90 protein-coding genes and 2 tRNA genes (1 of these 92 cut by a window edge) are annotated in these 115343 nt (G+C 69.6%); 40 read left to right on the forward strand and 52 right to left on the reverse strand.

The annotated features are described in order from the left end of the window. Positions 1-145 precede the first annotated feature (145 nt). Both V6S85_RS10135 and V6S85_RS10140 read left to right on the forward strand, forming a co-directional pair. Positions 146-222, forward strand: a tRNA-Asp gene (locus V6S85_RS10135). Between the two features lie 138 nt (positions 223-360). Beyond that, the gene (locus tag V6S85_RS10140) at positions 361-1374 is read left to right on the forward strand and encodes an LLM class flavin-dependent oxidoreductase (protein WP_334348854.1); all 1014 of its coding nucleotides are present in this window, start codon (positions 361-363) and stop codon (positions 1372-1374) included. A 16-nt stretch (positions 1375-1390) separates the two neighbouring features. On the opposite strand, the gene V6S85_RS10145 is transcribed toward V6S85_RS10140, so the two are convergent. Next, entirely contained in the window at positions 1391-2599 is a 1209-nt protein-coding gene (locus tag V6S85_RS10145; protein WP_431830622.1) for a glycosyltransferase, read from the reverse strand. A gap of 227 nt (positions 2600-2826) precedes the next feature. Between V6S85_RS10145 and V6S85_RS10150 the strand changes: the two genes are divergently transcribed. Then, positions 2827-4077: a glycosyltransferase gene (locus V6S85_RS10150; protein ID WP_334348855.1), complete on the forward strand. Its 1251-nt coding sequence runs from the start codon at positions 2827-2829 to the stop codon at positions 4075-4077. 91 nt (positions 4078-4168) lie between these two features. Here V6S85_RS10150 and V6S85_RS10155 read toward each other — a convergent pair whose 3' ends face one another. The 6 genes from V6S85_RS10155 to V6S85_RS10180 all read right to left on the reverse strand — a co-directional run bounded on the left by V6S85_RS10155 (position 4169) and on the right by V6S85_RS10180 (position 10334). After that, the gene (locus V6S85_RS10155) at positions 4169-4537 is read right to left on the reverse strand and encodes a GFA family protein (RefSeq protein ID WP_334348856.1); all 369 of its coding nucleotides are present in this window, start codon (positions 4535-4537) and stop codon (positions 4169-4171) included. Positions 4538-4627: 90 nt separating this feature from the next. Then, positions 4628-4702: transfer RNA gene (locus V6S85_RS10160), tRNA-Val, on the reverse strand. Between the two features lie 106 nt (positions 4703-4808). Then, positions 4809-5087 carry an HU family DNA-binding protein gene (locus V6S85_RS10165; RefSeq protein ID WP_058346343.1) on the reverse strand — a complete coding sequence of 93 codons (279 nt, stop codon included), beginning with the start codon at positions 5085-5087 and terminating at the stop codon, positions 4809-4811. Positions 5088-5233: 146 nt separating this feature from the next. Beyond that, positions 5234-7633 (reverse strand): endopeptidase La, encoded by a 2400-nt coding sequence (gene lon / locus V6S85_RS10170; RefSeq protein ID WP_116489545.1) that lies wholly within the window; start codon positions 7631-7633, stop codon positions 5234-5236. A 326-nt stretch (positions 7634-7959) separates the two neighbouring features. Continuing rightward, positions 7960-9099: a DUF3089 domain-containing protein gene (locus tag V6S85_RS10175; protein WP_334348857.1), complete on the reverse strand. Its 1140-nt coding sequence runs from the start codon at positions 9097-9099 to the stop codon at positions 7960-7962. Positions 9100-9131: 32 nt separating this feature from the next. Beyond that, entirely contained in the window at positions 9132-10334 is a 1203-nt protein-coding gene (locus V6S85_RS10180) for an acetyl-CoA acetyltransferase (protein WP_334348858.1), read from the reverse strand. A 58-nt stretch (positions 10335-10392) separates the two neighbouring features. Here V6S85_RS10180 and V6S85_RS10185 point away from each other — a divergent pair, with 58 nt between their 5' ends. Together V6S85_RS10185 and V6S85_RS10190 are read left to right on the forward strand one after the other, a co-directional pair. Then, entirely contained in the window at positions 10393-10647 is a 255-nt protein-coding gene (locus V6S85_RS10185) for a type II toxin-antitoxin system VapB family antitoxin (RefSeq protein WP_116564690.1), read from the forward strand. Further along, positions 10644-11030, forward strand: a complete 387-nt coding sequence (locus V6S85_RS10190; RefSeq protein ID WP_334348859.1) for a type II toxin-antitoxin system VapC family toxin — start codon at positions 10644-10646, stop codon at positions 11028-11030. Before V6S85_RS10185 ends, V6S85_RS10190 begins: the two co-directional genes overlap by 4 nt. Positions 11031-11037: 7 nt before the next feature. Here the strand turns inward: V6S85_RS10190 and V6S85_RS10195 are convergent, their stop codons facing one another. The 3 genes from V6S85_RS10195 to kdsA all read right to left on the reverse strand — a co-directional run bounded on the left by V6S85_RS10195 (position 11038) and on the right by kdsA (position 14703). Further along, entirely contained in the window at positions 11038-12522 is a 1485-nt protein-coding gene (locus tag V6S85_RS10195) for a hydroxymethylglutaryl-CoA synthase family protein (RefSeq protein ID WP_334348860.1), read from the reverse strand. A gap of 103 nt (positions 12523-12625) precedes the next feature. Continuing rightward, on the reverse strand, positions 12626-13627 hold the full coding sequence (gene rfaD, locus V6S85_RS10200) for an ADP-glyceromanno-heptose 6-epimerase (protein ID WP_334348861.1): 1002 nt from the start codon (positions 13625-13627) through the stop codon (positions 12626-12628). A gap of 209 nt (positions 13628-13836) precedes the next feature. Beyond that, positions 13837-14703 (reverse strand): 3-deoxy-8-phosphooctulonate synthase, encoded by an 867-nt coding sequence (kdsA, locus tag V6S85_RS10205; protein WP_116564699.1) that lies wholly within the window; start codon positions 14701-14703, stop codon positions 13837-13839. A gap of 79 nt (positions 14704-14782) precedes the next feature. Here kdsA and V6S85_RS10210 point away from each other — a divergent pair, with 79 nt between their 5' ends. The 8 genes from V6S85_RS10210 to V6S85_RS10245 all read left to right on the forward strand — a co-directional run bounded on the left by V6S85_RS10210 (position 14783) and on the right by V6S85_RS10245 (position 22088). After that, positions 14783-16243, forward strand: a complete 1461-nt coding sequence (locus V6S85_RS10210) for a cryptochrome/photolyase family protein (RefSeq protein ID WP_442885652.1) — start codon at positions 14783-14785, stop codon at positions 16241-16243. Between the two features lie 87 nt (positions 16244-16330). Then, positions 16331-17557 carry an SAM-dependent methyltransferase gene (locus V6S85_RS10215; protein ID WP_116564703.1) on the forward strand — a complete coding sequence of 409 codons (1227 nt, stop codon included), beginning with the start codon at positions 16331-16333 and terminating at the stop codon, positions 17555-17557. 13 nt (positions 17558-17570) lie between these two features. Next, the gene (locus V6S85_RS10220; protein ID WP_116489535.1) at positions 17571-17855 is read left to right on the forward strand and encodes a hypothetical protein; all 285 of its coding nucleotides are present in this window, start codon (positions 17571-17573) and stop codon (positions 17853-17855) included. Between the two features lie 114 nt (positions 17856-17969). After that, positions 17970-18968: a cysteine synthase A gene (locus tag V6S85_RS10225; RefSeq protein WP_334348863.1), complete on the forward strand. Its 999-nt coding sequence runs from the start codon at positions 17970-17972 to the stop codon at positions 18966-18968. Between the two features lie 69 nt (positions 18969-19037). After that, positions 19038-19892, forward strand: coding sequence for a 3-mercaptopyruvate sulfurtransferase (gene sseA / locus V6S85_RS10230; protein ID WP_116564707.1), 855 nt, complete (start codon positions 19038-19040; stop codon positions 19890-19892). Positions 19893-20126: 234 nt separating this feature from the next. After that, positions 20127-20300, forward strand: a complete 174-nt coding sequence (locus V6S85_RS10235; protein ID WP_334348864.1) for a DUF1843 domain-containing protein — start codon at positions 20127-20129, stop codon at positions 20298-20300. A 5-nt stretch (positions 20301-20305) separates the two neighbouring features. Then, positions 20306-20485, forward strand: coding sequence for a DUF1843 domain-containing protein (locus tag V6S85_RS10240; RefSeq protein WP_116564711.1), 180 nt, complete (start codon positions 20306-20308; stop codon positions 20483-20485). 79 nt (positions 20486-20564) lie between these two features. Further along, complete coding sequence (locus V6S85_RS10245; RefSeq protein ID WP_334348865.1) at positions 20565-22088, forward strand: GDL motif peptide-associated radical SAM/SPASM maturase; 1524 nt, start codon at positions 20565-20567, stop codon at positions 22086-22088. A gap of 446 nt (positions 22089-22534) precedes the next feature. Here V6S85_RS10245 and V6S85_RS10250 read toward each other — a convergent pair whose 3' ends face one another. Next, positions 22535-23068 carry a hypothetical protein gene (locus V6S85_RS10250; protein WP_334348866.1) on the reverse strand — a complete coding sequence of 178 codons (534 nt, stop codon included), beginning with the start codon at positions 23066-23068 and terminating at the stop codon, positions 22535-22537. Positions 23069-23224: 156 nt separating this feature from the next. Between V6S85_RS10250 and metC the strand changes: the two genes are divergently transcribed. Both metC and mdoH read left to right on the forward strand, forming a co-directional pair. Next, the gene (gene metC / locus V6S85_RS10255) at positions 23225-24379 is read left to right on the forward strand and encodes a cystathionine beta-lyase (protein ID WP_334348867.1); all 1155 of its coding nucleotides are present in this window, start codon (positions 23225-23227) and stop codon (positions 24377-24379) included. 227 nt (positions 24380-24606) lie between these two features. Then, on the forward strand, positions 24607-26517 hold the full coding sequence (gene mdoH / locus V6S85_RS10260) for a glucans biosynthesis glucosyltransferase MdoH (protein WP_334348868.1): 1911 nt from the start codon (positions 24607-24609) through the stop codon (positions 26515-26517). A gap of 3 nt (positions 26518-26520) precedes the next feature. On the opposite strand, the gene cobA is transcribed toward mdoH, so the two are convergent. From cobA to V6S85_RS10300, 8 genes are all read right to left on the reverse strand, one after another. Further along, positions 26521-27306, reverse strand: coding sequence for a uroporphyrinogen-III C-methyltransferase (gene cobA, locus V6S85_RS10265; protein WP_334348869.1), 786 nt, complete (start codon positions 27304-27306; stop codon positions 26521-26523). Continuing rightward, positions 27299-29983, reverse strand: coding sequence for a molybdopterin-dependent oxidoreductase (locus V6S85_RS10270; protein ID WP_334348870.1), 2685 nt, complete (start codon positions 29981-29983; stop codon positions 27299-27301). The genes cobA and V6S85_RS10270 overlap by 8 nt, the downstream gene beginning before the upstream one ends. Positions 29984-29987: 4 nt before the next feature. Continuing rightward, positions 29988-30341 carry a nitrite reductase small subunit NirD gene (nirD, locus tag V6S85_RS10275; RefSeq protein ID WP_116564724.1) on the reverse strand — a complete coding sequence of 118 codons (354 nt, stop codon included), beginning with the start codon at positions 30339-30341 and terminating at the stop codon, positions 29988-29990. Further along, positions 30338-32803: a nitrite reductase large subunit NirB gene (gene nirB, locus V6S85_RS10280; RefSeq protein WP_334348871.1), complete on the reverse strand. Its 2466-nt coding sequence runs from the start codon at positions 32801-32803 to the stop codon at positions 30338-30340. Before nirB ends, nirD begins: the two co-directional genes overlap by 4 nt. Before the next feature lie 29 nt (positions 32804-32832). Continuing rightward, on the reverse strand, positions 32833-34053 hold the full coding sequence (locus tag V6S85_RS10285) for a nitrate/nitrite transporter (protein ID WP_334348872.1): 1221 nt from the start codon (positions 34051-34053) through the stop codon (positions 32833-32835). 266 nt (positions 34054-34319) lie between these two features. Then, the gene (locus V6S85_RS10290; protein ID WP_334348873.1) at positions 34320-35486 is read right to left on the reverse strand and encodes a CmpA/NrtA family ABC transporter substrate-binding protein; all 1167 of its coding nucleotides are present in this window, start codon (positions 35484-35486) and stop codon (positions 34320-34322) included. Further along, positions 35483-36061: an ANTAR domain-containing response regulator gene (locus V6S85_RS10295; protein WP_116489519.1), complete on the reverse strand. Its 579-nt coding sequence runs from the start codon at positions 36059-36061 to the stop codon at positions 35483-35485. Before V6S85_RS10295 ends, V6S85_RS10290 begins: the two co-directional genes overlap by 4 nt. 150 nt (positions 36062-36211) lie before the next feature. Then, the gene (locus tag V6S85_RS10300; RefSeq protein ID WP_334348875.1) at positions 36212-36997 is read right to left on the reverse strand and encodes a TOBE domain-containing protein; all 786 of its coding nucleotides are present in this window, start codon (positions 36995-36997) and stop codon (positions 36212-36214) included. 120 nt (positions 36998-37117) lie between these two features. Between V6S85_RS10300 and modA the strand changes: the two genes are divergently transcribed. The 3 genes from modA (at position 37118) to V6S85_RS10315 (ending at position 40701) form a co-directional block, all read left to right on the forward strand. Beyond that, entirely contained in the window at positions 37118-37873 is a 756-nt protein-coding gene (gene modA, locus V6S85_RS10305; protein WP_334348876.1) for a molybdate ABC transporter substrate-binding protein, read from the forward strand. 5 nt (positions 37874-37878) lie between these two features. Beyond that, the gene (gene modB / locus V6S85_RS10310) at positions 37879-38541 is read left to right on the forward strand and encodes a molybdate ABC transporter permease subunit (protein WP_334348877.1); all 663 of its coding nucleotides are present in this window, start codon (positions 37879-37881) and stop codon (positions 38539-38541) included. A gap of 102 nt (positions 38542-38643) precedes the next feature. After that, positions 38644-40701, forward strand: a complete 2058-nt coding sequence (locus V6S85_RS10315; RefSeq protein WP_334348878.1) for a transglycosylase domain-containing protein — start codon at positions 38644-38646, stop codon at positions 40699-40701. 214 nt (positions 40702-40915) lie between these two features. On the opposite strand, the gene V6S85_RS10320 is transcribed toward V6S85_RS10315, so the two are convergent. Together V6S85_RS10320 and V6S85_RS10325 are read right to left on the reverse strand one after the other, a co-directional pair. Then, positions 40916-42466 (reverse strand): alpha-N-arabinofuranosidase, encoded by a 1551-nt coding sequence (locus tag V6S85_RS10320; protein WP_116564778.1) that lies wholly within the window; start codon positions 42464-42466, stop codon positions 40916-40918. A gap of 363 nt (positions 42467-42829) precedes the next feature. Beyond that, the gene (locus V6S85_RS10325; RefSeq protein ID WP_334348963.1) at positions 42830-43594 is read right to left on the reverse strand and encodes a FadR/GntR family transcriptional regulator; all 765 of its coding nucleotides are present in this window, start codon (positions 43592-43594) and stop codon (positions 42830-42832) included. 282 nt (positions 43595-43876) lie between these two features. Here V6S85_RS10325 and araD1 point away from each other — a divergent pair, with 282 nt between their 5' ends. Continuing rightward, positions 43877-44875 carry an AraD1 family protein gene (araD1, locus tag V6S85_RS10330; protein ID WP_334348879.1) on the forward strand — a complete coding sequence of 333 codons (999 nt, stop codon included), beginning with the start codon at positions 43877-43879 and terminating at the stop codon, positions 44873-44875. 201 nt (positions 44876-45076) lie between these two features. Here the strand turns inward: araD1 and V6S85_RS10335 are convergent, their stop codons facing one another. Beyond that, on the reverse strand, positions 45077-46405 hold the full coding sequence (locus V6S85_RS10335) for a sugar MFS transporter (RefSeq protein ID WP_116564738.1): 1329 nt from the start codon (positions 46403-46405) through the stop codon (positions 45077-45079). 129 nt (positions 46406-46534) lie between these two features. Between V6S85_RS10335 and V6S85_RS10340 the strand changes: the two genes are divergently transcribed. Continuing rightward, positions 46535-47686, forward strand: a complete 1152-nt coding sequence (locus tag V6S85_RS10340; RefSeq protein ID WP_334348880.1) for an aldose epimerase family protein — start codon at positions 46535-46537, stop codon at positions 47684-47686. Positions 47687-47848: 162 nt separating this feature from the next. Here the strand turns inward: V6S85_RS10340 and V6S85_RS10345 are convergent, their stop codons facing one another. Beyond that, positions 47849-50260: a glycoside hydrolase family 2 TIM barrel-domain containing protein gene (locus V6S85_RS10345; RefSeq protein WP_334348881.1), complete on the reverse strand. Its 2412-nt coding sequence runs from the start codon at positions 50258-50260 to the stop codon at positions 47849-47851. 185 nt (positions 50261-50445) lie between these two features. On the opposite strand from V6S85_RS10345, the gene V6S85_RS10350 reads away from it, so the two are divergent. Next, a complete protein-coding gene (locus V6S85_RS10350) occupies positions 50446-50658 on the forward strand; it encodes a DUF2188 domain-containing protein (RefSeq protein ID WP_334348882.1) in 213 nt (70 codons plus the stop codon). 7 nt (positions 50659-50665) lie between these two features. Here the strand turns inward: V6S85_RS10350 and V6S85_RS10355 are convergent, their stop codons facing one another. Together V6S85_RS10355 and V6S85_RS10360 are read right to left on the reverse strand one after the other, a co-directional pair. After that, positions 50666-51364: a DedA family protein gene (locus tag V6S85_RS10355; protein ID WP_334348883.1), complete on the reverse strand. Its 699-nt coding sequence runs from the start codon at positions 51362-51364 to the stop codon at positions 50666-50668. Positions 51365-51705: 341 nt separating this feature from the next. Beyond that, on the reverse strand, positions 51706-63996 hold the full coding sequence (locus V6S85_RS10360; protein ID WP_334348884.1) for a hypothetical protein: 12291 nt from the start codon (positions 63994-63996) through the stop codon (positions 51706-51708). A 593-nt stretch (positions 63997-64589) separates the two neighbouring features. Between V6S85_RS10360 and V6S85_RS10365 the strand changes: the two genes are divergently transcribed. From V6S85_RS10365 to V6S85_RS10435, 15 genes are all read left to right on the forward strand, one after another. Next, positions 64590-64772 (forward strand): Flp family type IVb pilin, encoded by a 183-nt coding sequence (locus V6S85_RS10365; RefSeq protein ID WP_116563911.1) that lies wholly within the window; start codon positions 64590-64592, stop codon positions 64770-64772. Between the two features lie 98 nt (positions 64773-64870). Further along, complete coding sequence (gene cpaB / locus V6S85_RS10370) at positions 64871-65764, forward strand: Flp pilus assembly protein CpaB (protein ID WP_116563913.1); 894 nt, start codon at positions 64871-64873, stop codon at positions 65762-65764. A 71-nt stretch (positions 65765-65835) separates the two neighbouring features. Next, positions 65836-67227 carry a type II and III secretion system protein family protein gene (locus tag V6S85_RS10375; protein WP_165828680.1) on the forward strand — a complete coding sequence of 464 codons (1392 nt, stop codon included), beginning with the start codon at positions 65836-65838 and terminating at the stop codon, positions 67225-67227. After that, positions 67199-67504 carry a hypothetical protein gene (locus V6S85_RS10380; RefSeq protein ID WP_334348885.1) on the forward strand — a complete coding sequence of 102 codons (306 nt, stop codon included), beginning with the start codon at positions 67199-67201 and terminating at the stop codon, positions 67502-67504. Before V6S85_RS10375 ends, V6S85_RS10380 begins: the two co-directional genes overlap by 29 nt. A gap of 56 nt (positions 67505-67560) precedes the next feature. Beyond that, positions 67561-68991 (forward strand): pilus assembly protein TadG-related protein, encoded by a 1431-nt coding sequence (locus tag V6S85_RS10385; protein WP_165828681.1) that lies wholly within the window; start codon positions 67561-67563, stop codon positions 68989-68991. Next, positions 68984-69496: a TadE/TadG family type IV pilus assembly protein gene (locus V6S85_RS10390; RefSeq protein ID WP_334348886.1), complete on the forward strand. Its 513-nt coding sequence runs from the start codon at positions 68984-68986 to the stop codon at positions 69494-69496. Before V6S85_RS10385 ends, V6S85_RS10390 begins: the two co-directional genes overlap by 8 nt. After that, on the forward strand, positions 69493-70086 hold the full coding sequence (locus V6S85_RS10395; protein WP_116563922.1) for a TadE/TadG family type IV pilus assembly protein: 594 nt from the start codon (positions 69493-69495) through the stop codon (positions 70084-70086). The genes V6S85_RS10390 and V6S85_RS10395 overlap by 4 nt, the downstream gene beginning before the upstream one ends. Beyond that, entirely contained in the window at positions 70083-71300 is a 1218-nt protein-coding gene (locus V6S85_RS10400) for an AAA family ATPase (protein WP_116489844.1), read from the forward strand. Before V6S85_RS10395 ends, V6S85_RS10400 begins: the two co-directional genes overlap by 4 nt. Before the next feature lie 3 nt (positions 71301-71303). Next, positions 71304-72650 (forward strand): CpaF family protein, encoded by a 1347-nt coding sequence (locus V6S85_RS10405; RefSeq protein WP_116563923.1) that lies wholly within the window; start codon positions 71304-71306, stop codon positions 72648-72650. 4 nt (positions 72651-72654) lie between these two features. After that, the gene (locus V6S85_RS10410; RefSeq protein ID WP_334348888.1) at positions 72655-73650 is read left to right on the forward strand and encodes a type II secretion system F family protein; all 996 of its coding nucleotides are present in this window, start codon (positions 72655-72657) and stop codon (positions 73648-73650) included. A gap of 9 nt (positions 73651-73659) precedes the next feature. Beyond that, a complete protein-coding gene (locus V6S85_RS10415) occupies positions 73660-74619 on the forward strand; it encodes a type II secretion system F family protein (protein WP_116563927.1) in 960 nt (319 codons plus the stop codon). 2 nt (positions 74620-74621) lie between these two features. Then, on the forward strand, positions 74622-75137 hold the full coding sequence (locus tag V6S85_RS10420) for a tetratricopeptide repeat protein (RefSeq protein ID WP_116563929.1): 516 nt from the start codon (positions 74622-74624) through the stop codon (positions 75135-75137). A 20-nt stretch (positions 75138-75157) separates the two neighbouring features. Then, positions 75158-75664, forward strand: coding sequence for an A24 family peptidase (locus V6S85_RS10425; protein WP_116563931.1), 507 nt, complete (start codon positions 75158-75160; stop codon positions 75662-75664). A 291-nt stretch (positions 75665-75955) separates the two neighbouring features. Then, positions 75956-76582, forward strand: a complete 627-nt coding sequence (locus V6S85_RS10430; RefSeq protein ID WP_116563933.1) for a helix-turn-helix transcriptional regulator — start codon at positions 75956-75958, stop codon at positions 76580-76582. 487 nt (positions 76583-77069) lie between these two features. Next, the gene (locus V6S85_RS10435; protein ID WP_116563935.1) at positions 77070-77474 is read left to right on the forward strand and encodes a hypothetical protein; all 405 of its coding nucleotides are present in this window, start codon (positions 77070-77072) and stop codon (positions 77472-77474) included. A 93-nt stretch (positions 77475-77567) separates the two neighbouring features. Here V6S85_RS10435 and V6S85_RS10440 read toward each other — a convergent pair whose 3' ends face one another. From V6S85_RS10440 to V6S85_RS10485, 10 genes are all read right to left on the reverse strand, one after another. Further along, a complete protein-coding gene (locus V6S85_RS10440) occupies positions 77568-78563 on the reverse strand; it encodes a hypothetical protein (RefSeq protein ID WP_334348889.1) in 996 nt (331 codons plus the stop codon). A gap of 1 nt (position 78564) precedes the next feature. Next, positions 78565-81123 (reverse strand): fimbrial biogenesis outer membrane usher protein, encoded by a 2559-nt coding sequence (locus V6S85_RS10445; protein WP_116563939.1) that lies wholly within the window; start codon positions 81121-81123, stop codon positions 78565-78567. Then, positions 81089-81898 (reverse strand): fimbrial biogenesis chaperone, encoded by an 810-nt coding sequence (locus V6S85_RS10450; protein ID WP_334348890.1) that lies wholly within the window; start codon positions 81896-81898, stop codon positions 81089-81091. The genes V6S85_RS10445 and V6S85_RS10450 overlap by 35 nt, the downstream gene beginning before the upstream one ends. A 42-nt stretch (positions 81899-81940) precedes the next feature. Continuing rightward, positions 81941-82516, reverse strand: coding sequence for a hypothetical protein (locus V6S85_RS10455; RefSeq protein WP_334348891.1), 576 nt, complete (start codon positions 82514-82516; stop codon positions 81941-81943). Further along, the gene (locus tag V6S85_RS10460) at positions 82513-83127 is read right to left on the reverse strand and encodes a hypothetical protein (RefSeq protein WP_116489833.1); all 615 of its coding nucleotides are present in this window, start codon (positions 83125-83127) and stop codon (positions 82513-82515) included. The genes V6S85_RS10455 and V6S85_RS10460 overlap by 4 nt, the downstream gene beginning before the upstream one ends. A 13-nt stretch (positions 83128-83140) precedes the next feature. Next, positions 83141-83707, reverse strand: a complete 567-nt coding sequence (locus V6S85_RS10465) for a hypothetical protein (RefSeq protein ID WP_334348892.1) — start codon at positions 83705-83707, stop codon at positions 83141-83143. Positions 83708-83710: 3 nt separating this feature from the next. Beyond that, entirely contained in the window at positions 83711-84298 is a 588-nt protein-coding gene (locus V6S85_RS10470) for a hypothetical protein (RefSeq protein WP_334348893.1), read from the reverse strand. 16 nt (positions 84299-84314) lie between these two features. After that, a complete protein-coding gene (locus V6S85_RS10475) occupies positions 84315-84878 on the reverse strand; it encodes a hypothetical protein (RefSeq protein WP_116489830.1) in 564 nt (187 codons plus the stop codon). A gap of 25 nt (positions 84879-84903) precedes the next feature. Next, a complete protein-coding gene (locus V6S85_RS10480) occupies positions 84904-85491 on the reverse strand; it encodes a hypothetical protein (RefSeq protein WP_116563949.1) in 588 nt (195 codons plus the stop codon). Between the two features lie 117 nt (positions 85492-85608). Beyond that, complete coding sequence (locus V6S85_RS10485; protein WP_133244702.1) at positions 85609-86280, reverse strand: hypothetical protein; 672 nt, start codon at positions 86278-86280, stop codon at positions 85609-85611. 337 nt (positions 86281-86617) lie between these two features. Between V6S85_RS10485 and V6S85_RS10490 the strand changes: the two genes are divergently transcribed. Further along, positions 86618-87199 (forward strand): helix-turn-helix transcriptional regulator, encoded by a 582-nt coding sequence (locus V6S85_RS10490; protein ID WP_116563951.1) that lies wholly within the window; start codon positions 86618-86620, stop codon positions 87197-87199. A 4-nt stretch (positions 87200-87203) separates the two neighbouring features. On the opposite strand, the gene V6S85_RS10495 is transcribed toward V6S85_RS10490, so the two are convergent. The 5 genes from V6S85_RS10495 to V6S85_RS10515 all read right to left on the reverse strand — a co-directional run bounded on the left by V6S85_RS10495 (position 87204) and on the right by V6S85_RS10515 (position 95317). Continuing rightward, complete coding sequence (locus V6S85_RS10495) at positions 87204-89045, reverse strand: acetyl-CoA hydrolase/transferase C-terminal domain-containing protein (protein WP_334348894.1); 1842 nt, start codon at positions 89043-89045, stop codon at positions 87204-87206. Between the two features lie 38 nt (positions 89046-89083). Beyond that, positions 89084-91414 (reverse strand): acyl-CoA dehydrogenase, encoded by a 2331-nt coding sequence (locus V6S85_RS10500; RefSeq protein WP_334348895.1) that lies wholly within the window; start codon positions 91412-91414, stop codon positions 89084-89086. 155 nt (positions 91415-91569) lie between these two features. Then, positions 91570-93150 (reverse strand): malate synthase A, encoded by a 1581-nt coding sequence (gene aceB, locus V6S85_RS10505; RefSeq protein WP_334348896.1) that lies wholly within the window; start codon positions 93148-93150, stop codon positions 91570-91572. A 248-nt stretch (positions 93151-93398) separates the two neighbouring features. Next, the gene (locus tag V6S85_RS10510) at positions 93399-93635 is read right to left on the reverse strand and encodes a hypothetical protein (protein ID WP_058347930.1); all 237 of its coding nucleotides are present in this window, start codon (positions 93633-93635) and stop codon (positions 93399-93401) included. Positions 93636-93703: 68 nt separating this feature from the next. After that, on the reverse strand, positions 93704-95317 hold the full coding sequence (locus tag V6S85_RS10515) for an isocitrate lyase (protein ID WP_334348897.1): 1614 nt from the start codon (positions 95315-95317) through the stop codon (positions 93704-93706). 159 nt (positions 95318-95476) lie between these two features. On the opposite strand from V6S85_RS10515, the gene V6S85_RS10520 reads away from it, so the two are divergent. Continuing rightward, positions 95477-96898 carry a helix-turn-helix domain-containing protein gene (locus tag V6S85_RS10520; RefSeq protein ID WP_116563962.1) on the forward strand — a complete coding sequence of 474 codons (1422 nt, stop codon included), beginning with the start codon at positions 95477-95479 and terminating at the stop codon, positions 96896-96898. A gap of 4 nt (positions 96899-96902) precedes the next feature. On the opposite strand, the gene V6S85_RS10525 is transcribed toward V6S85_RS10520, so the two are convergent. From V6S85_RS10525 to V6S85_RS10540, 4 genes are all read right to left on the reverse strand, one after another. Further along, complete coding sequence (locus tag V6S85_RS10525; protein ID WP_334348898.1) at positions 96903-98003, reverse strand: pectinesterase family protein; 1101 nt, start codon at positions 98001-98003, stop codon at positions 96903-96905. A gap of 89 nt (positions 98004-98092) precedes the next feature. Beyond that, the gene (locus V6S85_RS10530; RefSeq protein ID WP_334348900.1) at positions 98093-101152 is read right to left on the reverse strand and encodes a TonB-dependent receptor; all 3060 of its coding nucleotides are present in this window, start codon (positions 101150-101152) and stop codon (positions 98093-98095) included. A gap of 133 nt (positions 101153-101285) precedes the next feature. Next, complete coding sequence (locus V6S85_RS10535; RefSeq protein WP_334348901.1) at positions 101286-102242, reverse strand: FecR family protein; 957 nt, start codon at positions 102240-102242, stop codon at positions 101286-101288. Further along, positions 102217-102798 (reverse strand): RNA polymerase sigma factor, encoded by a 582-nt coding sequence (locus V6S85_RS10540; RefSeq protein WP_116563970.1) that lies wholly within the window; start codon positions 102796-102798, stop codon positions 102217-102219. The genes V6S85_RS10535 and V6S85_RS10540 overlap by 26 nt, the downstream gene beginning before the upstream one ends. Before the next feature lie 161 nt (positions 102799-102959). Between V6S85_RS10540 and V6S85_RS10545 the strand changes: the two genes are divergently transcribed. Further along, positions 102960-104111 (forward strand): lactonase family protein, encoded by a 1152-nt coding sequence (locus V6S85_RS10545; RefSeq protein ID WP_334348902.1) that lies wholly within the window; start codon positions 102960-102962, stop codon positions 104109-104111. Here V6S85_RS10545 and V6S85_RS10550 read toward each other — a convergent pair. Together V6S85_RS10550 and V6S85_RS10555 are read right to left on the reverse strand one after the other, a co-directional pair. Continuing rightward, a complete protein-coding gene (locus V6S85_RS10550) occupies positions 104108-104788 on the reverse strand; it encodes an HTTM domain-containing protein (RefSeq protein ID WP_334348903.1) in 681 nt (226 codons plus the stop codon). The genes V6S85_RS10545 and V6S85_RS10550 overlap by 4 nt on opposite strands. Beyond that, positions 104785-105210 carry a hypothetical protein gene (locus V6S85_RS10555; RefSeq protein ID WP_334348904.1) on the reverse strand — a complete coding sequence of 142 codons (426 nt, stop codon included), beginning with the start codon at positions 105208-105210 and terminating at the stop codon, positions 104785-104787. The genes V6S85_RS10550 and V6S85_RS10555 overlap by 4 nt, the downstream gene beginning before the upstream one ends. Positions 105211-105351: 141 nt before the next feature. Here V6S85_RS10555 and pip point away from each other — a divergent pair, with 141 nt between their 5' ends. Beyond that, positions 105352-106449, forward strand: a complete 1098-nt coding sequence (gene pip / locus V6S85_RS10560) for a prolyl aminopeptidase (protein ID WP_334348905.1) — start codon at positions 105352-105354, stop codon at positions 106447-106449. Positions 106450-106462: 13 nt separating this feature from the next. On the opposite strand, the gene V6S85_RS10565 is transcribed toward pip, so the two are convergent. From V6S85_RS10565 to V6S85_RS10590, 6 genes are all read right to left on the reverse strand, one after another. Next, a complete protein-coding gene (locus tag V6S85_RS10565) occupies positions 106463-106687 on the reverse strand; it encodes a hypothetical protein (protein WP_334348906.1) in 225 nt (74 codons plus the stop codon). A 1-nt stretch (position 106688) separates the two neighbouring features. After that, on the reverse strand, positions 106689-108275 hold the full coding sequence (locus V6S85_RS10570; RefSeq protein WP_334348907.1) for a carboxylesterase/lipase family protein: 1587 nt from the start codon (positions 108273-108275) through the stop codon (positions 106689-106691). A 15-nt stretch (positions 108276-108290) separates the two neighbouring features. Beyond that, the gene (locus V6S85_RS10575; RefSeq protein ID WP_334348908.1) at positions 108291-110480 is read right to left on the reverse strand and encodes a beta-glucosidase family protein; all 2190 of its coding nucleotides are present in this window, start codon (positions 110478-110480) and stop codon (positions 108291-108293) included. Positions 110481-110493: 13 nt separating this feature from the next. Beyond that, positions 110494-112470: a glycoside hydrolase family 3 protein gene (locus tag V6S85_RS10580; RefSeq protein ID WP_334348909.1), complete on the reverse strand. Its 1977-nt coding sequence runs from the start codon at positions 112468-112470 to the stop codon at positions 110494-110496. A gap of 82 nt (positions 112471-112552) precedes the next feature. Next, a complete protein-coding gene (locus tag V6S85_RS10585; RefSeq protein ID WP_334348910.1) occupies positions 112553-114742 on the reverse strand; it encodes a TonB-dependent receptor in 2190 nt (729 codons plus the stop codon). A 321-nt stretch (positions 114743-115063) separates the two neighbouring features. Beyond that, positions 115064-115343 carry the 3' end of a LacI family DNA-binding transcriptional regulator gene (locus tag V6S85_RS10590; RefSeq protein ID WP_334348911.1) on the reverse strand. It continues 740 nt past the right edge of the window, so only the last 280 of its 1020 coding nucleotides appear in the window; its start codon lies beyond the right edge, outside the window — the gene reads right to left on this strand; it ends in the stop codon at positions 115064-115066.

A 115343-nucleotide genomic window follows, 5' to 3' on the forward strand; every position in this document is an offset into this window, starting at 1 on the left:
CGGATGTAGCTCAGTTGGTTAGAGCGCCGGCCTGTCACGCCGGAGGTCGCGGGTTCGAGCCCCGTCATTCGCGCCACCTTCTTCTCGAAGGTAGCGATCCGAGGTAAAAGCGAGCGCTTCGTAGGGGTTTAGGCCTTTACGCGACGCGGATGTAGCTCAGTTGGTTAGAGCGCCGGCCTGTCACGCCGGAGGTCGCGGGTTCGAGCCCCGTCATTCGCGCCACTTTCCCCTTCCCCACTTTTTCAAGTTGCTCGTTTAAGCGCCTCGCGCTGCCGTTTACGCGCGCGTCCGCTGGAACGACTGCGACAAATTGTGTCGCCGGACGGTTGTTACCGACCGGTCGCATCCCATGTAGCGGACATGACCCAGTCCGCCGATATCCCTTTTTCCGTCCTCGATCTGTCGCCGGTTCCTCAAGGAACAACGGTCAGTAAAGCGCTCGCCAATACTTTGGACCTCGCGCGACATGCCGAGTCGCTAGGTTTCCACAGATATTGGCTGGCCGAGCACCACAACATGCCCGGTATCGCGAGCGCCGCCACAACCGTGGTCATTGGTCACGTCGCCGCCGGAACCCAGAAAATTCGAGTCGGATCGGGCGGCATCATGCTTCCCAACCACGCGCCCCTGATGATCGCCGAGGCTTTCGGCACGCTCGCGGCGCTGCATCCGGGCAGAATCGACCTTGGCCTGGGCCGCGCGCCAGGCACCGACCAGGCCACGATCCGCGCCCTGCGCCGCTATGCCGGCTCGGTCGACCGCTTCGCCGAGGACGTCGTCGAGCTGCAGCACTGGTTCAAGCCGGCCACGGAAGACCAGGCCGTCCGCGCGATTCCCGGCGAGGGCCAGGACGTGCCGCTGTGGCTGCTGGGCTCCAGCACCTATGGCGCGCAACTGGCCGCGGCGCTGGGCCTGCCCTACGCCTTCGCCGCCCACTTCGCGCCCGAACAGCTGATGCAGGCCGTCGAGGTCTATCGGCGCGGCTTCCGCCCGTCGGCCCAGCTCGACAAGCCCTACTTCATGATCTGCATCGGGGTCTGCGCGGCTGACACCGACGAGGAGGCCCAGCGCCTGCACACCTCGACCCAGCAGCAGTTCCTGGCCCTGCGTCGCGGCAACCCGGGCCTGCTGCCGCCGCCGGTCGACGACATCACGGCTCTCGCCTCGCCCGCCGAACTGGCCGGCGTGAACAACACCTTCCGCTATTCGGCGATCGGTTCGCCCCGGACCGTGGCCGACAAGCTGCGGGCGGTGATCGAGGCCACCGGCGCCGACGAGGTGATGGCCGCCTCGCAGATTCACGACCACGCCGCGCGGCTGCGCAGCTACGAGATCCTGGCGAGCCTGCGCGACGATCTGCGCCAGGCCGCCTGAGGCCCTCTCTTTCTATCTAGTGCGAGGCGGCCGCCGCGGCCGCTTCGCCAAGAAAGGCCCGCGAGCCGCTGAGGCGGCCGTAGATTTCGGTCAGACGCTCGAACACCGGCGTCCAGCCGTGGCGGGTCTCGGCCCGCAGGCGTGCTGCATGCCCGAGGGCGACCATGTCGCGAGCGAACAGCGCCTCGACCGCCTCGGCGAACACCCCGCCTTCCGACGCCTGGGCCAGCACGCCCACCTGCTCGTCGACGCTTTCAGCGACCCCGCCGGCCGCGACACCCACCACCGGCAGGCCGCAGGCCATGGCTTCCAGCACGATCAGGCCGAACGGCTCGTTGTCGTTGGCGTGCACGAAGGCGTCGCAGCCGGCCAGGATCGCGGCGAGCGCCTCCGGGTCGCGCTGATAATCCATCGAGATCACCCGATCGCTGGCCCGCGCCCCCGCGCCGGCCCCTATCAGCAGCAGCACATAGGGCTCGCCCAGCCGCTCGACCGCGTCGACCAGCACGTCGAGCTTCTTTTCCCGCGCCGGACGGCCGGCGAAGACGAGGATTCGGTGGCGATCGGTCAGGCCCAGCCGCCGCCGCAACGCGACGCGATCGCCGCGCGCGGGATGGAAGGTGTCGACGTCGACGCCCAGCGGCAGGCCGATGGCGTCGCGGACCCCTGCTTCAATAAGCCGTCCGGCGATGAAGTGGCTGGGCGCCACGGCCTGGTCGAACTGGCGATAGATCGCCGCCCAGCGCTTCTGGACCGGCTTTTCGGCCCATTCGCCGATGTGCAGCGCCGCCAGGGCGCCGAGATCGGTGTGGCAGAAGCCGACGACCGGCACGCCCAGGGCGGCGCCGGCCTTCAGCGCGGCCAGGCCCGGCGTATAGGGATCGCCGGCCTCGATGATGTCCGGCCGCTGGCGGATCAGGCGCTCCATCCAGCTGGTCTTGCCGATCGGCCAGCGATAGCCGTCGCCGAACGGCAGCGGCGCGGCGTAGATCGACACCCGGCCGTGACCGTCGTGAGCGTCGCGCGGCCCCGGCACCACCAGGGTGTGACGCACGCCGGACCGGTTCTGCGCCAGCCAGGCGCGCTTGGCGTTGAGATAGCGGCGCACGCCGCCGCTGCGCGGGGCATAGAGCATCGTCGTATCGATGAGACGGGCGGGCCGCCCCGGGCTTGATCGAATCTGGTCCTGCGGCGCGCCGGCCTCGGGGCTCGGCGGGGGAGTCAGCAGAAGATCGATCACGCCGTACCTCGCGACTGCAGAGGGAGCCGTCTTGCGCGGCCGCCAAGCGATAAGGTGCTCGAGCGCCGGGAGGTTCCTCCGAAGCTGGACCGTTGTCCAGCCGCGCAACGCCACCCTACGTCGCGTCGCGCATCGGCGCAAAAACCATATTTCGGTTCGCCTGGATTGAATGCGCCGCGCGTCGTAGGAGGAGCCAAATGGGGGTATCCGACATGGCGCGTTTTCTGTTCACCACCTGGGAAGGCGGCGGCCATGTGCAGCCGCTGCTGATGGTCGCCGCCGACCTGATCGCGCGCGGCCACCAGGTGCTGGCGATCAGCGATATTGCCAACGTCGCCGACGCCCAGGCGCTGGGCGTTCCCTTCCGCCCATGGACGACCGCGCCGTTCCAGGCCGGCAAGACCCGCGACGACGACCGCCTGCGCGACTTCGAGGCCGACAATCCGATGGCCGTGATCGAGCGGCTGCTCGAGCGGGTCATGACCGGCCCGGCCGGCGCCTACGCCCACGACGTGCTCGAAGCGCTGGACGCTTTCCCCGCCGACGTGGTGGTCACCCAGGAGCTGCTGCTGGGCGTAACGGTCGCGGCCCAGGCGCGCGGGACGAAACTCGCCCTGCTGTCGGCCAACATCTGGTCGCTGCCCAACCTGGCAGGCGCGCCACCATTCGGGGCCGGCATGGCCCCGGCGGCCGACGACCAGGAGAAGGCCATGCACGCCATGGTCGCCCAGATGGCGCGCGGCCTCTTCCAGTCGGGGCTGCCGGCGCTGAACGCGGCCCGCGCCGAGCACGGCCTTGCGCCCCTGGACGATCTTTTCGCGCAGTTCGACGCGGCCGACGCGATCCTGCTGGCCACCAGCCCGGCCTTCGACTTCGCGTCCGATCCCCTGCCCGCCCCTTTCGTCCATGTCGGCCCCTACCTCGCCGATCCGGCCTGGGTGGAGCCCGCCCTGCTTCCCGAGGGCGACGCGCCGCTGGTCGTGGTGTCGTTCTCCAGCCTCTATCAGGCGCAGGAAAAGACGCTGCGCAACGTGATCGCCGCCCTTTCCGCCCTGCCCGTCCGCGCCCTGGTGACGACCGGACCGACGCTGGACCCGGCGGAGTTCGCCGCTCCGTCCCACGTGAAGATCGTCCGCAGCGCGCCGCACGGCGCCGTGCTGAACCAGGCCGCCGCCTTCGTCACCCACGCCGGCCACGGCTCGACCCTGCGCCCGTTGATGGCCGGGGTTCCGCTGCTGTGCCTGCCCATGGGCCGCGACCAGAACGACAACGCCATGCGCGCCGCCCACCGCGGCGCGGCGATCACCCTGTCGCCGGACGCCTCGCCCGAGAAGATCGGCGAGGCGCTGACGCGGCTGCTGGACGATCCGGCCTATGCCGAGGCGGCTAGGGCGCTGGGCGGGAAGATCGCCTCCGACGCCGAGGGCCGCCATGCGGCGCAGGCCCTGGAGGCGCTGGTCTAGAGAAGGTGTAGCCCCTTCGCTCGTCATCCCGGCCGCAGCGAAGCGGAGAGCCGAGATGACGACGCAAAGCGGCGGCACGTTCTTCGCCCCCTCACCAATCATCCCGCCCGTTGAGATGCACCACCGGCAGCGGCGCCAGGTCGAAATTCTCCAGCAGCCGCACATTGATGGCGACGCGTGGACGGTCGTAGTCGGCCTCGCCGCTGCTGAAATCGGGAAACTGGCTGAAAGCGCCGCATCCGCAGATCGAACAATGATGGTGCGTGCCCATGTAGTCGCCCCACTGGTAGGTCGACACCCGGTCGCGCGCGGTCAGCAGCTTGAAGCTGGACGGCTGGTAGTAGGCAACGAGATTGCCGCGCCTGGAACAGAACGAGCAGTTGCAGTCGGTCAGTTCGGTCGGCGCGGTCTCGACCTCGAACTGAATGGCGCCGCAGTGGCAGCTTCCCTTGACGGACATGACGATCTCCCTTTTGGCGTCCAACGCCGGGGAGACTGCCGAAGGTCCGCTGACAGCATGGTGTCAGCAACCCCCAACCTTGGAGGTCCCTGGTGGGCGGTGAGGGGATCGAACCCCCGACCCTCTCGGTGTAAACGAGACGCTCTACCGCTGAGCTAACCGCCCGTTCGCAGGGTCGCGCCTTCTAGCCGCAGTCGGGCGGCATGGGAAGCGCGCATAGAAAAGGGCGGGCCGTCATCCAACGCCCCGCCCCTTAGAATCCGAAACGGGATCAGCCGTTCAGGGTCGTCTTCAGGCCTTCGCCGACCTGGAAGCGGGCGGTCTTCGAGGCCGGACGCTCGACGGTCTCACCGGTGCGCGGGTTGCGCGCGGTGCCGGCGGCGCGGGTCACGGCCTTGAAGGTGCCGAAGCCCACCAGACGCACGTCCGAGCCCGACTTCAGCGAAGTGGTGACGGTGTCGATGAAAGCTTCCAGAGCGTCCTTCGCCTGGTTCTTGTTGATGCCCGCCTTTTCGGCGATCGCCGTGACGAGTTCGGCTTTCGTGGTCATTTTTGTCTCCCAGCCAATAAGCGGCGGCGCTGCAACAGCTTACGCCGCTTCGCTCGCGTGGAAGTATGCGGGCTTCGCAAGCCCCGTCAAACGAAGGCGGCGCGGAAAGATCCCGCGCCGCCCTACTTATCAACAATAAGTTACTGTCAGTGCGTAAGAACTGCGTCGTCCCCGGCGTCGTCGGCCTTGGCGGGGCTCGAAAGGGGCTCTTCCGATTCGCTCCACTCGACCGGAGTCAGCGGACCGACCAGGGCGTGCTTGAGCACTTCGTCGACCGTCGAGACCGGAATGATCTCGAGACCCGACTTCACGCTTTCCGGCACGTCGACGAGATCCTTCTCGTTTTCCTGCGGGATCAGCACGGTCTTCACGCCCGAGCGCAGGGCCGCCAGCAGCTTTTCCTTCAGACCGCCGATGGCGGTGACCCGGCCGCGCAGGGTGATCTCGCCGGTCATGGCGATGTCCTTGCGGATCGGGATCCCCGTGAGCACCGACACCATGGCCAGGGCCATGGCGATACCCGCCGACGGACCGTCCTTGGGCGTGGCGCCGTCCGGAACGTGCACGTGGACGTCGGTCTTCTCGAAGATCGGCGGCTTGATGCCGAACGAGGTCGCCCGCGAGCGGACGTAGCTGTTGGCCGCCGAGATCGACTCCTTCATCACCTCCTTGAGGTTGCCGGTGACCGTCATGCGGCCCTTGCCCGGCATCTTCACGGCTTCGATGGTCAGGATGTCGCCGCCGAACTCCGTCCACGCCAGGCCGGTGACGATGCCGACCTGGTCGACTTCGTCGGTCTCGCCATAGCGGTACTTCTTGACGCCGGCGTACTTGGCCAGGCGCGCGTCGTCGATGGTGATGCTGGTCAGCTTCTCGCGAGCCAGGTCACGCACCGTCTTGCGGGCCAGGTTGCCCAGTTCCCGCTCCAGCGACCGCACGCCGGCTTCGCGGGTGTAGTAGCGGATCAGGTCGCGGATGGCCGCGTCCGGAACGATGAACTCGCTGTCCTTCAGGCCGTGATCCTTGGCCAGCTTCGGCAGGACGTGGCGCTTGGCGATCTCCAGCTTCTCGTCCTCGGTGTAGCCAGGGATGCGGATGATCTCCATGCGGTCCAGCAGCGGCTGGGGCATGTTCAGGCTGTTGGCCGTGGTGACGAACATCACCTGCGACAGGTCGTAGTCGACCTCCAGGTAGTGGTCGCCAAAGGTCGAGTTCTGCGACGGATCGAGCACTTCGAGCAGGGCCGAGGCGGGATCGCCGCGGTAGTCGCTGCCCATCTTGTCGATCTCGTCCAGCAGGACGAAGGCGTTGGTGGTCTTGGCCTTCTTCATCGACTGGATGACCTTGCCGGGCATCGAGCCGATGTAGGTGCGGCGGTGACCGCGGATCTCGGCCTCGTCACGCACGCCGCCGAGGCTCATGCGCACGAACTCGCGGCCGGTCGCCTTGGCGATCGACTTGCCCAGCGAGGTCTTGCCCACGCCCGGAGGGCCGACGAGGCAGAGGATCGGGCCTTTCAGCGAATTGGTCCGGGCCTGCACGGCCAGGTACTCCAGGATCCGCTCCTTGACCTTGTCCAGGCCGTAGTGGTCGGCGTCGAGGATGTCCTCGCTCTCGGCGAGATCGATCTTCTTGCCCTTGGCCTTGCCCCACGGGATCGACAGCAGCCAGTCCAGATAGTTGCGGACGACCGTGCTCTCGGCCGACATCGGGCTCATGTTGCGCAGCTTCTTCAGTTCGCCCTCGGCCTTGGCCCGGGCTTCCTTCGAAAGCTTGGTCTTCTTGATGCGCTTCTCGAGCTCGATCAGTTCGTCGCGCGAGTCGTCGGGGTCGCCCAGCTCGCGCTGGATCGCCTTCATCTGCTCGTTCAGATAGTACTCGCGCTGGGTCTTCTCCATCTGGCGCTTCACGCGCGAGCGGATCTTCTTCTCGACCTGCAGCACCGAGATCTCGCCTTCCATCAGGGCGAAGACCTTCTCCAGGCGCTTGGTGACGTCGAAGATTTCCAGCAGGTGCTGCTTGTCGCCGATCTTCACCGACAGGTGGGCGGCGATGCTGTCGGCCAGCTTGCCCGGCTCGGCGATCTGCGGGATCGCGGCCAGGGCTTCGGGCGGCACCTTCTTGTTGAGTTTGACGTAGTTCTCGAACTGCTCGACGACCGCGCGCGACAGCGCCTCGGCCTCGGGGCCGGCGCCCTGGTCCTCGCTGACCTCGCCGACCTGGGCCTCGTAATAGGCCTCCTGGTCGGTGAAGCGCACGACCGCGGCGCGGCCCTTGCCTTCGACCAGCACCTTGACGGTGCCGTCGGGCAGTTTCAGCAGCTGAAGCACGGTGGCCAGCACGCCGACATCATAGATGTCGGCCGGCGCCGGATCGTCGTCCGCGCTGTTCTTCTGGGTGACCAGCAGGATCTGCTTGTCCCCGCGCATCACTTCCTCGAGGGCGCGCACGGACTTGTCGCGGCCCACGAACAGCGGAACCACCATGTGCGGGAACACAACGATATCCCGCAGGGGCAACACAGGAAGCGTACGGATCTCAGACATATTTTCACTCCCGGCCGGCGCGTGAACCTCGCGCCTCGCCATGCGGACTGCCGTCACTTCAGACGATGCGCCTGAGTCGTACAGTCCGTCCGCCCGGGACTGGACGGATGGTCGTTATTTATGTGGACCTTTTGCGACGCGGTTCAAGCGCGCTCGCCTTCCAGCGGCGACAAGTCGCGCCGTGGTGGCAAAGCTGCAGGAAAACAAGCTGGGCGACGCGTGCTGAAGGCAAGATCGGCGGCTTGGCCGCGGGCCTCGCGGTAAAATCATGCGCTGTTGCACCGCGGCGCGACCTCCGGCGTCCCCCGCTCCTCGACGCCAGGGAGCTAGGGCGACGGCGCCCTGATCACCGGAGGCTCGCGCTTGTCCAGCGCCGCCACCCGCGCGGCGGCGTCGGCCTCGATATCGGCCCAGAACAGATTGAAGCCGTCGACCTTGCGGCGGTCGGTCCAGGAGCCGGTGTCGCGCAGCGAAGCCGACTTGGGACGGCCGGTGTGCAGCAGGCCGTTCTCGCATTGGGCCCAGACCTGGCGCTTGAGGAAGGCCGGGCGCGCGCCCCACTCCAGGCCCGTGGCGTTGACCGAACCGAGATTGAGCCGGGCCGGGGCCCGCTCGTCGGTCTGGGCGCCCAGCAGCGGGTTGACGCACAGCGGCTTGCGGCCATTGAGGTTCTCCAGCTGGTCACCGCCCCTCCAGGTCAGCGAGCGGCCCAGCCACTCCTGGGCCTTCTGGAAGTCGCCGTCGGTCAGCGAGGCCCAGGCCACGACGCAGCCGGCCTGGTCGCGGCGCGCGCAGGCGGGGACGGCCGCGACCGGACCGTACTCGTCGGCCGGCACGGCGGTCTCGATCAGGTAGACGCCGGCCAGGCGGGCCTTGAGCGCGGGGTCGGGCGCGATCTCCTCGGCCGCCAGGCGCGCCAGCAGGCTTCCGCCCTGCTCCACCCCGACCAGCACCAGAGGCCGTCCCTTGTCATAGCGGTCGCGCCAAGCCCGGAAGGCGTCCCGCACATCGCCATACGCGAACCGGCGGGCCTCGCGGGCGTCGTCGCGCAGGGTCAGGAACGTGTAGAGGCTGGCCTGGCGATAGTGGGGGGCGAAGATCCGCCCCACCCGCGAGAACGGCGCGGCGTAGTTGGGCAGCACCACGCGATTGAGATAGCGATCGGCCTTGGGCTGGTCATAGGGCGCGTTCCAGTCCCGCCCGCCGTCGAAGGTGGTGGGATGGACGAAGAACACGTCGGCGGCGCGGTCCATGCCGGTCGCGCCCCTTGGCAACAGCGCCCAGGCCGCCGGATCGGCGTAGTTGGGCGCCGGCGGCGGGTCGTAGGTCTGGAACGGCACCTTCGGGTCCAGCGTCGTGCGCAGGATGTCGTAGCGCCAGTAGAACGCCGCCGTCAGGACGATCCCCAGCACGAGGACGCATCCCGCGAAGATCCAGCGCTTGAAGCCCTTGAAGCGTCCCGACATGCCTCTCGACTACACCAGGTCGAGGCGTCGCACTACGCCCCTTCCCGCCCGATGATGGCCACCGAGCAGACATTGCTGGCCGGCGCGCCGCCGAGATTGTGGGTCATGCCCAGGACCGGGTCGCGCAGCTGCCGCTCGCCCGCCCTGCCCTGCAGCTGCAGGTACATCTCGTAGAGCATCCGCAGGCCCGAGGCGCCGATCGGATGGCCGAAGCACTTGAGGCCCCCGTCGATCTGGCACGGCACGGCGCCGTCGGCGTCGTAGAAGCCGTCGAGCACGTCGCGCCAGCCGCGCCCCTCGGCCGAGATGAACAGGTCCTCCATCGTGACCAGTTCAGTCACCGAGAAGCAGTCGTGCACCTCCATCATCGAGATCTGCTCGCGCGGGCGTTCGATGCCGGCTTCCTTGTAGGCCTTGCCTGCGGCGATGCGGGCGGTGTGGAAGTGGCTGCCGTCCCAGCCATTGTACTGGCTCTCGTAGCCGTTGGAGACCGACAGTTGCAGGGCCTTGACCGTGACCAGGTCATGCTTGCCCAGCGCCCGGGCGATCTCGGGCGTGGTGACGATGGCCGCCGCCGCGCCGTCCGAGACGCCGCAGCAGTCGAACAGGCCCAGCGGCTCGGCGATGATCGGCGCCTTCAGCGCCTGTTCCTCGGTGATGGGCTTGCGCAGGTGGGCCTTGGGGTTCTTGGCGCCGTTGGCGTGGCTCTTGACCGAGACGTGGGCGATGGCCCGCTTGAGGTCCTCCTTGGAGACCCCGTGCTTGGCCCGGTAGGCGCTGGCCAGCTGGGCGAAGTTGCCGGGAGCCGAGCCGTTGGGCATGACCTGCGGCGTCAGCGTGCCCGGCGCACCGAACGGCAGACCGCCATAGCCGGTGTCCTTCAGCTTCTCGACGCCGACGGCCAGCGCGATGTCGGCCGCGCCGGCGGCGACGGCGTAGACCGCCCCACGGAAGGCCTCCGAACCCGAGGCGCAGAAGTTCTCCACCCGGGTGACGGCGATGTTGGGCAGCCGCAGAGCGATCGACAGCGGCGTGCCGCCCTTGCCCGTGCCGATCTCGTCGATGTGGGTCGAGAACCAGGCCGCGTCGAGCTGGCTGGCCTCTATGCCCGCATCGGTCATGGCCTCCACATAGGCCTCGACCATCAGGTCGTCGGGTCCGGCGTCCCACCGCTCGCCGAACTTCGAACAGCCCATGCCGAGGATGGCGACCTTGTCGCGGATGCCGCTGGCCATTGGGGTCTCTCCCTAGCTCGCCTTCTCGGGCGTATTGATCGGGTGTATATACGGAGCCATGAGCCTCTATATCCGCAACGCCGAGGCCGACCGGCTGGCCCGGCAACTGACTGAACGGACGGGAGAAACCCTGACCGAAGCCGTCGTCGTGGCGCTGCGTGAGCGCCTGGAGCGCACGCCTGAAAAGGTGGATGATCTTGAGGCGCGGCTGGCGCGCATCCGGGCGATCCAGGATCGCGTCGCCGCCGCCCGCGTGCTGCGCGAAGGCTCTGACGAAGAGCTGCTATACGACGCCGACGGCCTGCCGAAGTGATCGTCGTCGACACCTCGGCCCTGATCGCGATCTTCCAGCGAGAACCCGAGGGCGAAGCCCTTCTCCAGACGATCGTCGGAACTGAAAAGCCGCTGGTCGCCGCGCCGACGCGTCTGGAGGCCTACATCGTCATTCATCGCCGCTTCGGCGCGAAGGCGGCAGAGGATTTCGAGGCTCTGGTCGCGGACCTCAACCTGACGGTCGTCGCGTTTGATGAACACCTGCTGGCAACCGCTAAAGGTGCCTATCGACGTTTCAGCCAAGGCCGCCACGGCCTGAACTTCGGCGACTGTTTCGCCTACGGCCTGGCCAAGGCGCGCGACCTGCCCCTGCTGTTCAAGGGCGAGGACTTCGCCGCCACCGACGTCAAGCGCGCGCTCTGACACCGCCCTACTCCGCCGCCTGGGCCGAGGTCGCCGCCAGCGCCGAACGGTCCGGCGCGGCCTTCCAGAAGTAGCGCACGAAGCCGCGCTTCTCGTCACGATCCTTGATCCGGAAGACCATCTTCACCGGCAGGCCGGTCTCGACCTCGCCGGGCGCGACGTCGGTGATGTCGAGCATGATCCGCCCGCCGCCCTCGAAGACGATCATGCCGTAGTGGTTGGGCGGGCTCATCGAGAAGGTCAGGTAGTCGGCCGAATAGGTCAGCACCTGGGCCGCGCGCTCGGCGAAGCGGTAGGGCTCCTGGGTGTCGACGGCCGGGTTGTTGGGCGCCACCGAAATGCGCGTGCGCGGGAACTGCACGACGCCGGTCTCGCGGCAGCGGCCGCCGACCAGGCCCAGGATCTGGTCGCGGTTGCGATAGAGGGTGGTCAGGGCCGTCTTGTTGTCCTTCTCGGCCCGCATGCCCCTGTCCCATTCGACGAGGTCGTTGAAGACGAGGAACTTCAGGTAGTTGGTCTCTTCCTGGCGATCGGCGAGCGATCCGGTTACGCCACGGGCGGGGCGGGCGGAGCCGATCTCGCCGCCGACGCGGAAGACCAGCGCCTCGGCGCCTTGGCCGAACTGCGCGACCACCACCACTTGACCCGGCGCGGCCTCATCGAGGGCATGGGCTAGCAGCAGCGGACCGTGGGCGCAGCCGGCCTCCCCCAACTGCGCGCCCAGCGTGTCGCGCACAGCCTCGGGCCGAATGCCAAGCGTCTTGGCCAGGCTCGCCCCCATGCCCGGAAACACCGACGGAAAGCAGAAATGGTCAACCTCGGCAGCGGTCACGCCCGCCGCCTCCAGCGCGTCGCGCACCGCCGGCGGGACCAGCTTGACGATGCCTTCGTCGCGGATCCAGCGCTCCTCCCAGGCATAGTCGAACTCCGCGTCCGAGCCGCGGAAGTGGTCGACGAAGTCGTCGGTCACCGTCCCCCGCCCCAGGAACGTCGCCGCGCCGCCGTCAGGCGAGACGACGAAAGCCGCCGCCGCGTCGCCGAAATCGAGTTCCTGCGGCGAGGCCGCGCGGGCCCGGCGATGCTCGCCGGCGGCCACCAGGACGCGTTTGCCGGACGCGGCCGCATCGAGCGCCTGGCCCAGCGCGGTGAGGCCGCAGCGCTGCGAGCCGGTGACGTCGGCCGAGGCGATCGAAGGTTCCAGCGTCAGGGCCGCGGCCAGGATCCCGGCGTTCTGGCGATCGGCGAAGGGCGCGGTCGTCGAGGCGAAGATCGCCGTCTCGATCGCCGCCCGGCCCTCGTCTTCCACGCCGAGGGCGTCACGGGCGGCCTCGACGGCCATGGTCAGGGCGTCCTCGTCCCAGTTGGCCATCGAGCGCTCGCCCTTGGCCTTGCCCGCCAGGCCGGGCGCGACCCAGGCGTTGGCGGCGACGACGGCCTTGCGGCTGAGGCGAAGACGCGGCGCATAGGCGCCCCAGGCGGCGATGCCGACCATGTTCCACTCCCTGACCGACGCCCGTTTCGGCGACTTATCAGGGTTCAGGTTACGCGCGCGGCAGGGGTCCGCAAGCGTGCCCCTTGGTCAACCAAGCGACGTGTCAGCGATAAGGATCGTCGGTGTTGAGAAACCCGGCCACATAGTCGGCGACGCCATCCTCAAGCGAGGTCATCGGGGCGTTGTAGCCGGCCGCCCGCAGGCGGCTCATGTCGGCCTGCGTGAAGTACTGGTACTTGCCCCGCAGCACTTCGGGCATGTCGAAATAGGTGATCTCCGGCTCGCGAGCGATAGCGCTGAACGTCGCCTCGGCCAGGTCCTTGAACGAGCGGGCCTTGCCCGAGCCCAGGTTATAGACGCCGTTGACGTGCGGGCTCTTGGCAAGCCAGGCGATCACGTCGGCCACGTCGCGCACATAGACGAAGTCGCGCAACTGGCCGCCGTCCTCGTAGTCCGGGTGATGCGACTTAAAGAGGCGCACGCCCTCGCCCGCCTGGATCTTCGGCCAGATCTGGCAGACCACCGACTTCATGCCGCCCTTGTGGTCCTCGTTGGGGCCGTAGACGTTGAAGAACTTCAGCCCCACCCATTGCGGCGGGGCGTGGCCGCGAGCCGCCTCGCGCACGGCGAAGACGTCGAACAGCGCCTTGGACCAGCCATAGGCGTTCAGCGGGCGCAGGCCCATCAGGGTGTCGATGTCGTCCTTGCCGTCGAAGCCCTGCGCGCCGTCCCCATAGGTGGCGGCCGACGAGGCGTAGATCAGCCGCGTGCCGTTCCTGGCGCACCAGCGCCAGATGTCGCGCGACAGCACGAAGTTGGACTGCACGATCAGGTCGGCGTCCGGCTCGGTCGTCGACGAGATGGCGCCCATGTGGATCACCAGCTCGACCTCGGCGCCGCGCTCGGCCAGCCAGCCGAACAGCTGCTCGGGCGCGACGAAGTCGGCGATCGGATGCTTGGCGATGTTGCGCCACTTGCCCTGCGCCGCCTCGCCCAGCCAGTCGCAGACCACGACGTCGAGCGCCGGATCCTCGCAGAGCCTGGCGACGATGTTGGAGCCGATGAACCCGGCGCCGCCGGTGACGAGAACGATGCGTCTGGACATGGGCGGGTTATGGCACAGGGGAATGGCGGGGCAAGTCCAGGACAACCTTCTCCCAGAGGGAGAAGGAGGGACCCGCGCCGCAGGCGTGGGAGGATGAGGGGTTAGGGACCGAAGACGGCGTGCCGGCACGACGGCCGACGGCGTCACCCCTCACCCTCCCAGGCTATCGCCAGGGCCCCTCCCCCTCCCCTCCGGGAGAGGGGCTTAAATCAAGCCGCCAGCTTGCGCTTGGCCAGGGCGTCGAACTCGAGCAGCTCGGCCACCAGGCCCTCGAACTGGCTCAGCGGCACCATGTTGGGGCCGTCCGACGGGGCGTGATCGGGGTCGGGGTGGGTTTCCATGAACACCATGGCCACGCCGATCGAGACGGCGGCGCGGGCCAGCACCGGCACGAACTCGCGCTGGCCGCCCGACGACGTGCCCTGCCCGCCCGGCTGCTGCACGCTGTGGGTGGCGTCGAACACCACCGGGCAGCCGATCTCCTTCATGATCGGCAGGCTGCGCATGTCCGAGACCAGGGTGTTGTAGCCGAACGAGGCGCCGCGTTCGCAGGCCATGACGTTGGGATTGCCCGCGCCGGTGACCTTGGCGATGACGTTCTTCATGTCCCACGGGGCCAGGAACTGGCCCTTCTTGATGTTGATCGCCCGGCCGGTCTTGGCGGCGGCGAGCAGAAGATCGGTCTGGCGGCACAGGAAGGCCGGGATCTGGATCACGTCGACGGCCTCGGCCACCGGATCGCAGTGGCTGATCTCGTGCACGTCGGTCAGGGTCGGCAGGCCCGTGACCTCACGGATCTCCTGGAAGATCGGCAGGCTGTCGAAGAGGCCGATACCGCGCGCGGCCGTGGCCGAGGTGCGGTTGGCCTTGTCGTAGCTGGTCTTGTAGATCAGGCCGACGCCCAGGCGCTCGCCGATCTCCTTCAGCGCGTGGGCCGTTTCCAGCGCGTGCTGGCGGCTTTCCATCTGGCACGGACCGGCGATGAGGGTCAGGCGCTCGGCGTTGCCGATGCGGACGGCCTTGCCGGTCTCGGTCTTCACTTCGACGACGGCGTTGGGGGCGACGGGCTGACTCAAGGCGGGACTTCCGAATAAAGGTGAGGCCAACAGGCTTAGGCGCTGATTTTGGCCCACAGGTGGCCCCAACGGCGGAAAGGTGCAAGTGCGGATCGATCCAGGCGTCCCCGGACCCGTCATCGTGTGGCTGCGCAACGACCTGCGCCTGGCCGACAATCCGGCCCTGAAGGCCGCCGCCGATACAGGTCGGCCGGTGATCCCGCTCTATATCCTCGACGAGACGGCCGGCGTGCGGCCGATGGGCGCGGCCTCGCTGTGGTGGCTCGACAAGTCGCTGCGGGCGCTTGGCCAGAGCCTGAAGGCGATCGGCTCCAAGCTAGTCCTGCGGCGCGGCCCGGCCCAGGACGTGCTGAAGGACGTGATCGTCCACTCCGGCGCGGCGGGCGTCGTCTGGAACCGCCTCTATGAGCCCGCCGCCATCGCCCGCGACGCCGAGATCAAGACTAAGCTGAAGGCCGACGGCGTGGTCGTCGAAAGCTGCGTCGCCGGCCTGCTGAACGAGCCATGGACCGTCGCGAACGGCTCCAAGCAGCCCTACAAGGTCTTCACTCCCTACTGGCGGGCGGCCCGCGCGCACCTCACCCATGTAGAGGTCGAGGCCGCGCCCAAGAGGCTGGCGGCGCCCGAGCATTGGCCCCACAGCGACGCGCTGGACGGCTGGGCCCTGCATCCGAAGGCTCCTGACTGGTCCAAGGGCTTCTCCATCTGGACGCCGGGCGAGGCCGGCGCGCTGGCGCGGCTGGACGACTTCCTGTCGGGCCCCGTCGACGGCTATGGCGAGGGCCGCGACGTCCCGGGGCTGGAGGCCACCTCGCGCCTCTCGCCCCACCTGCACTTCGGCGAGATCGGCCCGCGCCAGGTCTGGACCGCCGCCCGCCACGCCGCCGAGGCCGGCGACGCCCCGCATGGCGAGATCGAGAAGTTCCTCTCCGAGGTGGGCTGGCGCGAGTTCAACCACGCGATCCTGTTCAACTGGCCGCAGTTGCCGAAGAAGAACTTCCGGCCCGAGTTCGACGCCTTCCCCTGGTCGCGGAACCCGCGCGGCTTCGAGGCCTGGACCGAAGGCCGCACCGGCTATCCGCTGGTCGACGCCGGCATGCGCGAACTGTGGGCCACCGGCTTCATGCACAACCGCGTGCGGATGATCACCGCCTCGTTCCTGATCAAGCACCTGCTGGTCGACTGGCGCGAGGGCGAGGCCTGGTTCTGGGACACGCTCGTGGACGCCGACCTCGCCAACAATGTCGGCAACTGGCAGTGGGTGGCCGGCAGCGGCGCCGACGCCTCGCCCTACTTCCGGATCTTCAACCCGATCGGCCAGGGCGAAAAGTTCGATTCCAAGGGAACTTACGTCAAGCAGTGGATCCCGGAGCTGGCCAACCTGCCGGCCGACGTGATCCACCAGCCCTGGACCGCGCCCGAACGGCTGAGCGCCGGCGCCAGGGCCGTTTACGGCAAGCCGATCGTCGACCATCCCCGCGCCCGGGCCGCGGCGCTTGAGGCCTATCGCCAGCTGCGCGGAGACTCCGGCGACGAATGATCCCCTGGTGAACGTTGGTCACCAGCCCCATTTACAGTTCGGCTTTCGGGGGTCTTACTTGTCCCATTCAAGGGATTGGGAGCGCTGATGACCGACACCCTGCCCGCCTCCTGGCGAGACGAAGATCTCCGGGCCGCGCCGCCGGCCTTCCGCACGGCGCTACGCATCGCCGTCGAGAACTGGGCGATCGGATCCCTGACCTTCGTCCTGCCCTCGGGCAAGCCCCTGCGCATCGACGGCAAGACCCCTGGCCCCGACGCCGTGGTCCGCGTCCGCGACTATCGCTTCATCCGCCGGGCCTTCGCCTCGGGCGACATCGGCTTCGCCGAGGGCTACATGGCCGGCGAGTGGGACACGCCCGACCTGTCGGCGGTGCTGACCGCGTTCGCGCTGAACTTCGACAAGCTGGCGGCCCTGGTGCGGGGCAACCCGGTCATGCACCTGATCAACGTCATCTTCCACTGGATGAACCGCAACGACCGCAGCGGCTCCAAGCGCAACATCCACGCCCACTACGACCTCGGCAACGCCTTCTATTCCCAGTGGCTGGACCGGACGATGACCTATTCGTCGGCCCTCTACGACAAGGACGCCGCCGCCTCGCTCGACGCGGCCCAGACCCGCAAGTACGAGGCGCTGGCCCAGTCCATCGGCCTGGCCCCCGGCAAGCACGTGCTGGAGATCGGCTGCGGCTGGGGCGGCTTCGCCGAGTACGCGGCCAGGGAGGTGGGCGCCAAGGTCACCGGCATCACCATCTCGCAGGCCCAGCACGACTTCGCGAAAAAGCGCCTTTTCGACCAGGGCCTGGCCGAAAAGGCCGACATCCGGCTGATCGACTATCGCGACGTGCAGGGCCGGTTCGACGGCGTCGCCTCGATCGAGATGTTCGAGGCCGTCGGCGAGGAATACTGGCCCACCTATTTCGGCAAGATCCACGATGTGCTGACGCCCGGCGGCCGCGCCGGCCTGCAGATCATCACCATCAAGGACGATCTGTTCGACCGCTATCGCCGGCACACCGACTTCATCCAGCGCTACATCTTCCCCGGCGGCATGCTGCCCAGCGAGACGCGGCTGCGCCAGGAAACCGACAGAGCCGGCCTGTCGTGGGACGGCGTGCGGCGCTTCGGCCAGGACTACGCCGACACCCTGGCCGAATGGGCCAGACGGTTCGAGGCGGCCTGGGACCAGATCCGCCCGCTGGGCTTCGACGAGCGCTTCCGCCGGCTGTGGCACTTCTATCTGAGCTACTGCGAGGCGGGCTTCCGCACCGAACGCACCAACGTCGTCCAGCTTGGCCTGGCGCGCAGCTAGAGGAGCATCAAGCGTGTCGCTCTTCACCCTGGTCCTCGACTACCACGGCGGCACCTACCTCTCGCAGTTCGACGCGGCGACGCCCGTCGAGGCGGTCGGCGCCTGGTGCCGCGAGTTGCACGACAACCAACTGCTGGGCGAGCCGTCGTCCCTGGTCGCCGAGGGCATCATGGCCGACGCGGTCGAGAACAGCCTGGTGGGCATAGACGGCCTGTGCGGCGCGTGGTGCGCGGCGACGGCGGCGGCGGGCGGCCTGGCCCTGCTGAACGTCATCCAGACCGAGCCGACCGCACACTGAACCTGCCCCGCCGACCGCCGCTTTCAGGAAAACTGGATTGATCCGGGCGGCCGCATCGCGATCTACCGTTGCCTCCAACGGCGCCTCTTCGCGCGAAGCCGCAGATTTTCGACCATGCCCGTCACCGCCAACGTTCTCGACGCCATCGGCAACACCCCGCTGATCCGCCTCAATCGGGCCAGCGAGGCCACCGGCTGCGAGATCCTGGGCAAGGCCGAGTTCATGAACCCCGGCCAGTCGGTCAAGGACCGCGCCGCGCTCAGCATCATCCGCGACGCCGAGGCCAAAGGCCTGCTGCGCCCGGGCGGCCGGGTCGTCGAGGGCACGGCCGGCAACACCGGCATCGGCCTGGCCATGGTCGCCTCCGCGCTCGGCTACAAGACCACCATCGTCATCCCGCGCACCCAGAGCCAGGAGAAGAAGGACGCCATCCGCCTGCTCGGCGCCGAGCTCGTGGAAGTCGACGCCGTGCCCTACTCCAACCCCGACAACTACGTGCGCTACTCGGGCCGCCTGGCCGAGGAACTGGCCAGGACCGAGCCCAACGGCGCGATCTGGGCCAATCAGTTCGACAACGTCGCCAACCGCCAGGCCCACTACGACACGACCGGCCCGGAGATCTGGGAGCAGACCGGCGGCAAGGTCGACGGCTTCATCTGCGCCGTGGGCTCGGGCGGCACCCTGGCCGGCGTGGCCCAGGCCCTGCGCGAGCGCAAGCCCGAGGTGAAGATCGGCCTGGCCGACCCGGGCGGCGCTTCGCTCTACAACTGGTACGCGGCCGGCGAGCTGAAGGCCGAGGGCAATTCGATCAGCGAGGGCATCGGCCAGGGCCGGATCACCGCCAACCTCGAAGGCCTGGCCATCGACCATCCCTACCGCGTCTCCGACGAGGAGATGATGGAGCAGATCTTCGACCTGGTGCAGCACGAGGGCCTGTGCCTGGGCGGCTCCACCGGCATCAACGTCGCCGGCGCCGTGCGCCTGGCCAGGGACCTGGGTCCCGGCCACACCATCGTGACCATCCTCTGCGACCATGGCTCGCGCTACCAGAGCAAGCTCTTCAATCCGGAGTTCCTGGCCGAGAAGGGCCTGCCGACGCCGCCCTGGCTGTAAGGCGCGCTTGCACGGAACGGCGGCGCACGTGAAGTTGCCGCCCCTGTTCGCCAGTCCGAAAGGCCAGCCATGACCCACGCCGATCCCCTTGTCTCGACCGCCTGGCTGGCCGACCATCTCGACGCCCCGGACGTGCGCATCGTCGACGCCTCGTGGTTCATGCCCGGCACGCCGCGCGACCCGAAGGCCGAGTTCGAGGCCGGCCACATCCCCGGTGCGGTGTTCTTCGACATCGACGAGATCTCCGACGAGGCCTCGCCCCTGCCCCATATGCTGGCCAGCGGCGTCAAGTTCGCCTCGCGGGTGCGCAAGCTCGGCCTCGGCGACGGCTCGCGCATCGTCGTCTACGACAGCACCGGCATCCTGCCGGCCGCCCGCGCGTGGTGGAACTTCCGCGTCATGGGCCACGAGGACGTCGTGGTGCTGGACGGCGGCCTGCCCAAGTGGATCGCCGAGGGCCGCCCGCTGGAGGACGGCCCCGCCGCCCCGCAGGAACGCCACTTCACCCCACGCCTGCAGGCAGACCTCGTCCGGTCCTTCGACCAGATGAAGAAGAACCTCGAGACCGGCCGCGAGCAGGTGATCGACGCCCGCGCCGCGGGCCGCTTCAACGGCGAGGTTCCCGAACCGCGCGCGGGCCTGGCCAGCGGCCACATCCCCGGCTCGCGCAACATCCCGCTGGCCGCCATCCTGGCCGCCGACGCCACGATGCTGCCCGCCGACCAGCTGAAGGTCGTCTTCGCCGAAGCTGGGGTCGACATCGAAAAGCCGATCGCCACCACCTGTGGCTCGGGCATCACCGCCTCGGTCGTGTCGCTGGCCCTGCATCGCCTGGGCAAGCCGCGGGCGGCCGTCTACGACGGCTCGTGGACCGAGTGGGGCGGCCGCGACGACGCCCCGGTCGCGACCGGTCCGGCTGTGTAAAAACACTCAAAGATTACACGACTTCTATATACAATCCTGAATTGACAAGGTGCGCCACGTGGCCGACCCTCCAGGCGTTGGGGGTCGGTCCCGCACCGCCGTTCAGCGTGGCCAAGCCGCGCGCCGCTCCCCGCCAGTGCCCGTCAGCTTAACGACCTTCGGCGCGCCAACCGCGCCGAGCACGCAACCGCGCGACCGGCGGATCAACCGGCGCGCCCGTGGGGAGAAAACACCATGTCGTCTTTCCGTCCGCTCTATGCCGTCACCATCACCGACGCCATCGCCACCGGCGACCTGGAGCAGCTGAAGAAGCTGCAGGCCGAGGCCGAGGCCCACCTCAACCAGTACGGCGACGTCGCCACCCTGCTGGCCGCCCTGAAGATCGAAATCGCCAAAGCCGAGGCCTGATCGCCATGAACATCAAGCCCTACGGCGTCGCCGTGACCGACGCCATCGCCTCGGGCGACCTCTCGCGCCTGAAGGAAGCCGAAGCCGCCGCCCAGGCCCACCTCGACGAATACGGCGACGTGGCCACCCTGCTGCCGCTGCTCCGGCTCGAGATCGCCAAGCTGGAAGGCAAGAAGAGCTACTGACCCGCGGGCGGCGTCTCCCATGCGGGGACGCCGCCTTCGTTTCGCGGTTCGGGGCCAACGAAGTTCGGGGGAAGCGCGCATGACCGACACCCTGCCGTCCGGCGCCCTGGCTTCCGGGGCTCTGCCTTCCGCGGCTCCGGCGTCCGAGGCCCGCTCGACGCCCGAGGGCAAGTCGGTCCGCTTCCGCACCGAGCGCGACTACGCCGAGCTGACCCCCGTCCACGTGGTCTGGGAGGTCACCCTCGCCTGCAATCTCAAGTGCCAGCACTGCGGCTCGCGCGCCGGTCGGCCGCGTCCGGACGAGCTGAACACCGCCGAGGCGCTGGAGTTGATCGACCACCTGGCCGCCCTGGGCACGCGCGAGCTGACCCTGATCGGCGGCGAGGCCTATCTGCGCCGCGACTGGATCGAGCTGATCCGCCGCAGCCGCGCCAACGGCATCCGCACCGCTGTGCAGACCGGCGCCCGCAACCTGACCGACAAGCGCCTGGACGAAGCCGCCGAGGCCGGCCTGCAGGGCATCGGCGTTTCGATCGACGGCCTGCCCGACCTGCACGACCGCGTACGCGGCGTGCCCGGCTCCTACGACCAGGCGATCAGCGCCCTCAAGCGGGCCAAGGCCCGGGGCCTGGCCGTCTCGGTCAACACCCAGATCGGCGCCGAGACCGCCGCCCACCTGCCCGAACTGATGGAGCGGATCATCGAGGCCGGCGCGACGCACTGGCAGATCCAGCTGACCGTGGCCATGGGCAACGCCGTCGACAACCCCGACCTCCTGCTCCAGCCCTATCAGCTGCTCGACGTCATGCCGCTCCTGGCCAAACTCTATCGCGAGGGGCTGGAGCGCGGCCTCCTGATGATCGTCGGCAACAATGTCGGCTATTTCGGTCCCTATGAGCGCATGTGGCGAGGCCTGGGCGACGAGGCCGACCATTGGAACGGCTGCGCCGCCGGCCAGGGCGGCATCGGCATCGAGGCCGACGGCACCATCAAGGGCTGCCCCTCGCTCGCCACCTCGCTCTATGCCGCCGGCAACGTGCGCGAGATGAGCATCGCCGACATCTGGCGCCACAGCGAAAAGATGGCCTTCGGCCGCGTGCGCGACGTCGAGGAACTCTACGATTACTGCCGCACCTGCTACTACGCCGATGTCTGCCGGGCCGGCTGCACCTGGACCTCGGAATCCCTGCTGGGCAAGCGCGGCAACAACCCCTACTGCCACCACCGGGTGCTCGACCTGGCCAAGCACGGCTGGCGCGAGCGGGTGACCAAGATCAAGGACGCCCCGGCCGCCAGCTTCGCCATCGGCGAGTTCGCCCTGGTGCGCGAACCCATACCCGGCGCCCAGACCGTTCCCCTGCCCGTCCGCGACCCCGCGAAGGTGCACGTGGCGCATCGCGAGCGCACCGCCGCCGGCGGCGCCCTGCCGTCCAGGCTGAAGGTCTGCCGTTCGTGCGACCAGTACGTCTGGCCCCACGAGACCGAGTGCCCCCACTGCGCCGCCGACCTCGCCGCCGTCGAGCGTCAACACGCGCAAGCCGCCGAACGCCGCCGCGCCCTGATCGAACAGGCCCGGCGCGTGCTGGGCGGGATCGGGGGCTGAACGACCCTCTCCCGGAGGGAGAGCGAGGGCTTACGCCGCTACAGCCGACGCGCCAAGATCCTCTCCCTCTGGGGAAGGTGGCCCGAAGGGCCGGAGGGGGACGTTCTCAGCTTTCGAGACGCCGGCCGATCGCGCGCCCCACCAACACCCGCTTCCCTCGCCCTCGTGGCGAGGGCCCATGCCGGCCGCTGCTCAAACCTGAGCCGAACTCGAAAAATCTGAGCAGGCTGAACCCTGGATCCTGGGCACAAGGCCCAGGAAGGCGGTCTCGAGGAACCTCCCCTTGCGGAGGAGGTCGCCCATACAGATCCTCCCCTTCTGGGGGAGGTGGCCCGAAGGGCCGGAGGGGGACGTTCTCAGCTTCCGCTATGCCCGAAGGTCATCACCAACTCCCCCCACCGATCGCTGCGCGATCACGTCCCCCACGGGAGGAGCTCCAGACCGCCTTACCCCTTCCCACACCCCGCCCGCACGAACTCATAGCTCGCGAATCCCTGCTCCCTCCCGCTCGCGCCGCGCATGACGATGGACCAGCTCAGATGCTCCCCAGCCCGCGCCCAGCGATTGACGAAGGCGGCCTCGCCATAGGGATAGCTGACCTCGAAGCCATTCGGCGCGACCTTGCCCGCGCCCTGCGAGGCGCCGTCGCCGCCGAAGCTGTCGGCCCACAGGCCGACGATCACGGCCGGCTCCCCGGCCTTGGTCGTGCGGCCGCCCAGCAGCAGGTGGGCGGCATAGGTGTCGGCCGGATCGGCCTTGGCGACGCTGTCGGCCTCGACCAGCATCATCGCCCCGCCCACGATCGGCCGGGCCGACAGGGCGATGGTCACCGGCTTGCCCATGACAGTCCCCTCGCCTTTCCAGCAGCCGGCCAGGGCCGAAACCTCGGCCGGCGGCGGCGTGGGCGGCGGGTCCTCGGCCCGAGCGGCGGCGGCGACCATCGACGCCGACAGCGCCAGAAGCGAAACCGGAACTCTCATCTCATCCCCCGATACGGCGCCGGCCCCCGCCGGACGTCGCCTCCTAGATGGCCGATTCCCCACGCCGCTCGCCAGGACGTTGATCGAACGCTTGAACCCCGGCCGCCCACGCCCTTAAACGACGGGTTCCCTCCCGTGCTTACGAGTCCCGCCGCCATGGACGAAAAGACCCGCCTGATACGCTCGGGCCTGCAAGCCCCGTCGCTGGCGCGCACCGTCAATCCGCCGATCCAGCGCGGCTCGACCGTGCTGATGCCGAGCGCCGCGTCGCTGTATGACGACAGCCAGCTGACCTACGGCATCACCGGCCTGTCCTCGCCCGCCGCCCTGCAGGCGGCCCTGGCCGAACTGGAGGGCTCGCCGGACGTGACGCTGTACCCGTCGGGGCTGGCGGCGATCACCGGGGCGATGATGGCGGTGCTGAAGGCCGGCGACGACGTGCTGGTGGTCGACAGCGCCTACAAGCCCACCCGCCGGTTCTGCGACCGTTTCCTCACCCGCTTCGGCGTCACCACCCGTTATTACGACCCGGCTCTCGACGCCGACGCCCTGATGGCCCTGGTCCAGCCCAACACCCGGCTGATCCTGCTGGAGGCCCCGGGCTCGCTGACCTTCGAGATGCAGGACGTCCCGGCCATCGCCGCGGCCGCCAAGGCGCGCGGCGTCCTCACCCTGATCGACAACACCTGGGGGGCCGGCCTGCTCTTCAAGCCGCTGGCCCACGGCGTGACCATCAGCGTCCAGGCCCTGACCAAATATGTCGGCGGCCACTCGGACTGCTTCATGGGCAGCGCCACGACCATGGACCCGGTGATCGGCGACGAGCTGGGCAACGCCATGTGGGACGTGGGCTGGTCGGTCTCGCCTGACGACGCCTACACGATGCTGCGCGGCCTGCGGACCCTGGCCACGCGCATGCCCCGCCACGAGGCCAACGGCCTGGCGGTGGCCCGCTGGCTGGAACAGCGACCTGAGGTGGCCCGCGTGCTGCACCCCGCCCTGCCAGACGATCCCGGCCACGCGATCTGGAAGCGCGACTTCACCGGCGCCTGCGGCCTGTTCGGCGTGGTGTTGAAGCCCACCACCCAGCGCTCGGTTCACGCCCTCCTCGACGCCCTGACCCTGTTCGGCCTCGGCTTCTCCTGGGGCGGCTTCGAGAGCCTGGCGATCCACTGCGACCCGCAGCTGAAGAGCCGCTCGACGCCGGTGAACTTCGAAGGCCCGCTGCTTCGCCTGCATATCGGGCTGGAGGACCCGATCGACCTGATCGGCGATCTGGAGCGCGGCTTCAGGGCCCTGGCCGCGGCCTGACGGAAGGGCGGCCGATTGCCGCCCTTGAGCCGATCTTTTCCGCATCGCAACAAAGCGCCACATACTCGCCGCAAGCGCGGCCAGATTATGCCTAAAGGCCTAAATATGCGAAGTTATTCAGCAGTACATAGCGCGACCACGCGTCTCTGAAACTTGACCGTGGTTATATTTCCTTCGCATCGCAACTGATTGTCGCCGTGAGGGTTCTTCGCGCGAAAGGACCCTTGATGGACATACGCCTCGCCGACCGGCTTCCGCCTTGCAACGTTCCCGATAAGACGCCGCCGGCCGCCTGGCTCCCAGCCGAGTCCGCGATGGACATGCCCGTCCGCGAACTGTCCGACCCCGACGTCGGCTGGCGCCGGCTGGCTCGCTCGCGGCAGCGTCGGCGCCTTGGCCTGGGCGCCTTCACGATCCTGGCCTTCGCCTTCGGCCTGACGACGATGCTGGACGCCTTCACGGCCGGCGGCGTCACCCTGCTGGAATGGATCGACGCCCTGCTGGTGGCCGTGTTGCTGGCCTGGACCGGCTTTTCCTGCGCCGCCGCCCTGGGCGGCTTCCAGTTGGCCCTGAACCCCGACACCTGGGAACGGCGGCTGGACGATCCGCCGCCGCACCTGCGCAAGAAGGTCGCCCTGCTGGCGCCGATCTATAACGAGGACGTCACCGCCGTCTTCGCCCGCATCGAGGCCATGCGCGCCGACCTCGACCGCGAGCGGCTGTCGTCGACCTTCGACATCTTCGTGCTCAGCGACACCCGCGATCCCGACATCGCCGAGGCCGAGCGCCTGGCGGTGATCGCCGCGCGTTCGGGGCCCTCGCCCACCCGCCTCTACTATCGTCGCCGCGAGCAGAACACCGACCGCAAGACCGGCAACCTGGCCGAATGGGTGCGCCGGTTCGGCGGCGCCTACGAGTGCATGGCGGTGCTCGACGCCGACAGCCTGATCAGCGCCCGCTCGCTGCGCCGCATGGCCGGGGCGATGGAGACAGATCCGGTGCTGGGCGTGCTGCAGGCCGGTACGACCATCGTTGGCCGCACCACCCTGTTTGGCCGCGCCGAGCAGTTCGCCAGCTGGGTCTACGGCCCCCTCGCGACCTGGGCCCTGGCCTGGTGGAGCGGCGCCGAGGCCAACTACTTCGGCCACAACGCCATGATCCGCACCAAGGCCTTCGCCGAGTGCTGCGGCCTGCCGCACCTGCCTGGCAAGGCCCCGTTCGGCGGCGCGATCCTCAGCCACGACTTCGTCGAGGCCGCCCTGATGCGGCGCGGCGGCTGGGCGGTGCGCATGGCCCCGTCGCTGGACGACGTGCACGAAGAGGCCCCGCCCACCCTGTCGGACATGCTCGTGCGCGATCGCCGCTGGAGCCAAGGCAACCTCCAGCACCTGGGCATCCTGGGCGTGAAGGGCCTGCATCCGGTCAGCCGCCTGCACCTGCTGCGCGGGGCCCTGGCCTATGCGCTGGCGCCGGTGTGGCTGCTGCTGGTGGTGCTGAGCGCCATGCTCGCCGCCTTCCCCGTCCTGGGCGGCGCGCGGGCCGAGCTCTTCCTGGTCGAGGGCGCGGCGGCGGCCTTCGCCGTGTCGCTCGGCTTCCTGTTCGCGCCCAAGCTGCTGGCCGTGATCCTGACGTGCAAGGAGGGCAAGGCCGGGGGCTTCGGCGGTATCGGCCCGCTGCTGGTCTCCGTGGCGGTGGAAACGCTGCACTCGACCCTGACGGCGCCGACCATCCTGTTCGGTCACGCGCGCTGCCTGGTCGACATCCTGGCCGGCCGCGATTCCGGCTGGGCGGCCCAGCGCCGCGAGGCCGAGGGCACTCTCTGGCGCGAGGCTTTCAAGCGCCATACGCCCGAGATCGCCGCCGGCTTCATTCTGCTGGCCTGCGCCGCCCTGGCAGGACCGTCGCTCGGGGTCTGGATCCTGCCGGCGGCCGTCGGCCTGCTGATCGCTCCCGCCGCCTCGGTGCTGACCGGCAGCGCTCGCTGGGGCCTGGCCCTGCGCAAGCGCGGCCTGCTGCTGGCGCCGTGCGAACTGTCGCCCTCGCGCCTGCTGCGCGAGGCCTACGGCCGGGCCGCTGGTCCGCAGCTTCGGTTGCGGGAAGAAGAGGACGAAGGCGCGACGGCCATGGCCACGGCCTGAGGCTCACGCCCGCCGGGCAGCTTCCTCGATCTGCGCCAGTTCCGGCGTCCAGCGCAGGTCCTGGGCGCGGCGCGCCACCGCGCCGATGACGATCAGGACCGGACCGCCCGTCCCGCCGGCCAGCAACTGCGGCAGCGTGTCGAGGCGGCCAGTGCGCAGGGCCGCGGCCGGATCGCCGGCCCGCTCGACGACCAGGGCCGGCGTGCTCGGAGACCGGCCGGCCGCGATCAGGCGATGGCCGAGTTCGGCGGCCGCTTCGCCGCCCATGTAGACGGCGACTGTCGCCTCAGGATCCGACGCGGCGGTCCAGTCCTCGATGACGTCGCCGCTGCCGACCCGGGCCGTGGTGAAGATCACCCGTCGGGCCTCGCCGCGATGGGTTAGCGGGAAGTTGAACTGGGCGGCGGCGGCGCTGGCGGCGGTGACCCCCGGCACGACCTCGACCGACACGTCATGGGCGCGCAGGAACTCGGCCTCTTCGCCCACCCGGCCGAAAACCGACGGATCCCCGCCCTTCAGCCGCACGACGCGCAGGCCCCGCCTCGCCAGGCGCAACATCAGGCGGTTGATCGCCTCTTGCTTCATGCTGGGCCGGCCTGAACGCTTGCCAGTGAGGATGCGAACGCAACCGGCCGGGGCCAGGGCGATCGCCTCGTCCGAGACCAGGGCGTCATAGAGCAGCGCCTGCGCGCTCTCCACCGCGCGGGCGGCGCGCAGGGTCATCAGGTCGACCGGGCCGGGACCGGCGCCGACCAGCAGGACGTCACCCAGAGCAGCAGCGTCACGCATCGGCGGTCTCCTTGGCCTTGAGAGAAGCGGCGGCGGCGATCATCCGGGCGATCTCCGGACGGCACGAGCCGCAGTTGGTTCCAGCGCCAGTGGCCGCGCCGACCGCGTCGGCGCTGGCGGCTCCAGCGGCGATGGCGGCGTCGACGGCCTTGCTCCCCACCTTCAGGCAGGCGCAGACCATCGGGCCCTTGTCGACGGGCGCGCCGGGCGGGCGGCCGATCAGCAGGGCCGAGCGGGCCTCAGCGGTCAATTGGTCCAGAGCGAACAGGTCGGCCAGCCAGTCGCGCGGCGGCAGGCGGCCGGCGGCGGTCTGGAACAGCACGGCGACCAACTTGCCATCCTCGATCCAGGCCTCGCGCCGCGACCCGGCGCCGGCGTCCTCGAACACCGTGGTCTCGCCGGCCAGACCCTTCGTCAGGCGCTTGCGCAAGGCGTCGCGTTCGGACGCGTCGCCGCGGCCAGCGAACTCGTGAAGCTGCGCGGCGTCCTGCGGGATGCGCCGCCAGACGAGGTCGAGATTGGCCGGCGCGGCGATGATCTCGCGGCTCAGGAAGAAACCCTTCCAGGTCTCGCGATAGGGCCGCGCCCGGGCCGGGGTGTGCTTGAACTCCGGCTGACCGGAGGCCGGATCGAGGTTCGGCGCGATCAGGTGGTTGGACTTGCCCGACGGCGCGAAGGCGTCTGTCCAGTGCATCGGCATGAACAGGCCGCCGAGCCGCTGGCGGTCGGTGACCTTGGCCAGGGCGACGGCCTCGCCGCGCGCCGTGGAGACGCGGGTGAGCGCGCCGTCCTTGATGCCGGCGATCTCGGCGTCGCGGGGGTGGATCTCGACGAAGGGCTCGGGCGCATGGCGGCAGAGGTCGGGGGCCAGACCCGTGCGGGTCATGGTGTGCCACTGATCCCGAATGCGGCCGGTGTTGAGCGACATCGGGAAGGCGTCGCTGACGGCGTCGGCCGGTCCCTTGGGACGCACCGGGACCATGCGGGCACGGCCATCGGGCGTCTGGAAGCGACCGTCGACGAACAGGCGCGGCGTGCCCTTGCCGTCGGCGCGGACCGGCCACTGGATCGGGGTCATGGCCGCGTAGTCGTCAGGCGCCATCGGCGCCAGGCCGGTCAGGTCGAGCAGGCGCGAACCCTGGTTCTCGTAGGACGTCAGGCGCGCCCACTCGCGGAAGATCGAGGCCTGGGAAGGCCAGCCGAAACCATCGAAGCCCATGCCTTGCGCGACGTCGGCCATGATCCGCCAGTCGGCGCGGGCCTGGCCAGGCGCCGGAAACAAGGCCCGCTGGCGCGAGATGCGACGCTCGGAATTGGTGACCGTGCCGTCCTTCTCGGCCCAGGCCAGCGCGGGAAGCTTCACATGGGCGTAGGCCGTGGTGTCGGTCTCGACGCAGTCGGAGACGACGACGAAGGGACAGGCCTCCAGCGCCTCGCGCACCGCGCCGGCGTCAGGCAGGCTGACGGCGGGGTTGGTGGCCATCACCCAGATCGCCTTGATCTTGCCCGACCGCACGGCCTCGAACATCTCGACGGCCTTGAGGCCCGGCGCGCGGGCGGTGTGCGGCGCGCCCCAGAAGCGGGCGACGCGATCACGATCCTCGGGCGCGAAGTCCATGTGGCCGGCCAGGGTGTTGGCCATGCCGCCGGTCTCGCGGCCGCCCATGGCGTTGGGCTGGCCGGTGATCGAGAACGGGCAGGCGCCCGGCTTGCCGATCCGACCCGTGGCCAGGTGGACGTTGAGGATCGCCAGACCCTTGGCCACGCCCTGGGCCGACTGGTTGGAGCCCATCGAGAACAGGCTGACCGTCTTGGGATGGGCGGCGAACAGGTCGTAGAAGGCCAGCAGGTCTTCGACCGCGATACCGCAGTCGGCGGCGACGACGGCGGGCGACTGGTCATCCTGCGCCAGGGCTTCGCGGACGGCGTCGATCCCGTTCACGTGCTCGGCGACATAGGTGAGATCCAGCAGCCCGCGACGGTCGAGTTCGGCCAGCAGGCCATTCCAGAGGCGCACGTCGCTCTGCGGGGCGATGGCCAGGTGCAGGTCCGCGCCCTCGGCGGTGTCGGTGCGGCGCGGATCAATGACAATGTGCTTCTGGCCGCGGGCCTTGGCGGCCTCCAGCCGACGGAACAGGATCGGGTGGGTCCAGGCGGCGTTGTGGCCGGCGAAGACCACCAGGTCGGCCTCGTCGAGGTCTTCGTAGCAGCCGGGCACCAGGTCGGCGCCGAAGGCCTGCTTGTGCGCCGCCACGGCCGAGGCCATGCAGAGGCGGCTGTTGGTGTCGATGTTGCCCGAGCCGATGAACCCTTTCATCAGCTTGTTGGCGACGTAGTAGTCCTCGGTCAGCAATTGGCCCGAGACGTAGAAGGCGACGCTGTCGCGGCCGTGGCGGGCGATGGTGTCGCGAAAGCGCTTGGCCACCAGCGCGGTGGCCTCGCCCCAGCTGACCGTACGGCCGTTGATCGACGGCTCAAGGAGACGTCCCTGCAGGCCGACCGTGGCGCCGAGGGCCGAGCCCTTTGAGCACAGCCGGCCCTTGTTGGCCGGATGGGCGGGATCGCCGGACACCGCCAGCGTCCTGCCTCCACCCGCCGCGCCCGCGACGCCGCAACCGACGCCGCAATAGGGGCAGGTGGTCCTGACCGTCGCGATGACGCCGGAGCCGTCGGCCATGGGATCAGCCCGCCATCACCGGCTGGGCCAGCAGGACGCGGCCGTCCTGCACCCGCACCGGCACGACCGGCGTGCAGCCCTTGCCGGCGTCGGCGCCGGTGGGGTGGCCGGTCTTCAGGTCGATGACCCAGCTGTGCAGCGGACAGGTCACGCCGTGGCCATGGACGATGCCCTGGCTGAGCGGACCGTGCTTGTGCGGACAGCGGTCGACCAGCGCGAAGACCTGGCCGTCACCCGTGCGGAACACCGCCACGTCGCCCTGCGCCGTCGCCACCCGACGCGCGCCGCGCTCGGGGATGTCGGTGACGGCGCCGACGTCGTGCCAGGCCGGATCGATGTCGAAAGTCTGGATCGTCATTCCGCAGCCATCCCCATCGGAAGCGTCGCCATCGGCGAAAATTCACCGGCCTCGACGCCCTTGCTGGCGCGCTCGGCCCACGGATCGACCTGGGCGGTCTCCTGCGACTTCACGAAGCGGGCGAAGAGCGCCGCGCGGTTGTCGAGGTCCTCGACGGTGGCGGCGTGGATCGTCTCCAGGCCGATGCGGGCCATCCACTTGTAGATCCGCTCCAGGTACCAGCCGCCCTCCCGGTACATCTGCATGACCGCCGAGATCAGCTGGATCGCCTCCTCCTCGGTGGCGACCTTGGTCAAGAGCTGCGTGCCCTGGATGTGCAGGCCGGCGGCGCCGCCGACATGGATCTCGTAACCGCTGTCGACGCAGATCACGCCGATATCCTTGCAGGTCGATTCCGCGCAGTTGCGCGGGCAACCCGACACAGCCAGCTTGACCTTGGCGGGCGCCCACGAGCCCCACATGAACTTCTCGAGCTTGATGCCGAGGCCCGTGGAGTCCTGGGTGCCGAACCGGCACCATTCTGAACCGACGCAGGTCTTCACCGTGCGCAGGCCCTTGGCGTAGGCGTGGCCGCTGACCATGCCCGCGGCGTTGAGGTCGGCCCATACCGCCGGCAGGTCGTCCTTCTGCACGCCCAAGAGGTCGATGCGCTGGCCGCCGGTCACCTTCACCGCCGGAATGGCGTACTTGTCGGCGACGTCGGCGATGGCGCGCAGTTCGTCGGGCGTGGTCATGCCGCCCCACATGCGCGGCACGACGCTGTAGGTGCCGTCCTTCTGGATGTTGGCGTGGACGCGTTCGTTGATGAAGCGCGACTGGCTGTCGTCGACATACTCGCCGGGCCAGGCGCACAGCAGGTAGTAGTTCAGCGCCGGGCGGCACGAGGCGCAGCCGTCGGGCGTGGTCCATTCCATGGCCTGCATGACCGCCGGCATGGACTTCAGGTCCCGGGCCAGGATCGCCTCGCGCACCACGCCGTGCGGATGCGAGGTGCACTTGCACATCGGCTTGGGGCCGGTCTGGGCCTTGAAGCCGTCGCCGAGCGTGGCCTTGATGACCTGCTCGACCAGCGGCGTGCAAGAACCGCACGAGGCCGACGCCTTGGTGACGGCGCGCACGTCGTCCAGGGAGGTCAGGCCCTGGGCGGTGATCGCGGACGTGATCGCACCCTTGCAGACGCCGTTGCAGCCGCAGATTTCCTGCGTGTCGGGCATGGCCGCAACGGCCGCGCTAGGGTCCAGGCCGGACAGCCCCTCCGTGATCGCCTGGCCGAAGATGATGGTGTCGCGGATTTCGGCGACATCGGTCCCGGCCTTCATCAGGTCGAAGTACCAGCCGCCGTCGGCCGCATCGCCGAACAGCACCGCGCCGGCGACCCGGCCGTCCTCGATGACCACGCGCTTGTAGACGCCGCGAGCCGCGTCGCGGAACACGATGTCCTCGCAGCCCTCGCCGCCGGCGAACTTGCCGGCCGAGAATACGTCGACGCCCGAAACCTTCAGGCGGGTCGACAGGACCGAACCCTGATAAGCGCCCTCCCCGTCGGTCACCTCTTCGGCCAGAGCTCGGCACATGTCCCAGATGGGAGCCACCAGGCCGTAGCAGTTGCCGCGGTGCTCGACGCACTCGCCGACCGAGAAGACGGCCGGATCAGAGGTGCGCATGGCGTCGTCGACGATGATGCCGCGATTGACCTGCAGGCCGCTGGCTTTCGCGAGCGTAGCGTTCGGACGGATGCCGACAGCCATCACCAGGATGTCGCAAGGCAGGATGCGGCCGTCTTTCAGCTTCAGGCCGGTGACCTTGCCGCCCTCGCCGACGATGGCTTCGGAATGCGCGCCGAGAACGGTCTCGACGCCCCGCTCCAGCAAGGCCTCACGCAGCAGGTAGCCGGCGCTTTCGTCCAGCTGGCGCTCCATCAGCACGTCCATCAGGTGGACGACGGTGGCGCCCATGCCGCGACGGGCCAGGCCGTAGGCGGCTTCCAGACCCAGCAGGCCGCCGCCGATGACTACGGCCCGGGCGCCCGGCTTGGCCGAGGCGGCGATCATGGCGTCGACGTCGTCGAGGTCGCGGAAGGTGACCACGCCCGACAGGTCGGCGCCCGGCAGCGGCAGGCGGAACGGATCCGAGCCGGTGGCCAGGATCAGCTTGTCGTAGGCGACCTCCAGGCCGCCCTCGGCGATCACCTTGCGGGCCTCCAGGTCGACACCCGTGACCCAACGGCCGGCATGCAGCGTGACGCCGTTGTCGCGGTACCAGGCCTCGTCGTTGATGACGATGTCGTCGAAGGTCTTTTCGCCCGCCAGCACGGGCGAGAGCATGATGCGGTTGTAGTTCACCCGCGGCTCGGCGCCGAAGATGGCGATCTCGTAGCGCTCGGGATCGCGCTTGAGGATTTCCTCGACCGCCCGGCAACCGGCCATGCCGTTGCCGATGACGACCAGCTTTTCCTTGGTCATGGTTCTAGCTCGTTGCGGAGAGAGGGAAATCAGACGCGGACCGGGGCGGCGTCGCCGTGCAGGGTCGGCCAGACGGCGCGCCAGCGGGCCTTCAGGCCGTGCAGGGCCAGCAGCGCGAACAGCGCCAGGGCCGCGAAGCCGAGGAAGCCGATCTGGTAGTCGCCGGTCAGCTTCTTGGCCAAGCCGAGGGTCGAGGCCAGGTAGAAGCCGCCGATGCCGCCGGTCATGCCGATCAGGCCGGTCATGACGCCGATCTCCTTGCGGAAGCGCTGCGGGGCCAACTGGAACACCGCGCCGTTGCCCGCGCCCAGGGCCAGCATCGAGAACATCAGCACCGCCAGGGCGATCCAGTGCGAGGGCAGCTTGAAGCTGGCGACGCCCAGGCCCAGCGCCGCCAGGGCGTAGACGATGCTGAGGGTGCGCACGCCGCCATGACGGTCGGCCAGCGCGCCGCCCACCGGACGGATGAACGAGCCGGCGAAGACGCAGGCGGCGGTGAAGAAGCCGGCGATCACCGGGTCCAGGCCGTACTCGGCGTTGAAGTAGATGGTCAGCGACGAGGCAAGGCCCACGAAGCCGCCGAAGGTCACGCCGTAGAGCAGCATCAGCCACCAGGCGTCCGGAACCTTCAGCACGTCCAGATACTCGGCCAGCTTCTTGGGCGCGGGCTGTTCGGGGGCGTCCTTGGCCAGCAGCATGTAGACGACGAAGGCGACGGCCAGCGGAATGGCGGCCAGGCCGATGACATTCTGCCAGCCGAAGGTCTTGGCCAGCATCGGCGCGAACAGGGCGGCCAGGGCGGTGCCCGAGTTGCCGGCGCCGGCGATGCCCAGGGCCAGGCCCTGGTGCTCCTGCGGGTACCAGCGCGAGGCCAGCGGCAGGGCGACCGCGAACGAAGCGCCGGCCACGCCGAGCACGATGCCCAGCGCCAGGATCTGGTGATAGTTGTGCACGCCCAGCGTCCAGGCCGCGGCCAGGCCCGTAAGCACGATCAGTTGGCCGATCATGCCGGTCTTCTTCGGGCCGATGCGGTCGACCAGGATGCCGTTGACCAGGCGCAGCAGGGCGCCGGCGAGGACGGGGATGGCGACCATCAGGCCCTTCTGGGCCGGGTCGAGGCCGAAGTCCTTGGCGATGGCCACGCCCAGCGGGCCCAGGATCACCCAGACCATGAAGGACAGGTCGAAATAGAGGAACGCGGCGAACAGGGTCGGCGTATGGCCGGCCTTGAGGAAGTCACGAGAAATCATGATGCGCCTCGGAGTGTTGCGTGTCTGCGAGAGCGAGGCGTCGTCGCCTCGTCGGGTGACCGCATCCGAGCGGTCGTCTCTGGCAGCCACGGACGCCGTTGTCCGAAGGCTTGATGTCACTGAACATCGGTCCGGGGACGGATGTCACGGGCTGTATGGCAGGCGCCCCTGCACAACGCTTGCGCAGTACGAATGCTCAGCAAAAAGGCGCCAGCGGCGCCCTTCTATTGTGCAGATGCGAAGTCGCAGCGCGGCCTGAAGACCGGTCAGGCCCGCGCGCGACCGATCGAAAATGCCGTGGCGTAGGGCCCTGCGCGATCGGAATCGAACGCCGGCCCCGCGAACAGCGGCGCGAGGTCGCCCGGCGCGTCGGCGAAGACCTGGGCCGGATCGAGCATCGGTCCGGCCGAAAGAGCGGCGGCGCGGAACATGTCCGGGCGATAGACCGCATCGGCAGCGGCCTCGAGATCCGCCCCGGCCGAAACCTGCCCCCAGCGCATCATCTGCGACAGGAACCACAGGGCATGCTCGCGCCTCGGCACGCCGGCGCCGTCGCGATGGAAGACGATCTCGTCGGTCAGGGCTCGGGCCAGGGCCTCTGGCGCGACGCCCACGTGCTCTGGTCGCGCCAGCAGGGCGATCAGGTCTTCGCGGTTGACCGCGTCGTCGGCCCAGGCCGAGGCGCGGATCAGAGCCCTCAGGGCGGCGCGCAGTTCGTCGGGATAATGATGAGCCCAGGCTTCGGTGACGCCGAACACCTTGTCTGGACCGCCCGGCCAGAAGGTCGAGGCGGTGATGACGATCTCGCCCAGACCCTCGCGCTCGGCCACGGCGTTCCACGGCGCGCCGACGCAGAAGCCGTCGATCTCGCCGGCCCGCATCTGTTCCACCATGCGCGGCGGCGGGGTGACCACGAGGCGCACGTCGCGGTCGGGGTCGATCCCGGCCTGGGCCAGCCAGTAACGCAGCTCGTAATTGTGCATCGAGTACGGGAAGACGACGGCGAAGGTCAGCGGCGCGGCGCCCTGCCCCGCCCGCTCGCCGATAACCTTGGCGAGGGCTCGCGCCGAGACCGGCTGCTCGGCCATCGCCTGCGGATCGGCGGCGCGCATCGCTTCGGCCAGCGCTTTCGAAACCGTGATGGCGCTGCCGTTGCGGTTCAGCGCCATGGGCGCGATCAGCGATGGGCCGACGTCCAGTGTCAGCCCGCCTGAAGCGCCGGCCGCGGCCGCCAGGGCCATGGGCGCCAGCATGTGGGCGCCATCGAGCGCCCCGACGGCGACCTTGTCGCGGATCGTCGCCCACGAGGCCTCGCGGCTCAGCGACACGTCGAGACCCTCTTCGGCGAAGAAGCCCATGGACCTGGCGACGACCAGCGGCGCGCAATCGGTCAGCGGGATGAAGCCCAGCTTCAGGTCGGCCAGGCCGCTCACGAGGCGTCTCCCTTCAGCACCCCCGCAAAGGCCAGCAGATCGGCGGCCACCGCCCCGATCGGCTTGCCCCGGTCCATGGCCAGCTTGCGCAGCAGACGATAGGCGCCGTCCTCGTCGAGGCCGCGCTCCTTCATCAAGAGGCCCTTGGCGCGCTCGACCGTCTTGCGGGCCTCCAGGTCGGCCTTCACCTTGGCCAGGTCGCCCCGCAGCTGCTGGGTCAGGGCGAAGCGGCTCATGGCCACGTCGAGAATCGGACGGACGCGGGCCGGCGCCAGGCCGTCGACCACGTAGGCGGCCACGCCAGCGCGCACGGCCTGTTCGGCCAGGCCCGGCTCGGAGCGGTCGACGAACATCACGACAGGGCGCGGATTGGACTGGCTGGCCTCGCGCAGGCTTTCCAGCGTATCGCGATCGGGGCTCTCGGCGGCGATGACCACGACGTCGGGGGCGAACTCGACCGCCTCGCGCTCGTCGAAGCGGGCCGAGCGGCGGACCTCCAGCGGATGCACGCCCTCGAGCCCTTCCGCCACCAGGGCGGCGCGGGCCGGATCGGGATCAATGACGAGAACGCGCATGCCCAACGCCCTAAGGACCATGGACGCCCCGGGGGAGCGTTTTGCGGCCATGGTCACGCTCGAACACGGTTCCGCTCAATCCGCGGGCGCCGCTGCGTATTGCTAGAGCACGTGGACGCCGTCGGCCCTGCGACCTAGCGCGGCGCCCCGCTAATCGACGGCGAGGATGACGTCGGACGGGGCGATCAGCGCATGCACCGACACGCCGGGCGCTAGGTTGGCGGCGACCGCGCTCGCAACCGTCGCGACCAGGGTCTTGCCCTCGGCCAGGCCGACCACGACCTCGCTGGCGGCCTCGCCGTCTTCCCGATCCAGGACCTGCCCCATCAGCACATTGCCGCCGGCGTCGGCCGGCGGCTCGACGGCCAGGCGCACAAAGCTGGACTTGATCAGCGCCACGGCCGGCCGGCCGACGGCCAGCTCAAGTTCCTCGGCGCTGCGACGGGTGATGACCGAAGCGATCTCGACCCCGCCGCCGATGGCCAGCCGGACCTCGACCGTCACGCCCGATGGGGTCAGGGCCACGATAGTCCCGCGCAGGGCGTTGCGGGCGCTGGTGCGCAGACCGAGACTCCAGAACAGGTCTTCGCCGACCTCGGACGCCAGGCCGGCTTCCAGTCGCGCCAAGGCCGCCCCGAGCTCGCGCTCCATGTCACGGAAGGCGCGCATGACGGCATGACCACGCGACGTGACCTGTGCGCCGCCGCCCGAGCGACCGCCTGCGCCGGCGGCGATCAACGGCGCGTCGAACAGGTTGTTCAGCGCCTGAACGACGTCCCAGGCGCCCTTGTAGGACAGGTCCAGGCGCTTGGCGGCGGCGCTGATCGAACCGAGCTCGGCCACGGCCTCGACCAGGGCGATGCGCTCCAGCCCCACGCGCGCCAGGGCCCCGCGCCGCAGGATCAGGCTGGCGCTGAGATCGCCTGCTCCGCTCATCGCTGCTCCTTCCGACTCCGTTCGACCGCTTGTCGCCCGCCCAGCGCCAAAAAAACAGCCTGACAGCGCCCCAAAGCTCGTTATGTACTCGCCTTACATATCCGATTGATCGAGCCGCCTATGCCCCTCGCCCGCCGCCCCCTGATCGCCGCCCTTGCAGCGGCGCTGTCGATGGTCGCCGGCGCGGCGTTCGCGGGTGAGACCAAGGTGGCCGTGGCGGCCAACTTCACCGAACCGGCCAAGGCCATCGCCGCCCGGTTCGAGAAGGCGACAGGCCACAAGGCGACCTTGAGCTTCGGCTCGTCGGGCCAGTTCTACGCCCAGATCGCCAATGGCGCGCCCTACCAGGTGTTCCTGTCGGCCGACGTCGAGCGGCCGCAGAAGGCCGAGGCCGACGGCCTGGCCGCGCCCGGCACGCGCTTCACCTACGCCACCGGGCGGCTCGTCCTCTGGAGCAAGACGCCGGGCCTGGTCGACGGCCAGGGCGCGGTGCTGGCCAAGGGCAAGTTCGAGAAGCTGTCGATCGCCGATCCCAAGGCCGCGCCCTACGGCCTGGCCGCCGTCGAGACCCTGACCAGGCTGAAGCTCTATGACAGCCTGAAGCCCAGGATCGTGACCGGCTCGTCGATCACCCAGGCCTATCAGTACGTCCAGACCGGCGCGGCTGAGCTCGGCTTCGTGGCCCTGTCCCAGGTCGTAGACGACAAGGGCGGCTCGCGCTGGGTCGTGCCAAAGACCTATCACACGCCCATCGACCAGCAGGCCGTGTTGCTCAAGACCGGCTCCGACAGCGAGGCGGCCAAGGCGTTCCTGACCTTCCTGAGGGGCCGTGAAGCCAAGGCGATCATCCGCCGCTACGGCTACGAGGTGCGCTGACCGCCATGGTCGAGGCCGTCTGGCTGACCCTGAAGCTGGCGACGGTGACCACCGTCCTGCTGCTGCTGCTGGCCACGCCCCTGGCCTGGTGGCTGGCGCGAGGACGCTCGCCGCTGAAGCCGTTCGTCGGGGCGCTGGTCGCGCTGCCGATCGTGCTGCCGCCGACGGTGCTGGGCTTCTACCTGCTGATCGCGCTCGGCCCGGAAAGCCCGCTGATGGCGGCGTTGAAGCCTTTCGGCATCAGGACCCTGGCCTTCACCTTCGAAGGCCTGGTGATCGGCTCTCTGGTCTATTCCCTGCCCTTCGCCGTGCAACCGCTGCGCAACGCCTTCCTGGCCATCGGCGACGAACCGCTGGAGGTCGCCGCGACCCTGGGCGCGGGCAAGGCCGACATCTTCACTCGCGTCGCCCTGCCGCTGGCCCTGCCCGGCTACGCGGTGGCCGCCCTCCTGGCTTTCGCCCACACCATCGGCGAGTTCGGCGTCGTCATGATGCTGGGCGGCGGCATTCCCGGCGAGACCCAGGTGCTGTCGATCGAGATCTATCGCCTGGTCGAGAGCCTTGAATGGGACAAGGCCCACCAGCTGTCGGCCCTGCTTCTGTCGTTCGGCTTCCTGGCGGCCCTGACGCTGCTCTTGCTGGAAAAGCGACGGAGCGCTCCGGCCTGAACCGGCGTTTCCCCAAATAGAGCTTGTGGGCTGGGCGGCCGCTTCGCCTGTGGTATTGACGCGCCTCGTCTCCATAGGCGTCCTTTTCGAGTCCCATCGCGCATGTCCGATCCCGCCGCTCCGCAAACCGGTCCCGACGACGCCGAAGACAAGGCCCCCGAAGCCGTCGTCGAGACCGTGCCCGAGGCGCCTGCGACCGCCGCCGAAGAGCCGGTGAAGCCCAAGCGGGTTCCGATCTGGAAGCAGCGCCCCTGGCAGATCGGCGCCGGCGTCGTGGTGCTGGCGATCGTGGCGGTCGTGACCTGGCTCCTGTGGTCGCTGCCGCTGGGCCGTGCGCTGGAGCCGGCCAACAATCCGACCATGGTGCTGCTGGCCTCGGACGGCACGCCGATCGCCCGCCGCGGCTCCTACAAGGAAGCCCCGATCGAGGCCGCCAAGCTGCCGGCCTATGTGCCCGGCGCCTTCATCGCCATCGAGGACCGGCGCTTCTATTCGCACATGGGCATCGACCCGAAGGCGATCGCCCGGGCTCTGGGCGCCAACGCCAAGGCCGGCGGCGTCTCCGAAGGCGGATCGACCATCACCCAGCAGCTGGCCAAGAACGCCTTCCTCAGCAGCGACCGCAACCTGCGGCGCAAGGCCCAGGAAGCCCTGATCGCCCTGTGGCTGGAAGCGCGGCTCTCAAAGGAAGAGATCCTGTCGCGCTACCTGTCGGCGGTCTATTTCGGCGAAGGCGCCTTCGGCCTGCGGGCCGCCGCCCGGCACTATTTCGACACCACGCCCGAAAAGCTCTCCGTCGGTCAGGCCGCAATGCTGGCCGGCATGGTCAAGGCTCCCTCGCGCCTGGCCCCGACCGAGAATTTCGAAGGCGCCCGCGAGCGCATGGACGTGGTGCTTGGCGCCATGGTCGAGACCGAGGTGATCACGCAAGCCCAGGCCGACCGGGCCAAGCGCGACATGCACCCGATCCCCGAGCGCGAAAAGCTGCCGACCGGCTCGTACTTCGCCGACTGGGTGTTCCCGCAGGCCCGCGCCGCCTACGACGCCCGCTATGGCGAGACGATCGTCAAGACGACGCTGGACGCCAAGCTGCAGGCCAAGGCCGAGAAGATCCTCAACGACGCCATCGCCCGTGACGGCAAGGTGCTGAACGTGACGCAAGGCGCGCTGGTGGCCATGCGCACCGACGGCAGCGTCGTGGCCATGGTTGGCGGCCGCGACTACAAGACGAGCCAGTTCAACCGCGCCGACGCCGGCCGCCAGCCGGGCAGCGCCTTCAAGCTGTTCGTCTATCTGGCCGCCATCCGCCAGGGCATGACCCCGACCTCGCCGATCCTCGACGCGCCGGTCGACGTGCGCGGCTGGAGCCCGAAGAACCACGAGGGCAAGTACGCCGGCCGCGAAGTGCCGCTGATCACCGCCTTCGCCGGCTCGTCCAACGTGGCCGCCGTGCGCCTGGCCCAGCAGGTCGGCCGCAAGGCGATCGTCGACACCGCCCGCGACCTGGGCGTCACCGAGCCGATCCCCGACGACCTGACCCTGGCGCTGGGCACGGGCCCGATGAGCCTGGTGCAGCTGACGGGCGCCTACGCTGCCATCGCCGCCGGCGAAACGCCCGTGACGCCGCACGGCCTGGCTGACTGGAAGGCCCCGAAGAAGGCCCGCGCCCTGTCGAAGGCCGAACTGGCCGGCATGCGCGACCTGCTGCGCTCGGCCGTGCATCGCGGCACCGGCGTCGAGGCCGCCATTCCCGGCGCCTTCGGCAAGACCGGCACGACCCAGGGCTACCGCGACGCGATCTTCGTCGGCTATGTCGGCGACCTCGTCATCGGCGTCTGGGTCGGCAACGACGACAACAGCGCCATGAACGGCGTGGTCGGCGGCGGCCTGCCGGCCAAGATCTGGAAGGCCTTCGCCCTGTCGGCCACCGGCGGCGCGCCCAAGCCCGCCGAGGACGACGCGATCAGCGCGGCCGAGGACGCGAGCCTGGCCGAGCCGATCCTGGGACCCGACGGCCTGCCGCTGCCGCCCGAAGCCGCGCCGGTCGAAGGCGAGGCGCCGGCCGATCCGACGGCGCCGGCGCCGGTGGTTCCGGCTCCAGTGGTCCCAGCGGCTCCGGCCCAGCCGGCTGAGCCGCGCGGTCCGACGAACCTTCCGTAAATCCGATCGTCATCCCGGACGGCCGCAGGCCGATCCGACCCAGGGGACCGGGCTCAGCGAGCAGGTTCGCCATCCCAGCGACCGCCACAGCGCGGCGACTCCTGCCGGCTCTACGCGCTGCGCGCTTCGGCCGGGATGACGGCATTTGTAGCTAGAAAACAAGAAAGGGCGCCGGCGGAAGCCGGCGCCCTTTGTCATTTCAGGGCCTGAAGGCTCAGTTCAGGTCCAGCACCACCACCGACTTGGCCGGAAGCGTGGCCGTCAGGGTGTCGCCCTTGATGGTCGCGCCCTTGAACTCGGCCGGCTTGACCGCGTCGGGCTTCTCGAAGGTGTTGCGCGAGGCCATTTCCGGACCCGTCAGCACCCGCCCCTTGGCGGTCTTGGCGGTCGAGCCCGAGAGCTTGACGGTGACGGTGGCCGACTTGTTGGGGTCGAGGTTCACGAGCGCCACGTGCACGGCGCCGTCGGTCCCCTTGCCCGCCGAGGCGGTCACGGCCGGAACCGACGACTTGCCGACCACATACTGCGGGGTGTCGATCTCGACCGGCAGATATGTCGCCCCTTGGAACGGCTTGTAGAGATCGAACACCCAATAGGTGGGCGTCAGGACCATCTTTTCCTTGTCGGTCAGGATCATCGCCTGCAGCACGTTGACCATCTGGGCGATGGCGGCCAGGCGCACCCGGTCGGCGTGCTTGTGGAAGATGTTCAGCGTCGCGGCGGCCACCACGGCGTCGCGCATGGTGTTCTGCTGGTAGAGGAAGCCCGGCTCGGTGCCCGGCTCGACATCGTACCAGACGCCCCATTCGTCGACATAGAGGCCGACCTTCTTCTCGGGGTCGTACTTGTCCATCACCGCGCTGTGCTTGGTGACCAGCTCTTCCATCTTCAGGGCCTGGACCATGGTGTCGCCCCAGCCCTGTTCGTCGAACACGGTGGCCGAGCCCTTCTTGGACCAGTTGCCGGTCGGGATGACGTAGTAGTGCAGGCTGAGCGCATTCATGTTCTTGGCCGCGCCCTTCATCAGGACCTCGGTCCAGTTGTAGTCCTCGGCGTTGGGACCAGCGGCGACCTTCACGGGGCGATTGCCGCGCGGGGCGCGGACGAACTCGGCGAAGTTGCGATAGAGGTTGGTGTAGTGCTCGGCCGTCATCTGGCCGCCGCAGCCCCAGTTCTCGTTGCCGACGCCGAAGTAGTCGACCTTCCAGGGCTTATCGCGACCGTTGGCGCGGCGCATGTTGGCGATCGACGAGTTGGTCGGCGAGGTCAGGTACTCGACCCACTCCGACATCTCCTGCGGCGTGCCGCTGCCGACATTGCCGGCGATGTAGGTCTTGGTGCCGATCAACTCGGCGAAGTCCATGAACTCGTGGGTGCCGAAGGTGTTGGGCTCCTCGACGCCGCCCCACATGACGTTGACCTTGACGGGACGCTTGTCGCGCGGGCCGACGCCCTCGCGCCAGTGATAGTCGTCGGCGAAGCAGCCGCCCGGCCAACGCACGACCGGCACCTTCAGGGCCTTCAGGGCGTCGACCACGTCCTTGCGGTAGCCCTTGACGTTGGGGATCTTGCTGTCCTCGCCGACCCAGACGCCTTCGTAGATGCCCCGGCCCAAGTGCTCGGCGAACTGGCCGTAGACTTCCGGCTGGATGACGGCGCCGGGCTGGTCGGCGCGCAGGGTCCCGCCGACCTTGGTCTGGGCGACCGCGCCGCCAGCCATCAGCAGGGCCGCGGCGACGCCGCCCATCAGGGCGTGCTTCAGCATCTTGGAATTCACGTCGTTTCTCCCTTGGCTCGCCGTGCGCGCGACGCCGGCTCGGACAGGCGCGCATTCCGGCGCAAACGACGCGACGGAGGCCCCTTGTTATTTGTCTGAGTATACTCGCCAGCGGAGAGCGTCAATCGAGGCGGAGGTTCGTACGAGGCCAGCAATACAAAGACATGGCGCGGTGTTTGGCAGGGCGAGCTTGTCGGATGATTGGTGCGGCGACCGAGTTTCAAGGAACCTCCCCCGTGGGGGAGGCGATCGCGCGAGCGATCGGCGGGGATGACTTTTCCGCCGCCTCGAAAGCTGAAAACGTCCCCCCTCCGGCCCTTTGGGCCACCTCCCCCAGAGGGAGAGGATCTCCTAGACCGCTCCGCCGCTGCGGCGGGCGATGGCCGCGCGGGTGTCGTCCTGGGCCAGGCCCACGAGGCGTTCCATGGCCTGGCGGGCCTGGTCGGGGCGGCTGGCGGCGATGGCGTCGAAGACCTTCCAGTGGTCGGGGATCGGGTCGCGGGCCAATTCGCGGTCGCGCTGCTTGAAGATCGTGGTCCAGCGCACGGCCGCGCCGATGCTGCTGGACAGGGTGCGCAGCGGCTCGTTGTCGGTGGCTTCCAGCACGGTGTCGTGGAAGTCGCGGTCGGCGGCGCGGCCGGCCTCGGTGGCCAGGGTGTGCTGCTGCATCTGGATCAGGGCGGCGCGCATCCGCTCGAGCTGCTCGTCGTTACGGCGCTCGGCGGCCAGGGCGGCGGCCGAGGGTTCGACGATCATCCGCAGCTCGTGCAGGCTGGTCAGGAATTCCTCGCTGGGCTCGGCCTCGAAGAACCAGGCCAGGACCTCGGGATCCAGCAGGCTCCAGCGCGAACGCGGGCTGACGCGGGTGCCGGCCTTGGGGCGGCTTTCGACCAGCCCCTTGGCGGCCAGGATGCGGATGGCTTCGCGATAGGCGCTGCGCGAGACGTGCAGCTTCTCGCTGGCGTCGATCTCGTTGTTGAGCACGTCGCCCGGCGCGTACTGGCCCGAGACGATGGCGATGCCGAGCGTACGCGCGATCGACCCGTGGATGCGGCCGGAAAAGCCTTCCTCGCGCTCGAACTCTCCGTCCACGCCGCTACCCTTGCCCTTGACCACGCCGCCTCCACAAATCACCGCGCGGCCTCGCCGCCGGTTCACGCATCGACTCTAGCGAGACTAATTGTCTGACGACAAGGAAATTCACCGTCCGGCGAGCCGGAAGGCCTCGTTCAGGCCGCGCTTAAAAGTATGATAAATCAGGTGATAGAAGGGATCACACGGTTCTGGCGAGCGCCCTGCCTTACCCGCTGAAGACAGCGCCAACCCTGACGATCCGGGTTTGACAGGCCCGTGCCGATCGCTATTTGTCTGACTAATTATAGACGAGAGGATCCACCCATGTCCCTGCGGTTCGTTCAACTGAAGACGCCCGACGGCGCCCGCGCCCTGGCGGCGGTGGACGAGACCGGCGCGGCCCGCAAGGTCGGATCCGCCGACACCCTGTACGCCCTGGGCCAGTTGGCCATCGACAAGGGCGTCAGCCTGGCCGACGCCGCCCAGCCGCTGGGCGAGGCCATCGATGTCGCCGCCGCCCTGGCGCAAGGCCGGGTGCTGGCGCCGATCGACCATGTCGACCCGGCGCACCTGATCCTGACCGGCACCGGCCTGACGCACCTTGGCTCGGCCGAAGGTCGCGACAAGATGCACAAGGCCGCCCAGAGCGGCGAAAATCTGACCGACTCCATGCGGATGTTCCTGATGGGCGTCGAGGGCGGCAAGCCCGCCGCCGGCCAGGAAGGCGTGCAGCCGGAATGGTTCTACAAGGGCGACGGCACGCAGCTGGTCGGCCCCGGCCAGCCCCTGACCTCGCCCTCGTTCGCCAAGGACGGCGGCGAGGAGCCCGAGATCGCCGGCGTCTACCTGATCGGTCCCGATGGGACGCCGCACCGCCTGGGCTTCTGCCTGGCCAACGAGTTCTCCGACCACGTGATCGAACGCGGCAACTATCTGTGGCTGGCGCACTCGAAGCTGCGCCAGGCGGCGCTGGGCCCGGAACTCTTGAGCGGCGAGCTGCCGGCCGACGTGCGCGGCGCCAGCCGCATCGTGCGCGGCGGCGAGACCGTGTGGGAAAAGCCCTTCCTGTCGGGCGAGGCCAACATGTCCCACACCATCGCCAACCTGGAGCACCACCACTTCAAGTACGCGCTGTTCCGCCGTCCGGGCGACGTGCACGTGCACTTCTTCGGCACGGCCACCCTGTCGTTCTCGGAAGGCTTCCAGACGCAGGTCGGCGACGTGTTCGAGATCGAGGCCGCCCCGTTCGGCCTGCCGGTGCGCAACCCGCTGGCCCAGGACGCGGCGCCGGCCGAGGTCACCGTGACGGTGAAGGCGCTCTGAGACGTCCTGCGTGATCCTCGTCCTTCGACAAGCTCAGGATGAGGATCAATTCAGGCGTGGCGAGACCTTAGAAACCTCATTCTGAGCCTGTCGAAGGACGAGGTTTCGCTCCCACAAGGCAAGAAGGCCTCGCACCCTGCGGTGCGAGGCCTTCTCTTTTGCACGACAGGCCGGGGAGCGGCCGACCGCTCCCCTCCCCGATCACTCGGCCGGAGCCGACTGGCTCTCGAGGGCCACGGGCTCTTCCTCGACCGTCGTCTTGCTGCCCCACAGGGCGTAGAACAGCACGTAGAGTTCGCAGACGGCGGTGAGCAGGAACGAGATCTGCAGGCCGTAGTGGTCGGCCAGGATGCCCTGCACGACCACCAGCGCGCCGCCGGCGATGGCCATGACCAGCAGGCCCGAACCCTCCTCGGTCAGGGCGCCCAGGCCCTTGATGCCCAGGGTGAAGATGGTCGGGAACATGATCGAGTGGAACAGGCCCACGGCGATCAGGCTCCACATGGCCACCGGGCCGCTGGCGAAGACGGTGATGATCATCACCACGAAGGCCAGGCTGGAGAAGATGGCCAGCACCTTGCCCGGATCGACCTTGCGCATCCAGAAGCTGCCGACGAAGCGTCCGACCATCATGCCGCCCCACAGCAGGAACAGGTAGTTGGAGGCCTCGGCGTGGGTCAGGTTGCCGATCTTGGGATCGGAGACGAAGTTGATGAACAGGTTGGAGACGCCGATTTCGGCGATCAGGTAGATGAAGATCGCCGGAATGCCGAGCATCAGGTTGCGGTGCTTCGACAGCGAATGCTTCTTGCGGTCCTCGGCGGCGACGCGGCGGGTCGAGCCGCCGATGTCGGGCAGCTTGTAGCGGGCGATGACCACGGCCAGGATCACCAGCACCACGGCGACGATGAAGTAGGGCAACTGAACCGACTGGGCGTCGGCCAGGCGCTCGGCCTGGGTCAGCACCTTGCCAGCCTCGGCGTTGCCCGAGGCGCTGCGGCTGAGGATCAGGTAGCCGCCGAACAGCGGGGCCAGGGTGGTGCCCATCGAGTTGAAGGCCTGCACCAGGTTCAGGCGTGAGGACGCCGTCTCCGACGGTCCGACCACGGCCACGTAGGGGTTGGCGGCCACCTGCAGCAGGGTGATGCCCGAGGCGATGATGAAGAGGGCCGTCAGCACCACGCCGTAGGACGGGATACGGGCGGCGGGGATCATCAGCAGCGCGCCGGCCGCCATGATCAAGAGGCCGGTGACCATCGACTTCTTGTAGCCGATGGCCTCGATCAGCTTGGCCGAGGGGATCGAGGCGAAGAAGTAGGCGATGAACCAGACCGACTCGATCAGGGTCGTCTGGGTGTAGCTGAGGTCGAACACCGAGCGCAGGTGCGGCAGCAGGGTGTTGTTGATGACCGTGATGAAGCCCCACATGAAGAAGAGGCTGGCCAGCAGCGTCAGGGCCGAGCGCTGGGCGCGCGGATCCCCGATGATGCTGCCGCCTTCCCCGGCGGAGCTGGTGATCGGTGCGGGCATTCCCGGGTCTCCCGTGTGGAGCCGCCGACGTCTTGACGTTGCGCGGCGATTTTTTGTCTGAGTATATGGCGGCCTATTGGCCGTCAACGCCGACAGAGAGCGCGAGCGGCCCGCCTGAGAGGAAACCCTATGAAGACCTGGCGCCACGCCCTGCCGAGCCTTGCCCTGTTCGCCGCCGCCGCGGCCGCGCCCCTGGCGGCCCAGAGCGCCGAAATCAGCCGCAAATCCTTCGGCCAGACGCCGGACGGCCAGGCCGTCGAGGCCATAACCCTGACGAATGGCAAGGGCGTCAGCGCCACGGTCATCACCTATGGCGCGACCCTGCAGGCCCTGGTCGCCCCCGACCGCGCAGGCAAGAAGGCCGACATCGTGCTCGGCTACAAGGACGCGGCCGAATACGTGAAGGCGGCCAACTATTTCGGCGGCTCGGTGGGCCGCTTCGCCAACCGCATCGGCAAGGGCCGGTTCACGCTGGACGGCAAGACCTACCAGCTGGCGCTCAACAACAATGGCGTGGCTGCGTTGCACGGCGGCGTCAAAGGCTTCGACAAGGTGGTCTGGACGGTGGTCGAGGCCAAGGCCGGTCCGGTCGCCTCGGTGACCTTCAAGCACGTCAGCCCCGACGGCGAGGAAGGCTATCCCGGCACGCTGACGGCGACGGCGACCTACGCCCTGGACGAACAGAACCAGCTGACGGTGACCTACGGCGCCACGACTGACAAGCCGACCATCGTCAACATCACCAACCACGCCCTGTTCAACGTCGCCGGCGAGGGCTCGGCCGACGGCGCCATGGGCAACGTGCTGACCATCCCCGCCGACGGCTACAGCCCGGTGGACGGCGAGTTGATCCCGACCGGCGAGACGACGCCGGTGGCCGGCACGGTGTTCGACTTCCGCAAGCCCAAGGCCGTGGGCGACCAGATCCGCGACGCCAGCGATCCGCAGATCGTCGCCGGCCGCGGCTACGACCACAACTACGTGCTGACGGGCAAGTCGGGCGGCGCTTTGCGTCTCGGGGCCAGGCTGGCCGATCCCAAGAGCGGCCGGGTGCTCGAGATCCTGACCGAGCAGCCGGGCATCCAGTTCTACGCCGGCAACTTCATCGACGGCACGACGATCGGCAAGAGCGGCAAGATCTATCGCCAGGGCGACGGCATCGCGCTGGAGCCGCAGCACTTCCCCGACGCGCCCAACAAGCCGCAGTTCGCGCCGGTTCGGCTGGATCCGGGCCAGACCTACAGGAACCAGATGGTCTTCCGGGTCACCACGGAAAAATGAGCAAAAAAGAAGCCCGGCGGTTACCCGCCGGGCTTAGTTCATTAGGGAGGAAACGCCCAGGAAGGGCAGAGGCGCTCGCGCCTCACGGGGTTGTAGTTAGCGCTACCAGCTGGGTTTTCAAGTCCCTTCCTGCGGAAAGTGACGCTTTGTCGCAGAACATGTTCACTGAACCGCTTTTAGCGAGACCTTGCCGGCCGCGAGACCCGGCGCGGAGGCGTTGACGGTCAGCGAAGCCCCCTCGCCCGCCCCGCGCACCAGCGCCACGGCCTTGCCCTGCCAGGCCTTGCGGGTCGGCGAGGCGAAGGCGGTGTGGTCGGTCGGGGCGGCGTTGTCCGCGACCACGAAGACCCCCGCGCCCGAGACCTGGAAGGTGATGGCGTCGTCGGCCGAGGGCACGACCACGCCCTTGGCGTCGACCACCCGGGCGCGGACGAAGGCCAGGTCGTCGAAACCCGTTCCTACCTTGTCGGTCTCGGCGGTCAGTTCGATGCGGGCCGGCTTGCCGGCGGTGCGCAGCACGTCCTCGAGCTTCACGCCCGGATCGCGGCAGGCGGCCTTCACCTCGCCGGGGGCGAAGGTGACGGTCCACTGGCGCGGCGAGGCGTCGGCCGGCAGGGCCTTGGCGCCCAGCCAGCGGCCGTTCAGCGAAACATCGACGCTGGCGCAGTTGGAATAGACCTCGATGGTCTCCTCGTGCGGCGACAGGTCCTGCGGCGTCCAGTCGTCGAAGATCGCGACCTTCGGCGGCGGGGTGGCGACGGCGACCATGGTCGGCAGGGCCGGCGCGGGACCGGCGCCGTCCGAGGAGGGCGGCGGCGCGGCCGGCAGAGCGTTGCGCACCACGTGCAGGACCGGCTTTTCAGCCCACCAGGAGGCCCGCTGCATGCCGACGATCTTCAGCGCGCCGGTGCGGTCGAGGATGCCGGCCGGGTTGTCGATGTTCGGCCAGCCGCTGCGGTCGGCCTCGCCGAGATAGTCGATGCCGGTCCACAGGAACATGCCGGCATAGGCCGGGTAGTCGCGCACGGCGACCCAGGAGGTGCGAGTCTTGCTGTTCTCGGTCCCGACGATGATCCGCGCGGGGTTCTGCTTGTGGGCGGCGATCAGCTCGTTCTCGCGGTAGTTCTGGCCGACCACGTCGAGCATGTCGGCGAAACCGTTCTGGTAGTCGCCGGTCACGTTGGGACGGAACAGGCCCATGGTCACCGGCCGGGTCGGGTCGGTGGCGTGCATGACGTTGAGCAGACTGGTCAGGGCCGCCTTGGCCTGGACCGGATAGGCGGTGTCATGGATCTCGTTGCCGGCGCTCCAGATGACGATGCTGGGGTGGTTGCGGTCGCGGCGGACCATGTCGCGGGCGTCGCGCTTGTGCCAGTCGCTGAAGAACAGGTGGTAGTCGCCGGGGGTCTTGGAGACGTTCCACTGGTCGAACAGTTCGTCCATGACCACGAAGCCCATCTGGTCGCAGAGATCCAGGAAGTCGGGCGATGGCGGGTTGTGGGCGGTGCGGATGGCGTTGACGCCCTGGGCCTTCAGGGCGGCCAGGCGCTGGCGCCAGACGTCCATCGGCACGGCCGCGCCGACAGCACCGCCGTCCATGTGCAGGGCCACGCCCTTGAGCTTGATGTTCCTGCCGTTCAGCCAGAATCCGCTGTCGGCCTTGAAGGCGGCCTCGCGCACGCCGAAGGGCACGGTCTCGGCGTCGAGGCCCGCCCCGCCCTCGCCCACCACGCGGATCTCGGCGCGATAGAGGTTGGGCGTCTCCAGGTCCCAGCGCTTGGGCGAGGCGATGTCGAGCGACAGCTTGAGCGTCTCGGTGCGGGCCGGATCGATGGCCACGGCGGGCACGGCGCCGCGGGCGACCTCCTTGCCCGCCGGGTCGCGCAGCACGACCTCGAGACCCGCCTTGGCCGCGCGGTTGGCGTCGTTGACCACGTCGACGGCGATGTCGGCGGCGGCCTTGCCCTCGGCGATCCTGGTGACGCTGACGAAGGCGCCGCCCTGTTCCACATGCTGGGCCGCGCTCTCGATCAGGCGAACCTTGCCGTAGACGCCCGAGCCCGCGTACCAGCGCGAGGACGGGGCGTGCTCGGTGTCGGCGCGGACGGCCAGGACGTTGGGGCCTTCGGCCTTGATGAAGTCGGTGATGTCGTAGCGCAGGCCCACGTAGCCGCTGGGGCGGTGGCCCAGGTGATGGCCGTTGATCCAGACGCCGCTGCGCTCCATCACCCCGTCGAGCTCGACATAGACCCGGCGGCCCGGCGCGGGCGGCTTGACGTCGAGCGTCTTGCGGTACCAGCCGATGCCGGTGGGCAGGAAGCCTCCCGCCCCGCCGGCGCGGGCCTTAATGTCGAACGGCCCGGCGATGGCCCAGTCGTGCGGCACCGAGACCTTGGCCCAGGCGCTGTCGTCGAAGGCCGCCTTCTCGGCGCCCTCGGGGTCGCCCTGAAAGAAGGTCCAGCCCTGCGCCAACGGCGTCGTGGCCCGATCAGCGGCGAAGGCCGGCAAAGCGCAGAGGCCGAGGACGGCCGCCAGGGCCAGGCGCGAGACGCCGCGCGTCGGGGAATGAGCCATCGTTTTCTCCCTGGGACGCGCCGAAACGCTAATCCCACATTTTGATATTTTGTGTCATTTTATGAAAACTCAGACAAAACGCCAGCCCCTGAAACACTTCGTCTCAAATAGGGTGAACGAGGCGGTGAACCCTTTGCCCAGGGCGGCGTTTGGCAGCCCGAGTTCAGCGTACGAAGGGGTACGACATGCCAGGGGTCGTCGATGTCGTTCCGTGTGAAGGCGGCTGGTGCGTGCGGGTTCACGCCACCGGCGAGGTGCTGCATTTCGCCGGCGGCGGCGAGGCCGAGCGGCGCGCGCGCAAGCTGGCGGCGGATGCTTCGGAACCGGTGGAGGTGCGAATCCACGACCGTGGCGGCCGCCTGATCGGGCGCTGGGTAGCCCAGGGCGCAGCGGCCTGAGAAGGCCTCAGGCGCGCTTGGGCTTCAGTTCGACGATCGGCGCGGCGCTCTCGGCCGAAGCCGAGGCGGCCTTGGCCTTGGCCTTGGCGGCGGCGACGCTGCGGCGCGAGGCGGCGAAGCGCAGCCCCACGAAGACGCCGAGCACCGTCACGGCGACGCCGGCGGCGATGGCCAGGCCCAGCTCGAGGCTGACGCCCGACAGGCTGCGGGCGGCCAGATATCCGGGGGCCAGCAGGCTGGCGATCCAGACCACGGCCGACAGCACGTTGGCGGTCTGGAAGGTCCACGACTTCATCTGAAGGATGCCGGCCATGATCGGCACGAAGGCCCGCAGCGGGCCGAAGAAGCGGCCGATGAAGATCGAGGCGACGCCGAAGCGACGGTTGAACAGCCGCGTGCGGGCGATGGTGCGGCGATGGTCGCGGAAGGCGGGGATGCGCAGCACGCGCGGACCCAGGCGACGACCCAGGGCGTAGGACACCGCATCACCCAACACCGCGCCGATGGTGCACCAGGCCAGGACCTCGAAGGGATCGAGCACGCCGCCGCCGATCAGGGTGCCGGCCAGCAGCATCAGGGCGGTCGCCGGCACGAAGGCGCCGATCAGAACGAGGGATTCAGCGAAGGTAAGGGCCCCAAGGATCAAGCCCGCCCAGCTCTGGTGCTCGGTGACGAAAGCGGCGACGGATTGAAGCAAATTGTCCATGGGGGTCCTTCGAGCCCCCACATGGAGATCAAGCCGCTTCGCCGCCAGAGCGTTGCGCGCCGTTGCGTCAATTAAACCCGACTGTGCCCCGGATGTCGCACCTTTGGGGACAACTTCGGGACGAGCCGTGCCGAAACGGCGCCGTCCCGAAGGTCCTTCAAGTCGTCATCCCGGCCGAAGCGAAGCGGAGAGCCGGGACCAAGAGGCAGCCGCACCGCATCGGCGACCGCTGCGGTACGCTGTCATTTGCCAAGCCCAGTCCCCCTGGGTTCCGGATAAGCGCTTCGCGCTTTCCGGGATGACGGGAGCTTGGGGTCGAGGGACTTCGACAAGCCTCCAGCCTAGAACCTCACCCGCAGGTTCAGGCCGGCGGCCTGGTTGCTGGTGCGGTCGCCGAACTCGGTGGTGTAGTTGAACTTCACCGAGACGCGGTCGTCGCCGATCACGTGTAGGTCGACGCCCGCGCGCCAGCCCGACTTGTCGAGCGCCGTGCGGATCCGCGCCGGATCGGACGAGGCGTTGGCGCCCAGCAGCTGGAACGGCATCTCTATCTTGTCGGTCGAGTTGAACAGGCCGCCGACGGTGAACGACACCGCCGCCTGGCTGCGGGTGGTTTCCTTCATGACGAAGCCGAGGGTCAGCTCGGGATTGGCCGTGCCGATCCACTGGGTGTCGGAAAGGCCCCGCGCGCCCAGGCCGTCCAGCCCGCGCTCCTCGAAGCGGCGCTGGTGCAGGCCCGTGCCCCAGACATTGAGCGCCGGACGCACGAACAGGCGACCGTTCTCCATGACGTAGGCGAAGCGGGCGTCGGCGCGGACATAGCCGCTTTCCGGATCGGACTCGGCCCGGCCGATGGTGAACACGTCGACGAGGCGCGCGGTCTCCATCCACTGCCAGCCGCCCGACAGCGAGAAGGCCATCTCGGCCCCGCCCGACCGGCGCTTGAAACCCGCACCGGCGCTGAAGCCCTGGCCCTGCGACCAGGAGCGGCCGCCATCGACCATGACCCGGTCGAGGCGCTCGTAGCCCACCGCCGTGGCGAACGACCAGCCGCCGTCCAGCGACTGCTCGAAGCCGCCGCGCAGGCGCCCGCCCTCGGCCTTGACGGCCAGGGTGTCGGCGTCGCGCTCGCCGTCGGCCACGGCCCGCTCGATCACCGCCCAGCTGCACTTGCCGTCGACCTGAAGGGTCGGATTGGCGCAGCCGAACAGCTGTTGCGAGAACCCGTTCGCCGACGCCAGCTGACTGCGCAGCGGGGCCAGGTGCGGCTCGGGATTGAGGCTGGCGAAGATCGCCTTGTAGGCGGCTTCCTGTCCGACCTGCAGGTTGCCGATCAGGGCCATCAGGCGGCCGATGCCGCCAGAGTCGCCCACCGCGATCGCCGAGTTCATGTGCTTGCCCAGCGCCCGCTCGTTCAGGGCCAGGAAGCCCTGGTCGAAGTGGGTGTCGAAGGCCAGTTGCACCGCGCCGCCGCTGGTCTGGACGCGGTAGTCCATGGCCAGGGTGTCGGTGACCTTGAAGCCTGCGTCGGTCACCGAGCCGCCCGCCGAGAACAGGGTCACCGGCTTGGCGTCCTGCAGCCAGGTCAGGGTGACGTCGCCGGTTCCGGCCAGGGCGACGTCGCCGGTGACGTCGACGCGGTCGGAGGCGTAGGGCCCGAAGGCGACGTCGAAGACCGAGCGGCCGGTCGCCGTCTGCACGAAGTGACCGTCGAGGGCCACCGTGTTGATCACCCGCGCGCCGTAATAGGCGTTGGTCCTGGCGTCGCCGAGACCGTCGAGGTTGGCGAAGGTCGCGCCGCCGGCCAGGTCGATCGGCACGCGCGAGGCCGACAGGCCCATCAGGAAGTCGCCGCTGTTGGTGAAGGTCGCAGCCCCGTTGGGCACGGCCTGGGCAGAGACGCCGAGGGTCGAAATCCCGCCGGCCGACGTCGACAGCGGGCCGGTTCCGGCCGGATCGCGCAGGTCGATGGTCTTGAAGGCCATGAAGGCCCCGCCGGACTGGTTGTCGAAGGCGTTGGTCCCCGCGCCCAGGTCGATGTCGCCGATGACGACGCCGCGATTGTCGACCCGCTCGTCGCCCTGGCCCGAGACGATGGCCTTGCCCGAGACGGCCGAGATCAGTCCGGTGTTGGCCAGGCCGTTGGCCGCGCCGCCGCTGATCTGGACGCCCGCACCGGTTCCCGAGCCGCCGCGCACCGAGCCGGTGGTGCGCACGGCGATGTTCCCAGCCCCGTCCGCGCCCAGGCTCTGGGCGAAGACGGCGGTGGAGTCGGTTCCGCCCGCATAGACCTGGCCGGCGAGCACGAGGTCGATCGCCCCGCCGGCGCCTGCGCCGCCGGCCGCGCCGGCGAACTTGCCGTCGACCCAGCCGCCGCCGCCGCCCAGGCTCTGGGCGACGACGCCATAGGCGCCGTTTCCGGTCGCGGCGATGTCGCCGGTCTGGCGGAAGTCGACATGGCCGCCGTCGCCGACGCCGCCGGTGTTCAGCGCCACGGTCGAAGCCGACGAGCCGCCGAAGGCCGCGCCGCCGCCGCCGCCGACCGACTGCAGGAAGACGCCGTGGGCGCCGGCCCCAGCCGTCTGGATCGCGCCACTGTTGGTCAGCACGACGTCGCCGCCGTCGCCGGCCGCGCCGCCGGTCCCGCCCAGGGCGACCGAAAGCTTGGGCGAACCGGTCACGTGCAGCTCGCCGCCGCCCGCGCCGATCGACTGGACGACCAGGCCCATGGCGTGGTCGCCCAGGGTGGTGACGCCGCCGGTGAAGGCGCCGGTGACCTGGCCGCCGGCCAGCCCGGAGCCGCCTTGCGCGCCGAGCGAGGCGGAGACGGTCGCGCCGCCTGCGCCCGCGCCGGAGAGATTGAGGCCCGCCGAACCGCCGCCGCCGCCGATCGACTGCAGGATCGCGCCCGAGGCGTTGGCCGCGGTGGTGGTGACCGCGCCGCCCTGGATGCGGGATACGCCGCCGCCGACCGCGTCGGTCTGGCCGGCGCCGCCCAGCGTCAGGCTGGTGGTCCCCAGCAAGGCGCCGGCCGGAACCGATAGATCGCCGGCGATGCGACCGCCGCCGCCGCCGACCGACTGGGCCAGAACGCCGGCGGTGTTGACGCCGGTGGTGACGATCTGGCCGGCGTGCTCGCTGGCGATCACGCCGCCGCCGACGTCCTGGCCGCCGGAGCCGCCGAGCGCCAGCTGGACCTTGGTGGCCACGGGGGCCTCGGCATTGGCCTCGTCGAGCTGGCCCGAGAGCAGCAGCTTGAGGTCGATGGCGCCGCCGCCGCCGCCGATCGACTGGGCGAACGAGGCCACGCCGTTCTTGCCGGCCGCGCCGAACGTGCCGGTGGTCTTGACGGTGACGAGACCGCCGGCCGCGCCGGAGACGTTCTCGGCCCCGGCCTTGGCGACGACCATCGGATCGACGCGGCCCGTAGAGCCGTCGGACATGATGTAGGGCTGGCCCGGCAGGCCGATAATGCCCGAGAAGTCGAGGCCGAGCGTGCCGCCGCCGCCGTTGATGCTCTCGGCCTTGATGGCCATGGCGCCGTCGCCGAGCACGGTGATGTCGCCCGAGTGGTTGACGGTGACCGCCCCGCCCTGCCCGCCCGAGCCGCCGCCGATGGCGCCGACCGTGGCGGCCAGGGCGTTGGACAGGATCAGGCTCTTGGCCTCGCCAGTCAGGCTGAAGGCCATCTGGGCGTCGCCGCCGCCGCCGCCGATGCTCTGGGCCACGATCCCGTGGGCGCGGGCGCCGGTGGTCAGGATGCGGCCGCTGTTGGTGACGACGACCTCGCCGCCGTCGCCGCCGTCGCCGCCGATCCCGCCCAGCGAGACCAGCGGGGCGTTGGAGAGCGCGCCGATCAGGAGGTTGGCGGCGATGACCATGCCGCCGTTGCCGCCGCCGCCGCCGATCGACTGGGCCAGCACGCCGTAGGCGTCGGCGCCGGTGGTCTGGATCAGGCCGGCGTTGTCGACCACGACCTTGCCGGCGGTGTTGCCGGTTCCGCCGACGCCGCCGATGTTGAGGCCGACCGAGGCGCTGTTCTCGCCGCTCTTGAGCGCCGTCAGCGACAGGATGGACGAGCCGTTGCCGCCGCCGCCGCCCAGGCTCTGGGCGAAGATCCCGTAGGCGCGCTCGCCGGAGGTGGAGATCGTGCCGCTGTCCTTGGCGCCGGCCACGGCGCGGTTGGTCACTGTGACGTCGCCGCCCGTGCCGCCGTCACCGCCGGCGCCGCCGATGTTCATGACGAAGCGGTGGCTCTGCTTGTCGCCGCCCGTCGCGCCGGCGACCGCCTCGACCACGATGCCGCCGTCGCCGCCGCCGCCGCCGATGCTATTGGCCGAAACGCCCGCCGCGCCGCGCCCCTCGGTGACGATCAGGCCGGTGTTGAGCACCTCGACCGCGCCGCCGGCGCCGCCGGTTCCGCCCGAGCCGCCGATGTTGAGGTCGAAGGAGTCGTTGCCGTTGGCGCCCTGGGCGCGGAGGTTCAGCACCGCGCCGCCGACGCCGCCGCCGCCGCCGATCGACTGGGCGCGAACGCCGAACGCGTCGTCGCCCTTGGTGTAGATCAGCCCGCTGTTGGCCACGTCGACCAGGCCGCCGACGGCGCCCGAGCCGCCCTTGCCGCCGACGCTGACCGTCGCCGTGCGGGTGGTGGTGTCGGCCGGCGCGCCGCCGAGCTGGATCTGGAGGGTGCGGGCCATGCCGCCCAGCCCGCCGCCGCCGCCGATGCTCTGGGCCAGCACGCCGTCGGAACGTGCGCCTTCGGTGACGATGGTCGCGGCGTTGTCGACCTCGACCTTGCCCGAGAGCGCGCCGACGCCGCCCTGGCCGCCGACCGCGACGCCGGCCGCGCCCGCGGCGCGGACGATGGTGGTGGCCGCCGAGCCGCCGGCTCCGCCGCCGCCGCCGATGCTCTGGGCGAAGATCCCCCGCGAGTCGTCGCCGCGCGTGGTCAGGGCGCCCTTGGCGCCGACCACGACGTCGCCGCCCTCGGCGCCCAGGCCGCCGTCGAGGCCGATGCTGAGCGAGCCGCTGTACGACTCCGCCTGGGGCCCCTGGCCGCGCGTGCCGTTGGCCGCGATGGTGGTGGTGCTTGAAGCGCCGCCGCCGCCGCCGATGCTCTGGGCGAAGATGGCCGAGGCCTCCGCGCCGGTGGTGTCGATGGTCCCGTCGGACGAGACGCGGACGTCGCCGCCCGTCCCGCCCGATCCGCCCTCGCGGCCGATGCTGATGCTGAGCGCGTTCTTGTTCAGCGCCCCCATGGCCATGCTGAGGGCGGTGTTGCCGCCGCCGCCGCCGATCGACTGCGCCCGCAGGCCGACCGAACCCTCGCCCTTGGTGACGATGGTCCCCAGGTGGTCGACCGCGACGTCGCCGCCGTCGCCGGCCGCGCCCGTTGCGCCGCCGACCGCCAGGTTCAGGGCGTTGGCGCCCTTGAGCACGCCCGCGCCGATGTTGAAGGCCGCGTCGCCGCCGCCGCCGCCGACGCTCTGGGCCAGCAGGCCGTCGCTGTGGGCGCCGTCGGTGACGATATTGCCCGCATGATCGACGTCGACCGCCTTGCCCGAACCGGCGCCCGCCCCGGAACCGCCGACGCTGATGATGGCGGCGACCGGATTGTCGGTCTTGTTGGCCACGGTGGCGGCGATGGTGAAGTTCATCCCGGCCGAGCCGCCGCCGCCGCCCACGCTCTGGGCGACGAGGCCGGCGGAGTTGTCGCCGAAGGTGCGGATCAGGCGGGCCTGCACCGCGCCGTCGTCGGCGTAGCCGCGCACGACCGTGACGGTCCCGGCGTCGCCGCCCGAGCCGCCCGAACCGCCGACGCCCAGCGCCACCGGATTGCCCGAGGGCGCGATGGCGCCCGTGGCGTTGATCCCGCCCACGCCGCCGCCGCCGCCGATCGACTGCACCAGGATCCCCCTGGCGCCGCCGGTGAACTCGACGGCCTCCAGGGTGTCCTCGCCGGCGGCCGGATTGGCCTTCAGCCGGCCGTTGACGATGACGTCGCCGAGGCTGGTCAGCGAGACGTCGCCGGCGTCGGCGCCGGTTCCGCCCTTGCCGCCGATCCCGACGGCGATGGCGAAGCCGTTCGAGGACGAGGTCGACTTGCCCATGTTGACGTCGGCCGCGACGTTGAGGCCGCCCGAGCCGCCGCCGCCGGCGACGCTCTGCACCAGGACGCCGATGGCCTCGACGCCTTCGACCCAGACCTGGCCGTCCTGGGCGACGGTGACGTCGCCGCTGATGTTGCCCGCGCCGCCGAAGCCGCCGATGCCGAAGACGACCGAGGGCTCGTCGCCCGAGGTGTCGGCGCTGATCCCGCCGGAGATGTTGATCCCGCCCGCGCCGCCGCCACCGCCGATCGACTGGGCCATCAGGCCGCGTGACCGGTCGCCGGCCGCGAACAGGTTGGCCGTGACGTCGACCTCGACGTCCTTGCCCTTGCCGCCGTCGCCGCCGAAGCCGCCGACGCCGGCCACGAGCTGACCGTCCATGGCGATGCCGCCGGAGACGTTGACGCCGCCCGCGCCGCCGCCGCCGCCGATCGACTGGGCGACCGCCGCGTAGCGGTCGTCGCCGACGGCGGTGACCTGCACGTAGTCGGCGGCGGGACCGGCGATGGTCAGGTCCACCGCGCCGGCGTCGCCGCCCGCCCCGCCGAAGCCCCCGATGCCCAGCGAGATCGCCCGGCTGCTCGAGGAGCCGCCCGGCTTGGTCAGCGACAGCTGGCCGGTGACGTTGAGGCCGCCCGAACCGCCGCCGCCGCCCACGCTCTGGGCCACGACGCCGTTGGAGCCGTTGAGGCGCGTGCGGTCGGCGGGGATGGTGAACTCGAAGTCCGAGCCGAGCAGCGGGATCTTGATCACCTGCTCGGGCGTGGTGATGTCGGACTCCAGGCCCTGGGCCCAGACATTGCCGGTGACGCTGGCCTTGACGTCGCCCGCATCGCCGCCGTCGCCGCCGAAGCCGCCCAGGCCGAAGCCGAAGCTGCCGGCCGATCCCTTGGTGGTCGCAGACAGGCCGCCAGCGACGTTGATGCCGCCCTGGCCGCCGCCGCCGGCGACGCTCTGGGCGATGATCCCGTCGGAATTGGCGCCGTCGGTGAGGGTGTCGCCGACGCGGGTCAGGGTCACCGCGCCGGAGTCGCCGCCCGAACCGCCGAAGCCGCCGATGCCGACCGAGCCCGTGCCCGCCGTACCGGCGCTGACCGCGACCGCGCCCGAGACGTTCAGGCCGCCCGAACCGCCGCCGCCGCCGATCGACTGGGCCACCACGCCGTCGGCCTCGTCGCCCGAGGTCTGGTAGCGGCCGGTCACGGTTCCGGTCACGTCCTTGGCGTCGCCGCCGCCGCCGCCGAAGCCGCCGACGCCCAGGCCGATGGCCACGGCGGCGTTGTTGCTGGCCGACAGGGCGACCGAGCCGCTGACGTTGATGCCGCCGTTGCCGCCGCCGCCGCCCAGGCTCTGCAACATGGCGCCGAACGCGCCGTCGCCCTGCGTGGTGACGTCGCCGGTGAGCACGCCCTTGACGATGTCGGCGTCGCCGCCGCCGCCCCCGAAGCCGCCCAGGCCGAACCCGATGGCGCCGTTGGCGCCCTGCGAGGCGCTGACTAGGCCCGTGACGTTGAAGCCCCCCGAACCGCCGCCGCCGCCCACGCTCTGCAGAAGGGCGCCGTGGGCGTCGTCGCCCTTGGTCCAGATGTTACCCGTCAGGAAGGCGTCGACCTCGCCGGCCTTACCGCCGTCGCCGCCGAAGCCGCCGACCCCTACGCCCAGCGTGCCGGTTCCGCCGCCGCTGGCGGCCAGGCTGACCCCGCCGGTGATGTTGAAAGCGCCCGCGCCGCCGCCGCCGCCCAGGCTCTGATAGCTGACGCCGAAGGCGCGATCGCCTTCGGTCACGATGTCGCCCGTGACGCCGCCGTCGACCCTGCCCGCGTCGCCGCCCTTGCCGCCGAAGCCGCCCACGCCGACCAGGATGTTGCCGGCCACGGTCTTGGAGGCCGCGATGCCGCCGGTGACGTTGAAGCCGCCGCTGCCGCCGCCGCCGCCCACGCTCTGGACCAGCACGCCCGAGGCGTCCGCGCCCTTGGTCCCGACGTCGCCCGTGATCCTGCCGGTGACGGCCTTGCCGTCGCCGCCGTCGCCGCCGCCGCCGCCCACGCCGACCCCGATGTTGCCCGCGCCGTTCTTGGCCGCGGAGAAGCCGCCCGCGATGGTGAAGCCGCCGGCGCCGCCGCCGCCGCCCACCGACTGGGCGACGATGGCGCGCGCGCCCTCGCCCTCGGTCACCGCCGCGATCAGGTCGCCCAGCGGATCGGCCGCGCCGTCATTGACATTGAGGGTGACCTTGTCGGCGTCGCCGCCCTTGCCGCCAGAACCGCCGACGGCGACGCTGACCGTGCCCGCGCCGTTGGCCGAAACGCCGATGCCGGCCGCGACCGAGAAGCCGCCCGAGCCGCCGCCGCCGCCCACGCTCTGGGCGATGATGGCGTCGCTGTGCGCGCCCCTGGTGGCCGTGGTTCCGATGACGTCGAGACGGACCTCGCCGCCCTTGCCGCCGTCGCCGCCGCTGCCGCCGACCCCGACGCTGATGCCGCCCGCCGCCGTGGCCGCGCCGCCGATCGAACCGGCGACGTTGAAGCCGCCGCTGCCGCCGCCGCCGCCGATGCTCTGGGCCACCACGCCGTCGGCGTCCGCGCCTTCGGTCAGGGTGTCGCCGATCATCTTGCCGACGACCAGCATGCCGTCGCCGCCGCCGCCGCCAGCGCCGCCGACGCCGACCGAGATCCCCGCCCCGGCCGTCTGGCCCACGCCGATGGCGCCGGAGACGTTGAAGCCGCCCGAGCCGCCGCCGCCGCCCACGCTCTGCACCAGCAGGCCGCCGGACTGGTCGCCCTTGGTGTGGATGTCGCCCTCGACGGTACCGGTGGCGGCGCCAGCGTTGCCGCCCTTGCCGCCCGAGCCGCCCACGCCGACCGAGACCCCGACGCCGGCCGTGCCGCCGCCGCCGATCGATCCGGCCACGTTGAAGCCGCCCGAGCCGCCGCCGCCGCCGATGCTCTGCACGATCACGGCCGTCGAGCGCTTGCCGCTGGTGGAGACGTCGCCGCCGATGCGGCCGGTGGCGGAGTCGCCGATACCGCCGTCGCCACCGCTGCCGCCAACGCCCGCCGAAGCGCCGACGCCGGCCGTGCCGGCCACGGCGATCGCGCCCGAGACGTTGAAGCCGCCGCCGCCGCCGCCGCCGCCGACCGACTGGATCAGCGCGCCGATGGCGTCGTCGTCGCCCGTGGTGATGGCGCCGTCGAAGTCGACATCGACCACGCCGCCCTTGCCGCCCTTGCCGCCGCTGCCGCCGACGCCCACGGCCGCCGAGGCCGAAGCCGCCCCCGCCCCCGCGCCCGCGAAGCTGACGGTGTAGCCGCCGTTGCCGCCGCCGCCGCCCACGCTCTGGGCGACGAGGCCGGTCGAGAACTTGCCTTCGGTGAGGATCGCGCCGCCGGACTTGATGTCGACCAGCCCGCCTTCGCCGCCGTCGCCGCCCTTGCCGCCCAAGGCGACCGAGAACGCGGCCGCCGCCGTCTCGCCGGCCGCGAAGGCGAACGAGAGCGCAAAGCCGCCCGAGCCGCCGCCGCCGCCCACCGATTGGGCGAACAGGCCTTCGGAATAGTCGCCCTTGGTCAGGATCAGGACGTCGCCGTCGATGTCGACCGTGCCGCCCTTGCCGCCGGCTCCGCCGCGACCGCCCACCGCCGCGCTGGCCCCGACGCCGTAGCCGGCCGAGACCTGGGCCGCAAAGCCGCCCGAGCCGCCGCCGCCGCCCACGCTCTGGGCGAAAATCCCTCGCGCACGATCGCCGCCGGTGACGATCAGCGGATCGACGAGGCTGGTGGAGCCGCCGCTGGTGACCGCGCTCTTGGAAAGATCGATGTCGACAGCGCCGCCCTCGCCGCCCAGCGAACCGTCGCCGCCGATGGCGACGCCCGCGAAGGCGCTGATCGAGACGCTGGAACCGCCGCTGCCGCCGCCCCCGCCGACGCTCTGGGCGAAGATGCCGTGGGAATCGTTGCCGCCGGTGAAGATGTCGCCCGCATGCTTGACGGTGACGACGCCCGAACCGCCGCCGGTATTGCCGCCGCCGCCGATGGTCAGGAAGACGCCGCCCGTGCTGCCGCCGTCGCCGCCGCCGCCGCCGACGCTCTGGGCCTGGATGGCGCTGGAGAGGTCGCCCTTGGTGGTGATCGCGCCGGTATTGGCGACGGTGACCGCGCCGCCGGTGCTGGCCGCGCCGCCCTTGCCGCCGATGGTGACCAGGCCGCCGCCGTCGCCGCCCGAGCCGCCGCCGCCGCCCACCGACTGGGCGAAGACGCCGCGCGCCTTGTCTCCGGTCGTCTCGACGACGCCGCCGTTGGTGACGGTGACCGCGCCGCCCGCGCCGCCGCCGCCGGCCGTGCCGCCCAGGGCCACGACGCCGCCGGAGCTGGCGCCGCTGCCGCCGCCACCGCCCACGCTCTGGGCGAAGATGGCGTCGGCGCCCTGCTTGGCGGTCTTCACCGAGCCGCCGGCGCCCGTCGTGACGGTGACCGCGCCGCCGGCGCCGCCGGCCGCGCCGGAGCCGCCCAGCGAGACGAGGCCGCCCGTGCCGGAGGCCGCGCCGCCGCCCCCGCCCACGCTCTGGGCGAAGATCCCGCGGGAGTCGACGCCGTCGGTCGAGACCACGCCGCCGCTGAAGACCTCGACCGTTCCGGCCACGCCGCCGGCGTCGCCCTTGGCGCCCAGGGAAACGAGGCCGCCGCTGACGCCGGCGCTGCCGCCGCCCCCGCCCACCGACTGGGCGAAGATCGCATGGGCGTCGGCGCCCTTGGTGGAGACGGCCGCGCCACTCTCGACGGTGACCTTGGCCAGGCCGCCCGCGCCGCCGGCGCCGCCGCCCGATCCGAGGGCCACCAGGCCGATGGAGACGCCGCCGTTGCCGCCGCCGCCGCCGACGCTCTGGGCGAACAGGGCGTGCGCGCCCTGGCCCTCGGTCGTCGTGGACGAGCCGGTCTTGGCGACGATCTCGGCCCTGCCCCCGACCCCGCCAGCCTTGCCGGTGTCGCCGAAGGTGACGATGCCGCCCGCGTCGCCGGCGTTGCCGCCCGAGCCGCCGATCGACTGGGCCAGCACGCCGTGGGCGTCCTTGCCCCTGGTCTGGACGAGGCCCGCCTGCTGGACCAGCACCGCGCCGCCGTTGCCGCCGACCGTGCCGGAACCGGCGTCGCCGATGATGCCGTAGCTGTCGCCGCCGCCCCCGGCCGCGCCGCCCAGGCTCTGGGCCAGGATGCCGATCGCCCCGGCCTTGCCGGTGTAGATGGCGCCGGTGTTGGTGACGGTGACCGCGCCGCCCTGCCCGGCCGAGCCGCCCGTGCCGCCGTCGCCGGCGATGTAGCCCGTACCGCCCTGGCCGCCCTTGCCGCTGCGGCTCTGGGCGAAGATGCCGTGAGCGTTAACCCCGTCGGTGACGATGGTCACCGCGCTGCTCAGGGTGACGGTTCCGCCGACCCCGGCCGCGCCGCCGGCCGCGCCCTTGAGGTTGCCGAAGGCGTCGCCGCCCTCGCCGCCGTCGCCGCCGACGCTGGAGACCACAACGCCGGGCAGGTTGTCGGAGACGACCTGGATGTTCCCGTTGTTGGCCAGCGTCAGGTCGTGGCTGACGGCGGGCCCGGCCTGGCCGGCGCCGCCGCTGCTGGGTGGATAGCCGATGGTCGCGCAGCCGATGAACGGAATGCAGATCCGCACGCCGCCGCCGTCGTGCCCGTTGCCGCCGTTGGCCCCGAACTTGGAGTCGGCGAAGGTGTTGACGTCGCCAGTGGCCGGCGTGAAGGCGAAGCTGCCCGCGCCGCTGCCGCCCGTTCCCGGCGGGGTGGTGACATTGCCGATGTCGGTCGACTTGTTGGTGACGACGGCCAGGCTCGAGCTCGCCCCCGAGACGGCCTCCTTGACGGTGACGCCGACCACCCGATTGTCGGCGTTCTTGGTGACGGCGGTCACCTCGTAGGCCTTGCTGGTCTGCGGGTCGGTGAAGGTGTCGCCGACCGTGGTCGCCAGGAGGATGATGTTGCCCGCCTCGGTGCGGACCGCGACGGTGGTCAGCTTCTCGACCACCTTCTCGCTGGCGCCCGACACCGGGTTCACGATCATGTCGCCGACACTATAGACCGGCAGAGCGCCCATCAGGGCGATGGAGACGGCCGAGGATCCCATCAGCGCCGGGCCCAGGCCCGCGCCCGTATCGCGGGCGGCGGCGGCCATCGGCGCGGTCAGCACCGCGCCGGCGGTGACGATCATGGCCAGGCGCTTCAGGCGCTTGGCGAAGCGTGAGCCGGCGATCGTGGTCTCGGCGACGGGCGCCTCGGGCGCGGCGGGATCGTCCTTGGCCAGGGCCAGGCGCTCGGCCAGGCGGCCGAGGGCGGCCTTTAGCGACGCGGCGTCGGGATCGCCGCGCAGCGACAAGGTCTGGACGAGGCCGAGAACCTGGGCGGCGGCCGAGGCGGCTTCGCTGCGGGAAAGGCCCTCGGTCTCGATGGCGTGGATCAGTTGATCGACGAGCGCGGCGGCCTGGGCCAGCCGGGAAATGGTTTGCTTCTTCGCCACGTTCCGATCCCCCAGGCGCCAAACCGTGACTGGATGGTGATATTCGAATTCACAAACCAGCAGTTTCTCTCCGGAGTTGACGGGCATGGCGGTGACAATCGGCACGTCACGCCGGAAGGACGGTCTACGCCCCGGGGCGTCATCCTGTCGCACCACCCTGCGGCGCTGAGAAAAAATACCAATTAATTCAAAGGGAAAACCGCATCAAGTGCGCCTGCCCGCCCTTCGGCGGGGGTGCGCTGCATGACGTTCGAGGCCGCCAACCCGACACCCCCAAATTGAGTAATACAACCCATGGCCGATGTATCGCTACAGCTCGCCAAGCGAAAAGCTCGCATTGACAACCTACCGGCGGGCACTACCTCCACACACCCGGAAGAATACTCGCCAAACAAGCGACGTTTGCGCCTCAAATACTGAAAAATAGTGCGTTTTACATACGCGCCGCCACCCGCCGTACCGATTTCATATTAAAGCGACCGGTGTATTTACTTACCAAACCGTTAAGCCGCTAATTCAGGGCGAAGGGGGAAACCTCTTCTTTGTCCGCGAACAAAGATGCGCGGTTGAGAAAACTTAGAGGAGGATACGACATGAATACTCTGCGCGATCTGATCTTCGAAGAAGACGGCGCGGCCGCGGCCGAATACGCCCTCATCCTGGCCATCATCGGCAGCGCCATCGCCGTCGCCGCCGTGCTGCTGGGCACCAACATCGGCACCGCCATCACGGACGCCGCCACCTGCGTGGCCAATCCGTCGGCCGCCAACTGCTGAACCAAGTCGTCGGCGGCGCGGGGCGGCAAGCCGCGTCGCCGACCCATGGCGGTGAGCCAGGACAGGCTCCCTGCTGACGTGGGGAGGGGGTTGCAACAATGCAGACGAAGACCGTCATATCCCTTGGCGCGGCCGCTGTGCTGGGCCTGGGCGCCGTGCTCGCCGCACGGGTCTATATGAGCGCCGGGCGCGTAGACGCCCCGGTGATCAAGGAAACCGGCTCGACGCCCGTCGTCGTGGCCTCGCAGCCTCTGGCGAGAGGCTTCAAGCTCCAGTCCGCCGTGCTCAAGGTCGCGCACTATCCGACCGACGCCGTGCCGGCCGGCGCCTTTCGTTCCATTCCGGAGGCCGCTTCAGGCCCGGGCGGCGCGCGCATCGCCCTGAAGGACATCGCCGCCAATGAGCCGATCCTGGCCGACCGCGTGTCGGGCTCGGGCGGCCGCTCCAACCTCGCCAGCTCGCTGGGCGAAGGCATGCGAGCGGTGTCGCTGCGGGCCAACGACGTCGCCGGCGTCGGCGGGTTCGTGCTGCCGGGCGACCGGGTGGACGTGCTGCTGACCCGCAGCAAGGACAACAACCAGCCCGAGACCAGCCTGACCCAGGTGCTGGCCGAGAACGTCCGCGTCGTCGGCGTCGACCAGTCCGACGACCAGGGCGCCGACAAGCCGGTGGTGGTCAAGGCGATCACCGTCGAGGTCACGCCCGACCAGGCCCAGGCCATCACCCTGGCCCAGGCGGTCGGCGCGGTGTCGCTGGCCCTGCGCCAGATCTCCGACCAGGCGCCGCTGGGCCGCCGGACCATGACGCTGGCGGACCTGTCGCGAGGCATGGGCCCCACCCAGGTCAACACCCCCGCGCCGACGCCCGTCCGAGCGGTCGCCCCCCGCCGCCCCGCGGCGCCGCGACCGGCCGCCTCGTCCATGCCGCCGTCGTCGACCGAGGTCCGCGTGACCCGCGGCGTCGAGACGACCGGCTATCGGGTGGGGCTGTGACCATGGCCTCGCCCGCTCCCCTTCCCTCCCGCCGGCGCGCCGTCGATGCGCACGGCGCAGGACCCGTTCACATGACCCTGAAACACTCGTTGCTGGCCGCGGCCGCCGGCCTGCTGCCCCTGCTGGCGGCGGTTCCGACCACCGCCATCGCCCAGCCCGCCGCCGCCCTCTCCGACGCAGCCGTCCGCAAGGTCGAGGTCAATGTCGCCGTCGGCAAGGCCCAGGTGCTGGAGCTTCCCGCTCCCTACACCGACATCATGATCGGCAACCCCGACACCGCAGACGTGCTGCCCCTGACCTCGCGGTCGGTCTATGTCGTCGGCAAGAAGCTGGGCGGCACGACGCTGACCGCCTACGGCCCCGGCCGCAAGCTGGTGGCGGCCGCCAACGTGGTGGTCGGCGCCGACGTCGAGACCCTGCGCCAGCGGATGCGCGACGCCCTGCCCAACGAGGATAACCTGAAGGTCGCCTCGGGCAACCAGTCGATCGTGCTGACCGGCACCGCCAGCAGCGGCGCCGTGGCCGGCCGGGCCGCGGCCCTGGCCGAGAGCTACGCGCCGGGCCAGGTGGTCAACATGCTGTCGGTCCAGGGCAGTCAGCAGGTCACCCTGTCGGTGCGCATCGTCGAGATGGAGCGCGCCACGGCCAAGGCCCTGCGGCTGAACATGAACACGGCCAACCCGGCCTCGCCGAACTACCACAACTTTATCATCGGCACCGGCGACACCGGCGTGGCCACGACGCTGACCGACACCTTCGGCCTGCTGAAGTTCCCGCTGCGGGCCGGCGACGTCGACCTGGACGTGCTGTTCGACGCGCTCGAGACCAAGGGCCTGGTCAAGACCCTGGCCGAACCGAACCTGACGGCCATGTCGGGCGATACCGCCAACTTCCTGGCCGGGGGCGAGTTCCCCGTTCCCGTGGCCCAGAACCAGAGCGGCGGCCAGACGACGATCACGGTCGAGTTCAAGCAGTTCGGCATCGGCCTGGCCTTCACCCCCACCGTCCTGCAGGACGGCATGGTCAACCTGGTGGTCAATCCCGAGGTCTCGAGCATCGACCCCAACGCCTCCTTCGTCAGCAACGGCCTGCGGATCCCCGGCATCAAGGTGCGGCGGGCCAAGACCACGGTCGAGTTGCGCGACGGCGAGTCCTTCACGATCGCGGGCCTGATCCGCGACGACTACCAGGACCAGATCCGCCAGTTCCCGATGCTGGGCGACCTGCCGATCCTGGGATCGCTGTTCCGCTCGACCAGCTACCAGCGCAACCAGACCGAACTGGTGATCCTGGTCACCCCGCACCTCGTGCGCCCGACCCGGGCCCGCCAGGCGACCCCGGCCGACAACTTCGTGCCGCCGTCCGACACCGAGCTGTTCCTGCTGGGCAAGACCCAGTCGAGCGCGCAGCCGTCAACCGTCAAGGGAGGGGCCGATGCGCCTCAAGGCCATGTCCTTCAATAGGATCCTGCTGGCCGCCGCGGCCTTGGCCGCGCTCGCCGGCTGCACCGACGCCCGCAAGGACCTGTCGCCCGACTTCGGCGTCGCCCTGCGCAGCAACCTCGCCGCCCAGGTCGCCGATCCGGAAGCCCGCTACGAAGGCGTGCTGCAGCCCGGCGGCGACGGGGTACGGGCCGCCCTGGCGGCGACCCGCTACGGCAAGAACCAGGTGATCCAGCCCGCCCAGGCCGCCACCTCCAGCATCGACAACAAGGGAGCGGCCAAGTCTCCGGCCAACTGACCATGTCGCGCGCGCCCCGCCTTCTTCATCGCTTCATCCGGGATCGTTCCGGCACGGTGGCCACCCTCACGGGGGTGGCCCTGATCGGGCTGGTGGCCATCGGGGGCCTGGCCTTCGACGTCAGCCGGGCCCTGGCCTTGCGGGCCGAGCTGGAGAACGCGGTCGACGCCGCCGCCCTGGCCGGCGCCAGCCAGCTGGACGGCACGAGCGGCGCCATGGGACGGGCCCAGACCGCCGCCATGGGCAGCCTGGTCAGCAACCGCCAGGCCCTGGGCGACACCTACGAGAGCAACGTGGCCGTCGCCGCCAGCGACATCACCTTCCTCTCCAGCCGAGATCCGGACGTCACCGCGACCACCGACGCGACGGCCAAGTTCATCCGCATCAACCTGGCCCCGCGCCCCCGCGGGCTGGTGTTCGGCGCGCTGACGGGCGTCGCGGGCTTCAACGCCACCGCCCGCGCGGTGGCCGGCTACGGCACGGCGATCTGCAAGGTGCCGCCGCTGATGATCTGCAACCCGAACGAGGCGACCAGCCTGGTGTTCGACGGCGACACCTACATCGGCAAGAACTTCGTCCTGACCCCGCCGCCCGGCGGCAACGGCGCCTGGGGGCCGGGGAACTTCGGCTTCCTGTCGGTGGGCTCGGGCGCGGCCGACGTCAAGAACGCCATGGGCCGCTATCCGCCGCTGACCGAGTGCTTCGGCACGACGGTGCAGACCCAGACCGGCAACATCGCCTCGGCCGACGACTACTTCAACGTCCGCTTCGACATCTACAAGTCCTCGGCCAGCGGGCTGAAGAACGACCCGCTGTTCCGCCCCGCGATGAACACCCTGGTCGGCGCCAAGACCAACGCCGGCAACAGCGCCTGCAACCCGAGCGTCGCCGTGCCGAGCAACAGCTGCTCGAGCAGCGCCGCGGTCGCCGGGGGCATGGGCCTGCCGCGCGACTGCAACCAGTCGAGCGTGGTCGGCAGCGGCGTCTGGAACAAGGCCCAGTACTTCGCCACCAACCATTCGGGCATCAACCCGACCACCTACATCCCGCAGGTCCCGGCCGGTTCCACGGGAACGGGCTGGAACGCCTACGGCCCCGCACCGGCGGCCGGCGCCACCAGCCCAACCCGCTACCAGGTCTACAAGTGGGAGCTGGCCATGCTGAGCGGGACGATCTCGACCCCGGCGGGCGCCTTCTCCGACGGCCAGACCGCCAACAGCGGCTCGCACGACTACGCCCGCCCTCAGTGCAACACGACCGGCGCTCAAGCCACGCCCGATCGCCGCACGATCTCGGCCGTGGTCGTCAACTGCAACGCCGACAACGTCCACGGCAGCTCCACCGTCCACGTCATCGCCTATGTCGACCTGTTCCTGATCGGCCCGGCCGTCAGCAACTCGATCTATGGCGAGGTCGTCGGCTCGACCACCGACACCTCGGCGGTCGGCGCGGAGACCATGCTCTACTCGGTGCGGCTCTATGACTAGCCCCCCTCACCTCGCCCCAAGACTGCTTGGTCGACTGCTGGCCGGGCGCGAAGGCTCTGCGGCGGTGGAGTTCGCCCTGGTGCTGCCGTTCATGGTGCTGCTGTGCTTCGCCTTCGTCGGCGCGGGACGGCTGTTCTGGAACTACCACATCGCCGTCTCGTCGGTGCGAGACGCCGCCCGCTACGCCGCCCGCCTGCCGATGACCTGCGCGGGCCTGACCAACGCCGGCGACGTCGCCAACATCCAGAACCTGACCCGCACTGGCACCAAGGACGGCTCCGGCTCGCCGTTGATCGCCACCTGGACCAGCAACGCCACGGTCACCGTCACCGTCACCTGCGTCAGCAACGCCGGCGGGACCTATTCTGGACGCTACGACGGCATGACCGGCGTGCCCCGCGTGCAGGTCGCCGCGACCCCGCCCTACATCGAATCCTTCGGCCCGCTGACCGGCATCACCCTGACCTCGTTCACGGTCAGCTCACAGCAGGCGTGGACAGAATGACCCGTCTCCGCACCCTGGCGTCGCGGTTCGCCCGCGAGGAAAGCGCCGCCACGGCGACCGAGTTCGGCCTGGTGTGCTTCGCCTTCATCGTCATGCTGCTGGCGGTGATCGACATGGGCCGGCTGGGCTGGACCATCAACACCGCCAAGACCGCCACCCGCGAGGGCGCGCGCCTGGCCGTCGTCAGCCCGATCGTCTCGACCTACATGGCCACCTACGACGGCACCGCGACCTATGGCGGCGGCGGCGTCGTGCCGGACATGGCCTTCAGCTGCACCGGCTCGAACACGACCTGCACCCAGACGCAAGGCAGCGGCGGCTCGCCGGGCTTCGACAACACGACCTTCAACGCCGTGCTGAACAAGATGCAGGCCTACCAGCCAGACATCACGGCCGCCGACGTGACCATCACCTATCGCCATGTCGGCATCGGCAAGGTGGGCAACCCCTACGCCCCCGACATGGAGCCGCTGGTCAGCGTCAGCGTCGCCAACCTCACCTTCACGAGCGTCGCCCTGCAGATCTTCGGGGTCGCGCCCTTCAACCTCCCAACCATGACGTCGACACTCAGCGGAGAGAGCCTGTCATGAGCCTGCTCCATTTCGGCCGCCCCAAGAGCGTCGCGCCGCCGCCCCCGCCCAACCACCGCCCGACCGCCTGGCGTGTCGGCCTCTGCGGCGTGGGCCTGGGCGCGGACCCGCCGGTGGCGATGCTGTCGGCGATGTTCCCGGCGGTGACCTTCCGGCTTCTGGACTGCGCCTGGCCCGAACGGGCCGCCCACGCCTTCGACCTGCTGATCGTCGGCCTGGACGGCGCCGATCCGGCCGAGGTGGAACGGATGAGCGCGCGGATCGCCGCCTGCGCCGGCCGCATAGAGGTGCTGGTCGCCATGCGCGGTGCCGACATCGAGGCCACCCGCCGGCTGCTGCACCAGGGGGCGGCCGACGTGCTGCCGGCGCCGGTGAGCGACACTACCCTGGCCATCGCGCTGGAACGGATCTTCTGCCGGCTCGACACCGGCCGGGCGCACAAGCGCAGCGGCGAGATCATCAGCGTGCTGAAGGCAGGGGGCGGCGTCGGCGCCACCTCGCTGGCCGCGCAGACGGCGGTGATGCTGGCCGGCCGGACCGGTTCGGCTGGCGTCTGCCTGGCCGACCTGGACGTGCAGATGGGCGCCGCGGCGCTCTATCTCGACGTCGGCGACGCAGTGACGGTGGGCCAGGTGCTGACGGCCGGCGGCGCGGTGGAGGAGATGCCCTTCGCCACCTCCCTGCCCACCCATCGCAGCGGCGTGTCCGTGCTGGGCGCGCCGCAGGAGATGATGCCGGTCGAGGCCCTCAGCCCCACCCTGGTCGACGGCCTGATGGCGGCCCTGCGCCGTGACTTCGAGACCACCCTGGTCGACCTGCCCACGGTGTGGACCGCCTGGACCAACCGCCTGCTGCGCCAGTCGCAAAGGATCGTGCTGGTGACCCACCTGTCGGTGCCGCACGTGCATCTGGTGCGCCGGCAGCTGCACATGCTGGCGGCCCAGCGCCTGGACGACGTGCCGCTGACGCTGGTGTGCAACCAGGTCGAGCCCGACAGCGCCAGCGGCCTGTCGCTGAAGGCCGCCGAGCAGGCCATCGGCCGCCCCTTCGACCTGGTGGCGCCCGAGGACCGCAAGCTGATGCAGCAGGCGATCAACCAGGGCGTGGCGCTGAGCGCCGTGCGCCGGGGCAGCAAGCTGGAGGCGGCGATCGGCCGCCTCGCCGACACGCTGGTCCCCGCCCAGCCCGTCGCCCTCGCCCAGGTCGGGAGGTAGATCATGCTCTGGAGCGAAGAGACCCGCCGGATCGAAAGCCAGGCCGCCGCCGCCGAGTTCGCCCAGGCCGCGCCGATCGACGACGCCCTGGGCCTGAAGGTGCGCCTGCACCAGCGGCTGATCGACCTTCTGAACCTCAGCCTGCTGGACCGCACGCCGCGCGAGACCCTGCGCCAGGAGATCCGCGGCGCGGTCAGCGGCCTGCTGGCCGACGAAAAGCGCCTGCTGACCCCCGCCCAGACCGACCAGCTAGTCGACGAGATCCTGGACGAGCTCCTGGGCCTTGGCCCGCTCGAGCCGCTGCTCAAGGACGACACCGTCACCGACATCCTGATCAACACCCACGAGACGGTCTATGTGGAGCGGCAGGGCCGCCTGCATCGCACCAACGTGCGGTTCCAGGACACACGCCACCTGGTGCGGATCATCAACAAGATCGTCGCCGCCGTCGGTCGCCGCATCGACGAGAGCCAGCCTATGGTCGACGCACGCCTGGCCGACGGCAGCCGCGTCAACGCCATCATCCCGCCGCTGGCCGTGGACGGCCCCCTGGTCTCGATCCGCAAGTTCTCGCGCGTGCCGCTGGCCATGAGCCGGCTGGTCGAGCTGGGCAGCATCACGAGCGAAATGGCGCTGGTGCTCGAGGCCATCGTGCAGGCCCGCCGCAACGTGCTGATCTCGGGCGGCACCGGCTCGGGCAAGACCACCCTGCTCAACGCCATGTCGGCCTATATCGACGAGCGGGAGCGGATCATCACCATCGAGGATTCCGCCGAGCTTCAACTCCAGCAGCCGCATGTCGGACGGCTGGAGACCCGGCCCGCCAATATCGAGGGCCAGGGCGAGGTGCAGCAGCGCGAACTGGTCCGCAACGCCCTGCGCATGCGGCCCGACCGCATCATCGTCGGCGAAGTCCGCTCGGGCGAGGCCTTCGACATGCTGCAGGCCATGAACACCGGCCACGACGGCTCGATGACCACGGTGCACGCCAACACCCCGCGCGACGCCCTCTCGCGGGTGGAGCAGATGGTCGGCATGGCGGGCCTGGACATCCCCGCCCGCTCGGTGCGGGGCCAGATCGCCTCGGCCATCCACGTGGTGGTGCAGGCCGAGCGGATGGAGGACGGCCACCGCCGCATCGTGTCGGTGTCGGAGATCACCGGCATGGAGGAGGACGTCATCTGCATGCAGGAGATCTTCCGCTTCCGCCGCGCCGGCCGCACGACCGACGGCCGGGTGGCCGGCTCCTACGAGGCCACGGGGGTTCGCCCGCGGTTCATGGAGGTGCTGCACGCCCGCGGCGTCGACCTGCCCTCCAATCTCTTCTCACCTGGCCGGATCTCGGGGTGACGCCATGCAGGGACTGCTCTTTCCCATGGCCCTGGTGCTGGCCTTCGTGGCCGCGGTGCTGGCCGGCCAGACCATCTTCGGCCTGCTGCTCTCGGCTCGCGAGCAGACCCAGCGGGTCAATCGCCGCCTGACCCTGATGGCCGGCGGCATGAGCCAGGAGAAGGTCTACGAGTCGCTGGTGCGCGATCCCCGCGGCAGCTGGATCGACCGCACGCCCTACGGCGCCCTGCATGGCCGCGCCACGCTCTACCTGCGCCAGTCGGGACTGACCGTCGGGCCACTTCAGGTGCTGGGCGTGGTGGCGGCGATCGCGGCCGGCCTGTGGCTGCTGGCGCTGGTGTTCCTGCGCGGCCAGCCGGTCGAGACCCCGGTCTCGCAGGTGCTGGTCACCGCCGTGGGCGCGGCGGCCATCAGCAGCGCGGTGGCGGCGATGTGGATCGTCCAGCGCCACGCCGCGCGACTGGCCAAGCTGGAGGAACAGCTGCCGCTGGCCCTGGACGTGATGATCCGCGCCCTGCGCGCCGGCCATCCGGTGATCTCGGCCGTGGGCCTGGTCACCCAGGAGATGCCCGACCCGATCGGCACCGAGTTCGGCCTGGTGCTGGACGAGACGACCTATGGCGTCGAGTTCCGCGACGCCCTGTCGAACCTGGCCCGGCGCACCGGCTCGCCGGACGTGGCCTTCTTCGCCGTCAGCATCGCCATCCAGAGCGAGACCGGCGGCAACCTGGCCGAGATCCTGCACGGCCTGGCCAGCGTCATCCGCGGCCGCGCCTCGCTGGCCAAGCGCATCCGCGCCCTGTCGAGCGAAGGCCGGATGTCGGCCCTGATCCTCAGCCTGCTGCCGCTGTTCTGCGTGGGCGTGGTCAGCGTTCTCCGCCCCGAGTTCTACACCACCAAGTTCTCGGATCCGGCGTTCTGGCCCATCGTGGGCGGCGTCGTGGTCCTCTACCTCATCGGCCAGTTGATGATCCGCCGGATCGTCACGTTCAAGTACTGAGGCCTCGCCATGGACCTTTTCGTTTCCGTCGGGCTGCAGGCCGCCGTCTTCCTGGTGGTGGGCGCCATGGCCCTGCTGGTGTTCCGCCAGGTCGACGCCGGAGCGGCCCTCAAGCGCCGGATGCGCGAACGGGCGGCGGGCGGCGCGGCGCTGGCCACGGGCCCCGCCGGCGGGCTGCTCAAGGACTCCAAGCCCAAGACCCCGTTCCTGAGCTGGCTGCAGGCCCGCGCCCCGGGCGCGGAGAAGTCCGAGAAGCGCACGGGCCTGGCCCGGACCCTGGCCGAGGCCGGGTTCGACGGCCCGGCCGCGGTGCCCGGCTACTTCCTGGTGCGGGTGATCAGCGCCGTCGGCCTGCCGGCCATCCTGCTGCTGGCCCAGAAGCTGTCGGCCAAGCCCGTGGTCGGCCTGCCGCTGATCGCCGGAGCCCTGCTGCTGTGCGGCCTCGGCCTGGTGATCCCGGCGATCTTCGTCGACATGAAGGCCTCCGGCCGCCGCGAGCGGCTCGAGCACCAGTTCCCCGACGCCCTGGACCTGATGGTGGTCTGCGTCGAGGCGGGCCTCGGCGTGGACGCCGCCTTCATCCGCGTCAGCCAGGAGGTCAAGCCCTCGCACCCGGAGATCTCGCGCGAGTTCAGCCAGGTCTCGCAGGAGCTGCGGGCCGGGCGCAGCCGCGCAGACGCCCTGCGGCGCATGGCCGACCGCGTCAATGTCGACTCCCTGCGCGCCTTCGCCGCCCTGATGATCCAGACCGACAGCCTGGGCGCCAGCATCACCCAGACCCTGCGCTCCTATTCGGGCGAGCTGCGCGAGCGGCGGTTCCTGAAGGGCGAGGAGAAGGCCATGCGGATCCCGGTGCTGCTGACCATCCCGCTGGTGGCCTGCATCCTGCCGGTGATCATCACCGCCCTGCTGCTGCCGGCCGGCCTCGACGTCGTCCACAACCTCATGCCCGCCATGAAGAGGCACTGAAGATGCGCACGCTCCTCGTCGCTTCCGCCGCCTGCGCCCTGCTCGTCCCGCTGTCGGGCTGCGCCAGCCTCAAGCAGCTGGCCAGCGCCCTGATGGGACCTAAGCCGGCGCAGACCGAGATCCGCGCCCTGGCCGCCCTGCCCCCGCCTGATCCCGCCGCGGCGGTGGACCGGCTTTATGGTCGCGCGGCCGAAGCGATCAAGGCCCGCGACTACGCCCTGGCGCTGGAGCTGCTGCAACTGGCCGCGACCCGCGCCCCGACCGACGTGCGGGTGCTGAACGCCCAAGGCGTGGTCTACGACAAGCTGGGCCGCTTCGACCTCAGCGAGCGCTACTACGCCCGGGCGCTGGAGGCCGACCCGCACTCGCGGATCGTGCTTAGCAACATGGCCTATTCGGCCCGCCTGCAAGGTCGCGAGCCGGCGGCCGGCGTGCTGCAAGCCCTGTCCGAGCCGCAAACCACCCTGGCCGGCGGACCGCCCGCCGAGGTCGTGCCCATGCCTGGCGGCGGCTCGTAGGGCCGCCTGGAGACCGTCCGATGGAAATCGACTTCGTTCGCCTGGCCGGCTCGGTCGCCTACACCGCGCTGTTCGTCATCGCGGCCGGCTGGGACGCCTGGACCCGCAAGATCCCCAACTGGACCGTCGCGGCCCTGGCGGTGCTGTTCCTGTTCGCCCAGCTGCTGACCTGGTCGACGCCGAACTGGCTGTCGAGCTTCAGCGCCTTCGGCCTGGTCATGCTGGCCGGCGTGCCGATGTTCGCCCGGCGACTGATCGGCGCGGGCGACGTCAAGCTGCTGGCCGTCGCGGCGCTGTTCGCGGGCATGGAGAACCTGCTGCTGCTGCTGGTGGCCACGGCGATCGCCGGCGGCGCCCTGGCCTTGGTCGCCCTGGCCGCGCGTCCCTACGCGGGCGCCTTCGGCGGCTGGATCCGCACCCGCGCGGGCATTCCCTACGGGGTGGCCATCGCGGCGGGCGCGCTGCACGTCGGCACGACCACGGGAATGCTGGCGATCAGCCAGCGCCTGACCCACTTACAACTTTGAAAGCAAGAAAAGGCGTTTTCCTGTATTTGCGCGTTTATCTCCCGACAGGAGAAAACCACGCCATTAGTGCAAATTTGATAGCGTTGTCTTTCCCTTTTAGTCATTTCGACTACCCAATGGAGGGTATGCGAGCCCGCTGGAAATAATATCCAATCAGTAAACCAGCCGTCGGCGGGCAGAATAAAGCAATATGGTTTTCAATCGCGACAGCACTGCAATCGAGAGCTTCATCGCGAGACCAGGCCAGAACTTTCATCCTGCACCGGCGGCGATCCATACGGGGCGTCGCATATGGGACTGATCAAGATGATCGAGGTTGTGGATTCGGAAGTCGAGCGCGGCGTGTTCGAGTCGCACGTCGCCAACGCGATCCTCAACCTGGTGAACTTCGGCGTCATCGTCGCCGACAGCGAGGGCTGCGTCTACGCCGCCAACGACCTGGCCTGGAGCTATGTCGCCCACGGCGACGGGCTCTCGGAAAAGGGCGGCCTGCTGACGGCCGAGAACGGCTTCGAGTCCGAGGCCCTGCACAACCGCATCGCCGCGGCCGTGCGCCAGGGACGCTCGGGCGCCATGCTGATCCACCGCTCGCGCAGCCAGAAGCCGCTTGTGGTCCTGATCGAGCCGTTCAGCACCGACGACAGCGGCTTCCGCTGCGCCCTGGTCACCGCCCGGGAAGTCGGCCGCGCCTCGCCGCACATCGCCGAGCGCGCGCGGATGATGTTCAACTTCTCGCCGGCCGAGGCCGAGATCGTCGCCCGCGTGGCCCAGGGCCGCGAGCCGGCCGACATCGCCGCCGAGCGCAATGTCAGCATCAACACCCTGCGCGTGCAGATGGCGTCGGCCATGGTCAAGGTCGGCGTCCACCGCCAGGCCGAACTGGTCTCGGTGATTTCTTCCGCCGACATCCTTGAATGAGATATCGCAAAACAACTATTCTTAACATTAGTAAGTGTGAGTTATTGTGACGCGATCTGTATATGTTAATATTTACAGGTCGCGAGGGCAAATCCCCCCGTTTTGTCACCGCCGCGACGAATGACCGGCTCGCCGAGGCTGTCCGCAACGCCATCGACGATCCTCGGCGGCGCGCCCCGCCCGCCGAGCGCCGGGTCAGGACATCAGCACCCCCTCGTCCTGACCCGGCGCCGGTCGATCGCGCGCTCGCGCGGCCCGCCACAGAACACAACCCAGCATTCTTAGCCCTTACAGCGCTCTCACGAGGGGTGTGATCGCGCATAGTAAGAATGCACTATTCAAATCTCGCTAGACATTTCATGTAGACAATATTCAAGTGCGACATGCTGTCATTCTTACGATGCAAATCGTTTACCATGCTTTAGGGCGCTCTGCTTAACCCTCCCTCGCGATGATCCTCCCATCATCCTCACTCCTGGGGTTTGCAATGCGCTTTCCGATGATCCTGGCCGCCGCCTTCACCGCTCTGGCCGCCACTACCGCCTCCGCCGCGCCGGCCAGCTACGAGCTTCGTCTCGAAGGGCACGTGCCGGTCATCTGCCGCGTCAGCCTGGACGCCACCACCGCCTCGAGCGCCGAGCCGAGCGACCTCGGCCGGATGACCGAGTTCTGCAACAGCGCCTCGGGCTACGAAGTGCGCCTGACGCACGCCCAGGGCCTGAACGACGCGGCCGTCTATGTCGACGGCCAGAAGATCCAGCTGTCCTCGACCGGCGTCACCCTGATCAGCCGCTCGAGCACCGCGGCCTCGCAGAGCCACAGCCTGCGCCTGGATCCCGGCGCCGACGCCGGCCAGGTCGGCGACCTGTCGGTGAACATCACCGCGCTCTGATCCGGTTTTTGCTCCGCCCTTCCCCCCGGGCGGTCGGCAAAAAGAAAGCCCCGTCGGCTCGCGCCGGCGGGGCTTTTTCAGGCTGGGCCGAGGTTACATGCAGGCGACGGGGGTCGTGGCCGTCGGCACGGCCAGGGGCGTCACGGTCACCGTCAGGATGTCCTGGTAGTTGGGCGACGGGACCTTGCCGGCGCCCCCTTCCAGCAAGGTCGGCGTCACCGCCAGGTACTGGCCCGACAGCCCGGCGCGGGCGCAGGTGACGGTGTTGAAGGTCGGCGAGGCCGTGGTCTTGCTCTGACCCAGGAAGTCCAGCTGGTAGGGAATCCGCTGGTTGGTCGTGCCCAGGTTGCCGCCGGCATAGGTCATCCGGAACTGGTTGGCCGAGGTCAGGGCGACGGAGTACGGTCCCGAGCTGGCCACCCGCACATTGCCGGTGCGCTGCTTGACCGAGTTCGGCGTCGACGGCAGCGCGGCCGTCGTCAGCGTGCCGATCTCGCCGAAATCCAGCGCCGGTCCGACGAAACTGGCCTGCAGGGCGCTGAGCACGTTGATGCGGATGTCGAGCGAGTTGGAAATCACGCCCTGCTCGTCAGCCGCGCCGCCGGTGCGCTTGCAGTAGTACTTCTGGTCCAGGAACAGGTCGGTCGTGCCGGCCGGCAGGTCGGCGCCGCTGGGCACGGTGATCGTCACCATGAAGGTCTGCACGTCGGGCTGGCCGACGCCTCCGAAGTTCAGCTCGACCTCGTTGGGATTGACGTTGTTGGGGTCGAGCACGTGTCCCGGCGGGTTCTCGAGGATGTGGCCGCCGGTCGAGGTCTGGATGATCGTCAGGCTCGACGGCGTATCGGGCCGGCGCAGATAGATGAAGTTCACCTCCTGCGTCTTCTTGCCGCCCACCGCCGGCGGACGCCGCGCGGTGATGCTGAGGGTCTGCACCGTCGTGCCGCTCGGGTTGAACGGGTCGAAGGTGCCCGACAGCACGACGGGATCGAAGGTCACGCACTGGGCCTGGGCCGTGCCCGAGACCAGCAGAACCCCGCCGACGCCGGCGGCCAATCCGATGAGCAGGGTATGCGATCGGCGTTTCATGTCAGCCTCCGGACGCGTTGGGCTTGAGGTCGCCGGTCTTGACGAAGCCCTCGGCGCTGGCCGGGACGTCGAGATAGTAGACCGTGGGGGGCGTCGTCCCCATTTCGAGCCGCCAGCGACCGGGCCGCAGGCCCGAGGCGCCGAACCGGCCAACGCGGTTGGTGAAGATGGTGATCGGCTCGGCGCCCGGCGCGCCCTGGGCGACCTCGACCGCGCGACCCGAGACCAGCGCCAGCGGCTGGCCGTCGGCGTCGACCAGGCGGCCGATGGCGGTGATCGAGTAGTCCGAGCCGACCTCCAGGCGATAACCCGAGCGATACGGCGGGAAGACCCGGAACGAGCCGGAACCGAGGTCGTAGCCGGCCGGCGCGTTGGGCGCGTCGACGGTGATGGTCCGCTCGGCATAGGCCGCCAGGTTGGTCTCCAGCGCCGTGCCCAGCTCGCCCGTGTTCGAGGTGTAGCCGAACGGGGTCGGGTTCACGACGACGTCGGCGCCCTTCAGGCTCTTGTGGCCCTTGATGATCGCGAAGCTGTCGTAGACCGGTCGGCCGACCGACACCGCGCCGTCGGCGAAGCCGATCGAGGTGCCCAGCCGCAGCGAGGTGCGCCCATTGTCGGGTCCCTCGAAGGCCTGGAAGTGCGACAGGCCCAGCTCCGCCCGGTTGGCGATGTAGTTGAAGCTGCCGTTGAAGGCGGAGTCGTCGGGCGAACGCGAGACCTCGGCGAAGGCGTTGTAGGAGCCCACGCCCTGGCCGTGGATCGTCTGGTAGGCGATCCGCGCGCGGTCCTCGCGGCCGTCGTACTCGGCCCGCAGACTCGAATTGTTCGAGAACTGCCAGGACAGCGAGATCAGGGCCGAGGTTTCCCGCCGCCCGGGCACGTCGTCGTACATGAGGTTGGCCGTGACCGCGAGGTTCGAGGTCAGGCGGTAGCCCATGCCCAGGCGATAGGCGCTGGCGTCGGGGAACTCGTCCCGGCCGCTGGAATAGCGGCCGTCGAAGCTAGCGTAGATCGCGTCGCTGAAGGCGTGCGAATAGCCGACCCCGATCTCGTAGTTGTAGCGGTTGTCGGGGATGAAGGTCCCGACCGGCCCGAACTCGCGGCTGCGGGTCTCGAACGACAGGTTCAGGGCGTCGGCGCGGCCGCCGGCGAACTGGAACAGCCGCTGGAAGCTGACGATCGCCGCATAGCCCGAGCCATAGGTGTCGATGTGCGACAGCGCGAAGTCGACGCCGAGCGTGCCGACCTTGGTGCCGAACAGGCCCTCGGCGCCCATCATGACGGTGGTGTCGTCGGCCTGGCCGTTGACGCCCAGGGTCACCCGGTCGGTGATGCCGCGGCGGTAGAAGCCGCTGACCGTCCACTCCTCGGTGTAGTCGGGGCCGTCGAGCAGCAGCGGCGCCTTCACGCCGGCGAACAGCCCGAATTCCGACAGTCCGGGATCCAATTGCGAGCGGTCGAAGAAGACGTTGAACTGCAAGGTCTCGCGCCGGCCGGTGTCGTCCTCGATGACCAGGCGCACGTCGTTGGCGCCCTGCGCGAATGGGAAGTCGCGCACGTTGTAGCGGCCTGGATCCAGGCGGATGCGCCGGGTCAGCTGGTTGTTGAGGATCACGCTGACGTCGGAGGTCCGGGCCAGGGTGAAGCTTTCGCGGCCGCGCGGGCGAGCGATCGTCTGCGGCTGCAGCACGCTGTAGGAGCGGAAGATCGACAGGCCCGCCATGTCGGGCGCGGACTGGAAGCCGCGGCCAACGGCCTGCAGGTCGCCGGCGGTCCAGCGCAGCACGTTCTTGACGTCGTCATAGACGAAGCGCGTGCCCAGCCGCTGGAAGTCCTCGTTCCCGCCCGGCTGCCAGACGGCCTCGTTCTCGAACACCACCCCGTTCAGGCGCACGGCGCTGTCGAGCAGGAAGGTCGGGTCGCCGAGGCCTTCATCGAAGCCCTGCTCCACGTAGTCGACCGAGCCGCGGATGTTGAGATAGCCGCTGAAACCGGCCGGCGCGACGTAGGAGCCGACACCCATGCGGTCCATCGGCGTGACCTGCAGGCTGCGCACGACCTTGAGCTCGGGCGGAATGTTCATCCGCAGTTCGAGCGCCCGGGGGTCGTAGGTCATGGTCATGCCGGCCGAGGCGACGACCTCGGGCGAGACCACGCTGCGTCCGGCCAGGGCCGTGCGCAGGGCGCCGACCGCGGGAGCGTCGAGCAGCGGCGCGACCAGGCTGAGCAGCCGGTCGGACGGCATCGACAGCTGGCCGTCGGCCGAGATCGCCAGCGGCATGTCGCCGACATAGAACTCGCCGTCCTTCAGCGGCACCGTCAGGGTCACGTCGCGACCCGTGGGGTTGAGCTGGCGGCGGGCGTCGGCCGCGGTGGCCGCGCCGGCCGAGGGCGCGCTGGTCGGTTCCTGGGTCGCCGCCAGCATGGCGTAGGGAATGGGCTCGGCCATGGCGGCCAAGGGGGCGGCGAAGGGGACCGCGCCGGCCAGGCATCCCGCCATCAGCCAGCGGCGGTAGGCGCGCGACCTAGCGCCCTTCGTCGGACGAGAATTGAGCCTCAAGGGAGCCTCCTGCTGCCGCCGTCAAGGGCAGTTCGATGGGAACGGCGATGCGCCGCGTCTGGCCGGGGGCGATCAGGCCGAAGCCGATCGTCTGTTGGATCTCCGGACCGGGAATGGTCCGTTGGAAGACCGCCTTGCCCGAGGCGTCCTTCTCGACGATCCGCAGCTTTCCGCGGGACAGGTATCCGTGCGTGTTGGACGTGTTGGCGACGTAGACGACCGGGACGGGCTTGCCGTCGGCGTCCGCGCCGATCTCGCTCTTCGACAGGGACAGGGCCGGCTTGCCACCCGAGGGCGCGACGCTGGCCAGGACCTGGAAGTTGTAGAGGATCTGGATGGCCGACTGGCCCTCCGGCAGCTTCACCGGCATCTGGGCGACGGTGACGTAGTAGTGCTTGCTCTGCGCCAGGGCCGGATCGCCCACCCATTGGATCCGGAACGACTGGGTCTCGCCCGGCTGGATCACCGCCTGGGGCGGGAAGATCAGCAGGTCGTTGGTCGGGGTGTCGCTGGGGTGGGCGCCCTTCTCGTCGAAGGACAGCTCCTCGGCGCGCAGCTCGACCGGCAGAGGGTTTGCGAAGGTGTTCTGCACCGTGACGATCTGGGACATGCCCCGACCGGTGGGTTTCAGATCGATGACGACCGGCTGGACGGTCATGGCCAGGGCGCCCCCGCCCAGGCCCGGCGCCCCCTGCGCCGCCAGTCCCGCGAGCGCCAGGAGACCGGCGCATGCCGCCCCCAGCAAGCGCCCTCGGAAGGTTTTCGAACGAGTCATTCGGTGTCCGCTCCTCATGGATTCAGTTCGTTCTGTTCAGCTTCAGTTCTGGGCCTCGAGCTCGACGACGAGGGTTCCGGCGTAGTCGCCGGCGACCATCGGCGTCCCGCCGCCGGTGACGGCGAGGACGAGGTTCATCTGCCCGGCCGCGCCGTTGGCGGTGACCAGGTTGATCGGGGTGGTCGTCGCGCTCGTCCCCGACGCGCTGGCTCCGGCCCAGTCGGCCGTCAGCTGGAAGTCGAGGCGGTCACGGAAGCCCGGAGCGGCCGCGCCCCCGCCGACGCGGGACATGCCCGCGCCGTCGGTGCGCACCACCAGGCGGTGGGCCGAGTTGCAGACCACCGGGAAGGCCAGGCTGATCGAGGCGTCGCGCGGCTGGGCGGTCTGGGGGTCGACGAACTGGGTGAAGCGCACCACCCCGGCCTGGCCGCCCTGGGCGGCGAAGCTGGTGTTGGCGCCGGCCGCCGCCGAGGGCGGCGACAGCACGCAGGCGCTGGGGGCCTGGCCGATCAGCTGCAGTTGGCTCGACGCTTCGTCGCCCGTGGGCAGAGTCTGGGCCGAGGCGGCGGCGGCGACGCCCAGCGTCGCGGCGGCGGCAAGGAAAAGGACGGTCTTCATTGGGGTTCCACCGTCAGGCGCAGAGTGTCGCGGTAGACCCCGGACACCAGCGGAGCATTGGTCTGCAGGTTCGTGGCGCCGGGCTGGATATCCAGCCGCAGGGTCACGTCGCCGACGACGGGCTGGTCGACCAGCTGGGCGCTGTCGCGGATGCGGCGGGCGCTGGCGTCGGCCTCGAAGCGGTTGTTGACCGGTCCCCAGGCCAGGGTCGCGGTGTAGGGCACCGCATCGCTGAAGCCGGTCGGCGCCGGGGTCAGGCCCAGCTCCGAGCGCCACAGGCCGTTGTTCTGGCTCTCGAGCACGATCTGGTGGGCGTAGTTGCACACCGCCGCGAAGTTGACCTGGGCCGAGGCCGCGCGGGTCGACAGGGTGACCGGATCGGTCAGCTGGTCGACCTGCAGGGTCCCGCCGGTCAGGCTTAGGAAGTTGACCACCTGGCCCGCGCCGATGGTCGGCGAGGCGATGGTGCAGACCTTGGGCACCTGCCCCCGCACGACGAAGTCGCGGGTGTTGTCGTCTTCCTGCGCCCGGGCCATCTGGCCCAGCAGCAGCAGGGTGACGGCCGAGGCCCCGGCGAGGACGGCGGCCTTGAAACGGTTGGTCCTGGTCATGACGCCACTCCCCTCAGCTCGCCGCCGCCAGGGTGACGACGATCGCCCCCTGGTAGGTGTCGTCGGCGACCGGCCGCAGGCTGGGTCCGCCGGACGTGGCGAAGTTCGACAGGCTGATGGTGATCTGGCCCGAGCCGCCGCTGTCGCGGGTCTGGGACGCGCCGACGTTGGCGGCGGCGCTGGTCGAATAGCTCGCGTCGACCGGGGTCCAGCCCGAGGCCGTGGCCGTGTAGTCGACCGCGCGCGAGAAGCCCGATGGCGGCGTGGTCAGGAAGGCCTGGGCCGTCATCTGGGTGGCGGCGATGGTCAGCTGGCTCGGCGCGCCGCATTGCGTGCCGGTCAGCACCTTGGACGGCGCGGCCAGGTTCGGCAGCAAGAGGCCCGTGGTGGTGTCGATCATCACCCCGACATCGAACAGGTTGTCGCCGTCGCTGAGGTCGCCGATCGTGCAGATGTTGTTGGGCACCGTGGCGGTGATCTGGATCGGCCCGACGCTGTCGGAGGGCCCGTAGGTCTGGGCAGAGGCCGCGCCGGCGAACGCCAGGGGCGCCAGGGCGATGAGAAGAAGAGCGCGCCGCATGGATCAGCTCCCCGAGGCGTTCAGGCCCGCGTCGGGCCCGAGCGTGATGGTGACGAGCGCCAGGTAGGAGCCCGGCTGCAGCTGGCTGTCGCTGGCGGTGGCGAAGTCCGAGACCACCAGGGTCAGGTCGGTCTCCTTCGGCGCGCCGCTGGTCGAGGGCGAGCCGACGCCCGACGTGCTGCCGGTGCTGGTGCGGACCGTGGCCGACGTCGCGCCCCAGGCGCTGATCGTGCAGGTGTAGTCCACCGAGCCGACGAAACCGGCCTGGGTCGTGGTTCCGGTCACAGCCAGGGGCGAGGCCGAGATGGCCAGGGCCGCGCCGGCGTAGTTGCAGAAGGTCCCGGGCAGCTGGATGGACTGGTTGGCGATGGTCGCCAGCCGGCCCACCCGGGCGCCCGAACTCTCCGAGATCTGTCCCAGCGCCAGGGCGCCGGGGCTCGGCGCGCCCAGCACGCAGACCTGGGCGACCTGGGCGTCGAGGCCGACGGTTCCCCTGACGGGGTCCTGGGCCCAGGCGCCGGTCGCCCCGGCCAGCGGGGCGAGAAGAGCGGTCGCCGCGAGTCCGACAAGGCAGGTTCGGTGCAGGATCATGACGACCTTTCTCCCCTCAAGTGGCCGGAGCCAGCGTCACGGCCACCGAGCCCGAATAGGACCCGGAGACCAGCCGCCCGCCGGCGGGCGTGGCCGCGTCGGCGAAGCTGACGACGATGTCGCTGGCGAAGATGCCGGTGGTGCTGGCCGCGCCGCCGCCGGAGGCCAGCGTGCTGTCCGACGCCGACACCGAGCCGCCCGAGGGCGAAGCCGTGGCGGTGGCGGTGTAGTCGATACGACGCTCGAACCCGGTCGGGGCCGTGCTGGTGAAGCTGGTGTTGAAGATCGGCTGGGCCTCGACGGCCATGGTCGCCGAAACCCCGTTGCACCAGCCGTTGAGCGTGGCCGTCCGGCTGGTCAGCTTGACGCCGTCGAGCCGGCCGATGGCCGAGACGTCGCCGGTCTGCAGCGACAGTTCGCCCAGATCCAGGACCACGTTGTCGGTCACGAACAGGCAGCGGTTGGACACCGTGCCGTTGACCTGCACCGTGCCGGTCACGCTCTGGGCCTGGGCCTGACCCGAGGCGGCGACGAGCGCGAGGCTCGCCGCGGCGACGGTCAGGAGAAGGCTGCTACGCATGGCGCTTCCTCCCTTTCCCACCCGATCACGAGGGCTCGATGGTGATCGAGATCGTGCTTTGGTAGTTGCCGGCCATCAGCAGCGCGCCCGAGGCGGTGTTCAGGGCGTAGGCCTTGACCGTCAGGTTGCCGGCGCTGTTGGCCAGGCTGCTCGACAGGCTCTGCACGGTGGCGGCCGGCAGGGCGGCTGCGGTCACGTAGCTGACCGTCTGGGTCGTGCTGTTGGCCAGGGCGGCGTCGAGCGCGGCGGTGTAGTCGATGTTGCCGGTGTAGCCGGTCGGCGCGGTGGCGCTGGGGGTCAGCGACAGACGGGTCGAGCTCAGCGTCACCTTGGGGGCGGCGGTGTTGCAGTTCACGCGGAACTGGGTGGAGCCGCCGGGGCTGGCGTTGGTCGAGCCCGACAGGGTGGTCGACAGGGTGCCGTCCGCCTGCGACAACTCGCCCAGCGGGATCGAGCCCGAGAAGGTGCCGCCGCTGCCGCCGGTGATGACGACGCACTTGGCCGCGACGCTGCCGGTGACGTTGACCGTGCCGGTGACCGTCTGGGCCATGGCGGCCGGGGCGATCGCCAGGCCCAGCAGGGCGGCGGCGCCGAGAAGGATCGTCTTCTTCATCTCTTCACTCCCAAAGTCTTGCGTCGGCGGGGCCGACTTCTGCTTGTTCCGGGGCTTGCACCCCCTCCCCCTTCAAAGGACGCCGGATCCGCCGGGGGAGCGGGCCCGGAAGGCGGGTCACGGCGAGACGCTGAGCGTCACCGTGAGCGAGTCCGAATAGGTGTTGGCGGCGGCCAGGATCTGCGCGCCGGCATAGGCGGCGCGGTGGACCCGCAGGTACGAGCCAGAGACATCGTAGGAAGAGCCGTTCAGGCGCAGGCCCTGGCTGGCGCTCGACGGCCCCTTGAAGCCGCAGGTCGCGCCCGAGGTGCTCTTCAGGTCGCCGGTGTCGCAGGTGGCGCTGGCCGTCCCGACGCCGACGTCGCCGACCAGGTTCAGGTCGACGAGATAGGGCGCCAGATTGGTGTAGCCGGTGGCGGGCGTGACGCTGGAGGCAAGCAGGCCGCCGTTGCTCGACACCACCGCGGCCCTGAACGGCACCGTGCATTGAAGCGTAAAGGGAAAGTCCGCCGTGAAGGCGTTGTTGACCTCGCCGACATTGGTCGAACCGCTCGGGGCCATGCCCGGCGCGAAGCCGCAACGACCGCCCACGGAAGCCGTAACCGGGATGGACAGCACGATGTTGGGAGGCGACCCGCCGGCATAGGCCGTAACCTGCGCCCGGCTTTCCGTCACGCTGGCGGCGAGGATCACTCCCGCCAGCAAGCTCCCGCCAAGTATCCAGTCCCTATAGGACGGCTTGCGCTGGGTGCGCACGGCGCGAGGAAGCGTCAGTTGCTTGCCAGCCATGTCCCAGACCCCGTTTCTCTTAACAAGTTCTTAATGAACGATTGCAGAGAACCGGGGACCTGAAATCCCCCACCTTGGGTAGCTAGTACAGTTTCACCCGTCAGGAGAATTTGAATAAAATACGTACGGCTAAACTGCCCTTAGTAATACAAATGTATATAGCGACAGCTCAGTGATAAGCGTTCTCAAAAATCATGCGACAAACCGACGCTATGCAACATCTAGTAATCCCAGGTTGTGGATAAGTTATCCCTAGTTGGCTTTAACTGCATAACAAAGTCGGCCCAGCCAAAGCAGTTGGGTCCACCGCCAGTCAAGGCTGGCGAGGGAGGGAAAGATGAACGGCTCGCACGCCGCAGTGGCAGTCTTGGACACGAGCGCGGTGCGCTTTTGTCTCGACGAAGACGCCATCGCTCGCATCGTCATTGACCAGACCGCCACCGTCCTCTGGCGCTCGCGCGCCGCGGCCGTCCTTCTGGCGGGTCACAGCCCGCTGGTCGACCGCGGCGGCAAGATCGGCGGCGTCGATCGCCGCACGCATCATTTCCTGATGGAACGGATGGCCGAGGCCCTGGCCGGCCACGAGGTCTGCCAGTTCATCGGCAGCGAAGACCAGGATCGCCGCTTCCTGCTGCGCATGCGCGCCGTGCACGACGGCGACCAGCTCGCGCTGGTGATCGTGCTCAAGGATTTCGACGCCCCGGCCAACCTGCCCCGCCTGGGCGCCCTGTTCGGCCTGAGCATCATGGAGGCCAGGATCCTGGCCGAGATCATCGCGGGCCACAGCGCCGATCGGATCGCGGAACTGAAGGGCGTCTCGGTCCTGACAGTGCGCACCCACATCAAGCACATCCACGGCAAGATGGGCGTGCGCTCGAAGGAAGAGATCCTGGCGACCGTGATCAAGATCTTCGCCTGACGCCTCAGCGGGCCGCGGCGCCGCGCACGGCCCAGGACAGCAACCGCTCGCCGAGCGTCCTGGGACGGTCGAGGCCCAGGCGACGAAGGCCGGCCTCGGGCGCCGGCGCCGTCATCCCCTTCCAGACATGGCCCAGCAGGGCCAGCGGATCGTCCTGCGCGGCCTTCAGGCGACCGAGCACCGGCAACAGGTCCTGCTCCACGGCGTCGAAGTCCGAACCGAAAGGCAGCAAGGGCGCCAACCCGGCCGCCTTGGCGGGCTTCAGCGCCTCGGCGATGCGCTCGGGCGTATTGCGGCGGAAGGCCTCGGGGATCACGTAGCCCGCCTCAAGCTTGCCGGCGCTCTTGGCGGCGTCGAGCAACGCGGGCTGGAAACGGGAATCCGAGACGTTCAGCATACGGACGACCGTGTCGCGATCGGTCCTCCCCCGCAGGTCGGCGGCGCCGTACTCGGTGATCACCACGTCCTTCAGGTGACGCGGGATCGTGCCGTGGGCGTAGGACCACAGGATGTTCGACGCCGCCTTGCGGCCGCTTCCGCGCACGGCCGGCAGGGTGAGGATCGAACGCGCGCCCTCGAGCGCGAAGGCCTGCGCCACGAAGTTGTATTGCCCGCCTACCCCGCTGACGACACGACCGTCGTCCAGGCCGTCCGAGATCACCGCCCCCAGCAGCGTGGCCATCATGGCGGTGTTGACGAAACGCGCGTCGACACGGGCCGCGCGACGGGCCGCCTCGTCGCCATGGATCTCGTTGATGCCCGAGATGGCCTGCATCTGGAACCTGGCCCGCTCGTCCTGCGGCATCTCGCGCAGGGCGCGGTAGAAGGCGCGCGGCCCCAGGAAGAAGCCGCCGTGCAGCACGGCGCCGTCGACCTCGCGCTTGAGCACGCCGGCCCGCCGGAGGTCGAGCAGGCAGTCGACGAACATCTCGGTGGCGGCGTAGAGGCCTGTCTCGAAGGATCCGCCGCAGATCGGCGGCGCGCCGACCGGCGACAGGCGCGTAACCGTCTCTGCGAACGCCTGGGGTTCGCGATGGCGGACGATCAGACCCTGGGCGACCGCGTCGCTGATCGCACCGATGCCCATCTGGATCGTGCCTCCGTCGCGCACCAGCGAGGCGGCGTGGAAGCCGATCGCATAGGAGGCGTCGGGGATCGGCTCCTTCGGCGGCGCGAACAGCGGAAACTGTACGTCCGGCCCGTCCAGCAGGTGGCTGAACATCTCGGCCGGCAGGTCGCCGTCGCCGGGCATGAACGGCAGTTCGTCATTGACCTGGCCGACCAGCAGGAAGTCGGCGGCGCCCGCCTTGCGCGCCGCCAGCAGGTCCAGCGTGATGTCGGTGTTGCACGACAGGCTGAAGCGATCGCCGCGCCCGGCCACCAGCTGGGCGACGACATTGACGCCCCGCTCGCGCAGATAGCCGGCCGCATGGGTGTAGTTGGCCGAGATGTAGCTGCGCTGGGCGCTGGGAACGTTCAGGCGCGTTCCGGCCTGGAAGAAGAACTCGTCGACCTCGATGTTGGACGGCAGGGCGTCACGTCGCTGCAAGTCGGCGTAGGCCAGTTGCGGATAGCCGCCCAGCGTGCGCTCGATGATCGGCCCGAGGAAGCGCTTCTCCAGGTCGGACTTCGGGCGCGGCGGCTCCAGGGTCAGGGCCGTGAAGACGTGCAGGTGGACCGAAGGATCGCGCAAGGCCCGCGCCACCAGGGCGTTGACCACGTGGTTGGCCTTGCCCAGCCCCAGCGGCAGGCCAAGAACGATGCGGCGGCCGACACGATCGATGATCGCATCGGCCAGCGCGTCAGGATCGGTGAAGCGCGGCGTCATGCCGGCAGCTTGAACCATCCGCTCACCGGGTTGAAGCGCTCAAGCTCGCCACCGGCTCACAAGCGAACTTCGAAACTGCGCGCCTCCTCCTGACCCGGTCGCTCGGGAACCTCGCCGTCGCCCTGGGCGCGGGCGCGCCTGTCGCTGACCGCGTCGGGCCGGGCCTCCGCCCGGGCCTGGGTGGCCAGGCTGTCATGGGCGAAGTCGTCGACGGCGATCACTTCGGCCACGGCCTTGTCGGCGGCTTGCAGTTCCGCGATCTCGGCCGCGGTGACCAGGCCCTGCCCGGCGGCGACCTTCCAGTCGCGGATCTTCTGGGCCTTCAGGCGATCGTGGATCGGCTGGGTCGCCACCACGCGCTCGAAGGCGTCGATCAGCTGGCCGACGGCCTGGTCCTTGCCGCCGACATAGACGTTTTCCACGAGGCGATCGCGGGTGTCGGACGGATGCAGCAGCAACTCGGCGCAGGCCTGGGTGACCTTGTCCGACGGCCCGCGACGATGGACGCCGAACGGCAGGATCGCCGCGCGCAGCAGCCAGGCGGCCGGGCGGTTGGGCAGGTTGGCGAACACCTCGTCGAAGCGCTGCTCGATCGTGGCGAAGGCGGTGTCGGCGCACCATTGCAGCAGCGGGAAGTCGGCGTCCTGGCGGCCCTCGTCCTCCCAGCGCTTCAAGGCGCCCGACAGGAAGTAGAGCTCCGACAGGATGTCGCCCAGGCGCGCCGAGAGCATCTCCTTGCGCTTGAGGTCGCCGCCCAGGGTCAGCAGGGCGATGTCCGAGGCCAGGGCGAAGCCGGCGCTATAGCGGCCGGCCTGGCGGTAGAAGCGCCTGGCGCGGCCGGCGTCCGGGGCCGGCGACAAGGCGCCGTTCGTCCAGCTGCGGGCGAAGGTGCGGATGCCGTTGCGCAGGGCGTGGGCCACGTGGCTCCAGAACGCCTCGTCGAAATCCTCGAGGCCCTTCTCGGGATCGGCTTCGCCCAGGGCCAGGATCTCGCGGAGCATGTAGGGGTGCGCGCGGATCGCGCCCTGGCCGAAGACCATCAGGCTGCGGGTCAGGATGTTGGCGCCCTCGACGGTGATGCCGACCGGGATCGCCCGGTACTGCGCGCCCATGTAGTTGCGCGGCCCCTCGATGATCGCCTTGCCGCCGTGGACGTCCATGGCGTCGTTGACCACCACCCGCATGCGTTCGGTGGCGCCGGACTTCAAAAGGGCCGAGATCACCGACGGATGCTTGCCCATGTCCAGGCCCGCGCAGGTCAGGCGGCGGGCGCCGTCGACCAGATAGGCGTTGCCGGCGATGCGGGCCAGGCGCTCCTGCACGCCCTCGAACTTGCCGATCGAGACGCCGAACTGCTGGCGCACGCGGGCGTAGCTGCCCGTCGTCAGGGCGCTGAAGGCGGCCGCCGCGCCCGACAGCGCCGGCAGGGAAATACCGCGTCCGGCCGCGAGAGCCGTCATCAGCATCTTCCACCCCTGTCCCACCCGCTCGGCGCCGCCGATGACGAGGTCCATGGGGATGAAGACGTCCTTGCCCCAGTTGGGACCGTTCTGGAACGTCTGGAAGGCCGGCAGGTGGCGGCGACCGATCTCGACGCCCGGCGTGCTCGTCGGCGCCAAGGCGCAGGTGATGCCGATGTCCTCGTCCTGGCCCAGCAGGTGGTCGGGGTCGCGCAGCTTGAAGGCCAGGCCCAGCACCGTGCAGACCGGGCCTAGGGTGATGTAGCGCTTGTGCCAGTTGAGGCGGATGCCCAGGACCTCTCGGCCCTCCCAGGTTCCGCGGCAGACCACGCCCTCGTCGACCATGGCCGAGGCGTCCGAGCCAGCCTCGGGACTGGTCAGGCCGAAGGCGGGGATCTCGCGGCCGTCGGCCAGGCGCGGCAGCCAGTGGTCTTGCTGGGCCTTGGTCCCGAACCGCATGATCAGCTCGCCCGGGCCCAGGGAGTTGGGCACCATCGTCGTCACCGCCGCCGAGACCGAGCGGCTGGCGATGCGACGCACCACCTCGGCGTGGCCGAAGGCCGAGAAGCCCAGGCCGCCGTACTGCTTGGGGATGATCATCCCGAAGAATCTGTTTTCCTTCAGGAAGGTCCAGACCTCGGGCGACAGGTCGCGGGTCTCCCAGGTCATGGTCCATTCGTCGACCATGGCGCAAAGCTTTTCGACCGGGCCGTCCATGAAGGCCTGCTCGTCGGGGCGCAACTGGGGCCTGGGGAACGACAGGAGCTCGTTCCAGTCGGGGTCGCCGGTGAACAGCGCCGCGTCCCACCAGACGTCGCCGGCGTCGATGGCGTCGCGCTCGGTCTGGGACAGGGCCGGCAGCACGCCTTGGGCCCATTGGAAGATCGGTCGGGTGAGAAGATCCCGGCGCAGGGAGGAGATGGTCATGACGAGACGCCCGCCTTGTTACTGGTCGAGCGTCAAACGCGCCGGGGCTCGCATGGCTCCGGCTATTCGGTCCTTGAGTGTCAGCGATCCGACGCAACGCGGCGACGCTCCGGGGGGATGGAGCGCCGCCGCGCCGGGACCAGCCGATCAGTTGATCAGCCGATCAGTTCGTAGGCCGGCAGGGTCAGGAACTCCTCCAGCGTGTCGGACAGCACCATGCGGGTGAAGAGGTGGGCGGCCTCCTCCAGGCGCGGCGAGCCGAACTCGCGGCGCAGGTCGCCCATCTCCTGGGTGAACAGGCTGACGAACAGCTCCGAGGTCAGCACCCGGCCATCGTCGAGCTCGGCGCCCAGGCGCACCCACTGCCACAGCTGCGTGCGGCAGATCTCGGCGGTCGCGGCGTCCTCCATCAGGTTGTAGAGCGGCACGGCCCCGCGGCCCTCCAGCCAGGCCTGGGTGTAGCGCACGCCGACGCGGACGGCCTCGCGCGCGCCGGTCTCGGTGCGGGCCCCGTCGTGCAGCTCCAGCATCTGGGCCTGCGTGATCTCCAGGCCCTCCAGCGTCTTGTCGAGCTGGTTTGGCGCGGGCATCAGGCGGTCGAAGACCTCCATGGCCACGGGCACCAGATCGGGGTGCGCGACCCAGGTGCCGTCGTGACCGGCGCCGGCCTCGCGCTCCTTGTCGGCGCGAACCTTGGCGAAGGCGGCCTGGTTGGCGGCCTCGTCGCCCTTGACCGGGATCTGGGCGGCCATGCCCCCCATGGCGAAGGCGCCGCGGCGGTGGCAGGTCTGGATCAGCTTCAGCGAATAGGCGCCGAGGAAGGCCTTGCCCATGACCATGGCCGAGCGGTCCGGCGTAAGGAATTCGGAGCGGCGGCCCAGGCGCTTGATGAACGAGAAGATGTAGTCCCAGCGGCCGCAGTTGAGGCCGACGATATGGTCCTTCAGCTCGAACAGGATCTCGTCCATCTCGAAGGCGGCGGGGATCGTCTCGATCAGCACCGTGGCCTTGAACGTGCCGACGGGCAGGCCCAGCGCCTCCTGGGCGCGGACGAAGACCTCGTTCCAGAGACGAGCCTCCAGATGGCTCTCCAGCTTGGGCAGGTAGAAGTACGGGCCCGAGCCCTGAGCCAACGCCGCGCGGGCGTTGTGGAAGACATAGAGGCCGAAGTCGAACAGAGCGCCGGCGACAGGCGCGCCGTCGACTTCGAGGTGGCGTTCGGGAAGGTGCCAGCCGCGCGGCCGGACCTTCAGGACGGCCGGGTTGGCTCCCAGCGCGTAAGCCTTTCCGGACTTCGGATCGACGTGGTCCAAGACGCCGTTCCAGCGGTCCTTCAGGTTGACCTGGCCTTCGACGACATTGGCCCAGGTGGGGGCCGTGGCGTCCTCGAAGTCGGCCATGAACACCTTCGCCCCGCAGTTCAGGGCGTTGATGATCATCTTGCGGTCGACCGGCCCGGTGATCTCGACGCGACGGTCGAGTAGGTCGGAGGGAATTGGGGCGACGCGCCAGTCGGCGGCGCGAATGTGCGAAGTCTGCGCCAGGAAGTCCGGCAGTTCGCCGGCGTCGAAGCGGGCCTGGCGCGCCTGGCGGGCGGCCAGCAGCTCTCGCCGGCGGCCGTCGAAGCGGCGGTGCAGGTCGGCCACGAAGGCCACGGCCTCGGGGGTGAGGATCTCTACCGCGCGACCCTCGATCGGGCCGAGGATCTGGACGTTGGCGGCGATGTCGAGAGGCATGGCGTGTTCCGTGGTGTTTGGACGCGGACTTGGGAGAGGTCTATCGGATGCGGCCTGCGCACCCAAGTTGAAGCCGGAGCCCAGGGACCGGCGCGCCGCGCCGGCCACCGCGAAGAAGCCTCGACGACGATGCGCCGGCCCCTGGGTCCCGGACAAGCGCTGCGCGCTTTCCGGGATGACGATCTTCAGTGTCGCGGGCGAGAGGAGGAAGCAGGCGCCTCCCCTCGCCCGCAGGCGCCCGAGCGTCTTTAAGCGCTCTTGGGGGCGTCGTTGGCGCGGATGGTCGGGACGATCTGGTCGCCCCAGTTGCCCGAGCCGTCGTGGTGGCGCGAGGTGCGCACCAGCTCGACCGAGTAGCCGGCCTCGATGGCGCGGCGGACGGCTTCGTTGAGGCGGTGCGAGGCCTCGGCCAGGCGATCCACGGCGCGATCCTGGGCCGTCGAATCCGGCATCGCGGCCGGAGCGAATTGCGTGACGTTGGTCATGGCGTTCTCTCCTGTAGGTTTTCGCCAATGGGGGTGAAGTGGGGGTGGTTCGGTTTTCGGACGCCGGGCTATTCGGCGGCGAACTGGTTCATGGTGTTGGCGTGACCGCCGGCCTTCAGGGCCCTCTCGCCGCCGACCATTTCCTTGAAGGTGTCGCCGAGGTCGGAGCCGACCTCGTGCTGATGCTTCACGGCCGAGACCCCGCGACGGATCTCCTCGCGCTGCACCGAGTTGACGTAGGCCTGCATCCGCTGGTCGCCGAAGTAGCCGCGCGACAGTTCGTCGACGCTCTTGGCGGTCAGGTGGAAGGTCGGCAGGGTGATCAGGTTGTGGAACACCCCGGCGCGGGCCGAGATGTCGACCTGGAAGCGGGCCAGGCGATCGTCGGCCTCACGGCCGAGATCCGTGGCGTCGTACTCCGCCGACATCAGGACGTTGCCGTCGGGATAGGAGTCCTCGTGGATCTTGCCCTCGGCGATCCACTGGGCGCGGACCTGCTTGCGCAGGTTCAGGGTCCAGTTGAACGACGGCGAGTTGTTGTAGGTCAGCTTGGCGTTCGGCACGGCCTTGCGGACCTCGGCCACCATCGAGGCGATCTCGTCGACGTTAGGCGTATCGGTCTCGATCCACAGAAGGTCGGCGCCGCCTTGCGTCAGGTTGGCGATGCAGTCCTCGATGACCCGGGCGCGGCCCGTGCCGTCCTGGAAGGCGAACAGGCCGTTGGCCATGCGCACCGGCTTGACGAAGGCGCCGTCCTTCATGATCGCGATCTCGCCGTCGCGCAGCGGGTTCTCGGTCGTGATGGCCTCGGTCTTCAGCCACTTGATGTATTCGGCCGCCAGATCGCCCTCGCCCTGGCTGACCGGGACCTTCTGGGTCAGGCCCGCGCCCAGGCTGTCGGTGCGGGCGACGATGACGCCCTCGTCGACGCCCAGTTCCTCGAAGGCCAGGCGGCAGGCGCGCAGCTTCTCGATGAAGTCCTCGCGCGGCACGGTGACCTTGCCGTCCTGGTGGCCGCACTGCTTGGCGTCCGAAACCTGGTTCTCGATCTGCAGGCAGCAGGCGCCGGCCTTGATCATCTCCTTGGCCAGCAGGTAGGTGGCGTGCTCGTTGCCGAAGCCGGCGTCGATATCGGCGATGATCGGAACGACGTGGGTCTCGAAGGTGTCGATGGCCTTGATCGCGGCCTGCTCAGCGACCTGGTCGCCGGCCTTGCGCGCCGTGCTCAGCGCCTTGAACAGGTCGTTGATCGCCACTTCGTCGGCCTGGCGCAGCGAGACGTAGATCTCCTCGATCAGGTCGACGACTGAGGTCTTCTCGTGCATCGACTGGTCCGGCAGGTGGCCGAAGCGGTTGCGCAGGCCCGCGACCATCCAGCCCGACAGGTAGACGTAGGCGCCCTTGGTGGTGCCGCGCAGGCGCTTGACCGACTTGATCATCTGCTGGGCGTGGAAGCCCGACCAGCAACCCAGCGACTGGGTGAACTTCGAGCTATCGGCGTCATAGGCGGCCATGTCGGCGCGCATGACGACGGCCATCTCTCGAGCGATGTCCAGGTGGGTGTTGAAGGTGTTCTGCAGCTTCAGCTGGATGATGTCGTCGATGGCGACGCCGCCGGGCGTCACGCCTTGCGGATAGCGGGCGATAAGGTCCTGGCGGTGCTCGGCGTAGGTCTTGCGCATGTCGTCTCTTCTTCCCCATCGGGGCCCGCTTGTTGGGAGGCGGGCTGTAAGCTGTGACAGGGAGCTAACGCCTATGCGGCAAGGCGGTCGAACCTATTGAAGACGATTTGTCACAAATCGACTTTGTGTATTTTGTAAATTCATGACAACGTGACAGACATGGTCACGACCGACAAAAAGCTGTTCCTGGGCGGCCGCCTCAAGCGCCTCCGCCGCGACCTGGGCGTCACCCAGAGCCGCATGGCCGACGAGCTGGGCGTGTCGCCCAGCTACCTGAACCTTCTGGAGCGCAACCAGCGGCCTGTGACGGCCCAGATGTTGCTGCGGCTGGCGGAAGCCTACGACCTCGACCTGCGCAGCCTGTCGGCCGACGATCCGGGCGGCGGCGCGGGGCTGGAAGAGGTTCTGGCCGACAAGATGTTCTCCGACCTTGGGCTCGGCCGGCACGAGGTGGCGGAAGTCGCCGAACTGTCGCCGGGCCTGGCCGAGGCCATGGCCCGCCTCTACCGCGCCTATCTCGATCGCGGTCGGATGATCGACCTGGGCGCCTTCGAGCGTCCCGACGGAACGCCGGCGGCCTCGTCGTCGCCAACCGACTGGGTGCGCGACCTGGTCGGCTCGCAGCGCAACCACTTCGCCGAGCTGGAGACGGCGGCCGAGGCCATCGTCGCGGCGCTGGACGCCGACCTGCAGGACCTGGGACCGGCCGTGCGCGAGCGCCTGGTCGCCCGCCACGGCATCCAGACACGGGTCATGCCCACGGAGGTCATGGCCGGCTCGCTGCGCCGCTACGACCACCACCGCAAGCGCCTGATGGTGTCGGAGACCCTGGCGCCAGCCAGCCGCATCTTCGCCATGTGCTACCAGCTGGGCCTGATGGAGGCGCCCGAGGCGTTGACGCGCCTGGCCGACCGCTTCGCCGCGCCCGACCGCGCCACACGCCAGTTGCTGAAGGTGTTCCTCGACAACTATCTCGCCGCGGCGATCATGATGCCGTACGAACCGTTCCATGCGGCCATGGAAGCCAGCGGCTACGACATCGAGCGCGTGCGGCCGCGCTTCGGCGTCAGCTACGAGCAGGCCGCCCAGCGCCTGACGACGCTGAGCCGCCCCGGCGCGCGGGGGATCCCGTTCTTCATGATGCGGCTGGACGCGGCGGGGAACATCTCCAAGCGCTTCGCCGCCGGCCCCTTCCCGTTCTCGCGCTTCGGCGGCGCCTGCCCTCGCTGGAACGTCCACGACAGCTTCAAGACCCCCGGCCGCATCGTCACCCAGGTTATCGAGACGCCCGACGGCGAGCGCTACTTCACCTTGTCGCGCACGGTGCGACGGACCTCGGGCCTGCAGGCGGGGCTGGAGGACGAGTTGGTCATCGGCCTGGGCTGCGAGCTGAAGTTCGCCAGCAAGCTGGCCGCCTCGCGCGGGCTCGACATCGCCTCGCCGCTGGCGGTGGAGATCGGGCCGTCGTGCCGGATCTGCGAACGGCCGGCCTGCCCGCAACGCGCCGCCGCCCCGATCAACCGCACCCTGCTGGTGGAAGAGGCCAGCAAATCGGTGACCCCCTTCCCGTTCGCACGCTGAGACCTCAGACGCGCCAGCCGGCCAGCACGGCGTCGACGCTCATCGCCCTGGCCTCGGCGGTGCTCAAGGCTCGACCGCGCTGGAAGGCGGCCGCGCCGGGCCCCTTCGAGCCGTATTGCGAGAAGCGGACGTCCTCGGGTTGCAGCATGGTGCGCGGATTGCCGTCCTTGCCGGTGTACCACATTTGCGTCCAGCCCTCCGGGGCGACGTGGTCGTCCATCCAGCAGTCGATGAAGGCGGCCTGCGCCACGAACCTGGGATCGCCATAACGACCGTCGGGGAACTGGCTCGACGGCCGCCAGGGCCGCCCCAGATAGACTGAGCGGCTTGCCGTGCCCGACGCCCTGGTCAGGCGGCAGTCCTTGAACACGAAGCCGAAAGGCTGGTCGATCGGCGTGCTGGGCGCGACGACATAGCCGTCGACCGGATCGACCGGGCGCGGCAGCGAACGGATCTCGCAGCCCCGGAAGAACGCCCTGCCCGCCCCGAAGATGAAGTCGTAGCTGCCGGCGATCAGGCAGCGCTCGAACAGGCTGCGGCCGGCGTCGGGAAACAGGGTGTCCTGGTAGCTGAGAATGTCGACTTGCGTCAGCCGGGAGCGGTCGCTGCCCTTGTCGAGCATCAGGGCCACGGCCTGCGGGCCGCCGCCGTCGTGCGAGTGCAGGCCGCCCGGCTTGCTCATCTCGGCCAGGCCGTCGAAGGCGTTGCGGATGGTCAGGTTGCGGGCGGCGAAATCCGGCGCGCGGACGAACAGGGTCGGCGTGCGGAACGTGCCCCAGCGCTTGCCGTCCGGCGCGGTCAGGCCCGAGGCGGCCAGGTGGGTGATGATCGAGCCCGTGCGGCTCTCGCCCACCAGATGGATGAACGGCTTGTCGATCACGACCTGCTCGTCGAACGCGCCCTTGGTCACCAGGATGCGGAAGGGTCGCGTCCCATTGGCCGGCGCGGCGGCCACGGCCGCCGACAGCTTGTCGTAGGTCGGGGCCGAAAACCGGCGCGGATCGTCGGGACGCTTGAGCACGGCGTCATAGCGCGGCGCGGCCGAGGCGACGCCAGGAAGCAGCAGGAGCCCGGCCGCCACGGCCCGTCGCGAAACCATCGTCATCGAAGCCTCGAAAAGAAAAGAACGGGCGCCGGCCGGGAGGGACGGCCGACGCCCAACATTCCCCTGGGAGGAGGAAGGTCCGGTCCGGCCTAGAAGGAGTACCTCAGGCCGAAGTTGTACTGTCGGCCGGTGTGCGAATAGACGTAGATGCTGTCGCGCACGCTGTCGGTGTACTGCTCGTTGAAGGCGTCGGTCAGGTTCAGCCCCTCGAAGGTGACCTTCAGGCGCTTGTTGATCTGGTACGAGGCCGAGGCGTCGACGGTGAAGGTGTCGCGAACCCCGTCGATGTCGTTGGTCGAGGTGCCGCTGGGTACGGCGGTCAAGTACTTGTCGCGATAGGCGCCGGAGACGCGGGCGCTGAACCTGCTGTCCTCGTAGTAGAGGGTGGCGTTGAAGGCGTTCTTCGACAGGCCAACCAGATCGTTCTGCACGAAGCCGGTGGCCGAGCGCGACGAGATGTAGTCGATCTTGGAGTCGACGATCGTGACGTTGAAGATCGCCCCGGTGTGGCGCAGCGGGCCCGGCAGGAAGCTGAACGGCTGCTGGTAGCTGATCTCGATCCCCTTCAGCGGGCCGCCCTCGGTATTGACCGGCTTGCTGAACAGGAAGGTGTCGTTGGCCGACACGCCGGCCAGGCCGTCGAGCAGGCTGGTGGGCAGGCCCGAGGCGGCGAAGGTCTGCGAGATCCGCTGCGTCTGGATGTAGCTGTCGATGTCCTTGTAGAACAGGCCGACCGACAGCAGCGCGTCCTTGGCGAAGTACCATTCGGCCGACAGGTCGTAGGTCGTGGCCCGGATCGGGTCGAGATACGGATTGCCCGAGCTGACGCTGAACACGCCCACGACGCTGAGGCTGCCGCCCGGCGTCAGGCTGCCCAGGTTGGGACGGGTCATCACCTTGGCCGCGCCGAAACGCAGCAGGAAGTCGGGGGTGACCTCGGCGGTCAGGTTCAGGGCCGGCAGAACGTCCTCGTACTGGCGATCGACGGTGGCCTGCTGGGCCGCGCCGGACACCAGCTGGTAGCCGGTCGAGCTCTGCTCGGTCTTGACGTAGCGCACGCCGACATCGCCGCGGATCGGCCAGGCGAAGCGGTCGGAATTGAAGTCCAGCTGCACGTAGGCGGCGGTGTCCTTCTCCTCGACGCTGCGGATGTTGCCGCGGGCGTTGGCGTTGCTGGCGCCCGACAGCTCGAACAGGCCCGTGCCGCTGTAGATGTCGAACAGCTTGGCGAAGGCGTTCAGGTCCGGCGCGGCCCAGCTGGCGGGATAGCCCGAGCCGCCGAGGTTCTTGCCAAAGCCGCTGACCAGGGTAGTCAGGCCGGCCAGGGTGACGCCGGCCGGCAGGGTCGGCACGACGGACTCGTTGACCCGAGCCAAAGCCCAGGAGTCGAACTCGTACTTCTTGAGGTTCACCCCGGCCTTCAGGCGGAACGTGTCGTTGAGCTCGTAGTCGCCGTCGAGCTGGGCGGTCTGGATGGTGTTGGTCACGCCCTGCGGCCGCAGGCGGATCTCCGAACGCGCCGCGCCGAAGTTGTAGGCCAGCGGGTCGGTGACATCGAAGCCGAAATTCATCGCCGGCAGCTTGGCGTCGCTCCGATAGTCGTAGGAGAAGCCGTCGGCGTTCTCGCGGTTGAGGATCACCGTCGTCTGGATCGGATTGTCGAAGTCAGACTTCGAGAAGCCGACCAGCCCCGTCACCTTGAAGCGGTCGGAGAAGCGGTGTTCGACCGTGAAGGTGCCTTGGGTGTACCTGGTGTCGAGCTTGTCGAAGCGGGTCTCGCTCTCGACGTCGACATCGTCGAACAGGCCGTAGACCATGTCGCCCTTGGCGTTGACCACGCCGTCGCGGACGATGATCTCCGGGCGGCCGCCCTGGGCGGCGTTGCGAGCGAAGGACAGGGCTTCGAGCCAGTTCTCGGTGCGGGTGGCCTTGAAGTCCGAATAGAGGAAGTCCGCCGTGACCAGGGTCTTCTCGTCGGGCCGGAACTGCAGCGAGCTGGTGATCCCCAGGCGCTTCTGATCGTGGGTCAGGCGGCCGTAGCGCGGGAAGCGCGGGGTGAACACGCTGGCCGAGCTGGCCTGGGTGAAGGTCGAGGCCGGGCTGAAGCCGCCGACCTCCGTGCCGTTCAGCCAGCCGCCGGAGCCGTGCCCCTCTTCGAGCAGGTTGCGCTCGGTGTAGGCCACCGACACGAGGGCGCCGAGCTTGCCGTCGGCCCAGGTGTTCGACGCCAGCAGCGCAAAGCGCGGGTCCCAGCTTTCCGACAGGTCGTTGTAGCCCTGCTGGGCCGAGACCACGAGGGTCGCGCCCTTGTAGTCGAACGGTCGTCCCGTCTGCAGGTCGACAGTGGCGCCCAGCGAGCCCTCCTCGGTCGAGGCCGAGGCGGTCTTGCGCACGGTGATGCTGTTGAAGAGCTCCGAGGCGAAGACGTTGAAGTCGAACGAGCGGTTGCGGTTGGCGCCGCCCGAGCTGTCGGTGCCGCTGGCCGTGCTCTGGCCCTCGACGCCGTTGATGCGCACGCGGGTGAACTGGGGCCCCAGGCCCCGGACGGTGATCTGGCGGCCCTCGCCGGCGTCGCGGGCGATCGACACGCCCGGCACGCGCTGGATGGACTCGGCGAGGTTGGCGTCCGGGAAGTCGGCGATATCCTCGGCCTTGATGACGTCGACGACGCCGCTGGTGCGCTTCTTGATGTTCAGCGCGCTGCCCAGGCTGGCGCGGAAGCCGGTGACGACCACCTCCTCGACGGCCGCCGGCTCCTCGATGGCGCCACCGACGGGCTCGGACTGCTGCGGGATGGCGACCGGTGCCGTCGAGGCGAGTTGCACCGAACCCTTCTGGCCCAGCACCGCGGTGCGGCCGTCGTTCGAGACGATGGTCAGGTTGGCGCCGTCCAGCAGCCGCGAAAGGCCTTCGGAGACGGTGTAGGTCCCGCGCACGGCGTTGACCCGCTTGCCCTGGACGGCCGCCTGCGGCGCCAGGATCTGCAAGTCGGCCTGCTTGCCGAACTGGGGAATGCCGGTGGCCGCGGCCTGGGCCGGCACGTCGAACTTGCGCGTCTGGGCCTGGGCCTGGCTGCTGGCCAGCACCGCGGCGGCGCCCGCCGCCAGCATCAGGGCCGATTTTCCGTAGACGTCTCGCGGATAACCCATTCCGCGCCCTCCCTATTGTTTGTTTCGCACGGCGCTTCTGGGAGCGCCTGTCTTGAGCGATGGGCGGGAAACCGGTTTCCGTCAGAGCTCGGCGAAAATTTTCGAACGCCATCCTCCGTGGGCGGCGAAATCCCTATTCGGCCAGGGGCGCGATCGACTGCACGAGGATCGCGTCGCCGCGCACCGTCACCCGGGCGCCGAAGCTGGAGGCGGCGGCGCGGGCGAAGCTCTCGGGCTCGTTGGTGCGGAACCAGCCGACCAGCTTCTGCTCGGCCAGCGCCGGGTCGGCGATGACGATCTTGCGGGCGTTGTAGCGGTTGAACTCCTCGGCGGCCGCCCCGAAGGCCTCGCCGTCGAGCACGATCTGTCCCTCGCGCCAGGCCAGTTCGCGGGTGATCTCCAGCGACGCGGGGACCGGCCGGGCCGCGCCGGCGCTGTCGGAGGCGAAGACCCGCTCGCCGGCCGTCACCCGGCGCGGGGCCTCGCCGGCCCCTTCCGACCACACCTCGACCACGCCCTCGGTGACCAGCACCTCGCAGCCGCCGTCGCGGCGACGGACGGAAAAGGCGGTGCCGACCGCCCTCACCCGCACCGGACCGCTCTCGACCACGAACGGGCGCTCGGCGTCCTTGGCGACCTGGAACCATGCCTCGCCCCGGTCGAGCCGCACCTCGCGACTGCGCGGCTTCATGGCCACTTCCAGCGCTGTGTCGGTGTTGATGGCGGCCAGCGAACCGTCGGCCAGCGGCACGCGGCGGATCTCGCCCACGGCGGTGCCGTAGCGGGCGGCCAGCAGGCGCGGCGCCACGACCACGGCGACGCAGGCCGCCGCCGCGACGCCCAGGCCGGCCAGCAGGCCCCGGCGATCGACATGTGGGCGCGCCTTCGCCGACGCCTCGTTTCCGCCGAGCGCGCGACCACGATCGAGCAGACCCCAGGCCGCCTGGGCGCGCACGAAGGCGCCCTGGCGACGCGTGTCGCCGGCCAGCCATGCTTCGAGCTCGGCCGGGTCCAGATCCCCGCGATCGGCGCGCACCACCCATCGGGCGGCGGCCGCCTCGATGTCAGCGGCGCTTTCGCGTTCGGTCATGCGTACTCGGCCTCCTCGCGGCCGTCTGTTCTTCGGTTTCACCCTCGGCGAGGGCGGCGAGGATGGCGCGCAGCCCCCTCACGGATTCGTTCTCGACCACGTTCTCGGTCACGCCCATGCGGCGGGCGATCTCGCGTTGCGGCAGGCCTTCGATCTTGCGCATCTCGAAGATCCGGCGGCAGCGGTCGGGCAAGGCGGCGATCAGCCGCCGCACCCGCTCCAGCTCGCGCCGCCCGCCGGCGATGCGTTCGGGCGAAGGCTCGTCCAGTTCGATGTTCAGCGCGTCGATTTCCGTCACCGTGTCGATCCGAACCACCCGCGCCCGCCGCAGCTGTTCCAGCGCGACGCTGCGGGCGGCCTGGAACAGGTAGGCCCGGGGCTCGCCTATGTGGTCGACATGGGAAAGGCCCGCCAGGCGGCAGTAGGTCTCCTGGACGATGTCGTCGACGTCGCCGGCCGTGGCGAAGGCTCGCCGCAGCCAGGCGCGCAGATCGGCCTCATGGGGCAGGATTTCCCGCCCGATCCAAGCCACGACGCGCGCACGCCCCTCCGACACCGTTTCCGTCCCACCCACTCTGGTCGAGTTGTTCTGGAGGGAGCGATGCACGGGCGCGAAACTTCCGTCAAACCCGACGCGATTTTCTTCGCGGAAGAAACCCGAGTGGTCTTATCGACGCCTCCTCCAAAGCCTGACAAGCGTGGGTGGAGGAGACGCCGATGACCGATTCCAGACACGGCTTGCCCACCCGCCGCACGGTCGCCGCCGGCGCGCTGGGACTGATGGCTTCGCCCTTCGCCCATGCGGCGTCGCGGGACGAACGGCTGGTCTATGTCGGCGGCCAGGCCGACAAGGACGGCCAGGGCGTCTTCGCCGCCCGGCTGAACCTCGCCACCGGCAGGCTGACCCCGATCGGCGTCGTCGCGCCCCTGCTGCGCCCAACCTGGCTCGTCGCCCACCCCAGGCTCCCCGTGCTCTACGCTCTCAGCGAGATCGGTTACGGTCCCGGCGAACAGGGCAAGGTCCACGCGCTGAAGGCCGATCCGGCAACCGGCGCCCTGACCGTGATCTCGACGGTCGCCTCGGGCGGCCGCGGTCCTGCGCACATGTCGCTCGACGGCGAGGCCGGCGGCCTTCTGATCGCGCACTACGGTGACGGCCATGTCGCCGCCCTGCCCGTCCGTTCCGACGGCGGGCTGGAGGCGCCGGCATCGGTGCAGGCCAATACGGGCTCGGGTCCGGGTCCCCAGCAGCAGGGGCCCCACGCCCACGCGGTGCTGGTCGATCCCTCGAGGCGCCAAGCCCTGGTCGCCGATCTCGGCGCCGATCGGATCTTCGTTCACCCCTATGACGCCGCCACCCGGCGCCTGGGACCGGCAGGCGACGCCTCGACCGACGTGCCGCCCATGACCGGGCCGCGTCACCTGGCCATCCATCCCAACGGCCGCTTCGTCTATCTGCTCAGCGAGATCGAGCCGGAGATCCGAACCTATCGCTGGGAGGCTGGCCGTCTCGTGCTCGTCCAGGCCTTGCCAGCCGGCGGCATGCCGCCCGTCAACGGCGCGGAGGTCGCCGTCAGCACCGACGGTCGCTTCGTCTACGTCTCGATCCGGGTCGAGGACGTCATCGGCGCCTATGCGGTCAACGAGACGACCGGCGCCCTGCTGCAGGGCGAGCGCATCCCATCGGGCGGCAAAACGCCATGGAGCTTCGCCATCGATCCGTCCGGCCGCTGGCTGCTGGCGGCCAATCAAGGCTCCAACACGGTGACGGTCCTGGCGCGTGATCCGTCATCGGGACGTCTTGCCGCCACCGACCAGTCGGTCGCCGTCGATCGTCCGACCTGCATCGCCTTCCCCGCCTGGGGCTAGAACAGGCGCTGCTGCAGCCACAGGATGGCCGGATAGGCCGCCAGCCAGGTCCAGAAGAACCGGTTGAGGCCGAACAGGCAGGCATTGGCCAGGTGGAAGGTCGCGGCGACGACGAGGCCGGCGATCAGCGACGCCTGTGAGAGCATGGTCAGCGGAAAGACCAGTTCGAACAGCATCACCGCCCACGACATGGCCAGAAGCAGGTGCGGCCGATCGGCCCAACCGCGCAGGCTTTCTGCCACCGGATAGGCCGAGAAGGCGAACACCTGGCGCAGCGCTACGCCCCTGCGCCAGTCGGGGTTCACGATCTTCACCCAGCCCGAGATGAAGTAGGACAGCATCAGCTGCACGCCGAGATAGCCGAAGGCCAGCTCGCGCCACTGATCGACGGGCAGCACCCGCGCCAGCATCACGCACCAGAGGGCCAGCAGCCCCAGCCGGTCGCTGCCGCCGTTATAGGGCCCCTGGAAGCACTGGAGGATCAGCAGCGACAGGCCAGCCAGGCCGACCAGCGGCCAGGGCGAAGCGACGCCCGCGACGACCAGCCCGCATAGGACGATGCGCGCGCCGAACAGAATACGCTCGCGGCGGAAGACCCGCAGATGCTCCAGGCCCTGCTGGATCAAGACCAGAGCCAACAGCACCTCGGTCAGGCGAAGGGCGTGGTCGAAGCTCATCGCACGTCGATGTCCGCCAGCAAGCGCGGCGCGGCCTGGTAGAGCACCTCTCGCCCGCCCGTCGGGTCGACGAACAGCAGTCGGAACGACAGCCACGGCGCAACGTCCGCCCGGCCCGCCAGATCGGCCGCGATCCGGCGGAAAACCTCGTCCTCGCCGTGGGCCGTCAGCTCCTCGACCAGGCGTTCGGCGCAGCTGACCAGATAGAGGCTTTCGTTCCAGCGCGGGTTCCACAACAGGCGGCCCAGCATGGCGGCCGGCGACAGGCTTGGCGGGCGCGGGCGGAATTCGGTCCAGGCGTCCAAGGCGGCGTCGCGCGAATCCGCCAGGGCGTATTCGACGCGCGGCGAGGCGGCGATGACGTCGAAGAAGTTCCAAGACGGGATCAGGGCGGGCAGCAGCAGCGAGAAGGGATTGGCCATGGTCCCTCCTCTCGGGCTGGGGCGAAGCGGTGGGGTACGCGGACGCTCTGATCCTGTCGAGAGCCACCGATTTTGACTTGCGGTCGTCAGTGACGAGCGCATCTAAACGGCACGGGCGACAGCCTCACGAAAGGTCGAGTTATGAATTTCTCGCGGTTGCGGACCACCAGCAAGGTCACTGGCGAATGGAAGTACGATCAGCCGATCGCCAACAAGAGCGGCCTGTTGCAGGTCGACACCGCGCCCGACCACAAGCTCTATTGGGAAGAATACGGCAATCCGGACGGCGAGCCGGTGATGTTCCTGCACGGCGGCCCCGGCGGCGCCTGCGCCCCGCCGATGGCCCGGTTCTTCGATCCCAAGCGCTATCGCGTGATCCTGTTCGACCAGCGCGGCTGCGGAAAGAGCGAGCCGACGGTCGCCTCGGCCGGCCCGCAGGTGGCGCTGACCAACAACACCACCGACCACCTGGTCGACGACATCAACAGGCTGCGCGACGCGCTAGGGATCACCGGCCGCATGCACGTGTTCGGCGGCAGCTGGGGCAGCACCCTGGCCCTGACCTACGCCATCCGCCACGCCGACAAGGTCGCCTCGCTGATCCTGCGCGGCATTTTCCTGGGGGCCACCGAAGACCTGCTCTACATGTACCAGGGCAACGCGGCGGCCTTCACCAACACCCCCTACGCCCTGACCGAGCCCGGCGCCTACATCGCCTATCCCGACGAATGGAAGGCCTTCGTCGAGGTGATCCCGGTCGAAGAGCGCGGCAACATCATGGGCGCCTACAAGAAGATCTTCGACATGGTCCCGACCAGCGAGGCCGAACGTCAGCGCCAGCTCGAGGCGGCCGTGGCGTGGTCGGTCTGGGAAGGCACGATCTCGAACATGATCCCCGACAACGCCGACGCGGGTAAGTTCGGCGAGGCCGACTTCGCCCTGTGCTTCGCCCAGATCGAGGCCCACTTCTTCGCCAACGGCCTGTTCCTCGAGCCGGACTACATCGTCCGCAACGTCGACAAGCTGAAGGGCCTGGACATCCACATCGTCCACGGCCGCTTCGACCAGGTCTGCCCGCTGTCGCAGGCCTCGCGCCTGGTCGCGGCTCTCGACGAGATCGGCGCGCCGCCGGCCAGCTACGTGAAGACGGATGCGGGCCACAGCGCCATGGAGGGCCAGACGGTGCTGGCGCTCACGGCGATCATGGACGGGCTGCCCCAAATCACCTCTCTCCCATAGGGAGAGGGTCCTACTAAGCCGCCCGCCTTCCCATCTCGCCGCACATCCGCCGATAGCGCTCCAGCAACCGCTCCAGGGTCGCCTGCTTCACCGGCCGGCCGTCGCGCAGCTTGACCCAGGTGGTCTCGCTGATGCCGAAGGTCTCCTGCAGGCAGGCCTTGGTGGCGGCCGGCAGGGCCCGGCGCAGGGCCTGGAAGGTGTCGCGGTCGATCACCGCGTCGGCGAGACGCACGGCCATGTCATTGCCCTGCCGGCTTGGGCGTGGTGGCCTGGACGAGATCGAGCCGCGCCTTGAGCGGATCCGCCCCCGCCTTCACCCCATCGTTGGTGAAGTCGATGATCGCATCGCCGGCCGCGTCGTACCTCGGCCAGGCCGGCTGGCCGGCGGGCTCGGGCGCGCCGTTGGCGGCGAAGGCGATCCAGTAGGCGTGGGCGGCCTTGGCTGCGGCCGCGTCGGCCGGGGTCAGGGCCGCGCCGTAGCGGGCGTCGACCGTGTCGAACACGAACGGGATCTCGGTAGCGTGCGGGGCGCTCCACCACTCGTGACGCTGGCTTTCCGCCACATAGGAGAAGCGGAACGACCACACCGGCGCGCCTTGCGTCGACAGGGTGCGGGCCACCTCGCGGGCCGGCTCGATGAACATCCGGTCGCCGGCGGCCTTCCAACCATAGATCTTGATGTCGCCGTCGCCGGTCGGGTCGTAGAGCGTCTCGGCCTCGGCCCGGCGCTCGCCGAACGGAGCGAAGACCTGGTCGCGCGTGCCGCCGAAGAAGAAGCCGTCGGCGCCGGTGGCCCCGACCATCACCGGCATCTTCGTCCATTCACCGGCGGCGAAGGCGTCGAGCACCGGCTTGGTGACGATCCTGCCGTCATACATCGGCCCGCCGTTCCAGGTGGGCACGCCGGACGTGGCCATGTTTAGGCCGTCGACCACCGCCTCGGCCGGCAAGGCCCGCAGGGCGGCCAGGGCCTGAGGCCCCTCCCCCGTCACGCCGGCCTTGGCGGCGAAGGCGACGCCGACGCTCTCGGCCGAGCGCTCGCCCGGCGCGGCCTTGATCGGCAGCGACGGCAGAAGGCGCGGCCGGCCGCCGCCCGACTGGATGATGGCCTTGTGGAACAGCCCCTGCGCCAAGGGCGTGGTCAGCAGGGCGTTGACCGACATGCCGCCGGCCGACTCCCCGAAGATCGTCACGTTGCCTGGATCGCCGCCGAAGGCCTCGATATTGGCCTGCACCCATTTCAGGGCCGCGATCTGGTCCATGAACGCATAGTTGCCGAGCAAACCCCCGTCGGCGTTCTCGGCCGACAGCGCCGGGTGGGCGAAGAAGCCGAAGCGCCCGACCCGATAGTTGAAGCTGACCAGCACCACGCCGTCGCGGGCGAAGCGGTCGCCGGCATAGACCGACGGCGAAGAGCCGCCGTTGACGAAGCCCCCGCCGTAGATCCAGACCATGACCGGCTTCTTGGCCTTGGTGTTGATCGCGTCCTTCGGCGTCCAGACGTTCACATAGAGGCAGTCCTCGGCCGGCTTGACGCCAAGGGGGGCCGCATCGCCCGGGAACGGGTTCTGCGCGCAATCGGGGCCGTATTCAGCGGCCGAACGGACGGCGGTCCAGGCCGCGGGGGCCTGGGGCGCGCGCCAGCGCAGCGGGCCGACGGGCGGCGCGGCGAAGGGCACGCCCTTGAACGCCGCCGCCGTTCCGCTCTCGACGCCCTCGACGGGACCGTTGGTGGTCTTGACCACCGGGCCGGCGGCCAGGGCCGGAAGGCCGATGGCCAGTGAGAGGGCCAGGCCCGAAACCAGAGACTTCCCTGAAGATCTCATCGCCATCCCCTTCCCTTACGGCTTCAGCGTCCGGGCCTTGACCTTGGCCCCGCCCTTGAGGGCCAGGTCCGTGGCCGAGGCGCCGACCGCCACCTGATAGTCGCCGCCCGTGACGACCCAGCGACGGCCCTTGGCGTCGAAGCTGGCCAGCAGGCGCGGATCGGCGGTCAGGGTCACGCGGCGGGTCTCGCCCGGCTTCAGCGACACCTTGTCGAAGCCGATCAACCGCTGCAACGGCTTGCCGGCCGCGCCGGTCAGATAGACCTGAGGGGCGTCCTTGCCCTCGGCCTTGCCGGTGTTGGCGACGTCGAAGCTGACGGTGACCGACTGACCGCCCTCGACCTTCAGGTTCGAATAGGCGAACGAGGTGTAGGACAGGCCGTAGCCGAACGGGAACAGCGGCTTGTCGCCGGTGGCGGCGAAGCGGCGGTAACCGACGTCGGCGCCCTCGGCGTAGTTGACGTCGAACCTGGTCTTCTCGGGCACGCCGCGGCCCGGCAGCGCCTCGCGCGGATACTGGCTGAGCGAGGCCGGGAACGTGACCGGCAGGCGGCCCGACGGATTGACCGCGCCGAACAGCACGTCGGCGATCGCCTCGCCCCCCTTGGCGCCGCCGTACCAGGCCTCGACCACCGCCCCGGCCTGATCGAGCCAGGGCATGGAGACCGGCCCGCCGGTCTGCAACACGACGATGGCGTTGGGGTTGGCGGCGACCACGGCGGCGATCAGCTCGTCCTGGCCGTTGGGCAGGGAAAGATCGAAGGCGTCCTCGCCCTCGCCCATCCATTGGTTGCCCATCACCACCACCACGTCGGCGGCCTTGGCGGCGGCCACGGCGGAGGCGACATAGCGGCCGTCGTCAAAGGTGACCTTGGCGTCCGGCGCGGCCTTGCGGATGGCGGCCAGCGGCGAGGAGCCGTTGAAATACTGGCTGCGGAAAGCGCCCATCATGCCCTCGCCGCCCAGGGGCACGACGCGCTTGGCGCCGCCCGGCGGCACGACCTGCGAGGAGCCGCCGCCCGACAGCACGCCGGCGTCGGCGTGGCCGCCGATCACGGCGATGGTCCTGGCGCTCCTGGCCAGCGGCAGCAGGCCCTCGCGGTTCTTCAGCAGCACGATGCCTTCGGCCGACGCCGCGCGGGCGACCTCGGCATTGGCGTCGTAGTCGATGGCGCCGCCGGGGGTCACGGGCTTGTCGAACAGGCCGGCGGCGAACATCGAGCGCAGGATGCGGCGCGTGGCGTCAGACAGGCGCGCGGCCGGGATCTCGCCCTTTTCGACGGCGGCCTTCAGCGGCTCGCCGAACCAGATCTTGGCGTCCAGCTGCTCGCCCGACTGCTGGTCCAGGCCCTTGACGATGTAGTCGGTGGCGTGGACCGCGCCCCAGTCCGACATCACCCAGCCCTTGTAGCCCCAGTCGCCCTTCAGCACGTCGTTCAGCAGGTGCGGGTTGCCGCAGCTGTAGTCGCCGTTGACGAGGTTGTAGGCGCACATCACCGAGCCCGGCTGGCTCTTCTCGATGGCGATCTGGAAGGCCAGCAGATCGCTCTCGCGGTGGGCGGCCTCGTCGATCACCGAATTGGCGAAGTGACGGCTGGTTTCCTGGCCGTTCAGCGAGAAGTGCTTGATCGTCGAGACGATGCCCTGGGCCTGGATGCCGTTGATCTGGGCGGCGACGAGGTTGGCCGCCAGCCAGGGATCTTCGCCCAGATATTCGAAATTGCGGCCGTTGCGCGGGTCGCGGGCCAGGTTGACGCCGCCGGCCAGCTGGACGTTGAAGCCCTTGGCGCGGGCTTCGCGGCCGACCACAGCGCCGCCGTCATAGGCCAGCTTGGTGTTGAAGGTCGCCGCCAGCGACAGACCCGAGGCCAGGGCCGTGGCGCCGTCGCCCGGCCGCACGCCCAGAGGGTTGGTGACGCCCAGGCTAGCGTCGCTCTCCTCCAGGGCCGGGACGCCCAGGCGCGGGATGCCGGGGATGTAGCCGGCCGAGCCGATGGCCCCGTCGGGCTTCTTGATGCCGAAGATCGGCATGGACATCGGGCCGTGGACCAGGCCGATGCGCTCGTCGAGGGTCATCTCCTTCTCGAGCAGGGCCGCGCGCTCGTCGGGCGAGAGCCTGGTGTTCATCCACGGCTGCTGGGCGTGGGCCGCGCCGGCGGCCAAGCTGAGGGCCGCGATGCTGGCGGCGGTCGTCATGCGGATCATGGTGGCGGTCCCCCTAGTAGGTCAGGCCGTAGTGGATCGGGTAGAGCGGCTTTTCGCTGTCGTGCGGCGCGTCTTCGGCCTGGGCTTCGACGGCGGCCATCGACGAGGGCAGCTCGAACGGAAGCTTGCCGCGCGCCTTGGCCTTTCCGGTCAACGCATCGAGCAGCGCCTCGTCGCTGGAGCCGAAGTCGCCGACCAGGGCGGCGGCCTTGTCGCGGACATTGGTCAGGATGGCCGGACGGTCGAGATAGACGCTGACGATGGTCGGGACCTTGGCCGAGGCGGCCTTGATGGCCTCGTAGTCGGCCGCGCCGTCCTTGAACGACAGATCGCCCTCGTGCTGGCGCACCCCGAAGGTGTAGTTCGGGTGCAGGGTCTCGAACGGCGTCTCGACCCGGAGGATGGCCAGGTCCGCCTGGGCCAGGTCGGTCACCGGCGTCAGGCCGTAGGCCTTGGCGACGTCGGGCGAGACGCCCTTGAGCCAGACCTTGCGGCCGGCGGCCTTCAGCGGCAGCAGGCCGTTCTTGTTCTCCAGCAGCGTCAGGGCCGCGCTCTGGGCCGCCCTGCCCTCAGCGACGAAGGCCTCGGCGCCGGCGATGGCGTCGGCGGCCTTGGGGTCGACATAGGGGTTCTCGAACAGCCCCTGCTCGAACTTGACCAGCAGGATGCGCTTCACGGACTCGTCGATGCGGCTTTCGGTGATCTTCCCGGCCTTCACGGCCTGAACCAGCTCGGCCGTGTCCTCGACGCCGCCGAATTGGTCGAGGCCCGCGTTCACGCCCTTGGCGTAGCGGTCGACCTTGACCAGGTCCTCGACACCCCAGGCCGTGGAAAACCCCTCGAAGCTGGGGGTCACGCCAGCCGGAAAGCCGTTGCGACAGGTGTCGCCGCAGTCGTTGGTGATGGCCCAGTCGGACAGCACGATCCCGTTGAAGCCATGCTTGCCGCGCAGCAGGTCGGTCAGCAGCTGCTTGGAGAAGCCGGCGGCGACCGGCTCCAGCGGCTTACCGTCCAGGGCGACGTCCTGAAGGATGGCGTAGGTCGGCATGACCCCGACGACGCCGGCCGCAAAGGCCTCGTCGAACGGCTTCACGTGCAGGTCGAACTGGCCCTTGGGAAAGACGGCGTAACGGCCGTAGCTGTTGTGGCCGTCGAAGCCCTTGGCCGAGGCGCCGTAGCCGACCCAGTGCTTGACCACGGCCGACACGCCGCCGGTCGCGAGGCCCTTGTCGCCGCCCTGGAAGCCCTGGACATAGGCCTTGGTCATCTTGCCGACCAGATCGGCGTCCTCGCCGAAGGTGCCGTTCGTGCGCGACCAGCGCGGTTCGGTCGACAGGTCGGCCATCGGCGACAGGGCCTGATGGATGCCGACGGCGCGGTACTCCTGGCGGGCGATGTCGCCGAAGCGCCTGGTCAGGGCGGCGTCGCCGATCGCGGCCAGGCCCGGGGCCTCGGGCCACTGCGAGAAGCCGCCGGGCGCGACGCTGGCGCCGGCCGTGAACTGGAAGTGGTGACGCGGGTCGGTGCTGATCGTCGCCGGCACGCCCAGGCGGCCCTTCTCGGCGATCGCCTGGATGGCGTTGTTCTGCTGCGCCAGGAAGCTGGGAGCCCCGGCCAGGCGGGTGATGAAGGTGGTGACGTGACGGTCCACGACCAAGGGCGTGGCCTTGGCCATGTCGTAGCCCGAGCCGATCCCGGCCACGCCCATCGGGCCGGTCGCCGGCAGGGTGCCGTGCATCATCTGGCCGGCCTTCTCGTCCAGCGTCATGCGCGCGGTCAGGTCGGCGGCGCGGGCTTCCGGAGAAAGCCGCCAGTCCTCATAGGGCGCGAGCTTTCCGTCGCGGTCGAGGTCGCGGAACTTCAGGCCGTCGACGGTGATCGTCTTGCCGTCGCGCATGCCCAGCTCGGGCTGCTTGGGCGCGGCGTGGGCGCCGCCGCCGAGCACTGTCGCGGAGGCAGCCAGGAGCAGAAGGCGTCGTGTGAGGATCATCGGCTAAACTCTCTTGGCTACACAAGAAACAAAGATGCGCCCGACGGGCAGGATCCGTCGGGCGCGAGGGGGAGTGAGGAGGTTAGAAGGTCACGCCGAGGCGCAGGCCGTAGGTGCGCGGCGGGGCGTAGAATTCGCCGGCGCCGTTGGTGGCCAGGCCCGTGGTCGAGTTCGGCGCCGAGGCGGTGCGCACGTCGTCGTCCTCGAGGTTGCGGACGAAGCCCTGCAGGGTCCAGCGATCGTCGGGGCTGGCGTAGGTCAGGCTGACGTCCGTCTTGGTGAAGGCGCCTTCCTTGTTCTGCGCGAAGCCGTGGTACTCGAGGTTCTTGCTGGTCTCGTAGTGGGTCTGGATCCGGCCCGTCAGGGTGCCGCCGAAGCTGGGCTCCCAGATGTGCTGGTAGCCCAGGTTGAAGGTCCACTCGGGCGTGCGAGCCATGCGGCAGCCCGAGAAGTCGGTCGAACGCGGAGCCGCCGCCGCATAGTTGGCCGTGTAGCAGGCCGCCACCGCGGCGTTGGCGTTGTTGTTCGAGAACGAGTCCCCGCGCGGCAGCACGAAGTCGGTGTACTCGGCGTGCAGCCAGCCCAGGGTGGCGTCGATCCGGTCATGCTCGGTGATCGCCAGGTTGGTCTCGAACTCCAGGCCGTAGATCTTGGCCTTGTCGGCGTTCAGGGTGACCGTGGCGTCCTGGCCGCCGATGGTGCCCAGGGCGCTGACCTGGAAGTCGCGGTAGTCGTAGAGGAACGCCGTGGCGTTCACCTGCAGGCGGTTGTCGAGGAAGCGGTTCTTCACGCCGGCTTCGTAGGAGGTGATCTTCTCCGGCGCGTAGACGTTGTCGGCGATGCCGTCGTAATAGCCGCCCGCCTTGTAGCCGGTGGCGACGTTGGCATAGAGCATCGAGGTCGAGGTCAGGTCGAAGTCGGCGCCGATCTTCCAGTTGGTGGCGTCCCACTTGGCGTCGGCGACGTTGGCCACCACCGTCGAGACGATCGCGCCGGCGGAGTTGGTCAGGTAGGTGCCGCCCACCCGGCCCTTCTTGTCCTCGGTGTAGCGCAGGCCGCCGGTGACCCGGAACCGGTCGGTGACCTCGTAGGTCGTCTGGCCGAAGACGGCGATGCTCTCGGCCGTGATCTCCGGCTGGATGAACGACAGGTACGAATTGGCCGCCAGGAAGACGCGGAAGTCGACGTTGTTGTCCTCGGTGAAGCGATAGAGGCCGACCACCCACTTCAACTTGCCGGTGTCGCCGCCCAGGCGCAGTTCGTGCGACCAGGTGTAGTCCTTGCCCAGGAAGTAGTTCGGCGCGCCGGTGCTGGCGTTCTCGCCGGTGCGGTCGAGCTTGGAGAAGTTGTAGCCGACCAGATAGGTCAGGTTGGCGAAGCCCAGGTCCCAGTTGGCCTCGGCGCCGGTGCTGAAGAAGCGGTTGTTGCGATAGAGGTTGGTCGAGCAGTAGCAGCTCCACGGGTCGCCGGTGACGCGGCTGGTGCCGTAGGTGCCGTCGCCGCCGCCCGCGCCGCCCTGGTGCAGGTAGTCGGCGTTGAGGATCAGCGAGAAGTTGTCGCTGGGCTTCCACAGCACCCGCACGCGGGCCGACTTGTCGTCCTGGTCGTAGCGGTCGTTGCCGCCGGTGCCGGGTCCCTGGTTGATGGCGTTGACGTAGCCGTCGTGGCGGCTCTGCTGGAACGAGGCGCGCACGGCCACGGTGTCACCGATCGGCACGTTGATCAGGCCCGAGGTGGTGACGGCGTTGTAGTTGCCGACCTCGATCGAGCCCGCGCCCTCGTACTCGCCCAGCACCGGCTTCTTGGTGATGACGTTGATGGCGCCGGCCGTGGCGTTGCGGCCGTACAGCGTGCCCTGCGGGCCGCGCAGCACTTCCACCCGGTCGATGTCGTAGAACAGCGCGCCGACCGAGGTCGAACGGGCCTGGTAGATGCCGTCGATATGGTAGGCGACGGCCGGGTCGCCGACCTCGGTGGTGTTGGTGCTGCCGATGCCGCGCAGGAAGACCTGGGCCGCGCCCGAGCCGCTGGAGGTGATCTGCAGGGCCGGAACCTGGCTGGCCAGGTCGACCACGGTCTTGACCCCTTGGGCCTCCAGCTTGTCGCCGGTGACGGCCGAGACGGTCAGCGGCGTCTTCTGCAGGTTCTCGCTGCGCCGCTGGGCGGTGATGACCACTTCGTCCAGCGCCACCGGAGCGTCCTGGGCGAAGGCTGCGGGCGCGTTGAAGCACACGACCGCCAGGGCGGCCGACGAAAGTAGCATGGTGCGCATGTGTTTCCCCTTTCCTGCGCGGACCGGAGGGCGGCGCTGACGCGTCGTTCCAGCCAGGATCCCGGCGCCGCGGCGGACGTCGGGCGATGTTTCCTCCACCCCTTGTCCCGGGGTTTGAGCACCGTTCCGCCTCGGAATGTCCCGACGACGACAACGTTGTTGTAAATTGACACCACGATACGACAACGTTGTCTATGCCGTTTTCAAAAGACACCGCTGTCTAGATTTTCATGCCGAAAATGGAAGATTAATGGAGATAATAATTGCCTGAATGTGCGACGTGAACCGCACAATACACCTCAACCCGTCCGCGAGTTACCGCTAGCGTGAGGTCGAGGATCCGCGCTCGACGATGTGATAGTCGAGCTGCCGAGCGGCCGTGCGGCTGCGGAAGCGGGGGTCGCCGAATCCTTCGATCAGCATTTCGGTCGCCGCCTCGGCCATCTCGGCGATCGGCTGGTGCACCGTGGTCAGGCCCGGCCAGGACGACTCCGCCAGCGGACCGTCGTCGAAGCCGACCACCGAGAGATCGCTCGGCACGGAGAGCCCTCGCTTCGAGGCCGCCGACAGCACGCCCATGGCCATGGAGTCGTTGGCGGCG

Origin of the sequence: Caulobacter sp. CCNWLW153 (assembly GCF_036889365.1) — a bacterium.
GTDB lineage: Bacteria > Pseudomonadota > Alphaproteobacteria > Caulobacterales > Caulobacteraceae > Caulobacter > Caulobacter radicis.

Excerpts from the sequence above, each read along its gene's own strand:
- V6S85_RS10140 (WP_334348854.1), top strand. The coding sequence starts at position 361 with ATGACCCAGTCCGCCGATATCCCTTTTTCCGTCCTCGATCTGTCGCCG.
- V6S85_RS10150 (WP_334348855.1), top strand. The coding sequence starts at position 2,827 with ATGGCGCGTTTTCTGTTCACCACCTGGGAAGGCGGCGGCCATGTGCAG.
- V6S85_RS10155 (WP_334348856.1), bottom strand. The coding sequence starts at position 4,537 with ATGTCCGTCAAGGGAAGCTGCCACTGCGGCGCCATTCAGTTCGAGGTC.
- V6S85_RS10165 (WP_058346343.1), bottom strand. The coding sequence starts at position 5,087 with ATGACCACGAAAGCCGAACTCGTCACGGCGATCGCCGAAAAGGCGGGC.
- lon (WP_116489545.1), bottom strand. The coding sequence starts at position 7,633 with ATGTCTGAGATCCGTACGCTTCCTGTGTTGCCCCTGCGGGATATCGTT.
- V6S85_RS10175 (WP_334348857.1), bottom strand. The coding sequence starts at position 9,099 with ATGTCGGGACGCTTCAAGGGCTTCAAGCGCTGGATCTTCGCGGGATGC.
- V6S85_RS10180 (WP_334348858.1), bottom strand. The coding sequence starts at position 10,334 with ATGGCCAGCGGCATCCGCGACAAGGTCGCCATCCTCGGCATGGGCTGT.
- V6S85_RS10185 (WP_116564690.1), top strand. The coding sequence starts at position 10,393 with ATGAGCCTCTATATCCGCAACGCCGAGGCCGACCGGCTGGCCCGGCAA.
- V6S85_RS10195 (WP_334348860.1), bottom strand. The coding sequence starts at position 12,522 with ATGGTCGGCATCGCCGCCTGGGGCGCCTATGCGCCGCGTCTTCGCCTC.
- rfaD (WP_334348861.1), bottom strand. The coding sequence starts at position 13,627 with ATGTCCAGACGCATCGTTCTCGTCACCGGCGGCGCCGGGTTCATCGGC.
- V6S85_RS10215 (WP_116564703.1), top strand. The coding sequence starts at position 16,331 with ATGACCGACACCCTGCCCGCCTCCTGGCGAGACGAAGATCTCCGGGCC.
- V6S85_RS10225 (WP_334348863.1), top strand. The coding sequence starts at position 17,970 with ATGCCCGTCACCGCCAACGTTCTCGACGCCATCGGCAACACCCCGCTG.
- sseA (WP_116564707.1), top strand. The coding sequence starts at position 19,038 with ATGACCCACGCCGATCCCCTTGTCTCGACCGCCTGGCTGGCCGACCAT.
- V6S85_RS10235 (WP_334348864.1), top strand. The coding sequence starts at position 20,127 with ATGTCGTCTTTCCGTCCGCTCTATGCCGTCACCATCACCGACGCCATC.
- V6S85_RS10240 (WP_116564711.1), top strand. The coding sequence starts at position 20,306 with ATGAACATCAAGCCCTACGGCGTCGCCGTGACCGACGCCATCGCCTCG.
- V6S85_RS10245 (WP_334348865.1), top strand. The coding sequence starts at position 20,565 with ATGACCGACACCCTGCCGTCCGGCGCCCTGGCTTCCGGGGCTCTGCCT.
- V6S85_RS10250 (WP_334348866.1), bottom strand. The coding sequence starts at position 23,068 with ATGAGAGTTCCGGTTTCGCTTCTGGCGCTGTCGGCGTCGATGGTCGCC.
- metC (WP_334348867.1), top strand. The coding sequence starts at position 23,225 with ATGGACGAAAAGACCCGCCTGATACGCTCGGGCCTGCAAGCCCCGTCG.
- mdoH (WP_334348868.1), top strand. The coding sequence starts at position 24,607 with ATGGACATACGCCTCGCCGACCGGCTTCCGCCTTGCAACGTTCCCGAT.
- cobA (WP_334348869.1), bottom strand. The coding sequence starts at position 27,306 with ATGCGTGACGCTGCTGCTCTGGGTGACGTCCTGCTGGTCGGCGCCGGT.
- V6S85_RS10270 (WP_334348870.1), bottom strand. The coding sequence starts at position 29,983 with ATGGCCGACGGCTCCGGCGTCATCGCGACGGTCAGGACCACCTGCCCC.
- nirD (WP_116564724.1), bottom strand. The coding sequence starts at position 30,341 with ATGACGATCCAGACTTTCGACATCGATCCGGCCTGGCACGACGTCGGC.
- nirB (WP_334348871.1), bottom strand. The coding sequence starts at position 32,803 with ATGACCAAGGAAAAGCTGGTCGTCATCGGCAACGGCATGGCCGGTTGC.
- V6S85_RS10285 (WP_334348872.1), bottom strand. The coding sequence starts at position 34,053 with ATGATTTCTCGTGACTTCCTCAAGGCCGGCCATACGCCGACCCTGTTC.
- V6S85_RS10295 (WP_116489519.1), bottom strand. The coding sequence starts at position 36,061 with ATGCGCGTTCTCGTCATTGATCCCGATCCGGCCCGCGCCGCCCTGGTG.
- V6S85_RS10300 (WP_334348875.1), bottom strand. The coding sequence starts at position 36,997 with ATGAGCGGAGCAGGCGATCTCAGCGCCAGCCTGATCCTGCGGCGCGGG.
- modA (WP_334348876.1), top strand. The coding sequence starts at position 37,118 with ATGCCCCTCGCCCGCCGCCCCCTGATCGCCGCCCTTGCAGCGGCGCTG.
- modB (WP_334348877.1), top strand. The coding sequence starts at position 37,879 with ATGGTCGAGGCCGTCTGGCTGACCCTGAAGCTGGCGACGGTGACCACC.
- V6S85_RS10315 (WP_334348878.1), top strand. The coding sequence starts at position 38,644 with ATGTCCGATCCCGCCGCTCCGCAAACCGGTCCCGACGACGCCGAAGAC.
- V6S85_RS10320 (WP_116564778.1), bottom strand. The coding sequence starts at position 42,466 with ATGCTGAAGCACGCCCTGATGGGCGGCGTCGCCGCGGCCCTGCTGATG.
- araD1 (WP_334348879.1), top strand. The coding sequence starts at position 43,877 with ATGTCCCTGCGGTTCGTTCAACTGAAGACGCCCGACGGCGCCCGCGCC.
- V6S85_RS10335 (WP_116564738.1), bottom strand. The coding sequence starts at position 46,405 with ATGCCCGCACCGATCACCAGCTCCGCCGGGGAAGGCGGCAGCATCATC.
- V6S85_RS10340 (WP_334348880.1), top strand. The coding sequence starts at position 46,535 with ATGAAGACCTGGCGCCACGCCCTGCCGAGCCTTGCCCTGTTCGCCGCC.
- V6S85_RS10345 (WP_334348881.1), bottom strand. The coding sequence starts at position 50,260 with ATGGCTCATTCCCCGACGCGCGGCGTCTCGCGCCTGGCCCTGGCGGCC.
- V6S85_RS10350 (WP_334348882.1), top strand. The coding sequence starts at position 50,446 with ATGCCAGGGGTCGTCGATGTCGTTCCGTGTGAAGGCGGCTGGTGCGTG.
- V6S85_RS10355 (WP_334348883.1), bottom strand. The coding sequence starts at position 51,364 with ATGGACAATTTGCTTCAATCCGTCGCCGCTTTCGTCACCGAGCACCAG.
- V6S85_RS10365 (WP_116563911.1), top strand. The coding sequence starts at position 64,590 with ATGAATACTCTGCGCGATCTGATCTTCGAAGAAGACGGCGCGGCCGCG.
- cpaB (WP_116563913.1), top strand. The coding sequence starts at position 64,871 with ATGCAGACGAAGACCGTCATATCCCTTGGCGCGGCCGCTGTGCTGGGC.
- V6S85_RS10375 (WP_165828680.1), top strand. The coding sequence starts at position 65,836 with ATGACCCTGAAACACTCGTTGCTGGCCGCGGCCGCCGGCCTGCTGCCC.
- V6S85_RS10380 (WP_334348885.1), top strand. The coding sequence starts at position 67,199 with ATGCGCCTCAAGGCCATGTCCTTCAATAGGATCCTGCTGGCCGCCGCG.
- V6S85_RS10390 (WP_334348886.1), top strand. The coding sequence starts at position 68,984 with ATGACTAGCCCCCCTCACCTCGCCCCAAGACTGCTTGGTCGACTGCTG.
- V6S85_RS10395 (WP_116563922.1), top strand. The coding sequence starts at position 69,493 with ATGACCCGTCTCCGCACCCTGGCGTCGCGGTTCGCCCGCGAGGAAAGC.
- V6S85_RS10400 (WP_116489844.1), top strand. The coding sequence starts at position 70,083 with ATGAGCCTGCTCCATTTCGGCCGCCCCAAGAGCGTCGCGCCGCCGCCC.
- V6S85_RS10405 (WP_116563923.1), top strand. The coding sequence starts at position 71,304 with ATGCTCTGGAGCGAAGAGACCCGCCGGATCGAAAGCCAGGCCGCCGCC.
- V6S85_RS10410 (WP_334348888.1), top strand. The coding sequence starts at position 72,655 with ATGCAGGGACTGCTCTTTCCCATGGCCCTGGTGCTGGCCTTCGTGGCC.
- V6S85_RS10415 (WP_116563927.1), top strand. The coding sequence starts at position 73,660 with ATGGACCTTTTCGTTTCCGTCGGGCTGCAGGCCGCCGTCTTCCTGGTG.
- V6S85_RS10420 (WP_116563929.1), top strand. The coding sequence starts at position 74,622 with ATGCGCACGCTCCTCGTCGCTTCCGCCGCCTGCGCCCTGCTCGTCCCG.
- V6S85_RS10425 (WP_116563931.1), top strand. The coding sequence starts at position 75,158 with ATGGAAATCGACTTCGTTCGCCTGGCCGGCTCGGTCGCCTACACCGCG.
- V6S85_RS10430 (WP_116563933.1), top strand. The coding sequence starts at position 75,956 with ATGGGACTGATCAAGATGATCGAGGTTGTGGATTCGGAAGTCGAGCGC.
- V6S85_RS10435 (WP_116563935.1), top strand. The coding sequence starts at position 77,070 with ATGCGCTTTCCGATGATCCTGGCCGCCGCCTTCACCGCTCTGGCCGCC.
- V6S85_RS10440 (WP_334348889.1), bottom strand. The coding sequence starts at position 78,563 with ATGAAACGCCGATCGCATACCCTGCTCATCGGATTGGCCGCCGGCGTC.
- V6S85_RS10450 (WP_334348890.1), bottom strand. The coding sequence starts at position 81,898 with ATGACTCGTTCGAAAACCTTCCGAGGGCGCTTGCTGGGGGCGGCATGC.
- V6S85_RS10455 (WP_334348891.1), bottom strand. The coding sequence starts at position 82,516 with ATGAAGACCGTCCTTTTCCTTGCCGCCGCCGCGACGCTGGGCGTCGCC.
- V6S85_RS10460 (WP_116489833.1), bottom strand. The coding sequence starts at position 83,127 with ATGACCAGGACCAACCGTTTCAAGGCCGCCGTCCTCGCCGGGGCCTCG.
- V6S85_RS10465 (WP_334348892.1), bottom strand. The coding sequence starts at position 83,707 with ATGCGGCGCGCTCTTCTTCTCATCGCCCTGGCGCCCCTGGCGTTCGCC.
- V6S85_RS10470 (WP_334348893.1), bottom strand. The coding sequence starts at position 84,298 with ATGATCCTGCACCGAACCTGCCTTGTCGGACTCGCGGCGACCGCTCTT.
- V6S85_RS10475 (WP_116489830.1), bottom strand. The coding sequence starts at position 84,878 with ATGCGTAGCAGCCTTCTCCTGACCGTCGCCGCGGCGAGCCTCGCGCTC.
- V6S85_RS10480 (WP_116563949.1), bottom strand. The coding sequence starts at position 85,491 with ATGAAGAAGACGATCCTTCTCGGCGCCGCCGCCCTGCTGGGCCTGGCG.
- V6S85_RS10485 (WP_133244702.1), bottom strand. The coding sequence starts at position 86,280 with ATGGCTGGCAAGCAACTGACGCTTCCTCGCGCCGTGCGCACCCAGCGC.
- V6S85_RS10490 (WP_116563951.1), top strand. The coding sequence starts at position 86,618 with ATGAACGGCTCGCACGCCGCAGTGGCAGTCTTGGACACGAGCGCGGTG.
- V6S85_RS10495 (WP_334348894.1), bottom strand. The coding sequence starts at position 89,045 with ATGGTTCAAGCTGCCGGCATGACGCCGCGCTTCACCGATCCTGACGCG.
- V6S85_RS10500 (WP_334348895.1), bottom strand. The coding sequence starts at position 91,414 with ATGACCATCTCCTCCCTGCGCCGGGATCTTCTCACCCGACCGATCTTC.
- aceB (WP_334348896.1), bottom strand. The coding sequence starts at position 93,150 with ATGCCTCTCGACATCGCCGCCAACGTCCAGATCCTCGGCCCGATCGAG.
- V6S85_RS10510 (WP_058347930.1), bottom strand. The coding sequence starts at position 93,635 with ATGACCAACGTCACGCAATTCGCTCCGGCCGCGATGCCGGATTCGACG.
- V6S85_RS10515 (WP_334348897.1), bottom strand. The coding sequence starts at position 95,317 with ATGCGCAAGACCTACGCCGAGCACCGCCAGGACCTTATCGCCCGCTAT.
- V6S85_RS10520 (WP_116563962.1), top strand. The coding sequence starts at position 95,477 with ATGGTCACGACCGACAAAAAGCTGTTCCTGGGCGGCCGCCTCAAGCGC.
- V6S85_RS10525 (WP_334348898.1), bottom strand. The coding sequence starts at position 98,003 with ATGACGATGGTTTCGCGACGGGCCGTGGCGGCCGGGCTCCTGCTGCTT.
- V6S85_RS10530 (WP_334348900.1), bottom strand. The coding sequence starts at position 101,152 with ATGGGTTATCCGCGAGACGTCTACGGAAAATCGGCCCTGATGCTGGCG.
- V6S85_RS10535 (WP_334348901.1), bottom strand. The coding sequence starts at position 102,242 with ATGACCGAACGCGAAAGCGCCGCTGACATCGAGGCGGCCGCCGCCCGA.
- V6S85_RS10545 (WP_334348902.1), top strand. The coding sequence starts at position 102,960 with ATGACCGATTCCAGACACGGCTTGCCCACCCGCCGCACGGTCGCCGCC.
- V6S85_RS10550 (WP_334348903.1), bottom strand. The coding sequence starts at position 104,788 with ATGAGCTTCGACCACGCCCTTCGCCTGACCGAGGTGCTGTTGGCTCTG.
- V6S85_RS10555 (WP_334348904.1), bottom strand. The coding sequence starts at position 105,210 with ATGGCCAATCCCTTCTCGCTGCTGCTGCCCGCCCTGATCCCGTCTTGG.
- pip (WP_334348905.1), top strand. The coding sequence starts at position 105,352 with ATGAATTTCTCGCGGTTGCGGACCACCAGCAAGGTCACTGGCGAATGG.
- V6S85_RS10565 (WP_334348906.1), bottom strand. The coding sequence starts at position 106,687 with ATGGCCGTGCGTCTCGCCGACGCGGTGATCGACCGCGACACCTTCCAG.
- V6S85_RS10570 (WP_334348907.1), bottom strand. The coding sequence starts at position 108,275 with ATGAGATCTTCAGGGAAGTCTCTGGTTTCGGGCCTGGCCCTCTCACTG.
- V6S85_RS10575 (WP_334348908.1), bottom strand. The coding sequence starts at position 110,480 with ATGATCCGCATGACGACCGCCGCCAGCATCGCGGCCCTCAGCTTGGCC.
- V6S85_RS10580 (WP_334348909.1), bottom strand. The coding sequence starts at position 112,470 with ATGATCCTCACACGACGCCTTCTGCTCCTGGCTGCCTCCGCGACAGTG.
- V6S85_RS10585 (WP_334348910.1), bottom strand. The coding sequence starts at position 114,742 with ATGCGCACCATGCTACTTTCGTCGGCCGCCCTGGCGGTCGTGTGCTTC.